The organism is Nitrosospira multiformis, assembly GCF_900110185.1.
GTDB classification, from domain to species: Bacteria; Pseudomonadota; Gammaproteobacteria; order Burkholderiales; family Nitrosomonadaceae; genus Nitrosospira; species Nitrosospira multiformis_A.
Map to the genome: position 1 here is coordinate 115,344 of NZ_FOCT01000004.1, position 115,343 is coordinate 230,686.

Below are 115,343 nucleotides of genomic sequence, written 5' to 3' on the forward strand. Positions count from 1 at the left end.
AGCGAGCATTCACGTTCTGCCTTTCCAACTATAAAGTGAAAGGTTCGGATTAGATAAATCCGGCGCGTGCGAGCGATTCGTCCAACTCGCGTTTTAGGCTTGTTTCTAGCGCTGAAAGGCGGTCAACAATCGCAAGAACATCTGCTTGGTGATACGCTGGCAGAAGAGGACACAGATAGATGAGCAGCTTTGCTATATCGGCAGGAAACCTGGTTAACAAATCAGACTTTCGCAACTCATGAACCAAATTACAGTGCTCCAGGCGAGTAAGGGGCGCTGAGACGGCAAGATTGACACCAGCCGGAAATAGTTCATCTAAATGCGGCAGCCAATTTAGCATTGTCGCCATCTCAGTCTCAGTCGGCGGTACTGAAGTAGACGTTAAGCGGTTTTTCCAATACCCGTAGATCCAGCGGTCCCACAGGCTTTGCCGCGTAAGTGCAGATGCATGACGGAGCAAGACACCTAGGCGATAGGCGAAGCTATTTCGATCATCGGCAGAGCCGTGGTGTAACAGGACGGGCAACAGATCGGAAGCGGGATTGTCTATATGGAAGGCAGCCAGTACAGCGAAGAGCTCGACGAATCGGCGACGATTCCCGATTGCCTCTGTATTTAGCTTTGTAGCCGCGGCAAGAAACGCCGGTTTTAATGCCTCTGCAAAAGAGCCGTACAAATTTCCCCACGTGAGAAAGCCGTCCCACGCCTGCTTGAATTTGCTCAAATCACCAGAAGTAAATAATGGAATGACATGTTCCCGAGTCCACTTTTCATCCACTCGAAATAAAAAACCCGCTTGACTGGCCAGTACGGCTCTGCCCATCCCCCCTACAACGCTCCCGTCCTCAACAACCGAGGTAAAGAGCTCAAGGTCGCTATCCGGCAAACTTAATTCCTCACAAGTTTCGCCGCGGAGTCTCTGGGAAAGCGCCCCTATCCAGAATTTTATCAAGATACCGCCTGGGTGATTTATTGCTCTGATAAGCCAGTCTGTCTCGACGTCTTCTTCATCCTCCCGTGGGAGTATTCGCCATAGATCGCTGGCTACAATCTGAGCTTCCTCGAGCACTACTGGCATGACTGGTTGATCTTGATCACGCATCAGAGCGCAAAGCAAGTCCGCAACCTCGCGCGCATATCTTGATTGAAGCTCCTCGCGGGCCACGCTTTTCAGCAAGACCTTCCATTCATCAGGTTCTAGCTGTGCTTCCGTTAGACCTGTGATGAGTGATGCCCACAAGTCGGAGTCCCATTGTGTGCGTACGGAAAGAGCAACATCAAGGGCGAATGCCCACGGCGAACATCGCTTGCAAGCTTCTTGTATGACTAAAAGCAGTCCTTCACGATTAGGGCCATCAAAGAAGCTGCCTTTAAAGCTCAACAAGTCTTCCAACTGCTCAGATGGAGGCTGAGCGAGGATTTGCTCAACTGTCCAGGGACTCTCCATTGCCCATTCACCGGAGCATACCCGGTGTTCTAGATCAGGATAGTCCCTGGGAATCCAATGCGGATATTCTGCTCTAATCGGAGCTAATGCTTCTTCTATCAATGGGCATGCAGGGTCTGCTTGCTTCAGCCAGTCGAGCCAGTTGAAACGTTCTCTTGCTGTTCGTTCCACAATAATTACACCTGCGGCATCGCTAACCTCATGCTGAATTACCGCGTTGATTAATGTTTCCCGCATACCCTTGCTTGCTTTGGGATAAGCCTGAGCCGCGGCACGATAAACTTCGTGGTGTTCTGCAAGGAGGTATAACCCTACCTGGGTCAATAACCAAGTGAGCTTCTCGTCCGCAGATTTGTTTGGGTGTACGATAGATGCGTGGATGGCCAAGCGTCTCAGCAAGGGCACTTCAGAAACAATCAGCTGCTCCATCCAACTTTCGAGTAGTATTGGCTTGTGGCTTGCAAGCCATTCGAGCGTATCCCGGCCCGCGTCAATCAGCACATCCATTGGATCAGGATAGCGGTCTTGTTCATGCGGCTCTATTGCAGAGCGATCCCACGTGTGGTCTCCCCAATCGTAACGCCCTGTATTCCAAGCTTGCCGTATGTAATGTATTTCCTCTAGTTTTCGAACAATACCGGAGAGCAGTGGCTGTGCAATGAGTTCAAGGTTAGGCTTCAACTGGTTTTCCCATACTTCATTCAGGTTGAAATGCTCGCCTTTGAGGGGAGTATTCAGTTCGAAGCGAGGGGACTCTTCCTCTCCCTCATGCTTGTAGCCAGCTTTAATGCTCAGACGACAGCTTGCCATGAATAAGAACACTTCCATTGCAAGCGGAATGCACCCTTGCTTGCCGCATCGCGTTGCCAACCATTCCAATAGATGAGGGTGCGGATAAGCCGGGGTACACGCGAGCAAGATGGAAACCCATTGTGAAAGTGTATTGGCGCTAAGCTCCTTCTGCTCGTCTAGCGCCAACGCTCGCCCGAAGGCCCACCAACACTCCGGGTTAAGACGCATCTTGTTATTGACGATTAGTCGGATGACCTCGTGGGCGTGATCAATAACGTAATTATTTGCAAGCCACTCTACTAGCAGTTTGTCCCGGTCATTTAAGGAGGCGTTATCAAAAAGCTTGCTAAGTTGATTGCGCGTATTAAGCCATGCTGGCCATTCACTCTTCCGTGCGGAATTTAGCAGAAAACGGGTTGTGTGGACCTCCCGTAATCCCTCTTCGATTTCACTTATGGTTCGAGCATCTTCGGGAGGCAACTGACTACCGATTTCGGTAAGTCTCGTTTGCCAATCGAGCACTCCTCGGGCAGCCCGATCTGCCAAGCACTGAATCCCATCATATAGCTCCTGATAGGTATTCTCCTGTGTAGCCTTCTGAAAAAGGATTGGAGAAATGCCATATAGCCTCCAATTTCCGTCTTCTTCGGTTAATGCATAGCGCTCCCCGGGGCCCTTAACTGGAAGCGCACGAGCAAGGTACTTCATCACCACATCACTGTGGCTGTAACCTACAAACAGCACCGTATAAGTTCTGAAAACATCTAATAAGAAGCGTCGTGCCCATCCTTCAGTAAGATAGGCGCGGCCAAAATCTGCATCGGTCAGTACTATTTCCTTTGGGCGTTTCAACACACCGTGCACGTGTACAAGACCCCTGAAGTCTCGTCCCAGCGGTAAGGCTGGAGCGCTGTAAATATCAGGTGGCCTTCCAAATACAGTTTGTGCAGCTGTCGCAAAGTGCAAATCAAAGTTTGTGGTAACGAGCCTTACGTTTTCAGGACTTCGGAAAATGCGTATCAAATCGAGGTGCAAAGCAGTCGGCTCACTAGCCGGATCTGATAACAGATTGGCGACTTCCTGGTGAACTCTCACACCTTGATGCTGAAGACGCCCGAGGAAGTGATCTACTGGCTCGTGCTCTATTCGAGAAAGAGCGGAGCTTCTAGCAATCTCTCCTGCTAGGTTTAAAAAATCAGGTAGATTGGCGGGCGGTCCAACCGATACTCCGGCGCCGGCAAAGATCACAAGCCGGTCATCCCGGATCGCGTCTATCAAGTTATAGGGTATTTGAAGAGGCCCGAGCTGAGGCATTTATATTTATTATTGTAACAATAAGACGCTTTAAAATTGATTTGGCATTGACAGGGATTACTTGGCGGTACTCCTCCGGCCTCATCGAAATCCGATGACCATCGATATACCTACACAATGCGCAGTTATCGTTATAACGGTTCTTTTAGAAAAAGGATAAGATTCCGCCGCAGGCAAGTAATTTTTGCCTGCCTAGAATAGTAAAAGTTACGGCGTTATTGTTTCAGGATAAGTAGCTGCTTGCTTGGATTGTTAAACTAGGCTGAATGCCAGTTAGAACGGGCAAAAATCACTGCCAGAAAGCTATCCCGTCGTAGAAATTCCCAGATAGCAGAAGAGGTGAAGATTTTAAAGTGGTGGTAAAGATGTAGGTAGGATTAGGAGGTTAAATAAATATACAGAGATTTCAAGAAATTATATTAAGTAATGGCGGAGAGAGAGGGATTCGAACCCTCGGTACGGTTTGACCCGTACGCACGCTTTCCAGGCGTGTACCTTAAACCACTCGGCCATCTCTCCTGTTGAGGGTTCCAGGAAGGAACCCGGCAAAGGGCGCAAAGGATACACCAGAACGCTATCCCCGGCAACTTTACGGTAGTATAGCCGAAAGCGGCTCATCCGTATCGGCGGCCTCCGAATCCTTTGACCCAAAAAACCAGAAACAGGAAGTAGCATGCAGATCAAATCCCGCATCCGCACCATCGCCCATTATCCCCATGAAGGCATCATGTTTCGGGATATCACTACGCTGCTGAAAGACCCGGTCGGGTTGCGCGCGACGGTTCAGGAAATTGCCAGCCGCTACAAGACCATGAAAATCGACAAAGTGGCCGGGATTGAATCACGCGGCTTCATTATCGGTGCGCCGGTTGCCTACGAGCTTGGCGTGGGGTTTGTGCCGGTGCGCAAGAAGGGCAAGTTGCCTGCCGAAACACGTGGGCGCGATTACCAGCTGGAATATGGCAGCGACCGCATCGAGATTCATGTGGATGCGATTCAGAAGGGCGAGCGGGTGCTGTTGGTGGATGATCTGATTGCTACCGGTGGGACTGCAGAGGCTGCCGCTGGCTTGATACAGGAGATGGGCGGCGAGGTGGTGGAGTGTGGTTTTGTCATCGACCTGCCGGATATCGGGGGCAGGGCGCGGCTGGAAGGCCAGGGCCTCAAGGTGTTTGCACTGTGCGAGTTTGAGGGGAACTGATCTCTGGCCGGGATGGAACCTATAATGATTTATATAAACGCATTATCTATGGTCAAGAAGGGTACTCATAGTGTGTGTTGTCCTGCTGCTCATCTTCATACTGGCTCCGGTCGCATCTTTAGCCGCTCAAGCTCAGGATTATGCGGCGTGGTCAAAAAAGAACCTTGATGGTTCGTGGACGCGGACCACGGAGATTGCTGTTGCCGCCTCATCTCTTCCCTCTCTGGAGCCTAAGGATATCGGCAAATTTTGCCCGACCTATAAACACTTGCCACACGAAAAAAGGATTCAGTTTTGGGTGGGTCTGCTTTCGTCCATGGCGGAATTCGAAAGTAACTTTAATCCTAAAGCGGCTGCCAGAGGGCCCTCCAAAGACGTGTTCAGAAGGCGGGATACAAATCGAGGACTGCTGCAAATATCAAAACAAAGCGCAAACCAGCCGGGCTATAGCTGTGGCATCAAGAAAGCAAAACATCTGCACGATCCCGCCATTCATCTCCCCTGTGCGGTAAAGATATTGTCTAAATGGGTCAGTGCGGATCATGTAATAGCGTCATATAAGGGGAATAAAAAAAACAGGGGTGGGGGACGCTATTGGGCTGTGCTCCAGGAAAAAAATGGCCGCCTGCCTGCAATATCAAGTTTTACCAGAAACCTGTCAGTTTGTCGGAAGGGCTGAATGAATCCCGGCGGCCTTGGTTTCATGCTTTTGGGGAGAGGCGGCATCACTCTATCAAGTTCAGGTACTAGGCCACGTTTCTAAAACCGGAAGTTGTACTGGACGTAAAACAGGTCGGGCGAGACGCGGGGCGCCTGCGCTTTCAGGAAGTCGCCCGCAAACAGTTTCGAATACCCTATCAGCACGTCTCCGTGCCGATCGACGTGTATGTTGAAACGGAAGTCGATCTCGTCCCCTACGTAACTGCCGGATTGGCCGGTTGCGTCTCTAAGGGTGGGGGCGCCAGCGGCGTTGTACAGGAAATCGCGCTTGTTCGCGAGATAGAAGCGGTGGTACTGGGCGGTGAAATGGGCCCAGGGCAGGGGGTGCAGATTGAGCTGGGCGTTGAAGTCGTGAATGTTCTGCCTGCCGACGCGATCGATCCATCCCAGGTAATAATTGCCGAAGGGAAAAAGCTGGTTGAAGGTTGTGCGGCTGCCATCGGTCAGATTGTTGTCACCGGAGGCAAAGTCGTAGCGCAGCCAGAATTGCGGATTCAGCGGCTTTCCCTTGAAGTGGTAGCCAGCACCGGAGGCGACGGCAAAGGCCGAGATATCCTGGTTGGAATACTGACCGAACTGGTACATGCCCTCCAGTTCGTACAGGAACTGGTTGTAGTCTCCCGCCAGGCGGCTGCCGAGCGTATGCGTGATCGAATCGCCCCTGATGCTGTTTCTGCCCACGGCAAGATTGCGATTGTCATCCAGGCTCAGGAAATAGAAATCGGCCAACTGCCCTTTCATGGGCTTGTATGTTCCCCATAAGCCGAAGAATTCGCGCTTCTCATCCCAGTTATCGAAGTTGTTTCTTTCCGTCACCATCGGGCGTACCCAGAATGCATCCAGGTCAAACGTGGGCGTACGCCAGAACCCCTTCACACCCTGGAAAGTGCGGCGGGTGTTGACCCAATCGAGCGTGGAAATCAGCCGTTGCGAGCCATAAAGCAATTCCTGCCGCCCCACGCGCAGATAAGCAGGACCGTCCTTGATGTTGGCGACTTTGATGTCCGCAAAAACATTCAGCATATCCGTGTGGTTGACATCCGTGGCCAACGGTGCCAATGCCTGGCCGAAAGTGCGCGCATCCAGAAACTCCGCAAACAGCCGGATCCGGTCCTGATACCAGAGATCGGCATGAAAGCGGCTGCGGATCATGTGGTAGTTGTCGCTGGTATTGGTCAGGCGCGCGTCGGATTCCCGCATATACCGGTACCAGAAGTTGCCCCCAAATGACAAGAGGAAGTCATCGCCTAGATGGATGCGCTTGATGGGATCGAAAATATCCTTCTCATGTTCGGGCTTTTCGAGATAGCGGAAATCGATATCGAAAGCCGGCGTGGTCATGAGGGCATAGGGCGCATAGGGAGAAACGGGCGGGTTCTCACGCTTGTTGCCGGTTATATGATCCCAAAGCGAGTAGTATCCCGGTCCTGAGGGGGCGATGGCGAACATGCCGGGGCGGGAAGGGGCGGTTATGGGTGGCACTTTCGACCAGTCGAACCGGCTGCTCCCGTCACTGTTCTTTGCAGGTTCTGATGCTTCCGATGTTATCGGAGCTATGGTGGTGCTACCGGCGGGAGCAGAGTCTGCCGCAGAAACCTGGAGCGTAAGGCCGAGCACGCCTGCCAAGCCGAATTTCACAAACGATTCCAATGTGCGCTGTGTAGAGATTGAAATGGAGATGGAGTTTTTGGCAGGCGTGAATGAAGCAGACAGGCAATCAGGCAGATGCATAGCAGGATTTCAGGGACTTCGGAAAAAAATGCCCGCAACTATAGCAAAGTCAGCGTGGATTTTAAACTGATGAGCAAAGCATGCTTCGGTCTGTGCGCTATCTGAGTTGCATCCACGCTGGCATGACATGATGACATGCCTTGGCTTATTGCCTGCCGGATCCGGCATGTCGGGATTTCCGATGTTCGGATGAACAGGTTCCAAAGGTTCCAAAAAAGATTGCGCCTCTACCTGTAAAACTTCCCCTCGCGCTCCGGCTGGTAGATGATCTCCTCTATCCGTACCTTGATAGTGCCGCCCCCCGGACGTGGCCACTCTATCTCGTCGCCTGTGGAAAGCCCAAGCAGGGCGCTGCCAACCGGCGCAAGCACGGAAATTTTGTCACCGGACCCGTCAACATCTTTTGGATAGACCAGCGTCAGACGGAAGTCCTGGCCTGAGGAATCGATGCTGAACCGTACTGTGGAGTTCATGGTTACCACCGTGGGCGGTATTTGCTCGGGCTCGACGATTTCGGCGCGTTCGAGCTCGGCTTGCAGTTCCGCACTGCCAGGAACCGCGTTGGCCGGAAGCGACTCGAGCAAGGTCTCCAACCTGTCCAGGTCCTGGGATGTCAATATGATATGCGGTCTGCTGTTCATTTCAACCTCGTCTCAAGTTCGGTCATCGCCCCGTTATTTCCCCTTACTACGTTGCCGGCGCTTACTGCTGCTGTCTTCCTGATTTCCAGTGCCGGTTCCTCGCCGGAAGTTTTGATCGGGCCGATCGGATAGGATGCCACTGATTCTATCATCAAATGTCATGATATTACCGGAGCAGCAGTGGGAGTTCCTATGCTGCTTTTATGAGCACTCCCGTTCGTCGGGATTAACGAATCAAGTACCGTTCGCCTTTGACCCCTCATCGTATTGAGCGTAGAGTCGAATAACGAGCATACGACGAACACATAATTTCTTTTTTTTGAGGAGCGGTGGCCATGCAATCTCCAACTATTGTAAATCCCTCCCAATTGGACCCGGTCAATCCGGCAATCGAAAAGTATATGCGCAGCCTGGTGGGCCGAACTGATCATCCGGTGTTGACCGAAATGGAGGCGCTTGCTGCTAAAAACAATTTTCCTATCGTTGGCCGCCTGGTCGGCGTTTTTCTGGAGACACTGGCTAAAACGATCGATGCCAAACGTATTTTCGAGTTTGGCAGCGGCTACGGCTATTCAGCTTACTGGTTCGCAAAAGCAGCCGGGGCGGACGGAAAGGTGATCTGTACCGATGGCGATCCTCAGAACAAGGAAAAGGCCGAACAGTATCTCAAGTCTGCCGATCTGCTGGAGAGGATCGATTTTCGTACTGGCATCGCACAGGAGATATTCGGGCAGACCGAAGGATTATTCGATATCTGCTACAACGATGCGGACAAGGGGGATTATCCGGAAATCTGGCGTATGGCAAAGGACAGGATTCGTCCGGGTGGCCTATATATTGCCGATAACGTGCTTTGGCATGGAAGGGTGGCGGTTGAACGTTATGTTGATATTGTTCCCGGATGGACCGAAGCTATTCTTGAGCACAACAAACTGATCTTCAACGATCCGGAATTTGACGCTTTCATAAATCCGACGCGGGACGGCGTCGTCGTGGCGCGAAGAAAGTTACAATGACATGCTATTTGTAATCCATCTCCAATGCCAAGAGCCCTGAATCTCTGGAGAGAGCAGGGCTCCTGAAAAATATCCAAATAAAATATCGAAGGCTCAGATCCGGCGGCCCGGCGGCTCAAGTCGAAAGAAAGTTTTTATAATTTTTTGTTGTATTTCTGAATGAGATGTGCAAAACTGGTTTCCAGTAAAGTTGTAGCGCGAAACTAGGGTTCCGGCTTCATTTCTCGAAGTGTCTGGTCCGAGAGTTTCCGGCTTCGTCATGACGAGGCTCCACGGAGGGATAAAAGCCCGGGAGATCATGTAGTTATTACATTGATTCCTGGAGTTTTAACCGCCGAAAAAGGAGACTTGTCATGTACTCTCCCTCCGTATTTTTCCGCATTTCTGCAATTGTCGCGCATGGCTTTAATGCCTCCCGCATTTTCGTGCCTGCGTCCATACTCCTCGATCTTGTTTTTCCGGCTGGTACTTCCGGGTATCCCGCTTTTAGCGCTTCTGGGAGAAGGTCGGCGTGTCATTGGCAGAACAAAAACTTCCCGCTTGTTTAGAAAGGGTTATCATGCCTGTAGAGGAAAGCCGCGGCGCCGTCGTCCCTCCCGCTCCTCCTGATACACCTCCTGCTTCTGCCCCTGACGTTGTGCTCGTCACCGGCGACAAGCTTCACCGCAGCATGAGCGTATGGAACAGCTTTACGCTCGGCTTCGCGGTTGTTTCCCCCGTGGTGGGGCTTTACGCCATCATCAGCGTTCAGACCACTGTGACAGGAGGTGGATGGTTTGGCGCGCTGGTTACCTGTCTCGTCATGCAACTGCTCGTGGCCACGGTCTATGCCGAGCTGTCTTCACAATTCCCCATTGCAGGAGGCGCATACAAATGGGCGCGCCAACTTGGGGGAGTGACTACCGGGCAATTTGCCGGTGTCATCTACGTCAGTTCCACTATCGCCATGCTCACCACCACCGCCTATACGGGTGGCGTCTGGCTTGCCCTGTTTTTTGGAGCCGAGAGCGAAACCGGCCCGGCATTCGTGATCTGGGGCGCAGTATTCCTCCTCCTGTGCACCATTATCAACCTGGTCAACGTCAATATCTTCAAGTTGGTCATCACAATGGGAGTTTATGCGGAAGTTGTCGGTTCCCTAGGCGTGGCGTTGCTGCTGTTCCTGTTTTTCAGGCAGCATTCTTTTTCCGAACTGTTCCAGCATCTCGGCACAGGCACCGCGCCAGACCAGTTATCCGCGTTTCTTGCAGCGCTGGCGATCGCCGGGTGGGCATTCATCGGTTTTGATGCCTGCTCCACCATTGCGGAGGAAACGCACGAACCCAAGAGGATGGTGCCGCGTGCCGTCTTCTTCTCTTTATGCATGGTGGGATCGGTGGTGCTTTTCAACTCCGCCGCGCTGACACTGGCGTTCGATCGCGAGGCGCTGATTACTGCGAGCGCCACTTCTGATCCGATTACGCCTGTGATTACCGGCAGTTTTGGCGAGTGGGCGGAAAAGCCATTTTTAGCGATCGTCATGGTCGCATTCCTGGCTTGCGGCGCCTCGGTGGTGAAATATACCTCGCGTATCGTGTATTCCATGGCGCGCGAAGGCAATATGCCCGCTGTTCTCAGCCGTTTGGGGCCCGACAAGACACCCCGTAACGCCGTTATCTGTACGGTATCACTGGCAGGATTGGGATTGCTGTTCGGCTTGAATGATGGCGCCGTAGCTACCGTGATTGCCTTCGGTACGGGGGGACTTTACGCCATGTTTTCCATGACGACCGGCGTGGGTTTATTCACGCGCCTTACCGGGCGCTGGAATCCGGCATTGGGTGAATTGAAGCTTGGCGTCTGGGGGTTGCTGATCAACACAGCCGCTTTTATCTGGTCTGTATTCGAGCTTGTCAATATTGCCTGGCCGCGTCCCTATGCAACGGCTCCCGATGCCCCGTGGTGGCAGCTTTGGGCAGTACCCCTGGTGCTGGGCAGCATTCTCGGCATTACGGCGCTATATATCCTGGTAAACAAGATGCGTAAAAAATCCATTTCACACGGCACACACAGGGAAGCGAAAACGCCGCATCGATCTATAAATTGAGTTGGATACAGCTGAAAAACTATCGTGATGAGGAGAAAGAGAGATGAATCAACCGGATGCATATTTGTGGGAACAACATATTCCCGGCGGTTGCCACTGGTCCGGCATTCTGCGGCGCGGTACCACGCTGCGCATGACGGATGTCAACGGTGGCGCCAATGCCTCAGTATTGTTCTTCAATCAGGAAGAAAAACTGGAGCGCTACAACATGGCCGATACGCTTAAATCCCAGCACACCTTCCGCCTAACCAAGGGACATGCCTGCCATTCGGATATGGGAAGGATATTCTGCTGCATTACCGCCGATAGCGTAGGTTGGCACGATACTGTCTGCGGCCTGAGCGACGCCGACCTGATACGCCGGAAATACGGCACTGCACGGTATCAGGAGCACCGCAACCAGATGTTCCGCAATGGACTGGACGGCATGCTGATCGAGCTTGGCAAATGGGGTTTGGGTATGCGGGACGTAGTATCCAATATCAATTTCTTCAGCAAGGTGACTGCCAATTCAGCCGGTGAACTCACCTTTCATTCCGGCAACAGCAAAGCTGGAGATCATGTGGATTTGAGTTTCGAAATGGATACACTGGTCGTGTTATCCGCTGCGCCGCATCCTCTGGACCCTTCCACAACGTACCAGCCCGGTGCAGTCAATCTCGCTGCTTTTGCAACACCATCCTCGGCGATTGCCGAATGCACGCATATTTCCGAAAACCAGCGTGCCCGGCAAAACACTGAATGTTTATATGCTTGTCATGGAGGTGCGGCATGAATGCGAATTTCCAGAACAAGAAGAGTTTTGTTGAAAGCATGTTCGATCCTGATGCGGCAGTGGTGGATGAAATCTGCCCCGCGGGAGAACCGTGGGTCAAGATCGTCAGGGAGGGGCAGGTATTCCGGATTGTAGATCTGGAAGGCAACCAGGCCGTCGATACCTTGTTTTACAACGCTTCGCACGCGGTGGAGCGCTATAGCGCAACCGATACCATACGCAGGCAGAAGAAGGTCTATCTGACTACCGGCAGCAAGCTGTACTCGAATTATGGCAACGTAATGCTCACCATCGTTGCGGATACATGCGGACGGCATGACACCCTGGGAGGGGCATGCGCTGCGGAGAGCAATACAGTGCGGTATGCGCTGGAAAAATTTCCCATGCACAGTTGCCGCGATAACTTTCTGCACGCGCTGGCGCATGAACCGGAGTGCCAGCAGCTGGGTATCAGCAAGCGCGATATTCCGAGCAACATCAATTTCTTCATGAACGTGCCGGTGACGGAAGAGGGGGGCCTGGAATTTGTGGATGGCGTTTCCGCGCCTGGCAAATACGTGGAAATGAAGGCCGAAATGGATGTGGTGGTACTGATTTCAAATTGCCCGCAACTGAACAATCCATGCAACGCCTACAATCCCACACCCATTCGATTGCTGGTCTGGGACGATCCTAGTGAGATGAGCTTTACATAGTCCAGTTTCTATCCCGGCCGTTTTTCACTCAACCGAGAATAAATCATGTTTGAAAAAGTACTGATAGCCAATCGCGGCGCCATTGCCTGTCGAATTATCCGCACCCTGCGGCGCATGGGAGTGAAGAGCGTTGCAGTCTATACCGAAGCAGATGCGCTATCGCGGCATGTGATCGAAGCCGATGAAGCCTACTGCATAGGTAGTGGAGTCGCTGCGGAAAGCTATCTGCGCGCCGAAAAAATCCTGGAGGTTGCGAGCCATGCGGGGGCAAATGCAATTCATCCAGGATATGGCTTCCTCAGTGAAAAAGCTGAATTTGCCGAGCAATGCGCTGACCATGGCATTTCCTTCATTGGCCCCACCCCCCACCAGATGCGGGCATTCGGCTTGAAGCACACGGCGCGCGAACTGGCGCTGCAGAACCAGGTACCGCTGCTGCCGGGCACAGGATTGCTCGAAGACCTGGATGAGGCCTTGCGCCAGGCAGCTCATATCGGTTACCCGGTCATGCTGAAAAGCACGGCGGGAGGTGGCGGTATCGGCATACGTTTGTGCTGGAACAAGGAAGAGTTGAGTGCAAACTACGAATCGGTGAAATACCTCGCGCAGAACAATTTCAAGGACGCCGGCCTGTTTCTCGAAAAATATGTCGAGAAGGCGCGCCATATCGAGGTACAGATATTCGGTGACGGCAAGGGTGGGGTGATCTCACTGGGTGAGCGTGACTGCTCGATGCAGCGGCGTAACCAGAAGGTGATCGAAGAAACGCCGGCCCCTGATCTGCCGCCACGCGTGCGCCAGGCGTTGCTGGATGCGGCGGTACGTTTGGGCAAGTCAGTCAATTACCAGTCCGCGGGTACGGTGGAGTACATTTTCGATGCCTCCGCCGCAGAATTTTATTTCCTGGAGGTGAATACGCGGCTGCAGGTCGAGCATGGGGTAACTGAGGAAGTGACCGGCATCGACCTGGTGGAATGGATGGTTCGGCAAGCCGCTGGAGACTTGCCCCCTCTGGATTCATTCGATATCCAGCCGCAGGGGGCCTCCCTCCAGGTACGCGTGTACGCCGAGAACGCAGTCAAAGATTTTCAACCTTCCTGCGGTATTCTCACCGCCGCAGAGTTTCCGTCTCCGTCTGCGGCACGCGTGGAAACTTGGGTGGAACGCGGTGTCGATGTCACGCCATTTTATGATCCCATGCTGGCAAAAATTATCGTGCATGCGCCGGACCGGGAGCAGGCCATTGCGCGGCTGCTGGAAGCCCTGGACGTGACGGCATTGCACGGGGTGGAAACCAACGTCGGTTATCTCAGGCAGACTCTGCGCAGCGATGCGTTTCGAAGCGCGCAACACACGACGAACTTTCTGAATAATTTTCGTTATACCGCCCATACGATCGATGTCCTCAGTCCGGGCGTGCAGACTACGGTGCAGGATTATCCCGGGCGGACAGGATACTGGAGCATCGGCGTGCCGCCATCGGGACCGATGGATAGTCTGGCGTTCCGCTTGGCCAATCGTCTCGTCAATAACAGCGAGAATGCCGAGAATAGCGAGAATAGGGCCGCGCTGGAGATTACGCTTTCCGGTCCGACGCTGCGCTTCAACTGTGACAGCGTTATTGCGGTATGCGGTGCGCCGATGGAGGTGCGCCTGGATGGTGGGCCGCTTGCCTATTGGCGGGCGCATCGCGTCAGGGCCGGGTCGTTGCTGCAGTTCGGCAAACTCGTAAATCATGGGTGCCGCGCTTATCTGGCGGTGCAGGGAGGAATTCGGGTTCCCGATTATCTGGGCAGCAAATCCACGTTCACTCTCGGTCACTTCGGTGGCCACGCAGGCCGCACGCTCCTCACCGGCGACGTGCTGCATATCTTTGAAGCCAGAAAAGAAGGTGATGGTGGATTTGAGCAGGAGCTGCCGGGGGAATTGGTACCGCGCTACACGGACAGCTGGAAAATAGGGGTGTTGTACGGGCCGCACGGCGCGCCGGATTTTTTCACTGAGGAGGATATCGAAACCTTCTTCGCCACTGATTGGGAAGTGCATTACAACTCCAATCGCACCGGCGTGCGGCTGATCGGTCCTAAGCCCCATTGGGCGCGCAGTGACGGCGGTGAAGCAGGGCTGCATCCCTCCAATATCCACGACAACGCCTATGCCGTAGGTACCGTGGATTTTACCGGGGATATGCCTGTGATACTCGGTCCCGATGGTCCCAGCCTCGGCGGCTTCGTGTGTCCGGTTACCATCATCCAGGCCGAATTGTGGAAGATGGGACAGCTCAAGCCGGGTGATCGCGTGCGTTTCCACAGGATGTCGATGGAGCAGGCGCTGGGGCTGGAGCTGCAACAGGATGCAAGGATAAAAGACCTCCGGGTTCCGCAAAACGTTTCAACCGAGGCGGAGCAGGGCGCAACCACCGAATCCACACCTGTGCTCCACTTCATCCCGCAAAGCGGCGACCAGGTGCAGGTGGTATATCGCCAGGCAGGCGACAAGAATCTGCTGGTCGAGTATGGTCCGCTCGAGCTCGATCTCAATTTGCGCTTCCGCGCGCACGCCTTGATGGATTGGGTGCAGAAAACGTGCAATGACGGGGAACTGGAAGGCATTCTGGATTTGACACCCGGCATCCGTTCGCTGCAAGTGCATTTCGATTCCCGCGTGCTCGCATGCGATAAGCTGCTGGAAATGCTGGTCAGCGCGGAAAAGAAATTGCCCGATATCGATGATATGGAGGTGCCGGCACGCATCGTCCATCTTCCACTGTCGTGGGACGATGCCGCCACCCGGCTGGCGATAGAAAAATACATGCAGTCGGTGCGCAGCGATGCGCCCTGGTGCCCGAGCAATATCGAGTTCATCCGCCGGATCAACGGCCTCGACAGCATCGAGGAAGTGCAGCACATCGTATTTTCTGCGAATTATCTTGTCATGGGACTGGGTGACGTCTATCTGGGTGCGCCGGTTGCCACACCCGTGGATCCGCGTCATCGGCTGGTGACCACGAAGTACAATCCAGCGCGCACCTGGACGCCCGAGAATGCGGTTGGCATAGGCGGAGCCTATTTGTGCGTATACGGAATGGAAGGTCCCGGAGGCTACCAGTTTGTGGGCCGCACGGTGCAGATGTGGAACCGCTACCGCCAGACAGCCGACTTCAAGGAAGGAAAGCCCTGGCTGCTGCGTTTCTTTGACCAGATCCGTTTCTATCCGGTTAGCGAAAGCGAACTGCTCAAGCTGCGCAAGGATTTCATTACCGGACACTTCAAGCTGAAGATCGAGGAGACAACATTCAGTCTGAGACAGTACAACGCTTTTCTGAAAGAAAATGCGGCATCCATCAGCGCTTTCAAAGCAAAGCAGCAGGCTGCGTTTGAAGCCGAGCGTGAACGCTGGAAGGCCGAAGGCAAGGCTGAGTACGTGAGCGAGGTTACACTCGAGGAAGCAGATGCGCAGAGCGAACTGGATTTGCCCTCTGGTTCCCAGGTTGTGAGTGCGCATGTAACCGGCACGGTATGGAAACTGCTCGTCAAGGAAGGGCAGCGTGTCGAAATGGGAAATCCAGTGGTAGTGGTGGAGTCCATGAAAATGGAATTCACCGTGGAGACGCCGGTCAGCGGTACGGTACGACAGCTATTTTGCAAGGAGGGGAGCCATATATCCGCCGGGCAGATGTTGCTTATCGTTCAGGAGGAATGAATATGAACAAGCTCGATCTCCTGGGCGATATCCCGTCCCTGCTGCAACGTTATGCCATTGGGGAACTGACTCCTATCGGGATGGTAGAGGCGGCGCATGCGCTGATCCAGGACGATCCCGACAATGTGTGGATACACAAGCTGCCACTGGAATCACTGCGGCAATATGCCCGGAAAGTGGAAGAAAAAGGGGTGGCTACACTGCCTTTATATGGCATCCCCTTCGCTATCAAGGATAATATCGATCTTGCGGGCGTTCCAACTACCGCGGCTTGCCCGGCGTTTGCCTACACACCCCAACGCAGCGCAACGGTGGTGCAGAGACTGATCGATGCTGGCGCGATTCCCATCGGCAAGACCAATCTCGATCAGTTTGCCACGGGGTTGAATGGTACCCGCTCTCCCTATGGTGTCTGCCGCAACGCCTTCAATCCCGAATACATCTCCGGTGGATCAAGCTCGGGTTCAGCAGTGGCTGTAGCGAAGGGCTGGGTATGTTTCAGTCTGGGAACCGATACCGCTGGCTCCGGCAGAGTACCCGCTGCCTTCAATAATCTCATCGGGCATAAACCCAGCAGGGGTTGGCTTTCCACACGCGGTGTCGTCCCCGCCTGCCGCTCACTGGATTGCGGGTCCATCTTTGCCTTTACTGCTGCCGATGCGGAGCGAGTCCTCGAAGCAGCCACGAGCTATGATGATGAAGATATTTATTCCCGCCAGCGAGAGAACAGCGATGATCCTGCCTCGCAAAACCTTCGACAGCGTTTCCGTTTTGGCATACCGCGCCGCCAGCAATTGCAATTCTTTGGCAATTCGGAGAGTGCCAGGTTATTCGAGGAAGCGATAACGCAACTGCAAGTATTGGGCGGTGAGGTCATCGAGATCGATTTTTCGCCCTTTATGGAAGCAGCGCACCTGCTTTATGAGGGGCCATGGGTAGCCGAGCGTTATGCCGCCATTCAGAATTTTTTTGATCTGCATAGCGATGAGGTAATTTCGCCGGTACGAGAGATCATTGCCGGCGCACACCGATTCTCGGCTGCAGATGCCTACAACGGCTTGTATCGCTTGCGTACGCTTAAACGTCAGGCTGACCGTACTTGGTCTGAAGTGGATTGTCTGTTGACGCCTACCGCTGGGACCATTTATCGCATAGAGGAAATGTTGGCAGATCCGATTCGCCTTAATACGAATCTGGGTTACTACACCAACTACATGAATCTGCTAGATTATTCAGCAGTGGCAGTGCCCGCCGGGTTTCAGAATGATGGATTGCCGTTTGGCGTAACCCTGGTGGCTCCAGCCCATCAGGACGTCTCGCTGTTGCATCTTGCCGCACGTCTGCAAAAGGCTTACGCACTACCCCTGGGGGCTACCGATATTCCACTGGGAAAAGAGGTTTTGCCAGAAAAGGTATCTTTTCAACGCCCGCCACAAGCGGAGCAACCAACCCTCATACGCGTAGCGGTCTGCGGCGCCCATTTGTCCGGTCTGCCATTGAATCCTCAACTGACCAGCCGCGACGGACGCCTGGTAGCAAGTACCACAACTTCCCCCGACTACAAATTCTACGCGCTTCCGGGAATACCGCCGCTTCGCCCCGGATTGGTGCGAGTGGATAAGAACGAGCGAGGGTTCGCGATTGAAGTCGAAGTGTGGGAACTACCAGCAAGCGAATTTGGCAGCTTTGTGGCAGACATACCTGCTCCGCTGGGAATCGGCACCATTACCCTTGCGGGCGGCGAATCCGTGCAGGGTTTCTTGTGCGAGGGCTACGCGGTAGCGGATGCAAAGGATATCAGTCAGTTCGGGGGATGGCGCCGCTATATGCAATCAACGGCTGATCCCATCGAAAGCGAAGAGGTGGTGCGTGAGGTGGATCCTGGATAAGGAAGACGCATTCTCCCCGTTATCCAGCTTCTCCCGGAACTCCAGAATGGCGTGGCACCAACTCTTCATATCTTCCAGTTTATGCTAGAAAGGAAGGGTTCTGATGAATTTCCCGGTTTTTTCGGTTTTACTCTCTTCAGATTGAAGAGACGGTGTGCTGCCGGGATTCTTGTCTTCTTCCTCGAGAGCTTGCGCTGCTTGTCCTTTTATCTTTTTAATCTCCGCCTCTTGTTCTGGGGTACAGGGCGTGAAAATTTCATAAGTTTGTTTTGCGCCCTTGGCATGCCTGTAAGCATCGCGTGCTTCACCAATAGGAACATCCACTCCAGCAAGCATGCCAAGAGTTGCTCCAAGGACGTTGGCTCCTATATCTTTGGCTTCCTCCAACGTGTTTTGAGCAAAAGAATTTTCTTCAGCTATTTCTTTCATTCTCTCTTCTGTTGTGCAATCCGGCATTCCTGCAGATACAGGTGGGCTCGTTGATTCGGAAGTAGTAGTGGATGGAGTACTGTCAGCCCATTGGCGACGGATTATCGATGTACAAAACCGTCAATCTGATACCGGATTCTATGTAAGTCCTGAAAACCGCTTGCAGATTTATCCGGTTAGCAATGGTTCGACCCCATTTACCAATAATGAGTATCACGAGGTTCTTCTAACTAACGATAATGGCACGGTTAGATATTATTTGGATGGAGTGTTGCAGAACACGAGTAATACCCACTAATGGATATTGACTCGAACAACCGGATGAACTTTTTCTTGGACAATGTAGCGGGAGCAGCGCAGACTGAGTACTCGGATGGAAGTGTTGCTCTAATAAGGATTTATAATGAAGCCTTAACTGCACCTCCGCTCCCTATTCCTGAACCCGAAACCTATGCCATGATGCTGCCTGGATTGGGTTTACTTGGTTTCATCTCGCGGCGAAAGGATAGTACTAAGTAAGGTAACGCGAAGCGAGTTCTGGGAATTTAGGCATTAATAATTTCCGGATTAAGCGCTGAGGAAAAAGTGCAAACGTTCAATTCACTTTGTTATTAGCGGGCTGATGATTCTTCAACGCTCATTCTCCGCAGTACGGAGAATGAGCGGGTAACAGGCGATCACCCAAATATTCTCTTCCAGTTCGAGAGGACAATCACGATAAAAAGGAACACCAGTGCCTGCGGCCAGTACTTGGCCACATAGTCTTTCCAGTCGGTCCCGACTTTGATCGGTATCTGTAACTTGAATTCGGTACCAGCGGGACGTTTACCATCAAGATAGAGCGCGTATTGTCCAACTGAATCAAACTTGAATGCCTGAGTGAGAGTACCGGATTCATACGCCTGCGGTGGTATTGACAGCAATTCCTGCTCCCCATTTTTGTCCGACAGTTTGACCAGCCGAAGCGCCAAGGGAACATGACGGGCAGATTCAGGATAAAGCAAATCCAGCGTCACATTGAGTGTGCCCGGGCTTGGCACTTTGCCGCAGAGGACGGGAACTGCCTTGGCGCTGGTTGGGTCATTCGGTATTTCGTAGTCACTGGGGATGAAGTAGGCAGAATAGCCCACGAGCAGGGCCTCGGTTTCAATGGTGCAGGTCCCGCCGCGATAGCCTTTTGGATAGGTTGAAGACCGATCTCCCTGAGAGCTCACATGAAATTGTGCTCCCACCACCACTATCAGCGCCACAAATCCTGTTACAACCAGAAGCCGCATACGCGGCGGCAATCTACGCCAAAAATCCATGCCGTTTTCCTGTTCGATGCTCTGGATGTTCCAGTGTACGTTGCGGTTGTTTAAGTCACAATTAGTATTCTGCTTTGATCCGGTTCAACAATAGACAATAGATAGTTGACGGTCGTAACACGGATGGACCACAAGCGCCAGGATCTCTTCCAGCTCTCTTTCAGTTATTGCCCTACTGCAAGTCTGAATAATATTGCATCTTGATGCGGTCGATATAGTCTCTGAGATTTTCCTTCGATAAGCCATATTCCTTGAGCGGGGATTCGATGGGGCAAGCGATGGTATTGATCAGGAAGCCGAAGGCGCTGGCGTCCAGCGTGGTGGGTTTATCCCCGAGAAAATATTTGTTGTCGCCGAGACATGCGGAGAGTGCATCTATATCCTGCATCCCGAGTTCAAAAATCTCTTCGGGTTTATGGCGGCCCATGCCGTGCCCATAAATTTGACGCCGAATCTTGTAGCGGTAGATAACTGCCGCGACATCCCGGATTGCTGGGGGCAAGACGTCAAAGATGGCTTTCTTATTGACCTGCCAGTTCACATCCGTATACTGCCAGCGGGTATACATGGTTGCCCAGAAAAGATGCTCTTCGACCAGGCGCTGCATTGCCAGGGACAGTGCAGTCTCTGCGGGATTCAATCCTTCGTCGAGGTCTTTATACTTGTCTTTGAGATGCCGGATGATGAAGCGGGAATCCGCTAATTTGATGTTTCCATCTTTTATATACGGCAATTTACCCTTTGGCGCAAATAGTGGAAGCGTTGTTTTGATTGCATATTCGATCCCTGCCATACGCAAATACGTCTCTGTTTTGCAACAGAAATGACTTAAATTCGGATTACCCCAGGTACGCTCAAACTGGTACAGTATCAACATGGCTGTTCTCCATCTTGTTAGTCAGCATTCTTCTCCTCAGCTTGCCTTGGCATGGGACAGCAGCCTAGCCTACTATGTTGCGAATTGCAAGTGACTATATTAAAGTTAACCTGCAAATGTTATAACCCCCGCAAGTGTTACAAGTTATGGATGGATGAAGGAGGAAGCTGTGACAGGTGGTGCGGAAGCGCGTAATGGCACAATATTCAAGCGCTCCTCATGTCCCATTACCAATGGATTGAATATCTTTGGCGACAAATGGACGCTTCTGGTCATTCGCGACCTGGTGCTCGGTAAACGCCGTTATGCCGATTTTATCTCATCGCCGGAAAATATCGCCTCGAACATCCTTTCCGATCGCCTGAAGAGATTGGAGATGGCGGGCCTTGTCTCCCGGCGGGTATATCAACAGAAACCCGTTCGCTACGAATATGTTCTTACAGAGAAGGGCAACGATCTCAAGCCCATCCTGGAAGCAATAAGCAGATGGGGCAAGAAGCATTGTCCTGGCACCGACGTGTTTCGCCCTGTCGATCAGCCTACATTACAAGTTTCAAAAACAGGAAGTACAAACAGCGATTTTAATGATTGAATGAACATTCTAAAGCTATCTCTTCGCATGCTTGCGCGCGACTGGCGCGCGGGCGAGTTGCGCGTGCTGGTATTTGCTCTGGTCATTGCAGTGGGTGGGATGACCACTGTCGGTTTTTTTGCCGACCGGGTGCAGGTGGCGCTTTCGCGCCAGGGAAATCAGTTGCTGGGAGCGGACCTGATCATTTTTTCGGATCACCCTCTGGCGCCGCATTACGCCGAGGAAGCAAAACGCCGGGGTCTGTCGATTTCCACTGCCATCAAGTTCCCCAGCATGACCGCGAAAGGGGAGGAAAGCCTGTTGACGGAAATCAAGGCCGTGACGGAAGGCTATCCGCTGCGTGGCGAATTGCGCATCAGCGAGGATTTCAGCAACGGAACTCCCCCTGCTGAGCGTGTGACCCATATTGCCAACAGGATTCCATCCCCGGGCACGGCGTGGGTGGACGAGAAGCTTATGATTGGCTTTTCTCTCAAACGGGGAGACAGGATCGAGGTGGGATCATCCCGGTTTGCTGTGGATGCACTGATAACGCAGGAACCGGATTATTCGATCGGTTTTCTCAACCTGAGGCCGCGCGTGCTGATCAATGAGGCTGATCTGGCTGCGACCGGGTTGATCCAGCAGGGCAGCCGTATTGGCTACCGCCTGCTTGTCTCCGGCGATTCGAGCGACGTGGAGGAGTTCCGCAAGTGGGCCGAGCAACGCCTGATGCTGGGGGAGAAAATAGAGGGCATCCGTGACGCGCGGCCCGAAATCAGATCAGCGTTGGAGCGGGCGGAAAAATTCCTGAGCCTGACTGCGCTGGCGAGCGTGGTGCTGGCGGCCGCCGCTGCGGCACTGGCGGTGCGTCGCTTCACTCAGCGCCACCTGGACGGCTGTGCAGTGATGCGCTGCCTCGGCGCAAGCCAGAGCGCCATGCTGCGTCTCTATCTATATCATTTTCTCACCCTGGGTTTCGTTGCCAGCAGCCTGGGTTGTCTTCTCGGCTTTGTCGCCCAGCAGGTTCTTACCTATTGGCTTTCGGGACTGGTTGAAGCGGAACTACCCTGGCCCACGGTATGGCCGGGCGTGCATGGAGTGCTGACTGGAACAGTATTGCTGCTTGGCTTTGCGCTCCCTCCACTGCTCGGCCTGCGCAGCGTCCCGGCGCTGCGCGTCATGCGCCGGGACATCGGAATGCCGCCTCAGGGACTCGCCGGCTATGGGCTGGGACTGGGCGTGCTGGCGCTGCTGTTCCTGTGGAAAGCGGGCGACATGCGGCTCGGCGCTTCCGTCATTGGCGGTTTCATCGTGGCAATAGCGGTTTTTGGCATGCTCGGATTCCTGCTGATGAGAATGCTGGCCCACATCCGTAACCAGGCGGGGGGCGCGTGGCGCTATGGTCTGGCAAGCATCCGTCGTCGCGCCATCGCGAGTGTGCTGCAGGCTGTAGCCCTCGGATTGGGATTGATGGCGCTATTGGCGCTGACACTGATCCGGGACGATTTGCTGAGAAACTGGCAAACCAGTCTGCCTCCCGATGCTCCCAACCATTTTCTGGTAAATATCCAGGAGGACCAGCTGGAGCCGTTGGCGGCGTTTTTCAAAGAGCACGGGATGCAGCTGCCGAAGGTTTTTCCCATGGTTCGGGGCCGTCTTACCGAGATCAATGGCAAGGCGATCGTTTCCGAGGATTATGCCGATATTCGCGCAAAGCGGCTGGTGGAGCGGGAATTCAACCTCTCGTGGGCAAGCGAGATGCAAAGCGACAATCAGATCGTCAAAGGCCGCTGGTGGAAACCTGAGGACCGGGGAGAAGAGGAAATTTCGATCGAAGAGGATATTGCCAAGACCATCGGAATCCACGTGGGCGACACACTGACTTATGATATAGCGGGCAGCGTATTTTCCGCCAAGGTCACAAGTTTGCGGAAAGTGAACTGGGATTCATTCCGGGTAAACTTTTTCGTTGTGACGCCGCCCGGCGTGCTGGAGCAATATCCGGCAAGCTATGTGACGAGTTTTTATCTTCCATCCACGCATGTGGAACTGACGAATCAGCTGGTCAAGGAATTTCCCAATCTGCTCGTGCTGGATGTGGCTGCCATCCTCACTCAGGTTCAAAGAATGATCGAACAGGTGACCAAGGCCGTCGAATTCGTGTTCCTGTTTACGCTTCTGGCAGGGGTGGCGGTACTCTATGCCGCCATCGTTTCCACGCAGGATGAACGCATTCAGGAGGCGGCCATATTCCGCACGCTGGGCGCAAGGCGTAGGCAGCTGGCACGCGCCTGGGCGGCTGAATTTGCCATATTAGGAGGCCTTGCCGGCTTTTTCGCGGCGGCGGGAGCAAGCGCGCTCGGTTATGTCGTTGCGGAATATGCGTTGAATCTCACTTATACCTTTAATTCGTGGATTTGGCTCATCGGTATAGGCGCGGGAGCCGCAGGCGTGACTCTGGCGGGACTGCTCGGTACGCGCGCCGCGCTTTCAACGCCACCGCTCATGACACTACGCAGGATTTGACTATTTGGGAAAGTAGTGTGCAAGTTAAACTTAGGAGTTTGCTTGCTTGATCCACACCTGATAATTAGATAATGGGATATTGGTGAAATCCTGATCTGCCAGCACGCGATCCAGTTGTCTGGCAAATTCGCTATTTCGCTGATAGGCGACAGCTCGAATATCACGTTGCTGCAATATGGAGTCGAGATTTTCTAGAATCACCTCACGCTGATCTAGGTTCACAGACCCGCCTAGTTCTTCGATATGCCGGACCAAGTTTTGGAACTCGCCTCCCGCAACTTGGTCAGGGGCTACCATTGCATACAGCAGGGCACGCTGGGTTAGATCTGGCAAGGAAAGATGCTTTTTCAGATGAATGAGATAAAGAGGTCTCGTAATCACCGGTCTTGGATGCCCCGTGAAAGTTGTGAGGTATGCGGAAATCGTATTAGGTGCAAGCACACCATCAGATGGTCTTAGCTTGCCTCCTAGCACTTTGGCAATTTCATACTCTGGCATGGGTACTCGATCACTGTGCCAGCCGAAAGCTTGCCGATGGACGGGGGCGAGTGTAGAAATTCCCATTGCAATCGATCCAATAACGACCGAAGCGGGGGCAACCCATTGCATCCAGCGACGAATGGAAAGCGCTCGAATAACACCGTGTAGCGCCACCGAGATTAACAGTAGTATTGGAAATGCCCAGAAGAGGCGCCAGTTGAGATTGCCTGTGAGATAGCGAGCCCAGAACGTGTCTAAAGCTGGATTGGCGATTGTTAAGAAAAAAATTAATGTCCAGGATAGAATGAGCCGCCGTGATGACAGGTGTGGGAGCGCTGCCCATGCAGAAAGTAAGAGAGGTGTGGCAGCCCAAAAGCGCCAGTCCCAACCTAAAACTGTGCGTAAATCACCCTCGATTCCAGAAATATCTAGCACCTCCGAGGGTGTTACATGAGTAGTTAGGAGTATCAGAACACCTATCGCTAGCGGATAAGCAACGCATCCTGCGACCAGCAGGATTCGCTTAATGGCTGCCCGGTCAGGGGTTAGGTGTGCCAAAGCCAACAATCCCGCGGCAAGTGGCGCAACGAAAATACCATTTGGCGTAAGTCCCGGGGCCGAGATAGCTGTACTTGCAAGCAGGACCACCTCCCTCGCATCAGCCGTGACCATAACTCGGCTTGTATACCAAAGCAGGGCGGGAATAATCATTGCAACTAAGATCTGTTTTCCAGCTGCCAAATATTCCCAATAAAAACTGCCCATCATCCTGAAATCAGTTGCAAAGATTAAAACGATTGCAATAAACGTGAATAATGTTGGAACTGCCCAGCGCGGCGTCAGGGAATTAATAAAGAGGTACAGGTAAACGATCCCGATAGAAGTCACTATCGATGGAAACACGAGGTGGCGCAGCGTGGAGGCATTCGCACCAAGCTTATCAATAAGGATTGCTTGGAGCGGTTCCAAAGTCAGAGAGAGATAGGCCGAAGTCATTATTGGTAATTCTGGGATACGGTGCATTGTGTCGAACCGTAGTATCGGCCAGGAGGGATGCTCGAGCAGACCGACGATCAAATTGACCTGGAATGGATCGTCAAGGTTTATCCCGCTGCGGGTTGTACCATAAACTGCTACAAAAATAGCGGCGATCAGGACGGCAGGATTAAGAGTGTCTTTAATAGACGTTTGGGAGATCCCGATTTGGCCACTTCTCATGAGCCATCGGGCAGTGGCCAAATAGGTGATTGTCAAAAACCAGAAGACTAAATAATTGGAGGTCCAGCGATAAACTAAGATAAGACCAAGAGCGCTAGCAATCGCGCCGAGCACCATCTTTTTATCGTATATATCATCGCCCTTTTCTTTAATGGGTATCGGCCTTTTTGGCGCTCCTGTCTTTGCGATAAAGCCGCAGGCTACCGTCGCCCCTAAGAAACCCAGCCAACTCCACTTCGCCAGTGTTTCGAACGAACACTCGGTGAAGGTCAGGATATGGACAAAAACGGTCCATACAGCAAATCCAGCGATAAGGCTGGCAGAAATTCGCTCAAGCAGGACCATTCAATTACACATCTCGACGATTTTGTGAATTCAGGCCAAGGGGACTTTTTGGCGGCAACTCATTATGCTAATAAGTTTGGCTTTTCTTACTACTCGCTTTATCTTTATTCTCGCCTGTTGCCGTAATAGACGAACCGGTAGGCACCCGCATAGTTAAAAAACATTGCGGTTATAGATCCAAGCATAAGCGCTAGGACAGGTAACTCATAAAACATCCTGGAACTCTCAATGCACACACCATAGATAACCATATTTATCAGTGCACCTAGGGTCTGGACGCCCATATACCTCCAATATTCCCTCACTTTGTTCGTTGACACTGTCGCCCTGAACGTGTAGGTTCGATTCAACGCCCAAGTGAGAGAGACGGCCAATAGAAAGGCTGCGCTGCGTGAAGTGTAGTGTCCAAATCCGAAAACATAGAACAGACCGGAAAATGCTGTCGCATCTACTATAAATCCTACAGCGCCTATAATCCCAAAAAAAAACGGACGGCGCGAGAATATCATGGCTGCTTGCTAGATTTGGAGTAGGCTGATTTTAAAGCTCTCTAATGACAACAGGGTATGCCAGATATGCGATACGCTTATTCTCGCGTCTCCCGTGAGTCACCGTATCGAGTATTAGGCCAGCCGTAAGGCTGAGAAATGCTAGTATCATAAGACCGGTAGCCAAAATGGCGGTGGGGAATCGTGGAACTAAGCCGGTTCTTGCAAACTCGAGAACTAACGGAATCCCCAAAGCCAGACCAATTACTGCAAAGAAAATGGACAACACCCCAAACGTGAGCAGGGGACGCTCTTCTCTTACAAGGCGTAATATCCGGACAAGAATACGCAGTCCATCCCGATAGGTTTTGAGTTTGCTTTGGGATCCGACCGGTCGAGCTCCATAAGGCGCCGCGTGTTCCTCCATAGGTATCCCTATCTCAAGCGCGTGAACACTCATCTCCGTCTCAATATCAAATCCCCCCGACATAGTGGGAAACGTCTTGACAAAGCGCCGTGAGAGAATTCGGTAGCCCGAAAGCATATCTGTAACACCCGCGCCAAAAAATATCTGGACTAGTCGAGTCAGCATGCGATTGCCTAGCCGGTGGCCAAAACGGTAAGCGTGGGCGTCATTATCTTTACGGGTGACAGTAATCATGTCAAGGCCGTTCTGTAACAGTACGTTCAGTAGACCTGGGGCAGCAGAAGCGTCGTACGTATCGTCTCCGTCAATCAGGACATAAGCATCTGCCTCTATGTCTGCGAACATCCGGCGAACAACGAAGCCCTTACCTTGGCGGCTTTCCTTCCGCACTATGGCGCCTGCACGGCTGGCTAACTCAGCCGTTCGATCTGAAGAGTTGTTGTCGTAAACATAGATATTGCAAGAGGGTAGATTACTTTGGAAATCCGATATTACCTTTTCAATTGTTTTTTCTTCGTTATAGCAGGGAACTAGGACGGCAATTTGGATACCTTCTAAATTCATGATAAGGCTTTTGGTGGCGGGGGTAGATTGGATTAACGTAAACTAACAAGGAAGCAGTTCAGGAATGATTTAGAAATTGGGTCTACCCGAATCTACCCAAATAATACTTGATTACTACGTCTTATCCCAGCAGTTTGCACACAGTTGCTCAGGGTTAATCTATTACTGTCGCGCCTGCTCTTATGGAACTTCTATAAATCAGTCTCATTGGTTATCGTTGCTCTTGTTATCTTATTCCGGGATCAGCAGAATCATAAATACTTCCTGATTTATCTCATTCTTCGTGTCAACAACAAAAACACTGGTTTGCCTCGCCATCATCATTGTAATTTTGAGTGTGCCGGCTTATGTAATGGTTTGCAACGCGTCCCGCGCCATAGCCATAGGGGTTAGCTTACAGCCTTCAAGCGGGGTATGGTGGAAGCCACTGCGGTGAACACGCGTGCCGGAACTGTAACTGTATGCCGACGTACCAAGCTCGTGCCAGCGGCAGAGGGCCAGATTTGCCTCGATGGGGAACTGCTGATGCACCGCTGCGTTGCCCATCTCGATATGGATGCTTTTTACGCCTCGGTCGAGTTGAAGCGATACCCGCAATTGCGCGGGTTACCGGTGGTAATCGGCGGAAGTGCGGAACAGCAGCCAGAGCTTTTCAACGGTAAGCCGCGTTTTGCAAAACTGAAAGGTTATGGGGGGCGGGGAGTGGTAACCACCGCCACTTATGAGGCTCGCGCTTTCGGCGTTTCTTCCGGCATGGGCTTGATGAAAGCGGCGCAATTGGCCCCGGAGGCTATCCTGCTGCCCGCCGACTTCAGCGCTTACCGCCGTTATTCGAATCTGTTCAAAACAGCCGTTGCTCTGGTTGCGCCTCATATAGAGGATCGTGGTATCGATGAGATTTACATCGATCTCAGTGGCTCGACCGAGGACATCGTGACTCTTGCCCGGCGCATCAAGCGGGCTGTGCGGGAAAGCACCGGGTTGTCCTGTTCTATCGGTGTAGCGCCAAACAAGCTTCTGGCAAAAATCTGTTCTGACCTCGAAAAGCCGGATGGTCTCACTCTCCTGGACATGGCCGATGTTCCAGCCAGAATCTGGCCTCTTCCCGTCCGTAAAATTAATGGCATCGGTCCGAAAGCAAACCAGAAACTGGCAGCGTCAGGTATTTTCACCATCGGCGATCTGGCACAGGCCGACATCGCTTTCCTGCAGGCGCGGTTCGGGCGCAGCAACGGCTCCTGGCTGTATGAGGCTTCCCGCGGCATTGACGATCGTCCCGTCGTGACTCATGCGGAGCCCAGATCGATCAGCCGCGAGACGACGTTCGAGCGGGATCTGCATGCGCGTCGCGATCGTCCCATCCTGTCGGAAATTTTCACTGGCCTATGCGCGGGTGTCGCCGAGGATCTCCAACGCAAGGGTTATGCTGCCCGTACCATTGGCATCAAATTACGATATGAAGATTTTCGCACCGTAACCCGTGATATCACACTCTCAGTCCCCACGGCGAACGCCGCCGCCATTCGCAAAGCAGCCCAGGAATGCCTGCGGCGTGTCTCTCTTGAGCAGAAAATGCGGCTGCTTGGCGTTCGCGCCAGCGGGTTGTGTTCCGAGACGCTGGTGCAGAGCGCAGGCATGAGTCAGCAAAGGGAACTCCCGCTGGCTGTCCTGGACATCCGATAAAGAAGTGTGCATCCAGATTGCTCGTGGCCCAAGTAGCCGGGTCAAATATGGGCGATAATCCTTCCTTTTTTCTTCATTGAGCAGCGTGGGCAGTGTCCTTGGCTGCTTGAAGCAGCTACTTGCTTTCACCCGATTTATCCATTCTCCATGCCAACAAAAAAAACACTGGCCCGCTTCGCCATCATCATTGTAATTTTCACGGCAGCGGGTTATGCAATATGGTTTGCAACGCGTCCGGCGCCCATAGAGGTTGAACTTGCGACCATCAAGCGGAGTACAGTGGAAGCCACCGTGGTGAATACACGTGCCGGAACAGTGACCGCGTGCCGGCGTGCCAAGCTTGCGCCGGCGGCAGGAGGGCAGATTGTCAGGTTGCAGGTTAAGGAGGGTGACAGGGTCAAGAAAGGACAGGTATTGCTGGAATTATGGAATACGGATCTGACCGCCCAGCGCGATCTCGCACGGCGCCAGCTCATCACTGCGGAAGAGCGGCGCCGCGAAGCCTGCATCATTGCAGCCCATGCCAGCCGTGAGGCAGAGCGTGCGCGTCAGCTCGCCGAGAGAGGCTTCGTCAGCGCACAGAACCGGGAGAATGCCGACGCCGACGCACGCGCCCGCCAGGCAAGCTGCGATGCGACGACTGCCGATGTGAAGCGGGCGCGGGCTCAGGTCGAAGTAACGGAGGCGGGGCTGGAGCGCACAGTTCTGGCTGCTCCATTCGATGGCATCGTGGCGCTTGTCACCGGGGAACTGGGTGAATATGCCACCCCATCACCCCCGGGGATTCCCACGCCGCCGGCTGTCGATCTGATCGATGATAGCTGTCTGTATGTTACCGCTCCAATGGATGAAGTCGATGCGCCCAAGCTGAAGATCGGGCAACTCGCCCGCATTACGATCGATGCCTTGCCCGGCCAGATCTTCCCCGGCAAGGTGCGGCGGCTGGCGCCCTATGTCACGGAGGTAGAGAAGCAGGCGCGCACGGTGGATATCGAAGTGGATTTCGAAGAAATACCGAAACGGCCATTGCTGGTGGGATATAGCGCCGATGTCGAAGTGGTGATCGAGCGGCATGAGAATGTACTGCGCGTGCCCACCCAGGCGATCCGTCAGGGCGGCAAGGTGTTGTTGGTGAACGAGGAAAACAGGTTGGTTGAACGCAGACTGGAAACAGGACTCGCCAACTGGGCATTTACTGAAGTCACCGGTGGCCTGGAGGAAGGCGATCGCGTATTGCTGTCATCAGAGGCAAAGGAAGTCAAAGCCGGTATACAAGTGCGGGAGAAGGTTGCCGAGCAGTGAATCAATGGAGTGATCCACTGAGTCACTTCGCCAGAATAGAATGATTCGCCTTACTGACATTTCGCGTGTTTTCCATATGGGAGACCAGGGGGTACGAGCGCTCGATGGGATCGATCTTGAAATCGATACCGGAGAGTATGTTTCCATCATGGGTCCCTCGGGGTCGGGCAAGTCGACTCTGCTCAACGTCATCGGCTTGCTCGATCAGCCGGACGGCGGACGCTATGAGCTCGACGGAAAGGATGTAACCGATCTGTCCGAGATCGAGAAGGCGCGCGTTCGCAGGGAAAAAATCGGTTTCGTGTTCCAGTCGTTTCATCTCGTGCCGCGATTGACTGCCGCGGAAAACATCGAGCTACCGTTGATCCTGGAGGGAATTCCCCCCGCCGAGCGAAAGTCGCGCGTAGATGAGGCGCTGCGGGGGTTCAATCTGCAGGATCGGGCGGCGCATCGTCCTTCCGAGCTGTCAGGCGGCCAGCGTCAGCGCGTCGCCATCGCGCGTGCAACCATCCTGCGACCCACCGCCTTGCTGGCGGATGAGCCAACAGGTAATCTCGACCACCGTATTGGCGCGGAAGTCATGGTGCTGCTCGAAGGCCTACATGAGGCGGGAACAACATTGATCGTGGTGACGCATGATCGCGAATTGGGGGCGAGGGCACGGCGCCATATCGCGATGCGTGATGGAAAAATTGTATCCGACGAGAGGCAGGGTAAATTTCCAGGAGGCAACAGTCTGGCATGACCTGCATCAACTTGCCGTTTTCAGGACTTCAGGAGCACTGCAATACATCCTATGGCAACAATAAATTGTTTATAATGAACTTGGCAGATTTTGTACTATCACAGCTCCCTGTCCTGTCAGTTGCGCATTCACAGGTTCGGTTCTTTCGGGGAGATGGATCGAGGCGCCTGCAATGCCGCATATTTTGGCTGCTCTGGCAATCGGGTTTTTCAGTTTTCTTCCTTGCGTGGCTTATGCTGACCTCACCGGTCAGGTAATTCATGTTGCGGATGGAGACACTCTTACCCTTGTAATAAACAAGGAATGGGTAAGGGCACGCCTTGCGGGTATCGATGCGCCTGAAGCGAATCAGCCTTTTGGCAAGCTTTCCAGGGAATCTCTCTCCGATCTCTGTTTCTGGCAGCAGGTTACGGTTATTCCGAAAGGAAAAGACCAATATGGCCGCATGTTTGCCCAAGTCCTCTGTGGTGAGGTTGATGCCGGGGCCGAGCAGGTACGGCGCGGCATGGCCTGGGTTTATGATCACTATGTAAAAGACAATGACCTCCAGCCCCTTCAGGACGATGCGAAGGCTGCAAAGCGTGGGTTGTGGGCCGATCCCTATTCAAAGCCGCCATGGAAATGGCGTGAGGTGTGGCAGGAATGAAGATTTGACGTGAAGCTTCGCGATACGTTGAGTCTCTCCATCAGAACCGTTGCCAGCTACCGCACCCGTTCGTTGCTCATCATTCTGGCAATGTCATTGGGGGTGGCAGCAGTGGTCGTACTGACCGCCCTGGGGGATGGGGCTCGTGGATATGTGGTTCGCCAGTTTTCATCCGTCGGAACCAATCTCATCATCGTCTTACCCGGTCGGGCCGAAACTTCCGGCGGCTTCCCTGGCGCAGCGTTGGGGCAGACTCCACGCGACCTGACACTGGAAGATGCGCGATCGCTTGTCCACCTGCCGCAGATCAGGCGGTATGCGCCACTCAACGTCGGTGTTGCCGAACTTGCCTCCGCCGGACGCCTGCGTGAAGTGACGGTGCTGGGAAGCACAGCGGATATACTGCCGATAAGGCACATGAATCTCGCGCAGGGCAGTTTTCTTGCGCGGGAAAAAGGAAGCGAGCGCAGCGCGCAAATCGTTCTGGGCGCCCAGCTCGCACAGGAATTCTTCCCCCAAAACAGCCCCATTGGTCAACGGGTAAGGCTGGGTGACCGGCGCTTTCTCGTTTCCGGCGTGCTTGCGCCGCAAGGCGAAACGATGGGTTTCAATACCGATGAAATCGTCATCATTCCTATCGATTATGCCCAAGCCCTGTTCAACACCTCGTCCCTTTTTCGTATTCTGGTCGAAACCAGAAGCCGCAGCGACCTTTTGCCCGCCAAAGAAGCAATTCGGAACATTTTAAAGCAGCGACATGATGGGGAAGAGGACATTACGGTAATTACACACGATGCTGTACTTGCCACTTTTGACCGCATTCTGCGGGCGCTGACGCTCGGTGTAGCGGGAATCGCCGCCATCAGCCTCGCGGTAGCCGGCATATTGGTAATGAATGTCATGCTGGTGTCGGTCAGTCAACGCACCTCTGAAGTCGGTTTGTTGAAAGCCCTCGGCGCGCCTTCCTCTGAGATCCACCGTTTGTTTCTTGCCGAGGCGTTGTGGCTGTCATTGGCGGGCGGGATAGCAGGATTCGCATTGGGACAATTTGGTAGTTTGCTGATCCGCCTGGCTTATCCGCAGCTTCCTGCGTGGCCGCCCCTATGGGCCAATATTGCCGGGGTGGGAGTGGCCTTTGTAACAGGTCTGCTAGCCAGCCTTTTACCGGCAGCGCGTGCCGCCAGGCTCGACCCTGTGCGCGCACTGAGTGGAAAATAAGCGGAAATGAGGAAATGGATATAAAAAGGGTATGAAAGGAGCGGCATGAGTGTTATCGATACGCTGCGTTTCGCCCTGCGCTCGCTCACCGCACATCGCCTGCGCACCTTGTTGTCCGCAACCGGAATCGGCATCGGGATTGCGGCGGTTATTCTCCTGACTTCCATTGGGGAAGGAATTCACCAGTTCGTGATTTCGGAGTTCACCCAGTTCGGCACCAATATCATTACGGTCACGCCGGGAAAAATCAGGACTCACGGCAGATCGCTGGGTGCGATCGGGAGCGCCCGGCTCCTGACGATCGAGGATGCGCTGTCGTTGAAGAACTCCCGGTATGTTCAGCACGTCAACGCAGGCGTAATGGGCAATGCGGAAATACGGGCGCGTGGACGGAGTCGGCGGGTCACGGTCTATGGTGAAAGCCCGGATTTCGCCCATACATTCAACATGAAGGTCGCAAGCGGACGGTTTCTGCCGGAGGATGATCCTCGCAATCCTCGCGCCTATGCGGTGCTGGGTTCCAAAGTGCGCACGGAATTGTTCGGCAGTGCCAATCCCCTGGGTGCTACGCTGCAAGTCGGCCTATCGCGCTTTCGCGTGATAGGCGTCATGGAATCGAAGGGGCAGGTGCTGGGATTCGATCTGGACGATACGGTCTTTCTTCCCACGAGCCGGGCACTGGAAATTTTCAACCGCGAGGGTGTAATGGAAATCAACATTGCCTACCAGCCAAGCGCGCCACTGGAAGCTGTAGTGGAGGATATACGCCGCATCCTCGTTTCAAGGCATGGGCGGGAAGATTTCACCATCACGCCCCAGCAGCAAATGCTGAATACGTTGAATACCGTTCTGGATGTATTGATTTTCGCGGTTGCCGCCCTGGGAGGCATTTCCTTGCTGGTAGGTGCTGTCGGCATGGTCACGCTCATGCATATTGCTGTGACTGAACGCGTTGCCGAAATCGGCTTGCTCACTGCCCTGGGGGCGACTCGTGCCCGTGTCCGCATTCTGTTTCTGACGGAATCCACAGTGCTCGCCACGTTGGGCGGCTCAGGGGGACTGGCTACAGGCGTGGGAATAGCATGGTTGCTGAAATCCCTGGCAATCGGCCTGCCCGTGCAGATCCCATGGAATTACACTGCCAGCGCACTCGGAATTTCTGTGCTGGTCGGTCTTGCCGCCGGTGTTATTCCCGCCATGCGAGCGGCACGGTTGAATCCCATTGAAGCGCTTCGGGCCGATTAGATTTTCCGTTCACTCTATAGCTCCCTCTCCCACATGTGGGAGAGGGATGGGGAGAGGGGGGCTTTGGCCTCTCCACCGCTCAGTTGGTTTCTTTACACCTGTTCACCTTAGGTCCCTTACCTCCGTTCACCCTGAGCCTGTCGAAGGACGAGATTCCTTCACTTTGGGTCACAAAAGAACAGCAGAATAAAAGATAAGGGGATTTTTAATCGCCAGAAGCCTGTTTGTTCCTGCGCAGCCACCGAAAAAAGAAAACATAAATAAAGGCCGGAACAAACGGAAGAATCCAAGGGAACATCTGCGAAAACCAGGAGGCATAGAAGCTATCCATGTAGCGGGCTTTGGCCGTGGAGCAGGCGCTGGCATCCGGAAGGCGGCAGGCGAGGTCGATTTCGTAAGAAACCTGAACATGAGCGCGCCACAGCCAGTAAGCCATTGATGCGGCAAAAACGATCAGCATAAGGACAAGCCAGTTTATCCGGCCTTCTTGTCGCATGGAACGCATTTTTTCTCCACTCCATAAATGATGCTTCCGAGGAAAGCAAGCACGCTTTGAAAATATTCTGGATAACCAGCAGGCTGACCTCTGTGGACAATCAGAATATTGTCCGCAGAGCCAGATTTGTTATCCTTTTCATTCCAACACCTCACGCATTGCGGAAGCGCGAATATCTGAGCAGGAAGATAGCCAGTAGTGGCAGTACAAGGCCAATTACGGTCACTGAAACCAGCAGTGGACCAAGTTCGCTGTAGTCAGCAGGAACAGTAATCTTCCCGGTATCGGGGTCCGTCACTTCGCGCGTTACCATGAAAATCTGGTTCATGTACTTTGTCCCAAGCTGCGACGCAGACAGGGCAAGGTTGGTGAACGAGGCCATCACCGCGAAGAAGGTGGCCTTGAGCGCCTCCGGCGCGGAGTTGGCAATCCACGCCAGCATCGGGATCATTGCAATCTGCCCCAGGGGGGATTCCAGCGCCGTATCGATCACCGCGATAAAGCGCGCATCCACCACGCCGTTCGTCAAGGACGCCGTCCATTCGTGCAAACCGTAATACATCCCGATTATGGGCAGGGACAAGAAGGTACCGACGATGGTAAGCCAACCGATAATATAGGCAATCGAACGTTCAGCCATGAATCGCCGAAAGATGAACATTCCCGCCAGAGTCAAGGTCGCGCCGATCAAGGATAATGTCGCCAGAAACTGCTGATCAAAGCCAAGGTGATCGATCATCCACCAGGTTGAACCAGCCCCTGGTCCGGGTATGGCGCGGAACACGAATATCAGGATTGCCGTGCCCACCAGTACATTGCGTGCCTCGGGCTCCAGTTCCCCCGTCAGCCGCCACATCAGGAATAAGACGATGGCCATGGAAACCAGGAAGATGATTTCCTCTCCCCCCGGTATCTGGCTCAGGCCTACACTCAGGGAGATTGCCGTGAAAGCCAATCCACCGCCAAGTATCCACCAGTTCACTGGAGGAGGATCGGGGTTAACCCCAAGCAGCGCTTCGGATTCCATCCGGCTATGTCCCTGGGCCATAAGACGCGTAATATCTCGCCGCCGCAACCATGAGGCGAACAGGACACCGGTAACGGAAACCAGCGGGATGATCAGGGCAAGCTCATAGACGAACAGGTATGCCGCGGCCTTGCCCGCCTCGGGTAACTCACCCACGCCTTGCAACACATAAACATTCACCAGCGAGACCAGAATTCCCCCGCTGATGATCGCGACCCGCCCCAGCGTCTGCATCGTGACATGCATGGATTTGCGGCTTTCGAGCGTTAACGGGTTTCCGTCCTTGTCGACTCGGGGCACCGCTTCAACCGTCATCGCATCCGCCACCACATCCTGAAGGACGTAGCCAATGGGCGCGAGCAATGCCGCGGTAACGTACCACGCCTCCACGGTAGCAATGGCGCGCATCTCCTCCAGGTGTCCAAGCAACCCGATCATGATGAGCAGGCTCAACGTGATCAAGCCCGCGCCCAGATACACCAGCAGGCTCTTCCACCGCCACACGAGGTCGACGAGGTGCCCCAGCGGCATCTTCAACGCCCATGGCAGCATCATCCAGAACCCGAGCGCCGCAAGAAATTCGGCCGAAAGCCCTAACCGCTCCTTGACGTAAAATGTGCCGACGATGCCCGTCAGGCCGGAAATGCCGGCGGCTACGTACACCATGAGCGGAGGCAGATAGGACAACCGCATTTCGCGGCCCAGCGCGAAAATATTCTCGTCCAGCCAACTGCCGGCAGTAGCGAGGAAACCCATGGCTGGCCGCGCGGTTGCGGCCACCGCGCTTTTATCGGGAGACTGGTTCATTGCTGCGGCAGGAAAGAAAGATTGTCGGGAGTATCTGGCACGGAAATGTTTTCGATTTTTCTGACTTCAAGGATGAAGCGCGGCAGCGATAGTTAATATTTGTATTTGCATATTACGCCAGCCGGCTCTGCGGTGATTGCTCTACGGCTGAGACAACCTGTTCCCGGACTCGGTTCCAGTAACTGGTTGCAACAAAGCCGTTGGCGCAGGTCAGGGTTGTCAGTGTCATTATCCGGTATACCTCGCTTCGGGGCGCTTTGACATTGACGGCGGGGTCGAGCAGATCAGGCGCCACCGCGACACGCCGTAGGGTTTCCCCGGCCAGCAGGATAGGCCAGATGCAGGCCAGCCGTTGACGAATTTCCGAGACAGGAATCGCCATGGTATAAATCCAGCCTTGATCCAGGTGCTCGACGGCCATCCTGATGAGGCGGTCGAGAACCGGTTTGAATTTTGGCAGGCTGTTGTCATTCAACAGGTCCGCGGGCTTCAGGCCTACCTCATCGAGAAGCGATTCAGGAATATAACAGCGCCCATTATGCAGGTCCCGGCCGATATCCTTCAGAATGTTGGTGAGTTGCAGCCCTTTCCCGAACCTTACCCCGATGGCTGCCATCTCCTCCACATCCCATCGTCCCATCGTCGGCCGGTGAGCACAAATCATCCTGGTCCAGAAATCCCCGACACAACCTGCGACATAATAAGTGTACCGGTCCAGGTCGTCCAGGGTGGATAGCGCCGCTAAGTGGTCACTTGATTGACCGGGGAAGCGGTTCAAGTCCATTTCCATCCCTTCGGTGAGCACCTTTATAACCCACTGCATGCGCTGCCGGTCATCGGGCGAATACTCCTCGTACAGCCTGAAACAATCCTCCAGCCGCTGCAGAAGAATGCTTTCTCCCGAGTTTTTCTGGTGGAGAACCAGCGCGCTCTGAATCTCCTGAACCGCTTCCCGATCAACCCTGGCAGTCATGAATTGCTCACGGAACTGGTTCAGGTATTTCAGACGCTCTGCCCGGTCGATCAGATCCGTATCCGCAATGGTATCGGCAGCACGGGCAAACAGATACGCCAATCCCATCTGGTCACGGACACCAATTGGCAGCACATTGAGCGTGAGATAAAACGAACGGGAAACCTGCTTGAGGATATCGTGCAGCAGTTCGTGTTTGGTGGAAGGGGTAGTCAAGGATGGAAATTCCGAATCCGTTAATGCAAAGGGCAGAACATTACCTGCTCTCCTACTAGAGGGTCAAGATGACGTGTTAAGGTAAGAGTTCTCCTTCATAGATCAAATAGAAGGGAATATCGCAGGAGTATGGTAGATTATTGAGAACCGTTGACACACTTTTAAACATGTCCAAAAATAGAAGCAGACGCCTCAGAAAAAAACTCCATCTGGATGAATTTCAGGAATTTGGCTTCGAGATTTCATTTTCATTGCCTGAAAATCTTGATAGCGAGAAACTGGACGATTTTTTTGATCAATTTCTCGTGGAAGCCATTGAGAACAACGGCTTGGTGTTTGGGGGTGGTATCGGGAGAAATAGTGGAGGTTTTGTAACATTAGGCAAACGAGGAAGTGCTACTGAAGAGCATAGAGAGCGGGTAAAAAACTGGTTATCTGCGCATCCTATGGTAGCTGATGTCCAGATCGGAGAGCTTGTTGATGCATGGCATGGGCATGATGAGTAAATAGGGTTGAGCGAAGCGGAACCCGAGAAGAAGCAGGCAGGATCATTAGCTGGACTGCTCTTCGACAATTTTGTTCTGAGCACTGCCTGCCCCTTCGACAGGCTCAGGACTAGGGCTATCGAGCGAAAATCGAATTAAAAATTCACCGGTAGTGCATGCGCCTATCCGGCAAATTTGCGTAAGTGCCGCTCTCTAGCTTTCTTTTTCTCCTCGCCCACACCCCGATCAAACCCATCCCACCCAGCATCATTGCGTAGCTTGCAGGTTCGGGTATAAGAGCGATTTGCCCGACCTGCCCATTGAGGCTTACCAGATAAAGATTGCCGGAAGCGTCCTCGCCGAATGAGGTGATATTCCCCGAAATGCCGGTTGGGGACAACAGTTCGGCAGTGCGGTCGGTGAGGTCGGTAATGCCTGAGCCGGTGAAGCGGAAGGACATCACCTTGTCGTTCACGAAGTCCGCAAAGAAGTAGGTGCCTTCCAGGCCGGGGATTTCTGAGCCGCGGTAGACATAGCCCCCAATGACTGAGGCGCCATCCGCGGTATGGTTATATTCAAAGATAGGGGGCGTGTGGTTGGAAATCTGTGGATCGTTGGGAAAATTTTCCAACGTCCCCTCAAACTTGCGCCACCCATAGTTCGCTCCGGCAGCGCCTATATCGATCTCCTCGCGTGCGTTCTGCCCGACGTCACCGATGTAGAAAGTGCCGTTTTCCCTGTCAAAACTGTCACGAAACGGGTTGCGCAATCCATACGCATATATCTCCGGATTGATCTCCGGATTGCCGCCTGCGACATTTCCATCCGGTATTGCATAGCCATACTGCGTGGGATCATTGGGCAGGCGATCAGATGAAACATCGACCCGCAAAATTTTGCCAAGATTGCTGGACAGGTTTTGCGCGCGATTACCAGGATCATCGCGGAAGCCGCCGTCTCCTGTGGCTATGTAAAGATTCCCCGACTCGCCGGGCCTGAAGCCGAGCCACCCAGCCTTGTGATTGCTGAACTCAGGTTGCTGCACAGTGAGTACTGTTTGCCGGCTGGTGATATCTGCCACGTTTGGCTGCGTCGCACTTACCTGATACGTTGCAACCACGGTATTGAGTGAGGTCTTATCTATGTAATCGACATAAAATCGACGGTTGCTGGCAAAGTTTGGATCGAATGCCATGCCCAGCAGGCCGCGCTCGCCCTCGGTATTGACCGAGTCTGACAGATCGAGAAATGGTGTTGGCTGCACAGTCCCATTCTGGAGGATTTTAATCAGCCCGCCCTGTTCGACAATGAACAGGCGTGAGTCTCCTGCTGGCGATGTTGCGAACAAAGGGCGATCAAGGCCGCTTGCAACGATTCGGGTTTGCAACTGTGCAAAAGCCGCCGGTGCCCCAAGACCAGTGGCGAAGACCAAAGCAAGCAGGGCAGAAAAGGGTTTGATCATGTCAGCTCCTCGGGACCGGTTAGAGTTGGAATCAATAGAGTCAATAACGGGAATAATGCGAAGGCCAATTTATGTATAGAAAAGGCAAAGTTCGCTGTCAACCCGATTTGAAATTTGAAATTGGTGACGAATTCGAATCTATCGTTATTGCCAGGTTCCGTTTTAAAACAGGTATCCTCAAAACCTGCCGGGGTAGAAATCTGTTGAAGGTATAAGGAGTTACAAAAGAATCACAGGGCAAGCCAAAACAGCACAACTTGCTATACTGAATCATGGGGTGTCCTATTCATTGTCATCGATCGCGGAGGGAAGGCGCATGATTCACGAAGTAAGGGGCGATATCCTGCTGAGCCATGCTCAGGTCATTGCCCATGCCGTTGCCCCTCATGATCGTTTCAGGGAGGGACTGGCTTTGAGTTTGCGCCAGCGGTAGCCCGCCCTGGTCAAGGATTTCCACCACTTCTGCCATACCATGCACCCCAAAGCGGGTGACGTGTGGGTCTGGTCGGGTGCGATGAGCAAACGAGTGATCAGCCTGCTGACGAATGAAGCGTCGCCTAGCACCGGGGGCAAGCCGCCTCCGGCCAGAAAGGAAGTTTTAGAACTGTCGTTGCGCGAACTTCGCAGTCTGCTGGAGAGCAAGAGGTTTTCCCATGTCGCGCTGCCCCGCCTTGCTACCGGCGCGGGCGGCCTGGATTGGAAGGTGGTGGAGCCCTTGATCGAGCGCCATCTCGGGGACCTGGACCTGCCTATTTACATTTATACTCAATATGAGGAAGGCGTTCAGGCCATAGAGCCGGGGTTGAGTCGCCATGATAGTCTCGACAGGAGACCGGACGCTTCCCGCAGGCAATAGCCTGACAATTCGCGGGTTTGATTCCAGGGCAAGGAGGTTCAGGAAGGATTTTTGCCGGCGGGTAGCAGATGCAACGTTTGCTCGGATGGGCCGGGAAGGAAGGGGGTGAACCTGCCTGTCACCCAGTCTTCGTGTCCGCTGCCGTAATAAGGTGACAGGGGATGCCCGCTCTGGCCGCCGGGCATCTCGAAATATCCATTCTCTTCATCGCCCGGGGCGACAGCAAACCGGTTCGACGCCCCAAATGCCGGACCCTGCACGCGTGGCATTTTACTGTCTCCGGCAAGTTCATCCCTGGGCATATCCAGCCACTTTCCAATAAATAGTGGTAAAGCCTGGCTGAAAGGATGTCGGATGCGGGCCGTATTGCGTTCGCCCCAGGTTCTTGCGGCAATACCGCCGGGTTGGCGCCGGAAACGCTCGGCTACCCGGTGCGCGCACTTGCCGAGGAGATCATCCCAGTCGGCATGCACAGGGAGTAGAAGGTGCGGGGGACGTCCCTCTATCAATTTCCAGACCGCATGTTCCGCCTGATTCAACGGCGGCAGTTCGAACTCCGGATATTTCTCCCGCACGACTGCTTCAAATCCACGGAGAACGGCATTGACAACTTCCTGCCGAAATGCGCGCACTACCCGGTAGGCTGCCGATTCCGTGGATGCATGTCCATCCCAGTCCTTGAGCGCCTGTTGCATTTCGGTGCGCCAGGGCGCTGCTTCGGTTCTTTCCAGAGTCTGCTCGAGAAGCTGCCGCCAGCGCGCGAGGAACAGCGCCCGGTCGTCCAGTTGGATAGCCAGCATGGTGGCAGGCGTAAAATAATCATGTTGATAAAGGGTGTCGCGGATCTGCTTTGCCCGTGCGCCGAGATCAAAGCCGCCATCCCCAAGCCTCTCCAGCATCAGGCCGTCCACGGTGCGCGCGTTTGCAGTCCACAGACGTTGGTCGGTAGGATCGATAATGGTTGGATAGAGCGCGGGATCCAGCCATCCGTTCCAGCCGGTACCGGGTGCACTCCAGTCTGCCGGGAGCCGCGGATTATATTCCTTGCCCCGTGCTGGAAGCCTTCCGGCAATGGTCCATGCGGTTCTGCCGGTCCGGTCACCAACGATAAAGTTCTGCGCGGGAATACCCGCGTTCCGTACGATGACGATCGCCTGATCCACGCTTTCCGCCTGTTCCAGATCGGTAAGCTTGATATCCACCGAGCCCGGTTGATGCGCAGTCCAAGCAAATGCGAGGGGCGTTCCGTCATGATCGGTTGCCGCAATGGGTCCCCATTCTGTTTCCTGGACCTCCAGTATTTCATCTGCCGATCCACGTACACGCAGCACTTCGCGATGCACCTCGATGCGCTTCCATCCATCCAGAGTCCGGTAGCGCAGAGGATCATCCGGATCGCGCATTATCCGCACCCAATCGATCAGGTCACCATAGCTGTTTGTAAAACTCCACGCAATGTGCCGGTTGGAACCGACCGTGATTGCCGGTGTACCCGGCAGGCTGGCGCCTGTGATGTCGCTTGTTTCCCCCGGTCGTTGCGGGTGGGGATATATGAAGCGTGTACGAAACCAGATATTGGGGACGCGCAGTTCCAGGTGCATATCGTTGGCCACCAGCGCTGCGCCTCCAGCCAAGGAGCCAGCCACGGCGAAGCTATTGCTCCCAAGCACGTCGTCGATGTATTCGTCTGGGCTATGCGTATCCACGGGAGGCATAAGACCGGGGTCGAGCTTGCGGAGATCGAGTTCGCTCGCAGACGGGATATCCGGCCAGGCAAGGGGAGTACCCAGTAACGGGGCATCCCATTTGCCACCCATGGCGCTAAGAAACCGGAAGGCAGCTGGGGGAAGCGCATCCCGCAGGGTAGAGAAGGCAAGTTCGCGCACGTCGCTTGCTTCTTTCAACGTGAAATACATCGCCCCGATGACCAGCAAGCTGTCTTCGCTGCGCCATGCCAGAGGCTTCAGGCCCAGCAGAAGATAGGGAAAGGAGTTTGTCGTCAGCGCATCGAGACCTTCATTTACCCCATTGCGATACGCGTCGAGCAGTTCACGCTGTTCAACCGGCAACTCTTTCAGCATCGAGGACGCACGTGCCCGCATCCGATGCTTGCGTGCTTCCCGATCGGCGGGCAAGACGCGTGATCCGAACAACTCAGCCAGCTCGCCTGCAGGCTGCCGGCGCATTAGGTCCATTTGAAAGAAGCGCTCCTGCGCATGAACATAACCCAGCGCCCAAGCCAGGTCATGCCGGTTTTGCGCATGCAGCGTAGCGGTACCGAGGGTGTCGCGTTCGACAGCCACAGATGCAGACAGGGCGTCCGTTTGCACTGTTCCTTCGTATTGCGGCAGGCTTCCGCGCAATACCAGCCAGAGAATGCCAACGACCAGCGACGCCAGGATAACAATGGCGTAGGCAACACGGACAAGACGATAAGGCATCCGAGGAGTCATGGAGACGGATTCGCTACGACGAAACAGCCACTGATGGCGTGCGGAACGACTATGGGTGCGGATCATGCCAGCAGGATGGGATATGCAAGGCGTTTTCAGGAGTTCAAAAGCTTTTCCCGGATGGATTCGATGTGTTTCCGGTTCACGCCGAGATCGGATTTTCCGAGACGGGAAGCCGAGCGCACCTGAATCACCTTCACTTCCGGATCAAGCCAGAACTCGACGTCATCCACATATTTCAGGATTCATATGGTGAATTGCGCATAAGTGTACCCAGGCTCTCTCCGCACTCCTTTTCCTCCGTCCAGAGTTTCGATGATGCGGGCAAGGCGATTCAGCGTGCTCTCGGCGTCCCCTTTCAGGGGCAGCGGAGCGATTTCGGCATAAGCCCGCTGAGGGTGATCGGGGTAGAGCGCATCTGGCTGGACACGCTGTTGGGGTTGTTGAGGGAGGCTTGAGCCTCCCTTCGCGTACCCCCAGATCGACAGGCGAGGCGGCTGCGGTCTCATATCCTGACGTCATTTCCCGTCAGAACGCCGATGCAGCCATTATTCGGCCGTTATTTCGTCTTGCTGTTCGCCAGAACGTATTCTGCGAGACGTTGCGCCGGTTCGCCCTGAATATTGGGGAAAGCCGTCATACCCATGCTTCCCTTCTGGACCTTCTGAATGATGGCATCCTTATTGGCCATCTTCTCGCTCAATATCATTGCGGCGCCAGCTTCGGGTTTGTGGCATTTTGTGCAGTTTGTGCTAAATATATCTTCTCCCGTGGCATCTGAGGGCGGGGTGTAAGGATCTGTTCTCGAACAACCCATCAAGCCTGCCAGTGCGACAAACGTCAATATTAAAGTTATCTTCTTCATTTTTGCTCCTGATTAGAGAGGAATTGTTTTTATACCGCTGGGTGGAGATTATAGCGCGCTATACGGTCCAAAGTGATATCGCACTTTGAGGCTTCATTCCACAATTCCTGATCATCGAGCGGAGCGATCTGTTACCTGTTCTGTTGCCTGTCACCTACCACTGCCCTTGGCTGGAAAACGGTTGGAAAATTATTCAAAACAATTCCTCCACCCGAAATAACCAGATCCGGGTATTCCAGATTTTTCAGGTTATCGGTGGGATCCCCCTTGATGGCGATCACGTCGGCGCGCCGGGCAGGAGGGTGCCGAGAAGGGGCAAACCGAGGTGTTCCCCCGCTTTCGACGTGGCTGTGCGCAGGACCTCCAGCGTTTCCATATTTCCCATTTGCATCATGTACATAAGCTCTTGGGCGTCGATTCCCCTGGGAACATCCGGATGTGCGATTTCAGCGCCGTACAGCAGTTCGCCACCCTGTTCCCGCCAGATCCGGACATTGTGCGCAACACCGGAACATTTCGACAGGGTATCGAGCGTCGTCACTATTTTGACGTCCTGCGACACGGCTTTTTTTAACAGAGGCTCGGGGATGATGTCACAGGGAACATGCGCCCATTCATCGACTCCTGCGTTGATGGCAATCTCCGCGCCTTTTACTTCGGCGATATGGGCCGTTACCTTGCGTTTGTTCGCATGGGCTTCATCCACTATCGCCTTTACGATTCTTTCAGGGAGCAGGGGCCAGGCTGTGCTGAGACCAGTATTGGGATGTGGGTGAGAGGAATGGGCGTGCTTTGCCGGTTCGTGATTTGTCGGTTCGTGATTGGGCTGGGCGTGATGAGCATGATTATCGGGGGTCGCATGCGAAGAGGGTCAGCTTTTCGGAAATCAGGGAGAGGCCCGCATGGGGGGAGGTTCTTGTGCGGAACATGCTGTGATCGTAGACACGTATCCCGACCGACGGCACCAGCGACCAGTTTTCATTGAGATCGATCTTCTGGCTTAATGCCACATAAGGCGATGTAACACGGAAAGTCGGCGTATCGAAGCTGTCTCGTGGAGCCGGCAGCAACCGGTTGAATCGCACATCGCCCGAAATCCAGTCGCTGTCGAGACCGGCGACAATCGCGCCTCCCTTCCATAAGGAGAATTCTTCTTTCCAGCGCATGCCGATCATTTCAAAATTGGTGAGCGTATCGCCATCCAGCCCTGCTTGACGCAGCCAGTTGCCTTCCCCCTTGTTGTAATAAAAACGCAGGTCGCCACCCCACGTATCATGCCAATGCGATACGAAGGCAGTCACCATTCCCGCCTGGGTGTTGTACCGAGGCGCTACAGCGGGAAGCGGGAGATGGTTGTCTCCGGGATCGCGCGCCTGATTGTCCACGAAGAGGAAGCTCGTGCCCATTGACCAATTGGCGTTCAGGCGCACCCCGATGCGTCCCATTACATTGTTCAGCTCGCCGTTCGCATTAGGCCGATGTCCATTCGATTGGGCATGGCCTTGCGCCAGCATGAAATCCACGTTTCCATAACGGCCCACCAGATCCGCCTGCTCTATGAAGGTGCTGAAGTAGCCTCCGGATATCCTGCCGCTGGCATGCAGGCCGTCTTCAGTGGCGCGCTTGGTTTCCAGATTGATTGAGGCAAAGTTGTTCCCGTTGATTTGTGGTTGCGGGCTTTTATATACTGTGATTGCCTGCATGCCGTTGACTGGCAGAAGATCGAGCAGGGGATGGTTCCAGACCCCCATGTAAAATGGGATGCCATCGATGTGGGTTTTGATTTCGCTGCCGGGCCGGCTGACGCCCATCCCGCGGATATAAACCGCCCCGCCCTGATCTCCGCCAAAGGCGCCCACAGTGTTGTAGCGCGATATCTGGACGCCAGGCGTGCGCCGCAACGCGGCAGCCAGATCGAATGCATTCTGGTCGTGCAATTGGCTTTCGGTGACGACTGCCGATGTGCTGGAAAAACCGTCGATACGAACGCGATCTATGATCGGATTGGCGGTTACCACAATCGGAGTGAGTTCAGTTTCATGCGCCATGGCAAAACCGGGGCAGATTATCGTCAAGACCGCAGATAGTGCGGATGCTGTGTTTTTTCTTCTTATCATTTTTCTTGTTTTCATCGAATTCCTGTGAATTGCTGCAAGCAGGCCCAAGCAATAGGGCCAAAGCAACCATCAATGCTGTAAATGACGAAGTCATTTGCTCGAAGGCGGAATGCATATCGACGTGAAGCCCGAAGTGAAGCCTCGTGCCGGGAAAAAACCGGGAGGAGCTTGTCACTTGCGGCCAGGAGAATGTTGGCAAACCCTGTATAGCTGCTGAGGTGGAATGTAAAGCAAATCGTGGGAATTAGGAATGTGGCATATTGCCGCATGTGACAAATTGTCGCATGTCATATTACGGCACTCGCGCCAGGTTTGGCGCGGAAGGTTTCATCGTCTCGACGGACTATTTCCGGTATATATCGGCTTTGCGGAATCAGCCTTGCTGCTGACTGTCTTAAACATTGCAGTTCGATATCCGCTTATTTATCATGTTCATAATGCCGGAGGCAGGTTTGCCTCCGGAAACGAAATAAGCAGCGAAAAAATTTAACAATCCTTTTGATCAGAGATTCGACACGAATTCAAAAAAGAGAATAAGTCGAGGAAAATGCTGCATTTCATGGTTTGGTTGATATCCATAAAACAGTAATGTTGTATTTTTACCCTTGCTGATTCCTACTGTGCGGCGTGCGCTCAGGTTTTTCACTCCCCGCGTATTGATCCTGCTTTTTGCTGTGCTTTCAGCTACAGTCTTTCTTGCCTATCGGGAAATAGAAACATCCTGGTATCAGGCATGGCGTCTGTCGAAGCTGGCCGGTGATCTGAAGTGGGAGATAAGAAGCGGTCCGGATGAAGACTTCACGCAACTCGCTCTTTCCCAGACCGGACCGTATGATATTCGTCTGGGCTATAGCCGCCTGCCCGGGTTGCTTCAGAACCTGAAAAAACATGGTTTCGAGGTGCAGGCGCAGGCGCATGCTTCCAGGCAGATGAAGGATCTGGTCCGGCGGGGCGTATTCGTGCCGTATCGCGAAAAATCCCAGGCGGGCCTCGAAATAACCGGAAGCAACGGACAATCGCTATACCGCGTGTCGTTTCCGAGACGAATGTATGACAAATTCGAATCCGTTCCGTCGGTGATCACGAGCAGTCTTCTGTTTATTGAAAACCGCGAATTGCTGGATGAGACCCAGCCGAAAAAAAATCCTGCCGTAGACTGGACCCGGCTCGGCAGGGCAATCCTGGACAAAGGGATTCAGGTTTTCAATTCCGACCATGACGTTCCCGGCGGCAGTACGCTTGCAACCCAGATCGAGAAATACCGTCATTCTCCCAACGGGCTGACGCTTACCGGCGGGGACAAGTTCCGGCAGATTGCTTCCGCCTCCGTGCGTGCGTATCTCCAGGGGGACAACACGCTGGCGGTCCGCAAACAGATCATGGTGGACTATCTTAATACCGTTCCGCTTGCGGGCGCTCTCGGGTTCGGAGAAACGAATGGAATCGGTGATGCTCTCTGGGCCTGGTATGGGCTCGATTTCGACGAAACCAACCGCATCCTGAACTGGCAATACCGGAACGAAGCCGAATTTGTCGAAGCCGCAACGCGCTACAAGCACGTACTGAGCCTCATGATCGCGCAGCGGAGGCCTTCCTATTATCTGCTGGCCGGCCGCCAGGAGCTGGGCGAACTCACCAATGCCTATTTGCGCGTGCTCACCCAGGTGAAAGTGATTCCGCCCAGGCTCAGGGATGCTGCCCTTGGGCAACCTCTGCGGTTTCGGGATGCCTTCAAGCTGGAGGAGATCAAGGATTTTTCCGCCCAGAAGGCGGTCAACGCGGCTCGAGTACGCCTTGCGTCACAGCTCGGGTTACAGGGGCTGTATGAGCTGGACCGGCTGGATCTGTCCGTGCAGAGCACGCTCGATATCGAGCTGCAGAAAAAAACCACCGAAATGCTGCGCCAGTTGAGGGACCCGATAAATGCGGTAGCGGCGGGACTGCATGGCCATCGTCTGTTGGGGAAAGAAGATCCATCCAAAGTCATCTATAGCTTCACGCTTTCAGAATTGACTCCTGACGGGGCCAAATTCCGTATTCTCGCTGACAATTTCGACCAGCCTCTCGATATCAACAAGGGGACCAAGTTGGATCTGGGTTCCACAGCCAAGTTGAGAACACTCGTGAGCTATCTCGAAATTGTCGAGGTGTTGCATGGAAAATATGCAACCTGGGAACCGAAGGTGTTACGCGCGGAAGAGGTCGATCCGAGCGATGCGCTCAGCCGCTGGGCAATCGACTACCTTTTGCATAGCAGGGACAAGAGCCTGAAATCCATGCTGAACGCGGCCATGGAGCGCAAGTATTCCGCCAGCCCCTATGAGCGCTTCTTTACCGGCGGAGGCCAGCATGTCTTCCATAATTTCAAGCCCGAAGACAACTACAGGATCATGAGCGTGCGTGAGGCCACGACCAACTCGGTCAATCTCGTTTATATCCGGTTGATGCGGGATATCGTGCGCTACTACATGTTCCAGGTGGGAGGGTCGTCCGCCAAAATACTCAGGGATGCGAGTAATTCCGATCGGGCGGAATATCTTCGGCGCTTTGCCGACAAGGAAGGCAGGGTGTTCATCAACCGTTTTTACCTGAAGTACAAAGACAAGGCCGTTGATCCGCGCGAGGTGAGCGACATATTCTTTTCCAGCTTCCGGCACACGCCCCGGCGTCTCGCGGCAGCTTACCGCTATATTTACCCAGCCTCCAGTCTCGTCGAATTCGTGGCCTTCATGACGCCGCATTTACCCCGCTTCAAGCAGCTGGATACTTATAGATTAGAGGATCTGTACGAGGCTTATGCACCAGGAAAATATTCGCTGGCGGATCAGGGTCACATTGTCACGGTTCATCCTCTGGAACTATGGCTGGCGCGTTACCTTATCCTGCATCCGGCAGCCGGCTATAAGGAAGTAATCGACGCGAGCGCCGGCGAGCGCATTGCCGTCTATCACTGGCTGTTCAATACCATCCATAAAAACTCCCAGGACGTGCGTATCCGTGGTCTTCTGGAGGTCGAGGCGTTTCTCGAAATTCACCGCAGCTGGAAACGCCTCGGGTATCCTTTCGACTCCCTCGTGCCATCGCTCGCCACGGCAATAGGAAGCTCCGCGGATCACCCCGCAGCCCTTGCCGAGCTTATGGGTGTCATCCTCAACGATGGCGTCCGGGTGCCCACGTTGCTGATCGAACGCCTGCGCTTTGCAGTCGACACGCCTTTCGAGACGATCGTCGAGAAGAAACCCATCCAGGGTGAAAGAGTATTTTCTCCCGAACTGGCGGCAACGGTGCGCAGTGTCCTGACCAAGGTGGTAGCGGTGGGTACGGCTTCGCGGCTGGCGCATGCAATGGTGGAAGAGGATGGCTCGGAAATCCTGATTGGCGGGAAAACCGGCACGGGTGACCATCGTCATATCACGTTTTCTTCACCCGGAGTCATCAAGGAATCGCGTGTGGTGAACCGTTCTGCAACTTTTGTCTTCTTTATCGGCGACCGTTTTTTCGGGACCATGACTGCATTCGTACCGGGGGTGGATGCAGCAAACTATACGTTTACCTCGGCACTTTCCACACAGGTGATGAAGAAACTGGTACCGGTTCTCAAACCTCTCATTGACAAGCCTCCATCCTGGCCGGAATCCACCCTGGCAGAGGATGCGATCAGGAAAGCTTTACCGGAAGAAAAGGAAAAGCTGCAACCGGCTTCCAGCTAAACTTGAAACTCACTAGCACCCGGCAGCGGCCAGATTCAATCCTCTGTGTTGATCCACCACAGGAAAACCACTATTCCCAGCACAAGGGCGAGGCCCAGAATAGCCTTGGCAAATTCCTTCACAAACCAGAACACCATCGATTCATATAAACTCAATTTTCTCCCCTGATTTATTTTCGGGTCCACCACCATAGCAGAAACGACAGAACCAGCGACACCAGCAGCCCGGTGGTGAGCGGGAAGTAGAGTCTGAAATTTTCACGTTCAATGACAATATCTCCGGGAAGACGCCCAAAGGGCAGCTTCGATAACCAGGGCCACAATAATCCTGCTAATAACAGGAGTATGCCGGATAGGATAAGCAGACGCTGCATGAGAATTTCCGACTCGTCATTTTCTGGGAACATGTTCCAACCAGTGTAAACCGTTTTTTCGGGAAAGATCAATTTGCTCTTTCCGGCTGATATCCGGGTTCACTCTGCCTTATCCGCCAATTTTTCCTCCCAGAGAACCTGTGAATAAATATTTCGCAAACTACGCTATTAAAATGGGAATGATGGCAAGGCACCCGAAGAAGATCATAGCCCGGTCTGCGCTGCCTGGAAGCGCAGCTAGTGGGATCCAGTAACGTCACACATCGAGACGTCAGCGTCGTAATACATACTTCTTATCTTTCACCCCCTTATCATGTGGGATAACCCGATCAACAGAAAAGTTCTGCAGTTGATAGAGGGGCGAATCACATTGCTTTCTCCTGTTGCCCATCCCCTCGATGGTATGGATCAGTTATGTGTGAAAGCGAACGGAACACGTGGGGGGCTGTCACTAGAATCGGTAGAATGACTTGCATCGTTCCTTCTTTTCTATGAGGAACGCCGGGTCTACTGGTTTATTTTTATCTTCGCTAATCGAATCTGATTGCAATTCTCAGATTTCTGTTTTCAAGGAGGATAACATGAATATTCTGGTAAAGAAGAACTCCCGTAGTTTACTGACCATAGTTACATTGGTGTTCGGCTTGTCTGTTTCAGCCGAGCTCAGCGCGCAGGAGCATTCTGACAAGCAGATAGTGAATAAAAAGTCGGAACAGGTCGAGAGCAAACACCCTGGAGCCAAAGATAGCAAGATGACTATCGAGGTTCCCGTATTGACGTTCGTTCCAGTCCAGGTTTCAACAGAACTCGAAAACAGAGGGTGTTGGGTGAAATTTTTTGACAAGAAGAATTTTCAAGGCGACAGCTTGTTTCTCAGTGGTCCCGTCAATTTGCCTCGATTGATCGGTCCGTTTGGCTACGATTGGGAGAACAAGGTTCGCAGTGTCAAGGTGGGACCCAGGGCCAATCTTACTATTTATGACAACCGTGAATATCGGGACCAGGATAAGTTTCTCGACGCCGGTGCAAATGTCGCTAATCTATCTAAGGAAATGGGATTTTTTGACAACTTCCGTTCAATGATGCTCAATTGTATTTAATTGACCACCTGCCTCCTGATCTAAGCGGTGCAAGGGGCTCTGGAATTTGTAAGTGGGGTCCAGTCTGGCTAGACAGCAAAAGGAATCGCGTCTAAGCATCTGGACCTCGCTACTTCCTCTGGGAGGTCCGCTTCTGTAGTGCGATTCGTTCTTGTCCAACGGGTAATTCAAGGGCTTTCCTTTCTAAGGCCGGCAGGAATCGAGAACGATGCGTTTGAGGATATGCAGGCGCCGATGAAAGAAATGCTCTGCGCCGGGTACAACGACAATGGGTAATTCCTGCGGGGCGGCCCAATCCAGAACGGTTTTAAGCGGAACGACGTCATCCTGATCGCCGTGAATGATCAGCACGCGCGGTAGAGATTGGACATCCTGCGTATCCTGCGGAAAGGAGAGAGGAGGGGCGCTCAAGCGTTCCACCGCTGGGGCAACCAGGACGACCTGTTGCGGCTTGAGCCGTTGCGCAGCGAAAACCTGGATTGCACCGCCAAATGAAAATCCCGCCAGGCACAACGGCGGAGAAGAGTCGAAACGGGAGGCATATTCCGCTGTTACAGCTTCCGCCACCGCCACTACATCCTCGACTTCTCCCAAGCCATCGTTGCCGGAATAGAGGGGGCCTTCGCTCTGCTCCACACCCCGGAAATTGAATTTGACCGTGATAAACTCGAGCTCCAGGAAGGATTTGAACAGGGTATGCACTACCTTGTTATTCATGGTTCCGCCATAGAGCGGATGAGGGTGTGCGATGACGGAAATCCCTCGCGGGGAAGGCGAAGCCGGTTCCGCCAGAACCGCTTCCAGCTTTCCCGCCGGGCCGTCAATGAACAGGTTTCTGGACAGGTTTGGGGAATTATGCGCAGTCAATGGATGTACATAAAGTCGTGAATCGAAGGAGCAATACACGGGGATCAGATCCGTAACCGCTCGACCACACGGCCGTTTTTCAGGTGCTCTTCGATGATTTCATCGATATCCTCCTTATCCACGTAGGTATACCAGACATCTTCGGGATACACGACGATGACAGGGCCTTCATTGCAACGGTCCAGGCAACCTGCATTATTAATCCTTATCCTCTTGTTTTTAGTGTCCAGTTTGAGTGCCTTTACACGCTCTTTGGCGTAGTCGCGCATCGCCTGGGCGCCAAAGTTATTGCAGCACAAGGTTCCGGGTTCACGCTGGTTCACGCAGAAAAATACATGCCGATGGTAGTAGCTCATGGTTTTTGTCTTGAATGGATGAGCAGAAATTATAACGATTATCGCAGTTTAATTTCTGTCCACAAGCGGCTCAGCAGTCGCCGCTGCTTGCGATCGAGATCGCGCAGCATTTCAAGCCGGGCAATCAGTTCTGGATCAGGAAAAATGGCCTTGTTGCTTGCAATTTCGGGCTGGATGTATTGCAAAGCGTCGAGATTGGGATTGCCCGAACCGATGAGGTTGGTGAGTTCGGCGGAATTCTTTCCATCCAGCATGAAATTGATGAATTGGTGAGCAAGATCGGGACGTTTCCCGCTTTTGTGCAGAACCATGCTATCCACTGCCAGCACCGCTCCCTCTTTGGGCGTCGAATAGCTGATCGTGAATTTTCGCCCGGTTTTCTGGGCGTCGAGTGCCGCCTGGAACATGTCGTTAGAATAACCGTGCGCCACCCACAGATTTCCCACTGCCAGTTCCTTGATGTAGCTGGTATTGCTGAAGGCCGCCCAATAGGATTTGGCGCGTACGATCAGATCAGCGGCCTCCTGCCAATGTCTCTCATCCGTGTCGTTCACGGAATAGCCCAGATACTTGAGCGCGGCGGCCATTAGCTCGCGCTGGCTGTCGAGCACGGTCACCCGTCCCCTGATTTTTTCCAGATATTTGGGCTCGAAGATAATTGCCCAGGTATCAGTCGGCAGACCAAGCTGCTCGATCTTCTCCTTGTTGAAACCGAGCAGAGAGAGCGTGTAGGCGTAGGGGACCGAGTATATATTACCGGGATCGAAGGCTGTATCGAGATAGGCGGGGTTGATATTCCTGAAATTGGGCAGCAGCGATTTATCCAGTGGCCTCAGTGCTCCCTGGCGGATAAGGGTGTCGATCGCATTACCCGTGGGAACGATAACATCATAACCGGTGGCGCCCGCCGCGAGCTTTGCCAGCATTTCCTCGTTATCGGCATAATAATCCTGCGACAGGTCGCACTTGCAGGATTTCTCAAAGCGCGCCACGGTTTCCGGCGCGATATAATTATTCCAGTTGAACAGGTGCAGGACATTTTTGCCGCTGCTGGCCGCATCCGGATTCTGGGGAGTACACCCCGCAGCGAACGGGAGCAGTGACAGCAGAAAAAGAAGGAGTCGTGGAGAGTTCATTATTTCGCCGCTTGTTTCGCCGTTTTGCGAGGTTTCGCGCTCCCTTCCGATGAGCTGCTTGATTCAAGCCGGGCAGCCATGCTGATCATGATCAATGTCAGCAGCATCAATAATGTCGAGATGGCGTTCACTTCAGGCGTCACCGCCACTTTTATCATCGTATAAATCTGGATCGGCAGAATCGGCTCCCCTACACCCTTGGTAAAGAATGTGATGACAAAATCATCGATGGACAGGGTGAACGACATCAAGGCGCCGGCGACCACGGCCGGCATGATGAGCGGCAAGGTGACAAGCCGGAAAGTTTGCCAGGGCGATGCACCGAGATCGCGCGCGGCTTCGAAGATGCTTTCATCCATTCCCTGCAGCCGCGCCCGCACGATGATGGCGACAAAACCAATGCAGAAGGTGGTGTGCGCAATGATGATGGACACCATTCCGAGCGTGAAATTCAGGACTTGCAAAAAGAATAGCAGGATGGATACCCCCAGCAGGATTTCGGGCATTGCCACCGGAGTGAATACCAACACCGGTAATACCTTGAGCTTGTACCGGTGTATCGCCAGGCCGGCCATGGTGCCCAGCAAGGTTGCGCAGAAGCTGGTGCAAAGCGCGATAATGAGCGAGTTGCGTGCCGCTAGTAGCATCTCCGTATTGTTGAACAGCGCTTTGTACCAGAACAATGTAAAGCCGACCCATTCAGCGTTCAGCCTGGAATCGTTGAACGAGTACAGCACGACGATGATCAGCGGGATATAAAGGAAGGCGTAAACCAGCGCGGCCGCGGACCACAGCCAGAGATTTCCGCGCTTCATGCTATATCGCCCGTTGGCCGGTTGCAGAGCGGGCGAACCATGTGGTCAGGCCTGCGACGGACAGTACTGCGAGTGTCAGCATGATTGATAATGCAGAACCGAAAGGCCAGTCACGGGTACCCAGGAACTGGTCCTTGATCAGGTTTCCGATCAGGATGTCGCCTGTACCACCTAATATGTCCGGCACGGCGAACATGCCCAGCACCGGAATGAATACCAGTGCGGAACCTGAAAATACGCCCGGCAGCGACAGCGGCCAGGTAACTCGCCAGAAGCGTTGCCAGGCATTCGCTCCCAGGTCCTGTGCTGCATCCAGAAGCGAGGGGTCGTGTTTCTCCAGGTTGGTATAGAGAGGCAGCACCATGAACGGCAGATGTACATACACCATGCCTACCAATACCGCAAAAGGCGAGAATAATAACGTGACAGGGGCGATTCCGAACGCGCCGAGAACGGTGTTGACAAAGTGGCTGAGCGCGGATTCCGGGCCGAGAATGATCATCCAGGCGTAGATGCGGATGAGGAAATTGCTCGCGAACGGAAGTATCACCAACAGGACCATCAGGTTGCGCAAGCGTTTTCTGCTGCGGGCAATCAGTAATGCCAACGGATAAGCCAGGATAAGACAGATCAAGGTCGTGCCGAATGCAACCGCGAACGATTTGAGAAAAATCTCGGTGTATATAAAGTCGCTGAAAAAGAACTGGTAGGCATCAGGGGTGAATCCATATTCGCCGGCCGCTTTTTCCGAAGGTGGCGTAATGGGCGCCAGTCCCCCAAATTCGCCTGGAAAGCGAAACGAGGTGAGAATCATGATCAGACTGGGTGCAACAAAGAACACTATCAGAAACAATAGGGGTGGCCCGCTTACCAGCAGCCGGGCGAGTTGCTTTTCTTTCATTCCGCCCTTAATCATTGAGAAAAATGCCCGCGTCATGGCGCCAGGAGATCGTTACCTCGTCATCCACCTCGAAAAACTTGGCCCGGCCAGGAGCGGAATTTGGCAGTAAAGCTTCAATATAGGCACCGTTGACGAGTTCCACAATATAAGTAGTTACGTCGCCGACATACAGGAAGTCGTGCACTTTGCCGCGGAAATGGTTTTTTAGCTGCGATTCATTGGACGGGTGAGAAATTCGCACCTGCTCCGGCCGGATGGCCAGCACGCCCTTGTCGCCCACCTCCACACCCTCCCTGGCCGGCGCCGTTACCTCTCCCAGTCCTTCTATCGCGAGTTTCAGATGAGACGGAACAGCTTCCATAACCGCTGCATTCATCACGCTGATTTTGCCGATGAAATCTGCAACAAAATGATTTCTCGGCGTACTGTAGATTTTAGAGGGTTCGTCTATCTGCTCGACATTGCCCCGGTTCATTACTGCGATGCGATGTGATAGCGCCAGCGCTTCATCCTGTGCATGAGTGACAAAAATAAAGGTAATACCGATTTCTTTCTGGAGGTTGATGAGCTCGATCTGCATCTCTTCGCGCAACTTTGCGTCAAGTGCGCCCAGGGGCTCATCGAGCAGGAGCAGTCGCGGTCGATTCACCAATCCTCTGGCGAAAGCCACGCGCTGTTTCTGCCCGCCGGAGAGCTCGTGTGGAAAGCGATTACCGAAGTTCGGCAGGTGAACCCGCTCCAACAGTTCATTCACCCTTTTTTTTATTTCCTGTGGGGCTTTCCCTGCCATCTTGAGGGGAAAGGCGATATTGTCCGCCACCGTCATATGCGGAAATAAAGCATAGGTCTGGAATACGGTATGGACAGGGCGTTTTTCCGGCGGGATACCCACCATATCCTTGCCGTCCAGCAGGATTTGACCGGAGTCCGGCAGGTCGAACCCGGCTATCATCCGCAGCAGCGTTGTTTTACCGCAACCGGACGGCCCCAGCAGCGTGAAGAACTCGCCGGCTTCCACATCGATGCTGACGTTGTCGACCGCGGTGTAACTGCCGAAACGACGCGTAACATTACGGATTTCCAGGAGCGCCATAGTCGGGACAAATCAAGGTAAAACTCGACATTTTACCAAAATTTATGAAGCAACTGCTGCTTCGCCATTCTCTTAAGAACTTCGACGCTAAGATAAAACGATAGCAGGTCAGTATCGGGCAGCCATCGATCCGCCTACAAAAAACCCCATCCCTATGGAAGCGGATGGGGTGTACCACGCTGGTTAGAATCTGGAGTTAAAACTTGATCCTTTACCTTTAGACAACGTTATCCAGGATCACCTGGCTTTGCTTGTTCCATTGCACATCCAGGAGGTTGGAGAAACGTGCAATGATTTGGACGGCGAGGCCCCCTTGGAACAGCCCGGCCCAGGCCAGTACCACGAAGCCCCAGTGCAGCGGTGCGCTGAAGAGTTCCTCCATGAACCAGAAGGCATGGCCCCATTCGTTCAGGCCGACGTTCGGGAGACTCATGATCGGACCGGCAATGACCATCACCAGCGGAAACGAGGTCGTCTTGTTGTAGAGTGGCAGACGCGTGCTGGCATAGATGTACATCGATACGCCCATGATGATGTACATCGGGAACGAGCCATAGAACAAAGGAATATGGCTGGGAGTGAAGCTCGTGTCACGAATGATCACCTGGTGCCAGGAAGCGTCCTGCTCGGTGAAGAAGCTCGATCCCCAGTAGACGCCGAACAGGTATACCCCCAGCCACATCAGGAAATAGAAGTACCGCTTGATTTCCTGCTTGATCGTCAGGCTGGCCAATTCCTCCTTGGTGCTGCGGGTCTTCCACAGCCAACCCCAGTATAAGGCGGCCATGGTGGGCCAGAGTATCATCTGGAAGCGCCATAGCCCCATCCAGATTTGCTCGAACTCCGGTTCCATGGAGTCCATCCCGTGGGAATAGGCGTAGGTGCGTTGGAACCAGACCCAGAAAACCGCCAGCCCCAGTATCGGCAGCAGACCCAGCTTGTAGAACTTGGAGTCATACCATTCCGACATGTCGTAGGCAGGACTGCTTGCCTTCACTGCCTTATCTACTACTCTATTTTCAACTGCAGTAGCCATCACCAGCTCCTTTTGCAAATAATCCAGAATCCCCGAAGGAATTTGGAGATCAAGAACAAAGATTCAGGGGAAGTGCAGGAGGAGTACTTCCCCTGGCGTCTCAGCGGATCAAAAGAGTGCTGCCGCAACATCCAGGGGGTTGAGGGAAGGCCCCCTTGGCAGCCTCAATGGATCAGAAGAGCGCTACCGCCAACAGTGGTACCGTCATGCCCGTAAAATATGAAAGGGCAAGGAGTTTTCCTACTTTCATCATCTTCCTCCTTATCAAAGCTTCGCCTTTACCGATACAGCGATTTGTTAAGAAGTTGTGATCTTTTTGTGAAGTTTTTGTTATATTACTGTGAAGACACTTCCTGGTCAACCCAATTCCCCTTCAAGGATTTCTCGCGAAGAATGGTCGACGAAAGGTCTCGGATGACGGCCCTGTACGAATCAACCCAGCGAATTAACCCAGTGGATCAACCCAGGATGTGAGTTTCCTTTGCAGAACGCCGGGGTGCGGAGGGTGTTGCGGAGATTGCGTGAGGAGCACCGGACGTGCCGGCCAAAGGGAATTCAAAGGGGAATTTAAAGATGCCGCCGCAAGCAGCGCTTGGATCATGGGCCATGACGGGCATGCCAGGTGAAGCGCTGCCTCAAGTAATGGGCGGCTGGCGTGGCCTATGACTTAACGGAAAACGAGGATAGGAAAGATTTTTTGCGCGCGCAAAAAATCTCATGAAGAGCGTGTGAAAGGAATCATAGCGGGATATGGAGATATGGATAGCGGAACTGATTGCACTCCAATGGACCGCTCAAGGGGAGGGCGACCTGCCAGTCTGGCCACCTTGCTCTATCGCGCCCTAACCCCTGGATTCCCGTACTGCGATTCTTCCATCTTCAACGAGGGGCGTTCATGCTCTCGGGAGTATGCAAAAACCGTCCTTATTTTCCCAGATGCCACAGTATCACTACGATCAGCAATACGATGAAGATGGTGAGTCGCCGGGTCTCACGTTTTTTCTCCAGGATAAACCGGTCCATCTTTTCTTCCAGAGCGCTGGTACGTATCTCCGTCAGGGCATGATGCATCAGGCGGGGAAACTGGGGCATGATTACCGCCCAGCTCGTGGCTTCCTTGCGCAGGCGGCGGCTGAGCCCTCTCCAGCCCAACTGCTCTGCCATCCAGTTTTCCAGGTATGGCTTGGCTGTCGTCCACAGGTCGAGATTGGGGTCGAGGTCCCGTCCCAGTCCTTCGATATTGAGCAGGGTTTTTTGCAGCATCACCAGTTGTGGCTGGATTTCGACATTGAACTGGCGCGATGTTTGAAACAGCCGCAGCAATACCCGGCCAAATGAAATCTCGCTCAAGGGTTTGTCGAAAATGGGCTCGCATACCGCCCGGATAGCGGTTTCGAAGTCGTTGACTCGCGTGTTTTTCGGCGCCCATCCCGCTTCCACGTGCGCTTCCGCCACACGTTTGTAGTCACGACGGAAGAAAGCAAGGAAATTCTGCGCGAGATAATTCTTGTCCTCGTCGGTAAGGGTTCCCATTATGCCGAAGTCGACAGCGATATATCGGCCGTCACTGCCGACAAAGATGTTTCCCGGGTGCATATCGGCATGGAAATAGCCGTCGCGGAACACCTGGGTAAAAAAGATTTCCACCCCGACGCGGGCAAGTCGCGGAATATCCACGCCCTGCTCCCGCAAGGCTGCGACATGACTGATGGGCGTGCCTTTGACGCGCTGCATCACCATGACGCTCGAATAGCAGTAATCCCAGTAGACTTCCGGTACAAGAAGCAGGGGAGAGTCCAGGAAATTGCGCCGCAACTGGCTGCAATTGGACGCTTCGCGCATGAGATCCAGTTCGTCATCGAGATGACGGGCGAATTCAGTCACGACTTCCCTTACCTTGAGCCGCTTGGCATCCGGCCAGACTATTTCGAGCAAAAGAGCGCCTGTGTCCATCAGCGCGATATCATGGGCGATCACAGGCGCGATACCGGGACGCAGCACCTTGACTGCGACTTCCGTACCATCATGCAGCACTGCCAGATGAACTTGGGCAATGGACGCGCTTGCTACCGGCTCCGCATCGAACAGCAGAAAAACTTCGTTGACGGGTTTTCCGTAAACCTCTTCAAGTGTCTTGAGGGCAATGCTGGAGGGAAATGGTGGAACCTGGTCCTGTAGTTTCGCCAGTTCGTCGGCGATATCGGGCGGCAGAAGATCCCGCCGGGTAGAGAGCATCTGGCCGAACTTAACGAAGATGGGACCCAAGGCTTCCAGGGCGAGGCGGAGACGTTCGCCCCGCGCACGATCCAGTTTACGCCAGAACGTTGCCGCTCTGACGACAGGTCGCAGCAGACGCAGACGCTCGTGGCTCAGGAAGAATTCGTCGAGGCCGAAGCGGAATGAGACGGCGAGTATTTTGAGAAGACGGAAGAAACGCATTTATTCTATTCTGCTACCCCGATTCGCTCAGGGATTTGCCCAGATGTTCCTTGATCTTCTCAGTTCACTTATAAGGACTTGTTTATGAGGCTTTCCACACGAAGTTCCAGTCTTGACACCTGGTCCTGCAATCCGCTCACTTCATTGGCAAATGTGCGCATGTCGCTGGGCTTGGCAAGTACCGGCTGCTCTTCGGTGAGGTACTCTGTCAACGCCTGAGACAAATTATGAAGGGTTTCGTTATGCCAGTGGACCAAGCTTTCCCCCGCCCGGACCACCCGGTGAGCGAGGATGTCCCCCATCACGTCGCTTAAATCCTGCTCCACGTCCCAGCGCAGATTTTGCCCGATCTCGAGGATTTCCTGGCCGAACATGCTATCCCCGGAAATCCGGATTTCACGGTATGCGGCTTCATCGCGAACGAGCAGGCGCGGCAGCAACGCCGGCATGATGGTCAGGATGGCGTCGTTGCCAGCGACGGTGGATGCTGCCGCCACCTCGCCGGTAGGCTGGATGATGACGGCAAGATCAAAAAAAGGTGGGACGCGAAAACGGGCAGTCTTCCCGGCGCACGGCTGCAGCCGTTTGCGCGCCCAGCTTTCTCCACGCAGCACATGGTTGAGCGGAGCTATCGCCACCGATGCCAGCATGGAATCCGTCTCTAGGAGACTTGTTGAATTCCAGAGAGCAGCCAGACGGCATCAGGATCTTTGAGATCCTTCTGCACATGCCAGATTTCATCGAACGCTTCCGGCGCTGACTGGGGCGATTCGCGCAACTGACCATTGAAGCGGACACTGGCAATTGCCATGTCTTTTTCCGTGATCACTTCGAGCAGCTGCGCATTGATCGCCAGCACGTCGGTCCGCTGGGGCTCGTTACCGCGCTCGTTGATCTGCATGCTGATCTCCGCATACATCTCGGGGGTAGTATATTCCCGGATATCGTTCAGGTCGCGCGCATCATTTGCTGCCTGCAAGCGTATGAATGAAGTCTTTGCATTACGCAGGAAAGGTTCCACCTGAAAATCAGCGGGAATATTGGCTGTGCCGGAAATCGGTGCCACCGCGCTTGCTCTCGGGGTTGCCTCCGGTCCGGAGCCCGTTGCGGCTGTTGCTCCGGGTGTGACGCCGTGATCGGTTGAGGTTCCCTGCATGCCCGAATACTGCATTGGGCGAGCCGAGTGTTCCTGCCTTGGTTTACGCAGCATGCGCATGACAAAAAAGACCCCGCCGATCAACGCTGCCAGCATCAGCACGTCCATCATATTGATTCCTTCAAATGCGCCGCCCATGAAAAGCGCGGCCAGCAATCCTCCCGCAGCTAAACCGGCCAGCGGTCCCAACCACTTATTGCCGCCTGGGCGCGCGGCTGCTCCCGGCGCGGCGTTGGGTGTTTGTCCGGGCTGGGGGGCTGCCTGTTGGCTCATGGATTCCCGTTGCTTGCCGATACTTTGACCGCCACCGAAGCGTTTCGCCTCGGCATCGAAGGCCGCCAATCCTAAGCTGAAAACGGCCAGGGTCAACAGAGTCAATATTTTCTTCATGAAGGTCTCCCGGGATACGGTTAAAGTAAGGAGTATAGCACCATCAATTCAAGGAAATGTCGCCTAAAATCAGAATCGCTCACGTCTTTGAGGAATCCTTTCAGGGATAAACGATTGATGGAGGAAAAACGGATAAGTTCAGGGAGGGATTGCCACGGCAGTCCGGCAGCAAGGGGTGCAAAACATCTGTCATATGAGGGTTGACGTACAGACGCCGCCGAAGATCGTGTCTCTAATCGCCAGTTTGATGCTGGGATGCGGTATCGTGATTTTCCGCAGCGCTGCTGGCAGCAGTATAAGGAACGGGGTAAAGGGTCCTTGCTGACAAGGCCGAAGGAGCGAAGGACTGAAGGATCGTAGGGAACCGGAAAATCATTCGGTTTATCCCCGTTCCGGCTATCGCAACATCTTTCGACCGAATATCTTTTAGCCAGATTTCAAGTGACCGTGTTCGATAAATGCTATTGCGAGGAACATACGTGGAGAAAATTCAACGCATACTCATCGCCACCGATTTCTCCCCACGGGGCGAGCGAGCCGTGCAGCGCGCCGCGCTACTGGCGTCAGAGCATGCAGCCGAGCTGTATCTGTTGCATGTCCTTCCCACGTTGCCGCTCGAAGTATTCAAGCATCTGATAGCAGAAACGCCGCTGGAAACAGAACAGAGGCTCTACAACCGGGCAAAGATAGCACTGCAGGGCAGGGCGGAAATGTTGGCGTCGAAAGGCATACGGGTAAAGCATCACGTTGCCATCGGCAGGGCGCACCTCGAAATTAACCGCTGTGCCCAGTCCCATCATGCCGATCTCATTGTGATCGGAGACCAGGGGGAAAGCTTCGCGCGCGAATTCTTTTTAGGGACGACCGCATCGAAAACGCTCCGCACGGGTCATCATCCCTTGCTTATCGTCAAGCAGGAGTCAAGGGATAAGTACAAACACGTGCTGGTACCTGTCGATTTTTCGAAAAACTCCCTGAATGCGCTGGAGATGGCATTGAAAGTTATGATGGATGCATCCATTCACGTCTTGCATGTGGTGGAAATGCCGCTCGGGCAGAAAATGAAGCAGGCGGGGTACGATGCAGATCGGGTCGACCACTACCGCGAGGAAATGTTGACTCATGCCCGCGAAGGCATGGAGAAAATAGTCAGCGATTACGTACACGGCGGCAGGCGCGTTGCATCCATTATCGAATACGGCCGTGCGCCGGATACGATCCGCGAGAAAACGCAGGCTCTCGATATCGATCTCATTGTGATAGGCAAGCGCGGTCAGACAGAACTGGATGAGGCGTTGTTCGGATCAGTCACAAAGCATATTCTTTATGAAACGCCCTGCGATGTGCTCGTAGTCAACCCGTAATATGATTCTGTAATTCTCAAACGCTGACGGAGCACCGGCAGCAGCCTTAGTCTTTGCCATGAAAATTTTGACGGTCAATACGGGCAGCTCATCGGTTCGTCTGGCAGCATTTGTTCACCATGAGGAAAAACTGACGGAGCTTGTGAGTGTCAGGGAAAATTCCGGCGGTGAACCGGAAGATACTCTCCAGGAATTCGTGCAGGCCCACGAACTTGCCAAGGTGAACGTCGTGGCGCACCGCGTCGTGCATGGAGGCATGCGTCTTACTTCCCCTTGCCTGATCGATCGCGATGTGGAGAGGGAAATCGAACATCTCGCGCCGCTTGCGCCCTTGCACAACCCCGTCGCATTGAAGTGGATACGTGCCGCCGGCGAAGTATTCGGTATTCATATGCCGCAAGTTGCAGTATTCGATACCGCATTTTTTACCCATCTGCCGACAGTTGCGCAAACTTACGCAATTCCGCATGAGCTGACCGGAAAGTATGCATTGCGGCGGTACGGTTTTCACGGACTGGCCCATCAGGCCATGTGGCAGGCCTGGCACGATCAACATCCGGACTTTCTGCAAAATGGAAAAATCATTTCGATGCAGCTCGGAGCAGGTTGTTCGATCACGGCGACAGATAAGGGATTGCCTCGCGACACTTCCATGGGATTCTCGCCTCTGGAGGGACTCATGATGGCGACGCGCTCGGGCGACCTGGATCCGGGCCTGGTGACGTTTTTGCAGCGACAGGAGAGCTTGGCGCCGGAGGAGATGGATCGGCTGCTGAATGAGCAGTCCGGCTTATCGGGAGTATCAGGAATCAGCGCCGATATCCGGGAACTGCTGAAATCGAAAGACGGATACGCTGACCTGGCTATCGAGCTGTACTGTTACCGGGCGCGTAAATATCTGGGTGCTTATCTTGCTGTGCTGGGCGGGACAAACGCAGTGGTTTTTGGCGGAGGAGTAGGGGAGAACGTTCCAGTCGTGCGGGAAAAGATTCTGGCAGGAATGGAATGGTGCGGAATCCATCTCGATGCGAAAAAGAACAGCGATGCGAGCGGGATGTCATGCATCAGTAGCGAAGCAAGCCGGGTCGAGGTGTGGGTGGCTCCCGTGAATGAGGCGACAATCCTCGCCCAGGAAGCAGAGGCAGTCATTTCCAGCCGCCTCTAGCCTTTGCGTCAGTGCCGGGATTCTTCGGCAGTAACCAGTGTCCGGAAAAAAGGAGGATTCAATATGAACCGCGCTTCGCCTGCAGCGAAAACCGAAAGCAATCCGCTATCCACGGACGAACTGCGCAAGATCGATGCATACTGGCGGGCCGCCAATTATCTCTCGGTAGGGCAAATCTATCTGCTGGACAACCCCTTGCTCAAGGAGCCACTTACCCTCGCGCACATCAAGCCGCGCCTGCTGGGTCATTGGGGCACATGTCCCGGTCTCAGTTTTATTTACGCGCATCTGAACCGCATCATAAAAAAATTTGATCTGGATATGTTCTATGTATGCGGACCCGGGCACGGTGGACCGGCAATGGTTGCCAACACGTGGCTGGAGGGCAGTTACAGCGAGTTTTATCCTCGTATCTCCAGGGATGCAACAGGCATGAAGAGACTGTTTCGGCAGTTTTCCTTTCCCGGAGGGATTCCAAGTCATGTTGCCCCGGAAACACCGGGGTCGATAAACGAAGGCGGGGAACTGGGTTACTCGCTTTCGCATGCTTTTGGAGCGGCCTTTGACAATCCGGATCTGATCGTGGCTTGTGTGGTGGGTGATGGGGAAGCTGAAACCGGACCGCTTGCCGCCTCCTGGCACTCGAACAAATTTCTCAATCCGGTTCGTGATGGAGCGGTGCTGCCTATTCTGCATCTCAACGGCTACAAGATCGCAAATCCGACGATACTCGCACGCATCAGCCATGAGGAACTGGAAAGCCTGTTTGCGGGTTATGGCTACCAGCCCTATTTCGTCGAGGGGTCGGACCCCGAGCCCATGCATCAGTCGATGGCTGCGGTGCTGGATACCGCGATCGAAAGTATACGGAGAATACAGCGTGAGGCGCGCAGCCGCAGAGTGAATTCAGGGGAGAGGCGGGAAGCCATGACCTATCCCCGCTGGCCGCTGATTATCCTGCGCAGCCCTAAAGGATGGACCGGACCGGAAGAAGTGGATGGGAAAAAGCTGGAAGACTACTGGTGTTCCCACCAGGTACCCCTTGCGGAACTCGGTTCCAAGCCGGATCACCTGAAGCAGCTGGAAGACTGGATGAGGAGCTACAAACCCGAAGAGTTATTCGATGAGAACGGTTGTCTCATGCCGGAACTGGCGGCGCTTGCGCCCCAAGGGGACCGGCGCATGGGCGCCAATCTCCATGCCAATGGCGGTCTGCTTCTGAAAGAGCTGGAAATGCCCGATTTTCGCAGCTATGCCGTTGACGTACCCGTACCGGGGACAGAAGTGCGCGAAGCTACACGGGAAACGGGTAAGTTTCTTCGCGATGTCATGAAACTCAATCTGGATAGCTGCAACTTTCGGGTAATGGGACCGGATGAGACCAGCTCGAACCGGCTTGACGCCCTCTTCGATGTAACAGCTCGAGCCTGGGTTGCCCAGCAGCTGCCCGAGGATGATCGCCTCTCTCCCGACGGGCGAGTGATGGAGATATTGTCCGAACACATATGCCAGGGCTGGCTGGAAGGTTATTTGCTTACCGGACGTCACGGGCTTTTTTCCTGCTATGAGGCCTTCATCCACATCGTTGATTCCATGTTCAACCAGCATGCCAAATGGCTCAAGGTCAGCAAGGAAATCCCCTGGCGGCGCCCCATCGCCTCCCTCAATTATCTGTTGACATCGCATGTGTGGCGCCAGGACCATAACGGCTTTTCCCATCAGGACCCCGGTTTTATCGACCTTGTCGTCAACAAGAAGGCAAGTATCATTCGTGTTTATCTTCCCCCGGATGCGAATACCCTTCTTTATATTACCGACAAGTGCCTTCGTTCCCGAAATTTCATCAACGTCATCGTCGCGGGAAAACAGCCCGCACTCCAGTGGCTGGATATGGATGCGGCCATCAGACATGGCAGCGCTGGTATCGGTATATGGGGGTGGGCGAGCAATGATCAGGAGGGCGACCCGGATGTGGTCATGGCTTGCGCGGGCGACATTCCCACCCTGGAGACGCTGGCTGCCGTGGACCTGCTGCGGCGCCATGTCCCGGAGTTGAAGATTCGTGTTGTCAATATCGTCGACCTGATGACCTTGCAACCTCAATCGGAACATCCGGACGGGCTTTCAGACTGGGACTTCGATACGCTGTTCACAACCAATAAGCCCATCATTTTCGCTTATCACGGCTACCCCTGGCTGATCCATCGCCTGACTTACCGTCGCACCAATCATCCTAACCTGCATGTGCGCGGTTACAAGGAAGAAGGCACCACGACTACGCCTTTCGATATGACAGTACTTAACGATCTGGACCGGTTTCATCTGGTAATGGATGTGGCGGACCGTGTACCCAAGCTGAGCTCCAAGGGCGCCTACCTCAAGCAACTGATGCGCGACAAGCTGATCGACCATAAACGCTATATCCGGCAATACGGCGAGGACATGCCGGAGATACGGGATTGGCATTGGCCTTCACCCGGTTCGTCGCCGTTGTTGCCTGTCTAGTAAAATCGCGGTTTTCCTGCTAAAAATGTTTTTATCACCGCGCATGCTATATTGAAATATATCTCCAGTAACTCCAGTATTCTCCATGGGGCGCCCGTTCAAGGGTGGGATCGCTCCTCGCAGGAAGAGGGTACATTCACATGAGAAACTCTTTCCGGACCGCTCTGCATCTTACGCAATTCATATCGATATTGATTGGAATCGTATATCGTTCATTATTCCAAATATCCAACCACCGGATCGGATAGGAGCATTGATGATACTCCTCATCAATTTCATTGCGTTGTACGCATCGTTTTCACTCAATCACATGCTTGCCATTTACTGGGGGGCGGTGCTGCCTGTGTTATATGCCCTAGTCATTGCTCCGCACGCGGTGATCGGCAGATCGGATATCCCTCCATTGACGATAACGAAAGTTCTCGCGGTGAAGTGGAACAATGCGGAGGAATTAACCGCTTACATTGTGAAATACTGGATGGCTTTGGCATATCCGACCACTTCGTGGAAAAAGCAGCGCAACAGCATCGTTTTGTCCCTGACATCGTTCTTCCTGGGCGTGGTTTATATTCTCAAGGAATTGCTCGTCGCAGGGGTGGTGATGTTCGTAGTCGGTTATGTCCTGTATCAGATGAGCGTCCGGGTGGACAGACCGCGAGCGGTGTTGGGTAATTCTGACTTCAGGGACGGCACTGACAATGAATTTGCCAGGAAAGAATGGGAGCTGGCTGCAATGTCCATCATCGCGTTTTCGGAGCTCTATCCAGACGACAAGGCATTCAAGAAGGCGGCTGATGAGGTGCTGGAAGATAACGACGTGAAATCGATGCTGACAAAATATCGCTATGATTACGGCGCAAGCTGGTTGAATGTTGCATGATTTTCTTCCGGGATATCCTGAGGCGAGGCTACGTGCGGGAATGGTGCGAAGCCGCGACAGACCGGATCGACGATTTTACGTGTGCCTTGTCGTCACTTCTGCCGCGAGGATGAGGTTAAGCCACCAATGGCGCTCGCCAGTAAGGGAAAGGCTCGATAAATTCGAATGCTGCCATACCCGATGTGAGCGGCGCATTTACCGATGGCGACAGGATTGCCAGTGTGTTTGAGTCATAAAAGTCTGTTAGCAGCAAGGAAATCGCTATAGCCGCTGACTTGCCTTAGCGGCAAAATACGGACTGCTCTATCGAATGCGCAATCCTTTTTGTCTCATTATTTGTCGTTCGTGACGAGATTTTTTTCGTTGGTATCGACGACAAAAACGGCCAGCAGGCGTGCAGGCTGAGTCTTGCTGTTATTTGCGCTGACGGCATGATGGTCACCCGGTAGTTCGGCGAAGTTCTCGCCGGCGCGGTAAACCTTTTCTGGACCGTCATTGACTTTGCTACGAATTTCTCCCTCCAGAACCGTTGCATAGATGAAAGCCGACTTTGGATGGGTATGGGCGGGCGACGAGCCTGCCGGTCCGTATTCGACAAGCACGCCTTTCATGCTTTTGCCAGGCACGTTCGGAAGGGCATGATCAAAGACCAGGGTTACCTTGGATTTATCAGCAGGCAGGTTATCGGCTGAAGCCGCACTTATGGAGAGAGCTGCGAAGGCAATGCCGCAGAGAAATCTGGTAAACATTATGTCTCCTTTCGTTGATGGAAATGAGCGGAGAATTGTTGGCCATGCTCATGCCTTCACAGGATAACGGCTGGAAATGGCAATGCGATTCCAAGCATTGATGACTACCGAAAGCCACTCGACAGCCGATATTTCATCTTTTGACAGATGGGCTGCTGCTTGCTCATAGATAGCATCTGGCACTTGCCCCTCGGAGATCAATGTGATTGCTTCTACCAGTGCCAACGATGAACGTTCCTTTTCAGTGAAATACCCGGTTTCTCGCCAGGCAGGCAGGACACTTATGCGATCACTCGACTCGCCACTGGATAGGGCGTCATGAGTATGCATCCTGATACAGAATGCGCATTGGTTGAGTTGGGATGCACGAAGGCGCAACAGATGTGCAAAGCCAGCGGGGATGCTTGCGGAAGCAATGGCCTCCGCTGCCAGCTTCTCAAGGCCCATGACGGCTTGGTAAAGGGCTGGAGCGGATTTGCCAAGATTGATTCTTTCTGACATGAAATTTCCTCCCCTGTATGTACCCGCCAGCGAATAAGCTACTGGCCGGGTTGATCCATAGTGATGGGGTTCGGCGTAACGAACCTTTAGGATCGACAAACGTCGAGTTGTCCTTGAAAAGCGCGTCCCTCTGAGAAGCGCGCGTCCCCTCGTGAAGCGTGTCCTTGTGAAGCGAGACAAATTCCCGGTGCTCATCCCTGCCGGGCCCGCTCTCTATGGCGTCCGCTTGATTATCTCCTGTAAAAGTTTGATAGCGGATCGTCTAATGGCATGGCATTCCGTATTTCATTTCAATTTATAGATGAGGATAAAGAAAAAGCAAATTAGAGGCGGCTAAATTTTTATTCCTGCATTTACCTTGATAACGTACGTATTTATCAATTGTAAGTGTCTCTCATGAATTCCCTCATTTTTATTCCCAAAAATTCCCAAAATCCGGCCTTTCGGGTTTCATACCATAGGGGTAAATTACTGGAAATGTGTGCCTGTGCTGCCGGATTCTCTCTTACGGCTTCTCCGGTTAATAAATCTTCCGTTCGAGTTTTGCTTCGTGCAATACCGCGGTCGCTAATTCTTCGATGGATTTGCTGGTTGCGTCGAGATAGGGGATGCCTGCGCGGCGCATCAGCTTTTCCGCACTTTGCACTTCATACTTGCAGTTCTTGAGGGAAGCGTACACGCTCTCTGGCTTGCGTTCGCTGCGTATCTCATGGAGCCGCTCTGGGTGAATGGTAAAGCCGAACAGCTTGCTTCGCATATTCCTGATCTGGGCAGGAAGTTCTCCGCGCTGGAAATCCTCGGGAATAAGCGGGTAGTTTGCCGCGTAAACTCCATATTGCAAGGCAAGATAGAGACAAGTGGGTGTTTTGCCCGTACGGGAAACGCCCACCAGGGTAACATCGGCCCGGTTCCAGTCTTTTTGCGACAAGCCATCGTCGTGCTCCAGAGCGTAATTTATTGCGTTGATGCGCTTCCGGTACCCGATTGGATCGGAAACACGGTGAGAACGCCCCATGTTTTCCGACGAACGCGCACCCAGCTCGGCTTCCAGTGGAGCAATAAAAATGCTGAAGCAATCGAGATGCAGAGCGTCGGCAGAATTGATAACAAGCCTGATTTCGGGATTCACCAACGTACTGAACACCAGCGGACGCGCGCCGTCCGCGTTGCACCGCTCATTGATCGTTCGGACGGCCGAAGTGGCTTTTGCCCTGCTGTCAATGTAGGGTAGAGTGATCTTATCTAGGAGAATATTTTCGAATTGACTAAGCAGGCTATGCCCCAGCATTTCCACCGTAATCCCGGTACGGTCTGAAAGAAAGAAGGCAGTTCGATGAATTGGTTTGGTAGTGATTGGCATGGTTATGCGAAACTATGGGTGATTTTCGGGGTGGAAATCCCGCCTGAAAATGTAGCACAGTTCTTCTTTAACCAGCATTTGCGCAATCAGGAGTCAAAATGAACGAGTCGCCCTATATAGCCTGGTTTGACACGCTGCGCATGGCGGATGTGAGTCGTGTCGGCGGCAAGAACGCTTCCCTTGGCGAGATGATCAGCCAATTGACCGGAATGGGAGTTCGGGTTCCCGGCGGTTTCGCAACCACTGCGGAGGCCTATCGCGATTTCCTGACTCAGGATGGGCTCGCACAGCGTATCGAGCAGACCCTTGCTGAACTTGACATAGAAGATGTTCAGGCGCTGGCGGTGGCCGGCGCAAAAATTCGCTCCTGGATAGTGCAAGCATCGTTCCCATCTCGTCTGGAAAATGAAATTTCTGTTGCTTACGAGAAAATGTTGCGCGAGGCGGAAAGGGAAATTTCGGTAGCGGTGCGTTCTTCGGCCACTGCCGAGGATCTGGTGGATGCCTCGTTTGCCGGACAGCAGGAGACTTATCTCAATGTCCAGGGATTGGATAATCTCCTGAAAGCGGTCAAGGATGTCTTTGCTTCCCTCTACAACGACCGGGCTATCTCTTATCGGGTGCATAAAGGGTTCATTCATTCCGAAGTTGCGCTTTCGGTCGGAATACAGCGGATGGTGCGCAGCGATATCGGTGCCGCGGGAGTGATTTTTACACTGGATACCGAATCCGGTTTTGACAAGGTGGTTTTCATCACCGCCTCTTACGGCCTGGGCGAAACCGTCGTGCAGGGCGCGGTCAATCCCGATGAGTTCTACGTCTACAAACCGGCATTGACGCAGGGAAGACCGGCCATTCTGCGGCGTAACCTTGGCTCTAAACTCATCAAGATGGGGTTTGCTGGAGGCCGCGGCGCTGGGCGCGCAGTCGAAACAGTGGATGTGGAAGAGGAGGAGCGCAAACAGTTTTCCATTACTGACGCAGATGTGGAAGAGCTGGCGCGTCACGCTCTCGTCATCGAGGGGCATTACCAGAGGCCGATGGATATAGAGTGGGGCAAGGATGGGGTGGACGGAAGACTCTATATTCTGCAAGCCCGGCCGGAGACAGTGCAGGCGCGCGCCGGGATGGACACATTGCGCCGCTATCGCCTGAAGAGTAAATCCGAGATACTCGTGTCAGGGCGCGCCATTGGCCAGAAAATAGGAAGCGGCCCCGTTCGCCTGGTTCCGGACGCGCGGGAAATGTCGAGGATATGCGAGGGTGACGTGCTGGTAACCGATATGACCGATCCTGACTGGGAGCCGGTAATGAAACGGGCCTCCGCCATCGTCACCAATCGCGGAGGGCGAACCTGCCATGCGGCAATTGTTGCGCGTGAGCTGGGAATTCCCGCTGTGGTTGGCTGCGGCAACGCCACCGACTTGCTGAGGGAGAATGAGATCGTCACCGTATCCTGCACCGAAGGGGATACCGGCAATATTTACCAGGGGAAGCTGGAAGTCGAGGTAAGCGACCTCGCGCTCGAAAGCATGCCGAAAGCCCCGGTCAAGATCAGCATGAATGTTGGCAACCCCGAGCTCGCCTTCGGGTTTCAACGCATTCCCAATGATGGGGTAGGATTGGCGCGGCTTGAGTTCATCATTGCGCGCATGATTGGCGTGCATCCGAAAGCAGTGCTGCAATTTGCCAAGCTTCCGCAAGACCTGAAGCAGCAGGTCGAGACCCAAATCAGCGGTTACGCCGACCCTGTCAGTTTTTATGTGGAAAAGCTTACAGAGGGGATCGCCACTCTGGGCGCAGCCTTTTTTCCAAAACCTGTAATCGTGCGGATGTCCGATTTTAAATCCAACGAATACTCCAGCCTCATCGGCGGTCATGACTATGAACCGAGGGAGGAAAACCCGATGCTCGGCTTTCGCGGTGCTTCACGCTACGTGGCGGATGAATTCCGGGATTGCTTCGAGCTGGAATGCCTGGCGCTGAAGAAAGCACGCGACGAAATGGGGCTGACCAACCTGGAAATCATGATTCCGTTTGTGCGGACACTGACCGAGGCCCGACGTGTGGTGGAACTGCTATCGGAAAACGGCTTGAAGCGCGGTGAGAATGGGCTGCGCCTAATCATGATGTGCGAGATTCCATCCAACGCATTGCTGGCAGACCAGTTTCTGGAATATTTTGACGGTTTCTCGATCGGGTCCAACGATCTTACCCAGCTCACCCTCGGGCTGGACCGTGACTCCAGCCTCGTTGCGGAAGCCTTCGACGAACGCGATCCGGCGGTAAAAACGCTTCTGAGCATGGCCATCCAGGCATGCCGTAAAACTGGTAAATATATCGGAATCTGTGGACAGGGGCCTTCCGATCACCCTGACCTCGCACGGTGGCTGATGGAAGAGGGTATTGAAAGCCTGTCGCTTAATCCCGATACCGTCATGGATACCTGGTTATATCTGGCAGAGGAGGCAAAAAAACAGCTATAGTCAAAGAATCCCGTCGAGCTCGACAAGTTTGTCGATCATTTGTCGGCGGGCGACTTTCATTGTCATAGATTCGACACATCGTTATGAGAACATTGATGTCGGTGTTAGCATTTACCCCTTATGTAAACACCTTGGGTCTATCCTCTCCCTTACGACCCAGGCCCAGATATGGTCAGCCCTCCATTCTGGGCTTTTTCTTTTCCAATGCTATGACATTTCACTACATGCAAAGAGAAGAGGGTGAAGGGAAGTGATAAAGCGACCAACTTTCGAGGAGATGAGGGATATGGCGGGCAGTGTGCCATGCATATATCTGAGCAGGAGATTCGGGATTTTCGATGCAGGAGCGACAATCGTCGGCAAGCCCATTGCGAATATCTCCTCCGACCGATGCGTGTCTGGCAATTTATTATCTAGGGGACCTTCCTTGGGAATGCGGGAAGACCTGCTCGTCAGCATGATGCTGGTCGGCAAGCACGGGATGAAAGTACGATATATCAGGCGGCAGCCGCCTTTGAAGGGTTGGGAGTTGGAGAGGGATGTAGCGGATCTTGTATTCAGAGATTGATTGCAATGGATACCTTTGGTGAAGGAGATAAGAAGTGTCGGTAGCCTCGGATGCGAAAAGAATGTTTGTGGAAAATCTGAATGCGTTTGGCGATAAGGAAACTCAGCCGGAAAAATACAATCTTTATCTCGGCCTGATTTACCTGATGGCGTCGGTGGAGCAGATTCAGCAGGAATTGGAGGAAATCAAGCTGCAAATAGCCAAAAGGAATTAAGGCGACACCTGCAGGAGTTGAACGATCCTTGTCCCCCATTCGCCTTGGTTTTCTCCTCCCCGTTCACCCCGAGCCCTTCGACAAGCTCAGAACATGCTTGTCGAAGGGTCAGTCGGGAAATCACGTGAAATAGGGGGGACGATCAGATTGGTATCGAAGTTATTACAAGTCATTCCAGCTCCCGGGAAGGTTACAGAGCACTTTGATAGGGCCGTGCATCCACCGGAATATCTATCGTGAAGGTTGTGCCGCGATAAGGTGAGCTATCGACCGCGACGCTTCCACCATGGCTCTCCGCAACGCTTCGCACGTACGGCAAGCCAATACCCCAGCCTTCCTTGTTTCCCTTTTTTGCAGCCTCTGCCCTTCCGAATATCTGAAATATACTCTCGATTTGTTCAGGGGGGATAAGTTCTCCTTCGTTATGCACAGACAGTAGCATGCGCTCGTTTTGTGAAGCAATCTTGATTCGAACAGGCGTATCGGCAGAGCCATATTTCACTGCATTCCCAATAATATTTTCCACCGCTCGTTTGATTGCTTCCGGGTCCCACCATCCAATGATAGAAGTGCCGATCAGTCGGAAGCGTCCCCCATGAATGGCAGTGAAATCATCGAGTACTTCCTTCAGGACTTCCTGTATATCGAATTCCTCGAGCCGCAGGTGTAATCGTTCTCCCATCTGGAATTTTATCGAGTCGAGCAAATCGCAAATCATTCCATCCATTCGGCTCAGGTTGCTCATGATCCCTTCCGCGAATTCCTCTATCTTGGTCAAATCGGATGTGGATTTGATCAACTGGGCGGCAAGATGGGCATTCGATAATGGATTTCTCAGGTCGTGAGCAAGTGTTGCAACAAATCTTTCCTGCAGCGCTGCCTGGGTCAAGGCGAAGGCGTTGACAGCCTCACGGATTGATCCATCAATAGAAGCATTGATAATGTAAATTTCGCGATCATTGAGGTGTACGTCATTCATCTTTAGAACATCAAAGATTGTCCACCGCAGTTGCTGATATTCTGCGATTACTGAGTGCGCGTTATAGCTTGTAAGGCGCGCGCGCTCCCCACCGTGCTCCGCAGCTACCGTAGTACCCTCATTTCCTGTTGCTCTCGGATAATCAGGCGTAATAGCTTCGGCGAGGTTATCGTACAGGGCTGGAAAGGTATTGATGATGATCGGGTTGGGTAAATGCTCGGCTTCCTTGATGCTGTTTCGAACCCTTTTTACCCATTCCGAAAGTACTTCATCTCGAAGCTCGAGCATTCTTCGAGCAGTTGGGGAAAGTTTCTCAGGATTGATATTTTGGTCGCTTGCCAGAGTCATGATAAACGCCCTTTTTTATTGATGAGGAGGGAGCAATATGATTTTGAGCCTTGAGAAGATAGCCAAGAAGAGTCGGTGAGTGACGGATCGGAGCATTTACCAGGTTGGGGAAGTATTACATGTGAGGGGCGTGACTGCAAAGCTTCGGCTATCTGGTCATGTTATTGTTGCGAAGGGGAAGCTATTTGGGGTTATGGATCCAAGCTCGAACAGGGTATAAATCTAAATCAGGCGGGGGGAACCCGTCTTTTTGTTTTATAGGAACGAAACGATGAGAAGAATAATTGAAGCTTTCATACTGGTGGCTGTCATGAGCAGTGAAGCCGCCGCCTACGAGGCTTATCCAACATGATGGAAGACGAGTGGAACCATAGCGATAGTTATCGGAAGTGCAGCGGATCGAGCGGGGTGCAAGGCGCTGCCAATCGGGAATTGCCGATTGCTTAATGCAACTCGAACATCAGAATAGAATTGAGCAGAGAGATAAGGAATTGCGTCACCGCCAGCTGGGAGTGGGGCGATACAGGTCGGAGTGGCGTTAATGTATTACCTGAATGTTAAGTAACTGTTGGTGCCGACACCAAGATTCGAACTCGGGACCTTCTGATTACAAATCAGCTGCTCTACCAACTGAGCTATGCCGGCGTGAATGCAATTATAGAGATTGGGAAGGAGGGGAGCAAACCGGTGATACGGGGGTGACAGGTTGAACTTATTTGACTACCTGAAGCCGCCGATTTTTGGTCGCGCCGACAGAAGGCCGGCCTGATGGGGGCTGGGATTCATCGGGTTCTTTTCCGGCCTCATCCTGCTCCACCTCAGGTGGAAAAAGCATACCGCGTGCGGTTTCTTTGGCAAATATTCCCTGGACTGTCCCCAGGGGGATGGAGATTTCACGCGAGACACCGGCAAACCGCGCCGAGAATTGTATCACTTCATTTCCAAGCGTAAGGTGGTGGGCGGCGTCATGGCTGATGTTGAGAATAATTTCGCCATCCTTCACATATTCGTCCGGTACCCGGGTGTTGTCATCCACTTTAACCGAGATGTAGGGCGTATAGCCGCAGTCCGAGCACCATTCGTAAATGGCGCGAATCAGATAAGGCTTGGTGGAAAGCTCTCTCATTTGCGCATGGCCTTTTCAGAGGCTGTGAGCGCATCGATGAATGCCGGTCTGCTGAACAGGCGCTCGGCAAATTTCAGCAGGGGCGCAGCTTGCTTGGGTAGCTGAATGCCATAATGATCGAGGCGCCACAGCAGCGGTGCTATGGCGACATCGAGCATGGAAAATTCATCCCCCAGCATATGTTTCTGTTTGGCAAAGACAGGAGCGATGATCGTCAGGTTATCGCGAATCGTTGCGCGCGCTTTTTCCGCTGCTTTCTGGTTGCCATGCTCCACTGCTTCGAGATGACAGAAAAGTTCCTGTTCAAAGCGGTGCAGAAACAGGCGCGCGCGGGCCCGCATTACGGGGTCTGCGGGCATCAGTTGCGGGTGAGGAAAGCGGTCGTCAATATACTCGTTGATGATATTAGACTCGTACAGGACGAGGTCGCGCTCCACCAGGACGGGGACGCGACCATACGGGCTCATCACTGCCAGATCTTCAGGCCTGTTGTGCAGATCAACATCGATGATCTGAAAATCCATACCTTTTTCGTACAGCACGATCCGGCAACGATGGCTGTACGGGCAGGTGGTGGCTGAGTACAAAGTCATCATGACCGGTTAATTCCCAGCGATATCAAGTCGATGGCTTTCTGGATAATGATCAATGAACGTCCTTCCAGTATTCCTTCTTGAGGGCGTAGGTTAGCACAAGCATGAGGAACAGGAAGAGCATCACGATAATTCCGATCTGCACGCGCTTGTTGGCCGCGGGCTCCCCCAGATAAACCAGGAAGTTCACCAGATCGGCAACGTACGCGTCGTATTCCGTCTTGGAAAGCGACCCCGGTTTCGCGAGGATCAATTCCTTTATTTCGTGCGTACCGCCGTGGCCGTCATCCCCTGACTTTACGTTGAGGATTTGCTCTCCCTGCAACTCGTACAGCACATGAGGCATGGCGGCCTTGTCGAATACAAGATTATTCCAGCCGGTTGCAGTGCTGTCATCCCGATAAAATTTCCGCAGGTAGGTATAAAGCCAGTCAGGACCGCGCGAGCGGGCAATGACGGAGAGATCAGGCGGAGTTACACCGAACCATTGCTTTGCTTCCTTCTTTGGCATTGCCACTGTCATGAGCTCACCGACTTTCTGACCTGTGAATATGAGGTTTTCACTGATCTGCGACTCGGTAAGGCCGAGATCGCGCAGGCGGTTATAACGCATGAATTCCGCACTATGGCAGGACAGGCAGTAATTGACAAAAGTCTTTGCACCCCGCTGCAGGGAAGTCATGTCCCTCGGCTTGATGGGCGCCGTATCAAGCGTTACTGCCGACTCGCTTGCAAATGCGACAAGTGGAGCCAGACAAAAAACAAATACGATGCTTTTAAGGTTTCTCATTATCTCACCCTGGTCGGTTCAGGCTTGGTTTTATCGATCTTGCTGTACCACGGCATGAGAATGAAAAAAGCGAAATAGATTACCGTGAATATCTGCGCGAGCAACGTGTAGAGGGGTGTGGGCGACTTCGTGCCCAGCCAGCCAAGCACAAGGACGCTGATGACAAAAAGTGTAAGGGCAAACTTGAAAATTGGCCCCTTATACCGGATGGATTTCACCGGACTGCGATCAAGCCAAGGCAACAGGGCAAAGATCGCGACGGAGCCGCCCATCAGCACGATGCCCCAGAGCTTGGCATCTATCCAGAGAAAGTTGACTGTGACTGCCCTCAGCATCGAATAGTATGGCGTGAAATACCATACCGGTGCGATGTGGTCGGGCGTCTGCAGCGTGTTGGCGGGGATGAAATTATTGTATTCCAGGAAGTAACCGCCCATTTCCGGCATGAAGAATATGATGCCAGTAAACACGATCAGGAACACGACGACGCCGAAAATATCCTTTACCGAATAATAGGGATGGAAGGGAATGCCATCCACGGGGATATGCGTCACGGGGTCCTTGTTGGCCTTGATCTCGATCCCGTCCGGATTGTTCGAACCTACTTCATGCAGCGCCAGAATATGGACGATCACCAGCACTATCAGCAGGCCGGGCAGGGTCACCACGTGATAGGCAAAGAAGCGGTTGAGCGCCGCATCCGAGAGCATGAAGTCGCCCAGAATCCAGTTCGACAGCGTCTGGCCGACCACGGGAATTGCGCCGATCATACTGATGATCACCTGCGCGCCCCAGTATGACATCTGCCCCCAGGGCAGAATATAGCCGGTGAATGCCAGCATCATGAGGACGAAAAAGATGCCCATGCCGATGACCCAGAGAAGCTCGCGCGGTTTGCGATAGGAGCCATACATCATCCCGCGGAACATGTGCAGGTAGACGACCACGAAGAACATCGAGGCGCCGGTGGAATGCATGTAACGGATAATCCAGCCATAATTCACGTCACGCATGATATATTCCACCGAGGCGAATGCCATGCTGGCATCCGGCTTGTAGTTCATCGTGAGGAAAATACCGGTGAGAAGCTGGTTCACCAGCACGAGCATGGCAAGTGAACCGAAGTAGTACCAGAAATTGAAGTTCTTCGGCGCATAGTACTCGCTTAGATGCGCCCTCCAGTTGGCTGTCAACGGAAATCGGGCGTCGATCCAGCCGATCATTGCCTCCAGTCGCTTGCTCATTTTATGCAGACTCCTTATCAGACCCGACCAGCAGGCGCGTGTCGCTCAAATACATATGGGGTGGGACAACCAGGTTAGTGGGTGCCGGAACTGCCTTGTACACACGTCCTGCGAGGTCGAACTTGGAGCCATGGCATGGGCAGAAAAAACCGCCGAGCCAGTCCGGGCCGAGGTCTGCGGGCGCAACGTCCTTTCGGAATACCGGGGAGCAGCCCAGGTGGGTGCAGACTCCTTCAACCACGAGAATGGCGGGCTTGATCGAACGGGTTTCATTCTGGGCGTATTTCGGTTGCTGATTCTTTTCAGATTTGGGATCGGCAACCTGGTTGTTGAGCTTCGGCAATGTGGCTAACATATCCTGCGTGCGGTTCAGAACCCACACCACCTTGCCGCGCCATTCCACCAGAAGCAGCATGCCCGGCTCGACCTTGCTGATATCCACTTCAACTGGTGCCCCGGCCGCCTTGGCGCGTTCGCTGGGCATCATACTCATCACGAAAGGAGTCGCTACCGCAACAGTCGCGATCCCGCCGGCAACAGAAGTTGCGGCCAGGAGAAAACGTCTCCTGCTGTTCATACCTTCTTTTTTTTCAATATCTGCCATATTTGCAGTCCCGTTTTCCGATTCGGACTTCTAGAAAAATTTATAAAAAAACTTAACCATTTTACCATGATACGTATTGGAAAATAAATATTGATTGCAAGATGACTTGAGTGGACAAAGCGAGGAGACTTGAAACATTATAATTTATAATCAAATAGATATGGCCTGCGTATCTCCCTCCCGGTTGAAACGGCTCCAAGTGAAATAGTCCCGGATTTGAAGCCTTCAAAAGACCAAGCAGGCGGACAAACAGGCAATCTTGCAACTATAATGTTTTGATGATGGAAAACCTGTGGCGCAAAGTGATGCTTCAGTCGATCTGCACGAGGTAATGGGTGCGAGGGGGCACGACCGTTACAAGGATGACCGGGGCGGAAAAGAAGAGGCCAGCCCTAACAGAACAGCTGGATATCATGGGATAACTACGAGACCTGCATGAAACGACCTGTTGTCACTTGTCCGCAGTGCGGCAAGAGTGTCGCGTGGGATAACAGCAATCCTTTTCGCCCGTTTTGTTCGGAACGCTGCAAATTGATCGACCTGGGGCAGTGGGCGACGGAATCCTATCGTATTCCCGATACGGGAAAGGATTCGGAAAAACAGGAGAGCGATCCGTCAGGCAGCGAGAAATAGAGACAGAGGCGGCCAGGTTGTCAAGGTGTTTAGGGAACCGCTGAACAGATTCCTTCCAGGCGCGACGGCGGCTTTGCAGGATAAGATGCACGAAAGGTGAGGACGCGATGGTGCGACCGCGGAGAGAGGAGCAGTATCTTCCGAAGGAAGATGCGATCTCGAAGCGGGATACAAGGTTCTTCAGGCCATCTGCCCGGTGCCGCGCACCTGCTCAATACGGCGCATTAGGGCGATGCCGTGGGCACCATGTTCCCAGGCAATGGCAAGATCTTCGCTTCGCAGCCCACCCAGCGCATATACAGGAATGGCGCTCCCGTGGATGAGTCTGCCAAACTTCCGCCAGCCCAGCGCGGGAGAATCAGGATGGCTTAATGTCGGAAGTACGGGAGCCAGAACGGCAAAATCCATTTCCAGTTGCTCGGCCCGGAAAAGCTCTTCGGCATTGTGGCAGGAGGCTCCGCACCATTCCACATCGGGTCGTTTCGAAAGATTCATCAGATCAACCGATGTAAAGTGGATTCCATCCATATCCAATTCTTGGCAGAGGCTCGCGTTACCCGTACCGCTGTTCACGAGGATGCGGGCACCGTAATGATGGGCCAGCGCAGTCACTTCACGGGTAAAGGCCTCCAGCGCTTTACTCCGCATTTCTTTTTCGCGTAGCTGCACCAGCCGTAGTCCTTTCTGGAGAGCGTGTTCGATTCGGGCTGCTGCAATTTGTGGTCCCCATTCCTCGGCATTCGTAATTCCATAAACGGGGGGCAGGTCAAGTGCCCGTAATACGGGTGCATTGGCAGGAAGCAACGGCTCTACAGAGACATTATCCGCAAACTGCCACGACAGCTCCTGGTCTTCATACGGATGAGGCTCGCCATGCCACTCCACGACCCGATAAAAGTGAAGCCGTACCATGGCATGAGGGTAGGTAAATGTGCGGGTTATCCAGGGGTACGCATGCTTGACATGTATGCCCAATTCTTCCAGCAGTTCGCGCTTGAGTGCGCGCAACAGGGATTCTTCCGGATTGACCTTGCCACCCGGAAATTCCCAGTAGCCGGCATAGGGTTTGCCTTCTGGTCGACGGGCCAAAAGAAAGGAACCGTCGCTCCGGATGATGATGGCGGCAGCAACTTCAACGATAGAGGGAGCAGGAAGCATGAAGAAGTTTATTGTTCCTCGCGGAACTCTGTTTTGCCCGCGGTTTTCTGCCCAGCTTTCTTTCTACCTGCCCAGTCGCGCGCGAACTGCCATGCCACCCGGCCGTTGCGGGAACCTCGTCCCAGGGCCCAGCGTAGCGCCTCTTCCCGTATGCTGTCGTCCATTTTCTCTATGCCGAAGTAGGCAAGCCAGCGCGCCACAATGTCCAGGTACTGTTCCTGGTCGAAAGGGTAAAAAGATACCCATAAACCAAAACGTTCCGATAGCGACGTCTTTTCCTCGACCGCTTCGCTCGGGTGAATCTCGCCCCCGATATGCCGCGTGTCCTGGTTGTCCGCCATATATTCGGGCATCAGGTGGCGCCGATTGGAGGTGGCGTAGACAAGCACATTCTCGGACGCAGTAGCAATCGAGCCATCGAGAACCACTTTCAGCGCCTTGTAGCCTGGTTCACCGGATTCAAACGACAGGTCGTCGCAATAGAGAATGAAGCGTTCCGGACGCCGAAATATCTTCTCCACGATTTCAGGTAGATCAATGAGATCGTGCTTTTCTACTTCAATGAGACGCAATCCGTCGCCCGCGTATTTATTCAGCATTGCTTTTACCAGCGACGACTTGCCTGTTCCCCGAGCTCCCGTAAGCAGCACGTTATTGGCAGGATGATGCCGTACGAATTGCCGTGTATTCTGGTCTATAAGGCTTTTTTGCCGCTCTATGCTCTGCAATGCCTCGAAGGTGATGCGATCAGGATAACGCACCGGTTCGATGAACCCGGTGCGTCCAGTCTTTCGCCAGCGAAAAGCTGTGGCATTCCAGTCCGGATCGGCTGCGTCAGCGCGCAGCAGCCCCTCTAGGCGAGAGAGCAGGGTTTCCGCCCGATCATATAACTTATCCCAATCGTTCATGAGCAGTCCTGAAATTGCTCAATTATACCCGTAACAAATCCAGGGCCAGCCCACGGAACTCGCTCACGGTAGCTGGAGGTATATCGAGAAAGACCAGTTATAAGCTTCCAGCAGTATCGGGACGGTATCTGCCGCCGAAAGCTGGTCAAATGCACGATTTATGTGCGCTAACGAACGGAATGGCTCAGCTAAAAACGCCATGATTTAACGCGGTACGTCAGGCAGTTGTCCAGGTGCCGGGTTCCCGGTTTCCGGTTCCGATCGAACCGTAAAAACCAAGAAGATAAAAATCTTTGATGGGTTTCAGCAATTGGCAAGCGTACGCTTTCCGGGAAACTTCCTTTAAATTGAGTAGCCTCTCAGGAGAATACATTATGAATAATATGCCCAGCAAAAAGTCAATCATTTCTCTCGCGCTCGGATCTGCTTTCGCTGCAACGCTCGGTACTGCTTCCGTTGCTTCTGCGGCCGACAATCCTTTCGCCGTACAATCCCTTCAAAAAGGCTTCATGGTAGCGGGCAGCCACTATGATGACAAAGGCGGATATGGTGACACGGGGGGCGGATATGGCGACAGGAAGGATGGATATGGTGACAAAAAGGACGCCTACGGTGGTGACAAGAAGTATGGAGAAGGCCGCTGTGGGATGTCCATGGCGGACACCGATAATGATGGCAGGGTAAGCAGGGAAGAGCACGCCCGCCACGCTGAAATGATGTTTGACAAGATGGATACCAACAAGGATGGGTATATCGATAAGGATGAGGCCAGCGCGATGAGGAAAAAATACCGCGGCCATGGCCACGGTTCCCAATCCGGCGACCAATACCGTGGATCAGGCGACCAGTACCGTGGCGATCAGTACCGCGGCGATCAGTACCGCGGCGATCAGTACCGCGGTGACCGCGATGGCGGCGTCGATGTGCATCGTTACCGCGAATATGGTGCAGGCGAGACGGTTCCCCGTGATTTGCCCCACATGAGGCCCATGGGCGAGTAAAGCACTGTTCGTCAGTGATGACCTTCAGCCTTCGAGAACCGGTTTTAACCGGTTCTCGGCAAGGTTGTCCTATTGCAGAATTCCTGTTGCAGAATCATGGGACATCGGTGCTTATATCTTATATATTTCTACCCGATTGCAGCGTGGCGGACCAGCGACATACACACTGGTATCAGCTCCGATACTCCGCGTTGATCTTTACATAATCGTAAGACAGATCGCATGTCCAGATGGTGGCTGCGGCCTGTCCTCTATTCAGTGTGACGCGCACGATAATTTCCTGTTGTTTCATCACCCGCTGTCCTTCCTTCTCCTCGTAAGCGAAGGCTCTCCCCCCATTTTCCGCAACCAGTACATCGTCGAGATAAAGTTGCAGTTTGTTGATGTCAAGAGCCTCTATGCCTGCATAGCCGATGGCGGCCAGTATTCGCCCGAGATTAGGATCTGAAGCGAAGAACGCTGTTTTGATCAGGGGCGAGTGTGCAATCGCATAAGCAACCTTACGGCATTCCTCCACGGTTTTGCCACTTTCTACTCGGATTGTAATGAACTTGGTCGCGCCTTCACCGTCGCGTACGATTGCCTGAGCAAGTTCCACTGCAACACCGGTTATCGCATCTTGCAATTGCACAAACTCCGTACTTTCCTTATCCACGATGGGTGAATGAGCGGTGCATCCGGTGGCCATCAGAATGAATGCGTCATTGGTGGAGGTATCTCCGTCTACCGTGATGCAATTGAAGGAATGGGCAGCAGCGTGCTGGACCATGTGTTCCAGCAACGGGTTGCTTACGGCGGCATCGGTTGCGATAAAACCCAGCATTGTTGCCATATTCGGACGAATCATCCCCGAGCCTTTGGCAATGCCGGTAATCGTCACGGTTGTACCATTGAGGGAAATCTGGCGGGACACTGCTTTCGGCACAATATCGGTTGTCATGATAGCCTGCGAGGCGGCAAACCAGTTATCGGCTCCAAGATTGTTTATTGCCCGGGGCAATCCGGTAACAATTTTGGGCAGAGGCAATGGCTCCATGATCACGCCGGTTGAAAAAGGCAGTACCTGTTCGCTGGCACACCCCAGCAGCCGGGCAGTCTCGGCGCAGGTGGTGCGGGCGTCTTCAATGCCTCTTTCGCCCGTGCCAGCGTTGGCGCACCCCGTATTGATGACAAGGGCACGAATAGAACCCTTTGAATCGAGGGTCGAAAGATGTTCCCGGGCGACTATGACTGGCGCTGCGCAAAAATCATTCTGTGTAAACACTCCCGCCGCCGCCCCACCGTCATCCAGAACGATAACTAGGAGGTCCTTGCGCCCTGGTTTCCTGATGTTGGCTTCCACTATGCCCAGGGTGACGCCCTTTATGGCCAGGAGCTGTTCGGGTGGAGCGGGTGTAAAGTTGACAGGCATAATAGATAGGCGAGGTAATGGGCGAATGAAGCGCAATCGATGCTCGGGTAAAAGAAGACAATGGTATTATCGTCCACCGTTGTTTTTTGAATCTGAAGAGCAGATTGTGGAAAAACGCAATCCTAACCCATCTTCAGGTTCTCCTCCATCTCATCTTTTCAGCGCTGATAATGCCGAATAGTCCGGCATTAACCTGACGAACAGAAATTAGAATTTTTGCAACTGATAGAAATATTGTTATCGGCGAATGGCTTTCTTTCGCTGGGCCCCCGTTTTACCTGGTATGCCGCTTGATGCGATCAGACCGGACCAGGAATGAAGGAGAAGATGCATGAATTGTGATAAAGAACTGGATGTGCGCGGATTGAACTGTCCGCTGCCTATATTGCGCACTAAAAAATCCCTTGTGGACATGATATCGGGTCAGGTATTGAAAATTATCGCCACGGATCCCGGCGCTGTAATCGACTTCCAGGTTTTTGCCGAGCAGACGGGAAATGAGCTGCTGTCGTTGTCAGAAGCAGCGGGTGAATTCACGTTTTATATGAAGAAGAGGTAGCAGAGAAGAAGTGGCAAGGAGTAGGAGTAGCTTAAGGAAAATCTTAATCATCGGAATTTACGGTATGTCATGGCCTTTCCGGACACGCACGCAACCGTTGCGTTACGCGCTGGTAGGCTACCGGTGAATCGATCGCGCGGTGAGCGGCGACGACACCATTCATCAGACGCTGCTGCAAAGGTTTCAGTATCCCCTCCACCCAAGGCCTTGAGTCAGCCCGGGCCTGGTTTTGCGAAGCATAATAACGCGGTTGGGAAAAGGCCGCTCGTAACGGTTCCTCCAGCATCCTCGCTCCAATACGAAAGTGCGACCGCCACGCGGACACATGCTCCAGCTCATGTTCGCGTACGATATTTCTTCTGCAGCTGTCGTTAAGTTCCTTGGCAAGATATACCCGCATTGCCGCAAATCCCAGTTTGACCGAGACGTCCGGCACCATGCACGTTCGCCCATCCGTGCTTGTCCACTGCCTTGTCCGGAATTCGTATCTGAATTCCGGTTCGGCATGCGTCAACCCGTACACGTTGTGATACGCGTCGCTGGTCTTTCCTGACGCCGATTGAAGCGCCTTGGCCGTGCGCGAGCTGTCCTCGGCCGGTGTGATATCCATATACACAACCGCCACCTTGCCGGGACTCATCAGTTTCTCGCAATCGGCTTTAAATGAGTCATTGCCGGCCAACGCCATCCGTTCCGGTAATAGAAGCAGCAATAGCAGCCCGGCGAAAAAAATGGCTGCACGGTCTTTGCCGGTTTGATCGTTCCCAGTGAATCTCAAATGGTTAAACCAGGCAGAGTAAGGTGGGAAGTGGTGTCGCGATAAGGTTCACGCACAGGTCAGCGTGGCAGGTCAGCGTAGTTTCATGCCGGATACAATAACATTCGCATACCCCCTTGTCCCCTTTGTTGGCTATCGCACAGAAGTCTGCTGCTCGATGGGAAATACTGGACTTTCACGTGAAGTCATCCCTCTCTGGACCCGCAGCTTGTTGGGTGGACCGGCCTGTTTAATCCTGGTGTCATCAAAGGACCAAGCACAAAGGAGCCTAATCCTTGAATGCTTCCGCGACACAAGCAACAGAAATCTGGCCCCTGGTTGCATACTTCTTCCTCGTCGTTACGCTGGTTGCGAGCGTCATGGCGCTTTCGTACATCATGGGCGAGCGTCATCGATCGAAGGCTACGGATGAGCCATTTGAAAGCGGCATTGTCACCGTCGGCCTTGCGCGCTTGCGCCTGTCCGCCAAATTCTATCTGATCGCAGTGTTCTTTGTGATCTTCGATGTGGAAGCCGTATTCCTTTTTGCCTGGGCCGTTGCTTTTCGTGAATTGGGCTGGCCGGGTTATATCGAGGCGATCATCTTCATATCTATTCTCGGAGCGGCCCTCGCTTATTTATGGCGGCTAGGCGCCCTGGATTGGGGACCGCCTAGGCATTCGGCTGGCAGGTTTGCCAAAGATTCAAGGAGTCCAAACCATGCGGTGGTCTCTAAGTAAACCCTCCGCCAAACCATCCGGGGCAGCAACGCCTGGATCTTCAATAATTCGCGATAACGGTTTTGAGGAAGACGGTCGCCGCAGCGTATTACTGACGCGATTGCAAGATCTTGTCGCCTGGGGCCGTAAGAATTCGGTCTGGCCTTACAACTTTGGCCTGTCGTGTTGTTATGTGGAAATGGCGACCAGCTTCACCAGTAAGTATGACCTTGCCAGGTTTGGCTCCGAAGTTATCCGCGCCTCTCCTCGCCAGGCCGACCTGATCGTTATTTCCGGTACGGTTTTTATCAAGATGGCGCCCGTGCTCCAGCGGCTTTACGACCAGATGCTTGAACCGCGCTGGGTTATTTCGATGGGCTCCTGCGCGAATTCGGGTGGAATGTATGACATTTACAGCGTGGTGCAGGGTGTAGATCGATTCCTCCCCGTAGATGTTTATGTTCCGGGTTGCCCGCCTCGGCCTGACGCATTCATGCAGGGGCTGAATCTGCTTCAAGACGCAATCGGCAAGGAAAAACGCCCCTTGAGCTGGGTGATTGGTCCGCAGGGGATCGAGCGACCGGCTGAGGGATCGCAGCGGGATCTCAAGCGGTCCGACCGAATGCGCGCCACGACCCTGCACAATCCCGACGAGGTACAAAAGTGAGCGCAGCCTCCAGCCTTGCCCCACCGCGGTATATGCAGGATATGCGCGGTGCGTCGAACGCTTCAGATGTGTTGGAAGAACTGAAGAGCCGCTTTGGCCCCCCCAACACTGGTAATCCAGGAGGGCCAATGGGTTTAGTGCAGAAAACCGGCGATGACCTTCCCGCGCAATGGGTCTCCAGACACAGGGTGCACGAGGTTCTGCACTACCTCAAACTGGAAGCGGAGCGGCCTTACCGCATGCTGTACGACCTGACGGCGATTGACGAACGTACACGCGTCCACCGCGAAGACCAGCCGGCAAGCCGGTTCACTGTCATCTATCACCTGCTGTCGTTCGAACGTAATGCGGACGTGTGCCTCAAGGTCGCGCTCAACGATACTGATCTTCGCATGCCCACCATTACCGATATCTGGCCTGCGGCAAACTGGTACGAGCGTGAGATATGGGACATGTTCGGGATCGTCTTCGACGGGCACCCGCACCTGCGTCGAATTTTGTTACCCCCTTGGTGGCAGGGTCACGCCCTGCGCAAGGATCACCCGGCTCGCGCGACGGAGATGGAACCATTCCATTTGTCCGCGGATAAGGAGGAGGCTGAGCAGGAAACGCTGCGTTTTCATCCTGAAGAATGGGGAATGCGCCGCGCACACGACGGCACCGATTTCATGTTCCTCAACCTGGGGCCGAACCATCCAAGCGTGCATGGGGTATTTCGCATTGTGCTGCAGCTCGATGGCGAGGAAATCATTGACGCTGTGCCAGAGATTGGCTTTCACCATCGCGGAGCGGAAAAGATGGGTGAGCGCCAATCCTGGCATACCTACATTCCCTACACCGACCGCATCGATTACCTGGGAGGGGTCATGAACAACCTTCCCTATGTGCTGGCCGTGGAAAAACTGGCAGGCATTGAAGTGCCTGATCGGGTAAAGGTGATGCGCGTGATGATGGCTGAATTTTTTCGCATTGCAAGCCATCTGGTGTTCTATGGGACTTTTACCCAGGATCTGGGCGCGCTTTCCCCGGTATTTTTCATGTTCACCGACCGCGAACGAGTGTTCGATGTCGTCGAAGCCATCTGTGGGGGGCGAATGCATCCGAGCTGGTATCGCATCGGCGGTGTGGCGCAGGACTTGCCCAATGGATGGGATCGGATGGTGCGGGATTTCCTGGATTATATGCCTGCAAGACTGGATGAGTATGACAAGATTGCTGTGGGCAACCGCATCCTGAAAGCCCGGACGCGCGGCGTCGGCAGTTACTCGGCAGAGGAGGCGATCGAATGGGGCGTGACGGGACCCAATCTGCGCGCCTGCGGCTTCGAATGGGATTTCCGCAAGGCTCGGCCGTATTCGGGCTACGATCAGTTCGAGTTCGATGTGCCAACCGGCCAGCATGGCGATTGCTATGACCGCTGTGCCGTTCGCGTCCAGGAAATCCGCCAGAGCCTGCGCATCATCGAGCAGTGCCTGGAAAACATGCCCGCCGGGGCGCATAAAGCGGATCATCCGCTCACCACGCCGCCGCTCAAGAAGCATACCTTGCATGACATCGAAACGCTCATCGATCATTTCCTGGGGGTGAGCTGGGGGCCTGTCATTCCTCCGGGGGAAGCATTCGTAGGCATCGAGGCGACCAAGGGAAACAACGGCTATTACCTGATTAGCGACGGCAATACCATGGCTTATAGGGTGCGTATCCGCACGCCTTCCTTTCCGCACCTGCAAATGATTCCTTTGATCAGCCGTGGACTGATGATTTCGGATTTGATCGCCATTCTGGGCAGCATCGATTTTGTCATGGCCGACGTGGACCGCTGAATTGGACCGCTGAATTGGACCGCTGATGTTGATGGCCGAGGAGGATACTGAGGGGAACAATGCTGAGCGAACAGGAGAGGAGAGAAATAGAAGCACATGCGCGGCACTATCCGAATAATCGGGCGGTATGCATCGAGGCGCTCAAGATCGTACAGCAGCATCGCGGCTGGGTATCGAATGAGGGGATTGCCGATGTAGCCGAGGCGCTGCAGATGAAGCCGGCTGAACTGGAGAGCGTTGCAACCTTCTACAACATGATTTTCCGGAAGCCGGTAGGCAAGCACGTCATTTTGCTATGCGACAGCGTCAGTTGCTGGATTATGGGTTATGAACGCCTGCGCCAGCACCTGGGAGACAGGCTGGGTATCAGGCCGGGTCAGACCACTGCCGACGGGCGCTTCACGTTGTTGCCGAACGTGTGCCTGGGTGCCTGCGACCATGCTCCTGTCATGATGGTGGATGAGGCGCATTATCAGGACCTGGATCCCGCCAGGATCGATGAAATTCTAGCAAGTTATCAACAGGAAGAAGAAAAATCGACCGATGGAAACGCCGCTCACTCATAACATTTCACCAGGCAGGGAGCCTCCAAATCTTGCGCAGTACGAGAAGGCGGGTGGTTATGCCGCGCTGCGCAAAGCTTTGAGTATGCCTCCAGCGGAAGTTCAGGCAGCGGTGAAGGAATCAAATCTGCGCGGGCGTGGTGGAGCGGGATTCCCCACTGCACAGAAATGGAGTTTTGTGCCGATGGGCGATGATGCGCCGCGGCCCAAGTATCTCGTTTGCAATGCCGACGAGATGGAGCCGGGTACATTCAAGGATCGTATGTTGCTCGAAGGCGACCCCCACCAGTTGATCGAGGGCATTATCGTCAGCGCCTATGCGATCCAGGCCGATGTGGCTTACGTATTTCTGCGCTGGGCTTACAAATTGGCGGCCCGGCGCATGGAGGGGGCAATCGCTGAAGCATACCGCCATGGCTACCTGGGTAAAAATATCCTGGGCTCGGCATACAACCTGGAGATGCACCTGCACGTCAGCGCCGGGCGCTACATGTGCGGGGAGGAGACTGCGCTGCTCAATGCCCTCGAAGGCAAGCGCGCCAATCCACGCGCCAAGCCTCCCTATCCCCAGGTGAGCGGCTTGTGGGGCAAGCCTACCATTGTCAATAACGTGGAAACTCTGTGCAACATTCCGCATATCGTGAACCACGGCGCCGAATGGTTCAAGAGCCTGAGCCGCAGCGACGACGGCGGAACCAAGCTGTACGGGGTAAGCGGGAGAGTGAAGAATCCCGGGCTATGGGAATTGCCCATGGGCACTTCCATGCGGGAGATTCTGGAAGAGCATGCGGGCGGCATGTGTGACGGCTATCAGTTTCGCGGGTTGCTGCCGGGGGGCGCTTCGACGGATTTTGTTACTGCCGAGCACCTCGACTTGGCGATGGATTTCGATTCGATGAAAAAAGCCGACAGCCGCCTCGGCACCGGCACCATGATTGTCCTTGATGACAAGACCTGTCCCGTTGGGATGCTGCTCAATCTGGAGCATTTTTTCGCTCAGGAGTCGTGCGGCTGGTGCACCCCTTGCTGGTCGGGGCTTTCCTGGATCGAACAGATATTGCAGGACATGGAGGAGGGTCGCGGCCGAGCTTCCGACCTTGAACTGCTGGAGTCCCATACGCGCCTCCTGGGTCCCGGACATACTTTCTGCGCTCTGGCGCCGGGGGCAGCCGAGCCGCTGCAAAGTGGCCTCAAGTATTTCCACGATGATTTCGAGCGCCATATCCATGAGAAACGCTGCCCCTGGAGTCAGATGTGAGAGGTGAAACGGGAAATATAGCGAGGCTAGCAAGGCGAATGTGATGACGACTATCCATATCGACAATCGTCCCTATCCTGCCAAAGATGGTGAGAATTTATTGCAGGAGTGCCTGTCGCTAGGATTCAACCTGCCTTATTTCTGCTGGCACCCTGCGCTCGGCGCGGTAGGCGCATGCCGCCAGTGCGCAATCAAGCAGTTCAAGAACGAGGAAGACAAGCACGGCAAGATTGTCATGGCGTGCATGACTGCTGCGAAAGACGGAATTCGGATTTCCATCGATGATCCCGAAGCGCGGGAATTTCGCGCGAGTGTGGCGGAATGGCTGATGGTGAATCACCCGCACGATTGCCCAGTGTGTGACGAGGGCGGCGAATGCCATCTGCAGGACATGACGGTCATGAATGGGCATATCTACCGTCGCTACCATGGCCGCAAGCGCACCTTCCACAACCAGAACCTTGGCCCGCTGGTCAACCACGAGATGAATCGCTGCATTCAATGCTATCGCTGCACGCGATTTTATCGTGAGTATGCCGGCGGTCGGGACCTGGATGCTCTAGTGCTGCGCAACCAGGTCTACTTCGGCCGCCATGAGGATGGCGTTCTCGAAAACGAGTTCAGCGGCAACCTGGTGGAGATTTGCCCTACCGGTGTTTTTACTGACAAGACACTGAAGCGGCATTATACGCGCAAGTGGGATTTGCAAACGGCGCCCTCGGTGTGTGTGCATTGCGGGCTGGGTTGCAACACCATTCCCGGCGAGCGTTACGGCACGTTGCGGCGCATCCGCAACCGCTTCAATGGTGCGGTAAATGGTTATTTCCTGTGCGACCGCGGTCGCTACGGTTACGAGTTTGTCAATAGCGGGCGCCGGGTCAGGCAACCCCTGCTGCGCAAAAATAGAACCCAACTCCTGCAACCTGCCAGCAAACGCGGTGCACTTCAGCATCTTGGCGAAATGCTATCCGCCGGGGCTCGGGTGATCGGGATCGGTTCTCCGCGGGCTTCGATCGAAGCTAATTTTGCGTTGCGCACCCTCGTTGGGCGCGACCAGTTTTATCTCGGAATATCTGAAAGGGATCTTCGCCTGCTTGCTTCCGTTCTGGATATTTTAAAAAAAGGCCCTGCCCGCACCCCATCATTGCATGAAGTGGAGTTGGCGGATGCGGTGCTGGTATTGGGGGAGGATGTGGCCAATACTGCGCCCCGGCTCGGGCTGGCTCTGCGGCAGTCGGTGCGCCGGCAACCGGAAGAGATAGCGAAAAAAATGGGGATTCCGCTCTGGAATGATCATGCGGTGCGTGAGGCGATGCAGGAAGAGCATGGGCCGTTGTTTATTGCCACCCTGGCGAATACCCGAATCGATGATATCGCCACCCGCACCTTCCGGGGACCTCCCGCTGAATTAGCCCGGCTGGGTCTCACAATAGCGCACGCGCTCGATCCGATCGCGCCCCAAGTACCCGGTTTATCCAATACGGCACAGGCATTGGCAGGTGCAATTGCCGAAAAGCTGAAGGCAGCAGAGCGCCCCCTGGTCATTTCCGGCATAGGTTGCGGGGACAAAGCCGTTGTTGAGGCAGCGGCCAATGTGACATGGGCGCTTTGCAACATGGGCCGTCCTGCCGAGCTCTGCTATGTAGTTCCCGAATGTAACAGTCTGGGCGCCACGATGCTCGGTGGCGGCAGTCTCGAAACCGCACTGGAAGCGATGAACGATGCTGCGGATATTCTCGTCATTCTCGAAAATGATCTTTATCGACGGGCGGATGCTGCCTTGGTTGATCGGCTTCTCGCTGCCGCACGGCACATCGTGATGATCGATCACATCAAGCATGCAACCAGCGCGAAGGCTGACGTGGTGCTGCCGGCAGCGGCCTTTGCCGAGGCCGATGGTACCCTTGTGAATAACGAAGGCCGGGCGCAACGGTTCTTTCAAGTATTTGTGCCCAGGGGTGAGATCGAAGGTGACATCAGGGGCGATACTCCACGCGATATTCCCGGCGATATCCAGGAAAGCTGGCGCTGGATGCGGGACATCATGGTTGTGGGCCGCGGGGATGAAGGGCAATGGTCAAGCCTGGATGATGTCACTGCCGCCTGCGCCGCAGCGATTCCCTCCCTGGAACCCATTTTACGCGCCGCCCCCTCGGCGGCTTTCCGCATGGACGGACAGAAGATTCCGCGTGAATCCCATCGTTATAGCGGGCGCACTGCCATGCACGCCAATGTAAGCATCCACGAACCCGAACAGCCGCAGGACCTCGATACAGCCTTGGCATTTTCAATGGAAGGCTACGCGGGTCATCCGCCGCCGTCGCTTATTCCCCGGTTTTGGGCGCCCGGCTGGAATTCAATACAGGCGTTAAACAAATTCCAGGACGAAGTGGGTGGCCCGCTTTCCGGGGGCGATCCAGGCGAGCCCCTGATCGAGCCGACGCCAGGGAAAAAAGCTGCTTATTTTGAAAATATCCCGGCCGGCTTCGAGCCGCGCGTGGGTGAATGGCTGCTGTTGCCGTTGCACCACATCTTTGGTTCAGAGGAGTTGAGCATCCTCGCGCCCGGTATCGCCGAGCTCAGTGTCCAGCCCTATCTCGCGCTCAACCCGGAGGATGCAAGTAATCTCGGACTGACTGCCGGGGATGAGGTGCAGTTACGCTTGAGGCCGGAGGCGGATGCGCAGGTGGATGTTAAGGATGCTCAGGTGGATGTTAAGGCAGATGACTCGGCGAACGTCACCACTACCGCTGAAATTTTCCGGCTACCGCTGCGCTTCGAGCCTGAGCTGCTGCACGGCACTGCGGGACTCCCTGCCGGCTTGACAGGTATGGGTAATCTTGGGGGAGTCGCCTTGCCAGCATGGGGCGAACTCAAGAAGGTGGAGAAGGGAAAGCAAATGGAAGGATAGATAGAGGAAAGAAGCCACAAATGGATTTAGCCATGAATAGTGGATTCAGCCATGAATGGGCCGCCATCTGGGTGAACCTGATCTTGATCCTGGCCGTCTTGTTTGCTTTCTCGGCGATGCTGTCCTGGATCGAGCGCCGCCTGCTCGGCCTGTGGCAGGATCGCTGTGGGCCCAACCGGGTAGGGCCGTTCGGGGTTCTGCAAATTGTCGCCGATTCGATCAAGCTTCTTACCAAGGAGGATTGGATACCTCCCTTTGCAGATAGGGCGGTGTTCGTGCTGGCGCCGGCAATCGTTGCCGTCACCACACTGCTTGCGTTTGCCGTCGTACCCATCGCGCCGGGCCTCGGCGTGGTCGATCTGAACATCGGATTATTGTTTTTTCTCGCCATGTCTTCGCTTGGCGTCTATAGCATCGTGCTGGGCGGATGGGCGTCCAACAACAAATATTCGCTGCTTGGCGGTTTTCGCGCGGCAGCACAGATGTTGAGCTACGAGGTCTTCATGGGCCTGGCGCTCATGGGTGTCGTCATGCTTGCAGGTTCATTCAACCTGCGCGATATCGTGGCTGCTCAGGAAAATCTCTGGTTCTGCATTCCGCAGATCCTCGGTCTGGCAACTTTTGCCGTTGCCGGCATTGCTGAGGCGCGCAGGCTTCCTTTCGATTTGCCCGAGTCGGAGAACGAGCTGGTCGCGGGCTTTCATACTGAATATTCCAGCATGAAGTTCGGGCTGTTTTTCATTGGCGAATACGTCGGTATCACCCTTATCTCGGCAATGATCGTCACATTATTCTTTGGCGGGTGGCTGGGCCCACTGCTGCCTCCACTGGTTTGGTTTCTGCTCAAGACTCTTATCGTCATCGTCTGCTTCGTCCTGCTGCGGGCGGCATTGCCACGCCCCCGTTACGACCAACTGATGACCTACGGCTGGAAAGTCATGCTGCCAGTCACGCTGGTCAATTTGTTGATCACCGGCGCAGTCGTATTGTCAGCGGCATAGCCCGTTCATTTAGAACTTGGGAGAAGATGCATGTGGAATTCTCTGAAGACAATGTGGATCGTTTTTCTGCACATGTTCCACCGCCGCGCAACCATTCAATACCCGGACGAGAAACCCAACATCCCGCCGCGCTGGCGCGGACGCATCATTCTAAGCCGCGATCCGGACGGTGAGGAACGCTGCGTCGCATGCTACCTCTGCGCGGCAGCCTGTCCAGTGGATTGCATTGCGCTTCAGGCCACCGAAGATGAGCACGAACGCCGTTACCCCGAGTTCTTCCGCATCAATTTTTCGCGCTGCATTTTTTGCGGATATTGCGAAGAGGCCTGTCCTACCGACGCGATCCAGCTTACGCCGGATTTTGAAATGGGCGAGTACAACCGGAAAAACCTGGTGTATGAAAAAGAGGACCTGCTAATCGATGGCACCGGCAAATACCCCGGCTATAACTTCTACCGGGTGGCGGGAGTCACAATCGGAGGAAAAAACAAGGGCGAAGCCGAGAATGAAGCATCTCCGGTAGATCCGCATTCGCTATTGCCTTGATTCGTACCTTAATTACGTATCTTTGATTACTGATTCAGGAGGAGGCTATGGAAGCGACATTCTACTTGTCCGGATTGATTGCCGTCGCAGCCACGCTGATGGTCGTTACGCGGGCGAGCGCCGTACATGCATTGCTCTACCTGATCGTCTCCCTGCTTGCGGTGGCGATCATCTTTTTTGTGCTGGGGGCGCCGTTTGTCGCCGCACTGGAGGTCATCATTTACGCAGGTGCTGTCATGGTGCTGTTCGTGTTCGTGATCATGATGCTCAATCTTGGCAAAGCTGCCGCGGTTAAGGAGCGTGAATGGTTGAGTCCCGGCATGTGGGTGGGACCCTCCATACTGTCGGCATTGCTCCTGGCAGAACTGATTTTTATCCTTGTTCAGAATGTACAGGATGGGCAGAGCGTATATGGCGGCACCGCAATTTCCAGCGGGGCCGTGATCGATTCGAAAGAAGTTGGCATCGCGCTCTTCGGACCCTATCTCCTCGGTGTTGAGCTGGCATCGCTGCTGCTGCTGGCGGGGTTGGTCGGCGCCTGTCACCTCGGCTGGCACACCGACCTGCGTTTCGGTTCACATTCGGCGTCCCGTTCGGATGGGGCGCGGTCATGACGACGGCTGAGGCTATGTCCGCCGCTGCCGCGAACGCGGCCACTATTCCCATGCATCATGGCCTGCTGTTCGCTGCAATCCTCTTCGCGCTAGGAATGATCGGCATTCTTGTACGGCGCAACCTGATTTTTATCCTGATGTCGGTCGAGATCATGCTGAATGCTGCCGGGCTTGCCTTCGTGGTGGCCGGTTCACACTGGGCGCAGGCCGACGGCCAGGTGATGTTCATCTTTATCCTGTCAGTGGCGGCGGCCGAAGTCTCTGTCGGCCTGGCACTGCTGCTGCTGTTGCACCGCCGCTTCCAGACACTTGATGCCGATGCGGTAAGTCAGATGCGGGGATGACGTGTTGCCCCTGCTGTGGCTTATTCCCACGCTGCCTCTAGCTGGCTTCCTGCTGCTGGCGCTAGGTGGAAACCATTTGGGGCATCGCAGTATTGCGGTAATCGGAACGGGATCTGTAGCCCTCTCGGCACTCATTGCCGTCCTGATCGGGATCGACTTTATCGCTGCGCCGCCGCCGGGTTTTGTTTTCCGGCAGGAAGCATGGACCTGGATTGCTGTGGTCGGTTTCTCGCCAGGGATTGTCTTTTATCTTGACGCGTTATCACTGGTGATGGTCCTGGTCGTGACTGTCATCAGTTTCCTAATACACCTCTATTCCACGGAGTTCATGAGCCGAGATGAGGGCTATGCGCGCTTTTTCGCCTATATGAATCTCTTCGTCGGCTCAATGTGCATCCTGGTTCTTGCCGACAATCTGCTGTTTCTTTATCTGGGCTGGGAAGGGGTGGGACTTTGCAGCTATCTACTGATCGGATTCTGGTATCGGGACCCTGCCAACGGGCGTGCGGCGCGCAAAGCATTTATCGTGACCCGGTTCGGCGATACCTCCATGGCGATCGGCTTTTTTCTGCTGTTCACTCATCTGGGAACTCTTGATATCCAGCCCTTGATGCAGCGCGTGACGCAGCAGTGGCCGGAGGGGTCGGAGCTCGCTATTCTCGCTGCGGCACTTCTGCTTGGCGGTGCGGCGGGCAAATCCGCCCAGCTCCCGCTACAGACGTGGCTGCCTGACGCAATGGCCGGCCCTACACCGGTGAGCGCGCTGATGCATGCGGCAACCATGGTAACAGCAGGCGTATATCTGATCGCCCGCACGCACGCGCTCTTTGCGCTTGCGCCGGCAGTGCAGCTTGCGGTAGCAGCGATCGGCGCCCTTACCCTGCTGCTTGCGGGATTCAGTGCGCTTGTGCAAAACGACATCAAGCGGGTGTTGGCCTATTCAACTATTAGCCAGCTGGGTTATATGTTCCTTGCTCTGGGAGTAGGCGCCTGGTCAGCCGCCATCTTTCATCTGGTGACGCACGCCTTCTTCAAGGCTTTGCTGTTCCTGAGCGCCGGCGTGGTCATCATGAGCCTGCACGAGGAACATGATATTTTCCGGATGGGTGCACTGAGGAAAAAACTTCCCGTCGCATTCTGGACTTTTCTGATTGGCAGCGCATCGCTTGCGGCGCTGCCGCTCGTTACTGCGGGCTTTTACAGCAAAGACCTGATTCTTTGGCAGGTCTGGTCATCAACAGGAGGGAATCCATGGTTATGGGCCGCGGGATGGGGAGGTGCGATATTGACTGGCCTCTACATCTTTCGCGTGGTGTTTCTCGTTTTTTTTGGCGAAGCGAGGACTGCGGCGCCTCCCAAAACCAGACGGCCAGGGCTGCGCATAACCATACCGCTCATCGTTCTTGCGGCACTCTCTCTGGTCGGTGGATGGATTGAAACTCCACCTTTTCTCGGAAATTTAACACTATTTTCCGATTTTGTTCAGCATGCCTTGCCGCCGACCCGGGTCGTTCACGAGGGTAAAAATGACGAAACCCTTCTGAGTCTGCTTGCAATTGCTGCCTCTCTTGGGGGCATGGCATTGGCGTACCTGTTGTTTTTGAGATATCCCGCCTTTCTCCATGGACTGATGCTGATCCCGGCACTGGCAAGACTCCAGAAGTTCTGGCATTTAGGCTGGGGTTTCGACCGTTTTTACGAGTTCATGTTCGTCCGGCCCTATCTCTGGCTTGCGCACGTCGATCAGCGTGACGTGATCGACAATATCTACCGCATGGCGATTTCATGCACACTCAGGTGGCTCCAGAAGGTCGATCGGCACGACAGGATCGACAATATCTACAGCGGCCTGGCCGAGCTTTGTCTGTTTCTCCATCGCACCTTGAGTGCAACGCAAAACGGACAGGTACGTCGCTACGCGGCAGCGATTGCAGCCGGATCGCTCGGTATTATATTCATGGGGGTATTCGCATGATCCTCGCTGCATTGATTTTCATCCTGGTGGCGGGCGGTTTGCTGTCATGGATAGCGGATCGCTGGCATCCGGGCGCCGCAAAGTGGCTCGCATTGGCCACAGTGGGCATCGAGTTCGTATTGGCGATATGGCTTTGGCTGCAGTCTGCCAGCGCTATGGCTCTTCCCGCTCACGGGCGGTGGCTTGCCGAGACCCGGGCGGAGTGGATTCCGCGTTTCGGGGTGAGCTTTCATCTGGCTATGGATGGAATAAGCCTCATCCTGGTCGTGCTGACCGCTTTTCTGGGGATAGTATCGGTGGCCTGTTCCTGGACGGAAATCCAGAAGCGTACCGGATTCTTTTACTTCAACCTGCTATGGACTGTGGCAGGGGCGATCGGTGTATTCCTTGCGCTGGACCTGTTTCTGTTTTTCTTCTTCTGGGAGCTGATGCTGGTGCCGATGTATTTCCTGATTGGGATCTGGGGCCATGAGAATCGGCAGTATGCATCGATCAAGTTCTTCATTTTCGCGCAGGGGAGCGGTATGTTCATGCTGGTAGCAATTCTTGCGCTGGTATTCCTCCATTACCGCAGTACAGGAGTCCTGACATTCGATTATTTCGAGCTGTTGAATACGACGATGTCCCCCTCCACCGAGCTGTGGATCATGCTCGGCTTTTTCATTGCGTTCGCAGTCAAGACGCCCATCGTGCCATTTCACATCTGGCTGCCGGATGCACATACCGAGGCGCCGACAGCAGGAAGCGTGATTCTTGCAGGCGTGCTGCTGAAAACAGGAGCCTACGGGCTATTGCGCTTTATTGTTCCGCTATTTCCCGAGGCCGCGACTTATTTTGCCCCGGTGGCGATGGTGTTGGGAGCAACCGGAGTTCTCTATGGCGCTTTCCTAGCCTTCGCCCAGACGGATTTCAAGCGCCTCGTGGCCTACACCAGCGTGAGTCACCTGGGCTTTGCGGTGCTCGGGATATTCGCCTGGAATCCCTGGTCGCTTGGAGGGGCTGTGATGCAGATGATCGCGCATGGCATCAGTACGGGAGCACTGTTTGTAATCGCAGGCATTTTGCAGGAACGGACCCACACACGCGATATGCGTCGCTTTGAAGGCCTGTGGAGCGTCATGCCGCGGCTGGCGGCAATGGGATTGTTTTTTGCCATTGCCGCGCTTGGGTTGCCGGGAATGGGTAATTTCGTCGGGGAATTCCTGGTGCTGATGGGATTATCCAGCACCAGCAGTGTGCTGGCAGCCGTCGCGACTGTGGTATTTGTCGCCAGCGTCGTGTATGCGCTTGCGCTGGTGCAGAAAACTTTTCATGGCGAGAATACGCACGGTTGGCAACTCCGTGATCTGTCCGGCCGGGAAATGGCGACCCTGTATTCAATGGCAGCCATTACCTTATGGCTGGGGTTGTATCCGCAGCCGGTACTGAATGCCGCGCCAAACACCGCAAATAGTCTGCCTTCGATTGCTGTCACTCGCCATGAGATCAATGTGGAATGAATCCGATGCCCTCCGCGCTACACTCCGACTCACTACACTTCGACCTCCTGGCCCTGTCGCCGCTCATCCTCCTTGCCGCAGCCGCGATAGTGGTGATGCTGGCCGCAGCCTTTTATCGTCATCCCCGGCCAGTCATGATGTTGACGCTCGCCGGGCTGGTTCTGTCAGTTGCGTCATTGTTCCTGCCCCAAGGCCGCGCGTCTCCTCAGGTCACAGCCCTGCTGATACTGGATCACTACGCATTGTTTTTTATCGGACTCATCGTTGTCGCGACCTTCGTGGTCACGGTGTTGTGTTACCGCTACTTCGGGGGAGACGAAAGCCGGCATGAAGCGCTTTACATCCTGTTACTGCTGGCCGCCCTTGGCGGTGGGGTTCTCGTGGCAAGCAGCCACTTTGCTTCGTTTCTCCTGGGTCTGGAAATACTAAGCATTTCGTTGTTTGCATTGATCGCCTATCCGCGATTCACAGAGCATCCTCTCGAAGCAGGAATCAAGTACCTGATCCTCGCCGGGTTCTCATCCGGGTTGCTTTTGTTTGGCATGGCGCTGGTCTATGCGCAGCTCGGGACGATGCAGTTTGTGAAAATCGGGACAATGCTTGCTGCGCCTGACGGGGCGCTGGAACTCTATGGGTTGGCGGGACTCGCACTGATTGTGACAGGTGTCGGATTCAAACTGGCGCTGGTGCCCTTCCATATGTGGACTCCGGATGTATATGAAGGTGCACCTGCGCCGATTACCGCATTCATCGCCACTGTTTCAAAGGGCGCCATGCTTGCCCTGCTGCTGCGGTATTTCCTGATGGCGGGAGCATACCAGTCGCAGTCGATTACACTGGCATTGAGCCTGATTGCCGTCGCGACGATCCTGGTTGGCAACCTGCTCGCCCTTTTACAGGATAACATCAAGCGGATTCTCGCCTATTCCTCGATTGCACAGCTTGGCTATCTGCTGGTCGGGTTCCTGGCCTTTGATCGGCTGGCAATCGAGGCGGTAGCTTATTTTCTTACAGCTTATTTCGTCACCATGCTGGGCGCCTTCGGTGTGGTAACGGTATTGTCCGACGGGTTCAATGACGGATCTGGTGGCGAATTCCATGGTGCAGCGGAAAGGGATAGCGACAGGCTTGCGGATTATGCGGGTCTGTTCTGGCACAGGCCGTGGCTGGCGGGAGTGTTTACCGCCATGCTATTGTCGCTGGCCGGAATTCCCCTGACGATGGGCTTTATCGGCAAGTTCTATATATTGACGGCTGGCGTGGAAGCATCGTTATGGATACCCGTGATTGCGCTGGTCGTTGGCAGCATCATCGCGCTATTCTACTATCTGCGTATTATCACAGTGATGTATGCGCCGGGCTTGGAGGCAACCAGGGAAGCAATCATGCTGCGCGTTGTATCACCCTCCTTTGCGGAAAGTGCGACGCTGGCCGCGCTGGCGTTATTGCTTATATGGCTGGGCATCTTTCCGGCTCAGCTTATCGGTGTGCTTGAAGGAGCGGGAGTGGATTTGACCTGATTACCGGTGCTTCGTCTATTGTCCCTGTCTTGCTGCCTCCTCGTCTGCCTCCTCGCTCGCCTTGGCGTTTTATCGTTGAATGGCTGCGCATGCGTCCGCCGCATCCACGAACTTCCGGTATCGCGCCAGCCACTGAAATGGAATAGGGAATTCGTAAGTATTCTGTCTTGCCGAATGTATCGCCATGAGGGCGCCCAGCATGATCGCGCGGCCGCAGCTATCTCCCCCTGCGCGTATATTGGCCTCGACTGCGCTACGATAATCCGTCGCATTTTGCGCAATGTGGAAGACGACAGGCAAGCCTTCTGCTACGTGGCAGGCGGGACCGAAGCGTGCGGCAGCGCTGACGCTATCCAGCGTGGGCATTGAGAGTGCTTCTTCAAGCAGCGGTCGGAGCACGCTGCCTGCAAACAGCAAGGCTTCCGTCAGGGCTTGCGTCATTGTCATGCCCTGCAAAAGATTGAATAACGCTGCCGAGGAACACTGTGCAGCGGCCACCGCCGTTTCGTTATTGTTTGTTATGCGCACCACTTCATCGACCCGCGGCATGAGTTCATCCAGTGTTCCTGTGTGTGCGGCCACCAGTGATGGGATCGCTGCCAGGGATGGATGCTGGTCGTCGTCCGCGCCGGAGGCCGCCGGGAAATCCGCCGGCTCCAACGGTAACAATGTGCGCAGCGTGAGGCGAGTAGGGGAATCAATATACCCCACGTATTTCCCGCCCGGCCCGAAGCAGGCGCGATATTCGCTCTGATACTCGACCCGGTTGAACCGTCCGTGCTTTGCCAGATGCTTTAGCATCAGCAAGCAAACCTCTCCATAGGAGCTTGACTCGCCGGGTGTCTTTCCGCCGTGCGCAAAGTATCCCTTTACCCCGGCATAATTTGCCTCCTCCGGCTGCAGAAATACGAGGCCGCCCACTGCTTCGATCTCTGCGATGCGGGCAGGATCATAAATCCAGTGCAGTCCCAGGGTGGCGCTGTCCGCTACCAGCGCGCCAAGAATCGCCTCACTATTCAGACTCTTCATTCTTCATATCCTTTCAGACTGCCTGAGACCAGGAATCCGATACATCGCTGGATATCTATCGGCTGATCTCTTCTTCCACCCGCAGCCTTCGCGCTTCATCTTCCAGCATGATGGGAATTCCATCCCTGATGGGGAACGCCAGCCTGTCGGCCTTGCAGATGAGTTCGTTCTCAGGCTTCCGGTACAGCAGCGGCGATTTGCATAATGGGCATACCAGAATGTCGAGCAATTTCGGATCCATAATTCAACCTCAATTTTAAGGTTTCACCTCAATCAGTTGCTTCCAATCAGCCGAGCGTTCCGTTTTTCATCGGGCTCTCAGCGCTATTCCCGATTCCGGGTGGTGAAAGTGATGCGATTATATCCCGCCATCCGCGCCGCCTCCATCACGGTGATGACTGACTGATGCGTCGCCTGGGCATCCGCGTTGATAACTATCACCGGGTCCACACGACTGCCAGCCGCGGTGCGCAATTCCTCCTGCAGTTGCACGACATTCCGAAATTGAATAGGCGTCCGATTGATCATGTAGTTCCCGGTCGCGCTGACCGAGATATCGATGACATTCGACTGCTCGCCGGATTTTTCGGAGGAGGCTTGCGGCAAGGTGATTTCCAGTTCCGAAAACCTGGAGTAAGTGGTAGTTATCATCAGAAAAATCAGGATGACAAGCAGCACATCGATCATCGGGACCAGATTGATTTCAGGTTCTTCCTTGTGTCTGCCGCGCTGAAAATTCATGACCAGGATTCGATGGACGGAAGCAGTGATAGAAGAAGCAGTTTCAGGTACGCGGATTATGACGGATCGGGCATAGCTGTTCCCAGTAATTAACCCTTTCTGTCGCCATGGATGATTTCCACCAGTTTCAATGCCTGCAATTCCATCTCTACTACCAGCTCATCCACCTTGGCACGGAAATACCGGTAAAACATGATACTGGGAATGGCGACAAGGATGCCAAAAGCGGCATTATAAAGGGCTACGGAGATGCCGTGCGCCAGTTGCGCCGGATTGTTTCCGCTGACAGGAGTGTTTGAGCCGAATATTTCGATCATGCCCACTAGTGTCCCTAGCAGACCCATCAACGGGCTTATGGAACCGATCGTTCCCAGGGTGGTGAGATAGCGTTCCAGTTGATGGGCAACGGCACGGCCGGCTTCTTCTATGGATTCTTTCATGACTTCCCGCGTGCTGGTGTCATTTTTCAGTCCGGCAGAAAAAATCTGACCGAGGGGAGAATGCTTCTGGAGACGGCTGAGCATTTCGGAAGACACGCCCGCTTCGCGGTACTCACGCACGACCAGAGGCAAGAGGTTCCGCGGTGCGACCACGTTGAGGCGCAGTGCCCAGATACGCTCGCCGATGATGGCTACCGCGACGATGGATGCCAGAATGATCGGCCAGATCGGCCAGCCGGCGGCTTGAATCAACGCGAACACGCGGGGAGCCTCCTCGGTAAAAATACAGAAATCAAACCCGAATCAGAGTAGAGCAGGTCTTCAGGAATCGTCTTAATGTAGCTTGCTGCTGTGATTTCAGCAAGGATGAAAGGTTTTTATTGTCCACAATTGCTGTGGATAAGTTTGTGGGTAATATGCAGATAGAGCCATTAAGTCGCCCTTCCATAACAACTTTTTCTGATTAGACTAATTTTTGAACTTATTACAATTCATTTTAAAACATGGGGTTATGTTATATCTGGATTTCATGCGGGTTGGCGCAGCATAATATGCTATTTTCGTGATAAGTGTGGATTATTGTAAAATGTCAAGATGAACCACGTTCTGGAAATGGGTTTCGAGCGGGCGGTCATGAGCGTGAGCGAATTGAACCGCAACGCCAAGGAGTTGCTGGAGCAGGCTTTTCCATTGTCCTGGGTGGCTGGCGAGATCTCCAATATCAAGTGCTATGGCTCCGGCCACTGGTACTTTTCCCTGAAGGATGAGATTGCTCAGGTGCGCTGTGTCATGTTCCGGGAAAAAAACCAGTACCTTGATTGGCAGCCCCGGGATGGCATGCGGGTGGAAGTGCGCGCCCTCGTAACGCTATATCATGCGCGCGGCGATTTCCAACTGAACATCGAGACTATCCGCCACGCCGGACTCGGTTCGCTGTTTGAAGCTTTCGAGCAACTCAAGGCGAGGCTTGGAAAAGAAGGGTTGTTCGATTCTGAGCGCAAGAAACCATTGCCCGAGTTTCCAAAGCAGATCGGGATCATCACTTCTCCTGCCGCTGCGGCGCTGCATGATGTGCTGTCCACTTTGCAGCGGCGCATGCCTTCCGTGCCCATAATCGTTTATCCAACGCTTGTTCAGGGCGCTGGCGCTTCAGTAAGGATCGCGGGCGCCATTCAAACCGCTGCAAGCCGGGCTGAGTGCGATGTACTGATACTGTGCCGGGGGGGTGGCTCTCTGGAAGATCTGTGGGCTTTCAACGAGGAGGTTGTGGCACGCGCAATTGCGGCTTGTTCCATTCCCATTGTCAGTGGAGTAGGTCACGAAACCGATTTTACCATTGCGGATTTTGTTGCGGATGTCCGGGCGCCCACGCCGACTGGCGCATCCCAGCTCGTGTGCCCGGATCGCGCAGAACTAGCGAGACGCGGAGAAATTCTTTGCGGCCGCATGCACCGCGCGATGCAGCGGCGCATCGAAAGCCGGATGCAGCATACCGATATGCTGGGATGCCGCCTGGTACATCCGGGAAAGCGCATCGAAGCGCAACTGGCGCAGCTTGCGCGTTTGCGCGAACGCCTGGAAAGCACATGGCTACGTCATGCGAAAGAGAGGCATTGGCGCTTGCGCGAGCTCCAGCAGCGCATGAAGATTGCCAGGCCCGACATCCCCCGGCTGGAAGAGCGCCAGCAGGAACTCGGTCTACGCCTTCAGCGGGCGATCGCATCCCGGATTGAAACTCTCGGCATGCACTTGCAGCGCAGGGAAGCAAATCTTTCCCATCTGAATCCGGATTCCGTTCTGGCGCGAGGCTACAGTATTGCTTATACCCCCGATGGCACGGTATTGAGAAGAAATGATCAGGTCGACGTTGGTGATGTCATCCAAGTGACGTTTGCGAAAGGATGGAGCAAGGCGTCCGTGATGGAGAAGGGCGAGTAGCGGGAATGCGCATGCAGGATCGCATTCCATGACCTTCTGTCGAGTCTGGACATTCAGCCAAGGGTGGTGCAGACTTGACCGTTGGTGGGATTGTGCCGAATCCACATCGAACTCCCGTTCTATCGCAGGGGAGAGATAAGTTTTTTCCCGGATAAAAAGACGTTATGGAGATCGTTGCCATTCAATTCCGTTTATATGTTTCAGCCACTGATCTCTGCCACTGAATCCTATCAGCTCTTTCCACAAAAATATGTCTCCAAAAATCTTTCTCACACTGGGCGCAGTCAATGCATTTCTCTGCGTCGCTTTGGGTGCGTTCGGCGCGCACGGCCTGAAGCGGACGCTCTCCGCTGATATGCTGGCCGTATACCAGACCGGTGTGCAGTATCATTTTTATCATGCGCTCGGCCTTATCGCAGTGGGTCTCGTGCTGTTTCAGTTTCCCGCTTCCAAATGGGTGGCGTTATCCGGATGGCTAATGTTTGCCGGAATTGTTCTGTTTTCTGCCAGTCTTTATGCGCTGAGCCTCACGGGCATACGCGGACTTGGCGCCATCACCCCATTGGGCGGCGTGGCATTCCTCACGGCGTGGGCCCTGCTTGCCTACGGCTCGTGGACAGCAAGATAAACCCATTTCTGCGAGTAGCCGGGGATCAAGTTCCTCTGATATCGTGACCCGCCTGTATTCTGTCATCCTGTGACGCTTCATCATTTTTTTGCTCCCTGTCCCCGTGGCGTGGAATCCGGGCTCGTTGCCGAGTTGGAGCGTCTCGGTGCTTCTGCCATAAATCCTCAGGACGGGGGAGTGGAATTTCAGGGGGATTGGGATACGTGCTATCGAACCAATCTGGAAAGCCGTATCGCCAGCCGCATTCTCTGGCGCGTTGCCAGCGAATCTTACGCTACCGAAATTGACGTATATAGGGTTGCGCGCCAGTTGCCCTGGCACGATTGGTTCGCGCCGGCGCTTACAATCAAGGTCAACGTGGCTGCCATCAAATGTCCGTTGCAGAGCCTGGATTTCGTTACGCTCAAGATCAAGGATGGAGTCTGCGACAGGTTCCGCGAAGTTGTCGGCAACCGGCCAAGTGTCGATACTGCGCAACCGGACATCCGGATTCACGGCTTTCTCGATGCCCGCAGGATTTCCTTGTATCTGGATACCTCGGGTGATGCGTTATTCAAGCGTGGCCTGCGAAAGAATACCGGGGAGGCTCCGCTACGGGAAAATCTTGCTGCAGGAATTTTATCGTTGGCAGACTGGCGCCCAGGGATTCCGTTGCTTGATCCTATGTGCGGGAGCGGAACCTTTCTGCTGGAAGCGGCACAAATTGCACTGAATATACCTCCAGGGCTGGAACGAAGTTTTGCTTTCGAAAAGCTCAGGATATTTGACAAAAAACGATGGGAGCAGATCAGAAAGGCGGCAATTGCAGGGCAGAAGACGAAATCGCAGCAACCGATATTCGGCAGCGATTTGTACGGCAATGCGATTGCTGTTGCCCAGGCCAATCTATCCGCTGCCGGACTTTCTGAAGCAGTTACTCTCAAGCAGGCGAACATGCTGGAACTGTCCGCTCCGGTATCTTCCGGCTTTCTTGTCACCAACCCGCCCTACGGGGTGAGGTTGGGGGAGCAGAAACAGCTCATGGAGTTTTATCCAAAACTCGGAGACGTGCTTAAGAAGAAATTCAGCGGGTGGAACGCCTACATACTGACTGCTGATCCGCAGCTTCCCAAGCTCATACGTCTGACAGCCTCGCGTCGTATTCCGCTCTTCAACGGCGCGCTGGAGTGCCGCTTACTGGAATATAAAATTGTATCGGGCGGGATGCGCAAAACGAAAAAAACCCCCATCGGTGAGCCAGGACGGGTAACGGGAGCGGAGCATGAGTAACTCCATGACGCCGGTACGGGGCATATTGCTGGCGATCTTCACGGGTTGCACGGGCCTGATCGGCTACGCGCTTTATCTGCAACTCGTGGAAAGTCTTTTGCCATGCCCGCTTTGTGTCGTGCAGCGTATGGCCTACTGGTTGACAGGCTTAACCGCGCTGGCCGGTTTTTTTCATACTCCGGGAACTACCGGTCGCCGCATCTATGCCGGTCTGATGACAGTTTTTGCGTTCACCGGCGGGCTGGTTGCCTTGCGTCAGGCCTGGCTCGTCCGCTACCCGGAGGCATTCGAATGCGGTATCAGCCCTGAAGAAGAGTTTCTGAACGCGCTGCCGTTGGCACGATGGTGGCCCGTCATGTTCGAAGCAAATGGCGATTGCGCCGATGTCACATGGAAATTTGCTTCGCTTACTCTTCCGGATTGGTCGGCAGTTTTCTTCATGATCCTTGCCGCGCTCTCTATTTATGTCCTGCTCATCCGCGAGAATCGGCGCTAGTGATACACTAACAGCCTCCTGAACTCTTCGTCCACCGTTCGCGCTGAGCCTCTTTCACAGGCTGGTTTAAGAGGGGCTGAGTCGATCAGGGCAGGACAAGAATATTGCGAGGAGCATGGTTCTACCTGCAGCGTCTCCTTGAAAAATTGAACTCCCATCCCTATATATGATCCATCTTTGATACAAGGAAACGGAACTGTCCATGAAGCGAATTTTTCTATTTGTAGTTACCAATCTGGCCATCTTGCTGGTGCTGAGCATCACGTTGCGCTTGTTGGGTGTTGATCGCATGCTTGATGAGCAGGGTGTGGGCATCAATTACAATTCACTGCTTGTCATGGCGGCAGTGATCGGTTTTGGCGGTTCGCTGATTTCGCTTGCCATGTCCAAGTGGACTGCGAAACGCATGACGGGTGCCGTCGTGATTGAGCAGCCTTCCGATCCGACCGAGCGCTGGCTGGTGGAAACTGTCCGGCGCCAGGCTGAGCGCGTTGGCATCGGTATGCCGGAAGTGGCAATCTACGATGCACCGGACATGAATGCCTTTGCTACCGGCATGAACCGCAACGAGGCATTGGTGGCGGTAAGTACCGGCTTGCTTCAGGCCATGACAAAAGATGAAATCGAGGGAGTGCTGGCACATGAAATAAGTCATGTTGCCAACGGCGATATGGTGACGCTTGCGCTGATTCAGGGTGTCGTCAATACCTTCGTGATTTTTTTATCAAGAGTCATCGGCCATTTCGTGGATAGGGTCGTATTCAAAACCGAGCGGGAGTACGGTCCCGCCTTCATGGTTACCACGCTGATCGCTCAAATGGTACTTGGGATATTGGCTAGCATCATTGTAATGTGGTTCAGTCGCCAGCGCGAATTTCGTGCGGACGCGGGTGGAGCGCAGCTGGCCGGACGCAACAAAATGATCGCAGCGCTTGAACGCCTGCAACGCCGGCATGAGCCCTCCCAGTTGCCAGAGCGATTGGAGGCATTCGGTATTTCCGGAGGAGAAGGGGGTCTCAGAACCCTGTTCATGTCTCATCCGCCCCTTGAAGTGCGTATTGCAGCGCTTCGCGCGATGACCTGATCAACCATGAAATAAAAAGGGCGGAAGCATAGAAACGCTTCCGCCCTTTTTGCACCCCGTCAGAAGTGACGGGGCAGGTTCGACAGGCTTTTACTTTCTTGTTCCTTGCTGCAGTTCAAATTTCTTCCTCATCCTCCGTATCCTTCGGGGGATTCCCGTCATACACCAGATTTTGACGTCTCTGGAGATAGGCATCCCGGATAAACTCATATTTGTCGAGGGAAGCTTCTTCCAGAGTTTTTTCGGATTTGAGCAGTTCGGCGCGGGCATCTGTAACCTTGGTGGAGCCCACTATCGGACCTATAAAGGGTGCCACGAAAAAGCTGCCCACAAATATAGGGTCGGTCACGGTGTCAATGACGCGTCCGCCCGCATCCCGGGTGGAGCTGGGTCCGAGGAAGGGCAACACGACATACGGTCCGCTTGCGACCCCATAATGACCCAGAGTCTGCCCGAAATCCTCATTATGCTTTTCCAGACCAATGCCGCTTGCCAGATCCACGATTCCGGCGAGACCAAGCGTGCTGTTCACTACGAACCGGGTGCTGCTGGTGAGCGCGTTACTGAATTTGAGCTGCAAAAGATTATTCAGCGTGATCGGTATGTCGCCGAGATTGGCAAAAACATTTCCTACTGCCGTTTCAAGGGGGTCCGGCATTATCCATCTGTATCCCCTTGCAACCGGCCTCATGACGTAGTCATCAACTGATTCATTGAATGAAAATATCTTGCGATTGACGGGTTCCCATGGGTCTTTTTTACTGTAGGCCGGGTAAGTGGCAGGCGGAGCCGCATTTTTGAATACAGGTCCCTCAATCGCTTCTGTTTGCGTGTTGTCATCAACAGAAGCGGTTTTGGCGGTCGAAGCGTTCTTCTCTGCGGGAGCGCTTCCATCAGCCGCAGTGTCCTTGGCCATGGCCCCACCGTTAAGGAGAGCTCCAAGAAGTAACGGCAATAATAGAGGAGAAGGTTTGACAGAGCGTGCCATAGTCAAGGTAAATCCTGAAGTTGACAGGGAATATTTTTTCGCCATTATATGGCTAATTTCAAGCAAGAAAACACTTTTTTTCTCGCTCAATCCTGAGGCTTTTTCTGGTATGTTTGTCCTGCTTCATCTGCTTTACGACGCAATTTTCACGATCTTAACGTCCTCTCTCCTATCCCTCTTCCACAGGTGAGAGAGGGATATTGAGGTCCGGTAATCCCACCTTTTGCTGTCTATCCAGCAGTCTTTTGCACACGAAGATGGAAATGAAGAGCAATTTAGAGCTTCCTGCAAACATGGCCTTCGGTAATCCTTATGCAAGAACGGTAAACGTTGGCGAGTCTGAAATTATTCGATACTCGTACCGTGAGCTCCAGATCACTCTTTCTTCCCTGTGTGCGAGAGGAGCGGGAGGGGGAGAGAGTGATAACGCTACCAAAAGCGCGCTGTACGCTATTCTATGCAGCGCGCCGCGAGAAATCCTTAAGGCGGAAACCGAGCAGCCATAAGGTGACAAAGTAGCTTGCCGCGCCGATTATGACGACTCCTGCCAACCGTACCCCTCGCACCATCGCCGTATCCGTCAACCACGAAACATCGCTGCCTGAAGCAAACCATAATATGGTTCCCATCATCGCCAGGGCTGCCGATATTTTTGTCATAAAAATGCCCCATCCCGGCTGAGGCTGATAAATCTGGTGACGCCGTAATTTGTAATAGAGCATGCCCGCATTGATACAGGCGCCTAATCCAATGGCAAGCGCCAGCCCGGCGTGCTGCAGCGGTATGATGAAGGCAAGATTCATTAACTGGGTCGCGACAAGCGTGATAAGGGCTATTTTTACCGGTGTCTTGATGTTCTGCCTTGCGTAGAAACCAGGGGCCAGCACTTTCACCAGAATCAGCCCCAGGAGACCCACGCTGTACGCGATGAGGGCATTGCGTGTCATCCAGACATCGTTGGTCGAGAATTCGCCGTGATGAAACAGTGTCGTGATAAGCGGTGTGGCAAGCAGCGCCAGCGCCAGCGCCGCGGGCAGCGTCAGCAGCATGGTCAGGCGCAAACCCCAGTCAAGCAGCCGGGAATATTCATCCGTGCTGTTGTCGGCATAGTGTCGCGACAAAGACGGCAGCAGGACCGTCCCGAGTGCAACACCCAGCAGACCGGCGGGAAACTCCATTAGCCGATCCGCATAATAAAGCCAGGAAACGCTGCCTGTGACAAGAAAGGAAGCAAATATCGTGTTGATCAGCAGACTGATCTGGCCGATGGACATGCCGAAAACAGCCGGTCCCATTTGCTTGAGAACGCGCCAGGCGCCGTTGTCGCGGGATTTCAGGCGCGGGCGCGGCATCAATTTGAGGCGCATGAGGAACGGTACCTGGAAGGCAAGCTGGAGCACTCCCCCGATGAATACCGCCCACGCGAGCGCCAGCACTGGCGGGTCCATGAGTGGCGTAAGCCATAGCGAACAGCCGATAAACGACAGGTTGAGCAGGGCCGGAGTCAGCGCAGGCACCGAAAATCTGCTCCAGGTGTTGAGTATGCCGCCAGCCAGCGACACGAGCGAGATGAACAGGATGTAGGGAAACGTGATCTGCAGCAGTTCCACCGTAAGCTCGAATTTCCCGGGACTTGCCGTGAATCCTGGCGCACTTACATAGATGACCAGCGGTGCGGCAATAACGCCTGCCAGCGTGACCGCAAATAGCGTGATGAACAGCAGTGTTGCGACATGACTTACCAGCTCGCGTGTATCTTCGGCTGTCCGGCGATTCTTGTATTCGGCAAGTATGGGCACGAATGCCTGCGAAAACGCGCCTTCGGCGAACAGCCGGCGCAACAGGTTGGGGATACGGAATGCCACAAAAAAAGCATCGGTTTCGACGCCTGCACCAAAAATGCGGGCAATGATGACATCCCGCGCGAATCCCAGAATGCGGGATATGAACGTCATCCCGCTGACGGTGACAAGGGCTTTGAGCAGATTCATGGATGCGTATGTTAACTGAATACTTGAGGTTTAGGGCCGCTTCACCATAAGTCGTTCTTCACTGTCGTTCTCCGACGGGTGCAAATCAGTACAAATGCTGCAATGGTTAGCAACAACAGATAGAACAGGTAGAGTTGTCAGTTTTCTTGCAATCAGGCGTAAACACCCGTATCATTCAAAAATTTTCCGTAAAGGGTAATCCGAGGAATTTTCATGGCCAACAGCGCACAAGCAAGAAAACGTGCTAGACAGAATATCAGTCATCGTAACCGCAACATGAGTCTGCGCTCCGAGTTGCGCACAGCGATCAAGCATGTAAGAAAGGCGATCGGATCGGCCGACAAAAATACTGCCCAGGCCGCATATCAGGCGTCTGTCGGTACCATAGATTCGATTGCGGACAAGGGAATCATTCACAAGAACAAAGCAGCCCGTCATAAAAGCCGTCTCTCGGCAGCCATCAAGGCGATGGCCTGATCGTTCAGATCTCAGCAAAAAAAGCCCGGGAATCACCCGGGCTTTTTTGTTGGCGCTCCTTTGTCAATGGTTTGGCATAAACCCGATCCGTGACATGGATACGCAAAAGTCTCCGGCTTGAGCAGGAAAGGATCGGTTTCGGTTGGGTGGGGTTCGCATTGGCGTTGGCATTAACGGCGCTTACGTGGATTCCGCGGAATTATGTATCGGAAGCGAGGGTGCCTCTTCTGGTCCTTCGGTATCAGAAGCTTTCGCCCTCCGGTTCCCGGTCACCTCTGTCAGCGTCGATATCAGGTCCATCGGCACTGGAAAAATAACCGTATTGGATTTATCGCCCGCAATTGTCGTGAGTGTCTGGAGATAGCGCAGTTGCATGGCACCGGCCTGCCGCGACAGCGTTTCTGCTGCCTGCATGAGTTGCTCGGATGCCTGCAGCTCACCCTCGGCGTGAATTACCTTGGCGCGGCGCTCGCGTTCCGCCTCCGCCTGCCGGGCGATAGCCCGTATCATGGACTCGTCAATGTCTACATGCTTGATCTCGACATTCGAGACCTTGATGCCCCAGGCATCGGTTTGAATGTCCAGTACTTTCTGGATGTCCATGTTGAGTTTCTCGCGTTCCGCCAGCATTTCATCGAGTTCGTGCTTGCCCAGCACCGAGCGTAGGGTGGTTTGTGCGAACTGACTCGTGGCGGCAAGAAAGTTCTCCACCTGGATAATGGATTTCTGGGGGTCGACCACACGAAAATATACCACCGCACTGACTTTCACAGAAACGTTGTCGCGGGAAATGACGTCCTGGCTGGGTACATCCATCACCACGGTACGCAGGTCAACTTTCACCATTTTCTGGATACCGGGAATGATGATGATCAGGCCGGGGCCTTTTACCTTGTAAAAGCGGCCGAGCAGGAACACGACGCCGCGTTCATATTCACGCAAAATCCGGAATATCGAGAATAGCGCGAGGATAAGAATGAGGGCGAGCGTGCCGAATACCGAATTGGCGAGCATAAATGTCTCCTGGTTATTTCTCTGCTGCAATCACGTGCAAGACGAGGCCGTCGATTCCTGTTACACGTACTTTCTGGCCCCGGGTCAGCGGTTGGGTGGAATGCACGGCCCATAACTCACCGCGAATACGGGCCATGCCGTCGCCGGAAGTATCTTCCAGCATTTCTCCCACTGCCCCGACCAGATGCTCCTGGCCGCTGACTACTGGCTTCCGGCGCGATTTGAGCGCCATTCCGATTACCGAAATCAGGAACAGTGCGCTGGCGAAGGCTACTCCGCCGACGATCTGCCAAGGGATACCGAAATCGGGCGCATCGCTGTCAATCAGCATCAGTGAACCAACGACGAAAGCAATAATTCCACCGATACCGAGAGCGCCGAAGCTGGGCAAAAACACTTCGGCCACCATGAACCCGATACCGAGCAGGATCAAGGCAAGCCCAGCATAACTCACCGGCAGTAATTGGAATGCATACATGGCGATAAGCAGACAGATAGCGCCTGCGACGCCGGGTAGCACAAAGCCGGGATTGGCAAACTCGAAGAACAACCCATAAATGCCGATAAGCATCAGGACATAGGCGACGCTTGGATTGGTGATGATGGCAAGCAGCCGCGTGCGCCAGTCGGGTTCCACGACTTCCACAGTGGTGGAGCTGGTATCAAGTGTGCGCTCCTGGCCCAATACGTTCACTTGTCTGCCATTGAGTTGCTTTAACAGGTCCGCGACGTCGGTAGCGACATAATCGATGACTTTGAGATTCAGCGCTTCAGCGGCCGACAGGCTGACTGCTTCGCGGACGGCTCTTTCCGCCCATTCCACATTACGCCCGCGCATCTGCGCCAAGCCGCGTATATATGCGGCGGCGTCATGGACTATTTTGCGGGCCATTTCGTCCTTTACGGGGAGTTTGTCCTCTTTCTCCGAATTTTGCTCGCGATTCTCGCCTGATTTCGGTTTGGCCTTGGGTTCAGGCTCTGATCCCGGCAGGCTGCCAATTTCTATTGGCGTTGCGGCGCCCAGGTTGGTGCCCGGCGCCATGGCGGCGATATGGCTGGCATACAGGATATAAGTGCCGGCACTGGCTGCCCGAGCCCCACTCGGTGCCACGAAAGTTGCCACTGGTACGGGCGACGCCAGGATACCGCGTATGATCTGGCGCATGGAAGTATCGAGGCCACCGGGCGTGTCCAACTGTAACACCGCAAGCAGCGCGTTTTCGTTCACTGCGCGTTCCAGGCCTCGCTGTATGAAATCGGCGCTGGCCGGAGCAATAGGACCATCGATTTTCAACACGACGACCGGGGCAGCCAGAACGACTGGCGGCAACAGAAGCGGTATCGCCAGGATACCGGCATAAAGAATCCGGATGAGCAGTTTCATTTATTCAATATAGACCGTTTCACCCGTTACAAATTCGCCAAAAAAGCTTGCAGATGCTTGCAATGCCCTTTGTTTTGGCGCATAAAGCGACTTCCATATTAAAAGCATTTATTTCATGAAGAGACCGGTAAGCAGAATTCTCGTTATCAATGATGAAAAATTGATACTCAAGGAGCTGATAAAGGGATTGAACGCCGCGGCCAAATCCCTTGAGAACCCTTTAGGCATCACATTTTCTGGGGTCACCACTGCGCGTGAGGCGCTTCAGGCCATTCAGGACGACGGCGACATTCAGTCCGTGCTGGTGGACGATACGCTCTACACCCTGAAAAATGGCGAGAAGGGTTCCCGCATTCTGCAGATGACCGCGCTGAAACTGGTGCAGGAAATAACCCGTTTCCGTCCCGAGCTGGATATCTACATCCTGATCGCCCAGGAAAAAGAGGATGAAGTGGTGGATGCGCTGTTTTCTGAAACCGTGGATGGTTATTTCTACCGGGAAGAGCGCGATTACCGGGGCATGTACCGGATTCTGAACGCGCAGCTTCAGGAAAAAGCGCGCACGCCTTTTTACGACCAGCTCAAAAATTATGTATTAATGGCAAAGGACGCCTGGCATACACCCGGGCATTCTTCAGGCGATTCGTTGCGGGACAGTCCCTGGGCCAGTGATTTCTACCAGTTTATCGGTGAGCATATTTTTCGGGCAGACCTGTCGGTGTCGGTGCCCATGCTCGATTCGCTCATGGAACCTTCGGGCGTCATTGCCGAAGCGCAGAAGATTGCGGCAAAGGCGTTTGGCGCCCGCCGCACTTTTTTTGCCACAAATGGCACTTCCACCGCCAACAAGGTGATATTCCAGACGTTGCTCGCCCCTGGCGAAAAGCTGTTGCTGGATCGGAACTGCCACAAGTCGGTTCATCACGGGGTCGTCTTATCCGGCGCCCATCCGATCTATCTCGACTCCTCAGTAAACAAGAAATTCGGGGTTTATGGACCTGTGCCCAAGCAGACGCTGTTCAGGGCAATCGAAGAACACCCCGATGCCCAGGCGCTCATACTCACGAGTTGCACCTACGACGGTTTCCGCTATGACCTGCCTCCGATCGTTGAGGCCGCGCATGCCAAAGGCATCAAGGTGATCATCGATGAAGCCTGGTACGGCTTCGCTCGATTTCATCCGGCTTTCCGCCCCACTGCCCTGGAAGCAGGCGCCGATTATGCTACTCAAAGTACGCACAAGGTGCTGTCGGCTTTTTCCCAGTCCAGCATGATTCATATCAATGATCCCGAATTCAACGAGCATCTG

General features: G+C 54.0%; 104 protein-coding genes, 2 tRNA genes and 1 riboswitch (1 of these 107 only partly in view). Of the genes, 51 read left to right on the plus strand and 55 right to left on the minus strand.

The genetic code is table 11. The features are described from left to right. Positions 1-49: 49 nt before the first annotated feature. The gene (locus tag BMY01_RS06135) at positions 50-3,553 is read right to left on the minus strand and encodes a DUF4020 domain-containing protein (protein ID WP_074745336.1); all 3,504 of its coding nucleotides are present in this window, start codon (positions 3,551-3,553) and stop codon (positions 50-52) included. Positions 3,554-3,980: 427 nt separating this feature from the next. Then, positions 3,981-4,072, minus strand: a tRNA-Ser gene (locus BMY01_RS06140). A 154-nt stretch (positions 4,073-4,226) separates the two neighbouring features. On the opposite strand from BMY01_RS06140, the gene BMY01_RS06145 reads away from it, so the two are divergent. Both BMY01_RS06145 and BMY01_RS18755 read left to right on the plus strand, forming a co-directional pair. After that, a complete protein-coding gene (locus BMY01_RS06145; protein WP_074745338.1) occupies positions 4,227-4,754 on the plus strand; it encodes an adenine phosphoribosyltransferase in 528 nt (175 codons plus the stop codon). Between the two features lie 298 nt (positions 4,755-5,052). Then, positions 5,053-5,433 (plus strand): transglycosylase SLT domain-containing protein, encoded by a 381-nt coding sequence (locus tag BMY01_RS18755; RefSeq protein WP_368086232.1) that lies wholly within the window; start codon positions 5,053-5,055, stop codon positions 5,431-5,433. 80 nt (positions 5,434-5,513) lie between these two features. Here the strand turns inward: BMY01_RS18755 and BMY01_RS06155 are convergent, their stop codons facing one another. From BMY01_RS06155 to BMY01_RS17730, 3 genes are all read right to left on the minus strand, one after another. Then, positions 5,514-7,112, minus strand: coding sequence for an alginate export family protein (locus BMY01_RS06155; protein WP_368086231.1), 1,599 nt, complete (start codon positions 7,110-7,112; stop codon positions 5,514-5,516). 320 nt (positions 7,113-7,432) lie between these two features. After that, positions 7,433-7,846: a nucleoside diphosphate kinase regulator gene (gene rnk / locus BMY01_RS06160; protein ID WP_074707620.1), complete on the minus strand. Its 414-nt coding sequence runs from the start codon at positions 7,844-7,846 to the stop codon at positions 7,433-7,435. After that, positions 7,843-7,998, minus strand: a complete 156-nt coding sequence (locus tag BMY01_RS17730) for a hypothetical protein (protein ID WP_175463217.1) — start codon at positions 7,996-7,998, stop codon at positions 7,843-7,845. The genes rnk and BMY01_RS17730 overlap by 4 nt, the downstream gene beginning before the upstream one ends. Before the next feature lie 183 nt (positions 7,999-8,181). Between BMY01_RS17730 and BMY01_RS06165 the strand changes: the two genes are divergently transcribed. The 6 genes from BMY01_RS06165 (at position 8,182) to atzF (ending at position 18,009) form a co-directional block, all read left to right on the plus strand. Next, on the plus strand, positions 8,182-8,862 hold the full coding sequence (locus BMY01_RS06165) for an O-methyltransferase (RefSeq protein WP_074745344.1): 681 nt from the start codon (positions 8,182-8,184) through the stop codon (positions 8,860-8,862). Between the two features lie 192 nt (positions 8,863-9,054). After that, positions 9,055-9,159, plus strand: a riboswitch (guanidine-I (ykkC/yxkD leader). A 262-nt stretch (positions 9,160-9,421) separates the two neighbouring features. Next, on the plus strand, positions 9,422-10,948 hold the full coding sequence (locus tag BMY01_RS06170) for an APC family permease (RefSeq protein ID WP_074745346.1): 1,527 nt from the start codon (positions 9,422-9,424) through the stop codon (positions 10,946-10,948). Between the two features lie 43 nt (positions 10,949-10,991). Next, complete coding sequence (locus BMY01_RS06175) at positions 10,992-11,723, plus strand: urea amidolyase associated protein UAAP1 (protein WP_074745348.1); 732 nt, start codon at positions 10,992-10,994, stop codon at positions 11,721-11,723. After that, positions 11,720-12,418: an urea amidolyase associated protein UAAP2 gene (locus BMY01_RS06180; RefSeq protein WP_074745350.1), complete on the plus strand. Its 699-nt coding sequence runs from the start codon at positions 11,720-11,722 to the stop codon at positions 12,416-12,418. Before BMY01_RS06175 ends, BMY01_RS06180 begins: the two co-directional genes overlap by 4 nt. Positions 12,419-12,463: 45 nt before the next feature. Beyond that, positions 12,464-16,120, plus strand: a complete 3,657-nt coding sequence (gene uca / locus BMY01_RS06185) for an urea carboxylase (RefSeq protein WP_074745352.1) — start codon at positions 12,464-12,466, stop codon at positions 16,118-16,120. Positions 16,121-16,122: 2 nt separating this feature from the next. Then, on the plus strand, positions 16,123-18,009 hold the full coding sequence (gene atzF, locus BMY01_RS06190) for an allophanate hydrolase (RefSeq protein WP_074745354.1): 1,887 nt from the start codon (positions 16,123-16,125) through the stop codon (positions 18,007-18,009). Positions 18,010-18,093: 84 nt separating this feature from the next. Here the strand turns inward: atzF and BMY01_RS06195 are convergent, their stop codons facing one another. Then, complete coding sequence (locus BMY01_RS06195) at positions 18,094-18,438, minus strand: hypothetical protein (RefSeq protein ID WP_074745356.1); 345 nt, start codon at positions 18,436-18,438, stop codon at positions 18,094-18,096. 321 nt (positions 18,439-18,759) lie between these two features. Between BMY01_RS06195 and BMY01_RS18600 the strand changes: the two genes are divergently transcribed. Further along, positions 18,760-18,957, plus strand: coding sequence for a PEP-CTERM sorting domain-containing protein (locus tag BMY01_RS18600; RefSeq protein WP_302848421.1), 198 nt, complete (start codon positions 18,760-18,762; stop codon positions 18,955-18,957). Positions 18,958-19,115: 158 nt separating this feature from the next. On the opposite strand, the gene BMY01_RS06205 is transcribed toward BMY01_RS18600, so the two are convergent. Together BMY01_RS06205 and BMY01_RS06210 are read right to left on the minus strand one after the other, a co-directional pair. Further along, the gene (locus BMY01_RS06205) at positions 19,116-19,745 is read right to left on the minus strand and encodes a hypothetical protein (RefSeq protein ID WP_074745360.1); all 630 of its coding nucleotides are present in this window, start codon (positions 19,743-19,745) and stop codon (positions 19,116-19,118) included. A 172-nt stretch (positions 19,746-19,917) separates the two neighbouring features. Further along, complete coding sequence (locus BMY01_RS06210; RefSeq protein WP_074707646.1) at positions 19,918-20,622, minus strand: glutathione S-transferase family protein; 705 nt, start codon at positions 20,620-20,622, stop codon at positions 19,918-19,920. Positions 20,623-20,776: 154 nt separating this feature from the next. On the opposite strand from BMY01_RS06210, the gene BMY01_RS06215 reads away from it, so the two are divergent. Then, positions 20,777-21,214 carry a winged helix-turn-helix transcriptional regulator gene (locus tag BMY01_RS06215; RefSeq protein ID WP_074745362.1) on the plus strand — a complete coding sequence of 146 codons (438 nt, stop codon included), beginning with the start codon at positions 20,777-20,779 and terminating at the stop codon, positions 21,212-21,214. After that, positions 21,215-23,722 carry an ABC transporter permease gene (locus BMY01_RS06220; protein ID WP_074745364.1) on the plus strand — a complete coding sequence of 836 codons (2,508 nt, stop codon included), beginning with the start codon at positions 21,215-21,217 and terminating at the stop codon, positions 23,720-23,722. Positions 23,723-23,752: 30 nt separating this feature from the next. Here the strand turns inward: BMY01_RS06220 and BMY01_RS06225 are convergent, their stop codons facing one another. The 3 genes from BMY01_RS06225 to BMY01_RS06235 all read right to left on the minus strand — a co-directional run bounded on the left by BMY01_RS06225 (position 23,753) and on the right by BMY01_RS06235 (position 27,244). Further along, positions 23,753-25,765 (minus strand): hypothetical protein, encoded by a 2,013-nt coding sequence (locus BMY01_RS06225; protein WP_074745366.1) that lies wholly within the window; start codon positions 25,763-25,765, stop codon positions 23,753-23,755. Positions 25,766-25,869: 104 nt separating this feature from the next. After that, positions 25,870-26,274, minus strand: coding sequence for a GtrA family protein (locus BMY01_RS18760; RefSeq protein WP_074745368.1), 405 nt, complete (start codon positions 26,272-26,274; stop codon positions 25,870-25,872). Between the two features lie 31 nt (positions 26,275-26,305). After that, positions 26,306-27,244, minus strand: a complete 939-nt coding sequence (locus BMY01_RS06235) for a glycosyltransferase family 2 protein (RefSeq protein WP_074745370.1) — start codon at positions 27,242-27,244, stop codon at positions 26,306-26,308. Between the two features lie 525 nt (positions 27,245-27,769). Between BMY01_RS06235 and dinB the strand changes: the two genes are divergently transcribed. The 6 genes from dinB (at position 27,770) to BMY01_RS06265 (ending at position 34,083) form a co-directional block, all read left to right on the plus strand. Beyond that, positions 27,770-28,927, plus strand: a complete 1,158-nt coding sequence (gene dinB, locus BMY01_RS06240) for a DNA polymerase IV (protein ID WP_074745585.1) — start codon at positions 27,770-27,772, stop codon at positions 28,925-28,927. A gap of 147 nt (positions 28,928-29,074) precedes the next feature. Continuing rightward, on the plus strand, positions 29,075-30,229 hold the full coding sequence (locus tag BMY01_RS06245) for an efflux RND transporter periplasmic adaptor subunit (RefSeq protein ID WP_074745372.1): 1,155 nt from the start codon (positions 29,075-29,077) through the stop codon (positions 30,227-30,229). Between the two features lie 40 nt (positions 30,230-30,269). Beyond that, on the plus strand, positions 30,270-30,974 hold the full coding sequence (locus tag BMY01_RS06250) for an ABC transporter ATP-binding protein (protein WP_074745374.1): 705 nt from the start codon (positions 30,270-30,272) through the stop codon (positions 30,972-30,974). 172 nt (positions 30,975-31,146) lie between these two features. Then, the gene (locus BMY01_RS06255; RefSeq protein ID WP_074745376.1) at positions 31,147-31,620 is read left to right on the plus strand and encodes a thermonuclease family protein; all 474 of its coding nucleotides are present in this window, start codon (positions 31,147-31,149) and stop codon (positions 31,618-31,620) included. A 9-nt stretch (positions 31,621-31,629) separates the two neighbouring features. After that, entirely contained in the window at positions 31,630-32,838 is a 1,209-nt protein-coding gene (locus tag BMY01_RS06260; RefSeq protein WP_074745378.1) for an ABC transporter permease, read from the plus strand. A gap of 45 nt (positions 32,839-32,883) precedes the next feature. Then, positions 32,884-34,083: an ABC transporter permease gene (locus tag BMY01_RS06265; RefSeq protein ID WP_074745380.1), complete on the plus strand. Its 1,200-nt coding sequence runs from the start codon at positions 32,884-32,886 to the stop codon at positions 34,081-34,083. Between the two features lie 205 nt (positions 34,084-34,288). On the opposite strand, the gene BMY01_RS06270 is transcribed toward BMY01_RS06265, so the two are convergent. The 3 genes from BMY01_RS06270 to BMY01_RS06280 all read right to left on the minus strand — a co-directional run bounded on the left by BMY01_RS06270 (position 34,289) and on the right by BMY01_RS06280 (position 37,602). Next, positions 34,289-34,543, minus strand: coding sequence for a hypothetical protein (locus BMY01_RS06270; RefSeq protein ID WP_254772628.1), 255 nt, complete (start codon positions 34,541-34,543; stop codon positions 34,289-34,291). 187 nt (positions 34,544-34,730) lie between these two features. Further along, entirely contained in the window at positions 34,731-36,362 is a 1,632-nt protein-coding gene (locus BMY01_RS06275) for an MFS transporter (RefSeq protein ID WP_074745587.1), read from the minus strand. A 163-nt stretch (positions 36,363-36,525) separates the two neighbouring features. Continuing rightward, on the minus strand, positions 36,526-37,602 hold the full coding sequence (locus tag BMY01_RS06280; protein WP_074745384.1) for a phytoene/squalene synthase family protein: 1,077 nt from the start codon (positions 37,600-37,602) through the stop codon (positions 36,526-36,528). A 140-nt stretch (positions 37,603-37,742) separates the two neighbouring features. On the opposite strand from BMY01_RS06280, the gene BMY01_RS06285 reads away from it, so the two are divergent. Beyond that, on the plus strand, positions 37,743-38,108 hold the full coding sequence (locus tag BMY01_RS06285) for a YggL 50S ribosome-binding family protein (RefSeq protein ID WP_254772629.1): 366 nt from the start codon (positions 37,743-37,745) through the stop codon (positions 38,106-38,108). Positions 38,109-38,250: 142 nt separating this feature from the next. Here the strand turns inward: BMY01_RS06285 and BMY01_RS06290 are convergent, their stop codons facing one another. After that, a complete protein-coding gene (locus tag BMY01_RS06290) occupies positions 38,251-39,549 on the minus strand; it encodes a PQQ-dependent sugar dehydrogenase (protein WP_074745388.1) in 1,299 nt (432 codons plus the stop codon). A 292-nt stretch (positions 39,550-39,841) separates the two neighbouring features. Beyond that, the gene (locus BMY01_RS18285) at positions 39,842-40,018 is read right to left on the minus strand and encodes a hypothetical protein (RefSeq protein ID WP_254772630.1); all 177 of its coding nucleotides are present in this window, start codon (positions 40,016-40,018) and stop codon (positions 39,842-39,844) included. Between the two features lie 3 nt (positions 40,019-40,021). On the opposite strand from BMY01_RS18285, the gene BMY01_RS06295 reads away from it, so the two are divergent. Further along, positions 40,022-40,405 carry a macro domain-containing protein gene (locus BMY01_RS06295; RefSeq protein WP_254772631.1) on the plus strand — a complete coding sequence of 128 codons (384 nt, stop codon included), beginning with the start codon at positions 40,022-40,024 and terminating at the stop codon, positions 40,403-40,405. 38 nt (positions 40,406-40,443) lie between these two features. On the opposite strand, the gene BMY01_RS06300 is transcribed toward BMY01_RS06295, so the two are convergent. The 6 genes from BMY01_RS06300 to BMY01_RS06325 all read right to left on the minus strand — a co-directional run bounded on the left by BMY01_RS06300 (position 40,444) and on the right by BMY01_RS06325 (position 45,855). Beyond that, positions 40,444-42,858 (minus strand): penicillin acylase family protein, encoded by a 2,415-nt coding sequence (locus BMY01_RS06300; RefSeq protein ID WP_081353802.1) that lies wholly within the window; start codon positions 42,856-42,858, stop codon positions 40,444-40,446. Between the two features lie 95 nt (positions 42,859-42,953). After that, positions 42,954-43,091, minus strand: a complete 138-nt coding sequence (locus tag BMY01_RS18035; RefSeq protein WP_217638622.1) for a DUF1499 domain-containing protein — start codon at positions 43,089-43,091, stop codon at positions 42,954-42,956. Positions 43,092-43,103: 12 nt separating this feature from the next. Beyond that, positions 43,104-43,367, minus strand: a complete 264-nt coding sequence (locus BMY01_RS18040; protein WP_074745390.1) for a DUF1499 domain-containing protein — start codon at positions 43,365-43,367, stop codon at positions 43,104-43,106. Positions 43,368-43,417: 50 nt separating this feature from the next. Beyond that, positions 43,418-43,723: a c-type cytochrome gene (locus tag BMY01_RS06315; protein ID WP_074707687.1), complete on the minus strand. Its 306-nt coding sequence runs from the start codon at positions 43,721-43,723 to the stop codon at positions 43,418-43,420. A 277-nt stretch (positions 43,724-44,000) separates the two neighbouring features. Further along, a complete protein-coding gene (locus tag BMY01_RS18290) occupies positions 44,001-44,429 on the minus strand; it encodes an amidohydrolase family protein (protein WP_254772632.1) in 429 nt (142 codons plus the stop codon). Positions 44,430-44,568: 139 nt separating this feature from the next. Beyond that, on the minus strand, positions 44,569-45,855 hold the full coding sequence (locus BMY01_RS06325; RefSeq protein WP_254772633.1) for a TonB-dependent receptor: 1,287 nt from the start codon (positions 45,853-45,855) through the stop codon (positions 44,569-44,571). 590 nt (positions 45,856-46,445) lie between these two features. On the opposite strand from BMY01_RS06325, the gene BMY01_RS06335 reads away from it, so the two are divergent. After that, a complete protein-coding gene (locus BMY01_RS06335) occupies positions 46,446-49,550 on the plus strand; it encodes a transglycosylase domain-containing protein (protein WP_074745394.1) in 3,105 nt (1,034 codons plus the stop codon). Between the two features lie 169 nt (positions 49,551-49,719). Here the strand turns inward: BMY01_RS06335 and BMY01_RS06340 are convergent, their stop codons facing one another. Continuing rightward, on the minus strand, positions 49,720-49,923 hold the full coding sequence (locus BMY01_RS06340) for a DUF2905 domain-containing protein (protein WP_074707991.1): 204 nt from the start codon (positions 49,921-49,923) through the stop codon (positions 49,720-49,722). A gap of 581 nt (positions 49,924-50,504) precedes the next feature. Here BMY01_RS06340 and BMY01_RS06345 point away from each other — a divergent pair. Further along, positions 50,505-51,023 carry a beta/gamma crystallin domain-containing protein gene (locus tag BMY01_RS06345; RefSeq protein WP_074745396.1) on the plus strand — a complete coding sequence of 173 codons (519 nt, stop codon included), beginning with the start codon at positions 50,505-50,507 and terminating at the stop codon, positions 51,021-51,023. Positions 51,024-51,206: 183 nt separating this feature from the next. Here the strand turns inward: BMY01_RS06345 and BMY01_RS06350 are convergent, their stop codons facing one another. The 10 genes from BMY01_RS06350 to BMY01_RS06395 all read right to left on the minus strand — a co-directional run bounded on the left by BMY01_RS06350 (position 51,207) and on the right by BMY01_RS06395 (position 61,212). Further along, on the minus strand, positions 51,207-51,890 hold the full coding sequence (locus BMY01_RS06350) for an alpha/beta hydrolase (RefSeq protein WP_074745591.1): 684 nt from the start codon (positions 51,888-51,890) through the stop codon (positions 51,207-51,209). Positions 51,891-51,934: 44 nt separating this feature from the next. Further along, positions 51,935-52,246, minus strand: coding sequence for a (2Fe-2S) ferredoxin domain-containing protein (locus tag BMY01_RS06355; RefSeq protein WP_074745398.1), 312 nt, complete (start codon positions 52,244-52,246; stop codon positions 51,935-51,937). 38 nt (positions 52,247-52,284) lie between these two features. Continuing rightward, on the minus strand, positions 52,285-53,382 hold the full coding sequence (locus BMY01_RS06360; protein WP_074745400.1) for an ABC transporter substrate-binding protein: 1,098 nt from the start codon (positions 53,380-53,382) through the stop codon (positions 52,285-52,287). Continuing rightward, entirely contained in the window at positions 53,382-54,197 is an 816-nt protein-coding gene (locus BMY01_RS06365; protein ID WP_074745402.1) for an ABC transporter permease, read from the minus strand. Before BMY01_RS06365 ends, BMY01_RS06360 begins: the two co-directional genes overlap by 1 nt. A 1-nt stretch (position 54,198) precedes the next feature. After that, positions 54,199-55,098, minus strand: a complete 900-nt coding sequence (locus tag BMY01_RS06370) for an ABC transporter permease (RefSeq protein WP_074745593.1) — start codon at positions 55,096-55,098, stop codon at positions 54,199-54,201. A 7-nt stretch (positions 55,099-55,105) separates the two neighbouring features. Continuing rightward, a complete protein-coding gene (locus BMY01_RS06375; protein WP_074745403.1) occupies positions 55,106-56,191 on the minus strand; it encodes an ABC transporter ATP-binding protein in 1,086 nt (361 codons plus the stop codon). Between the two features lie 217 nt (positions 56,192-56,408). Then, positions 56,409-57,227 (minus strand): methane monooxygenase/ammonia monooxygenase subunit C, encoded by an 819-nt coding sequence (locus tag BMY01_RS06380; RefSeq protein ID WP_074745405.1) that lies wholly within the window; start codon positions 57,225-57,227, stop codon positions 56,409-56,411. A gap of 924 nt (positions 57,228-58,151) precedes the next feature. Beyond that, complete coding sequence (gene ubiB, locus BMY01_RS06385) at positions 58,152-59,666, minus strand: ubiquinone biosynthesis regulatory protein kinase UbiB (RefSeq protein ID WP_074745407.1); 1,515 nt, start codon at positions 59,664-59,666, stop codon at positions 58,152-58,154. A gap of 68 nt (positions 59,667-59,734) precedes the next feature. Next, positions 59,735-60,316, minus strand: a complete 582-nt coding sequence (locus BMY01_RS06390; protein ID WP_074745409.1) for a ubiquinone biosynthesis accessory factor UbiJ — start codon at positions 60,314-60,316, stop codon at positions 59,735-59,737. Between the two features lie 11 nt (positions 60,317-60,327). Continuing rightward, positions 60,328-61,212 carry a Tim44 domain-containing protein gene (locus BMY01_RS06395; protein ID WP_074745411.1) on the minus strand — a complete coding sequence of 295 codons (885 nt, stop codon included), beginning with the start codon at positions 61,210-61,212 and terminating at the stop codon, positions 60,328-60,330. 479 nt (positions 61,213-61,691) lie between these two features. Here BMY01_RS06395 and BMY01_RS06400 point away from each other — a divergent pair, with 479 nt between their 5' ends. The 4 genes from BMY01_RS06400 (at position 61,692) to BMY01_RS06415 (ending at position 67,126) form a co-directional block, all read left to right on the plus strand. Further along, entirely contained in the window at positions 61,692-62,576 is an 885-nt protein-coding gene (locus BMY01_RS06400) for a universal stress protein (protein ID WP_074745413.1), read from the plus strand. A gap of 58 nt (positions 62,577-62,634) precedes the next feature. After that, a complete protein-coding gene (locus tag BMY01_RS06405) occupies positions 62,635-63,741 on the plus strand; it encodes an acetate/propionate family kinase (protein WP_074745415.1) in 1,107 nt (368 codons plus the stop codon). 63 nt (positions 63,742-63,804) lie between these two features. Next, the gene (locus tag BMY01_RS06410; RefSeq protein ID WP_074745417.1) at positions 63,805-66,246 is read left to right on the plus strand and encodes a phosphoketolase family protein; all 2,442 of its coding nucleotides are present in this window, start codon (positions 63,805-63,807) and stop codon (positions 66,244-66,246) included. Positions 66,247-66,502: 256 nt separating this feature from the next. Beyond that, entirely contained in the window at positions 66,503-67,126 is a 624-nt protein-coding gene (locus BMY01_RS06415) for a hypothetical protein (protein ID WP_254772634.1), read from the plus strand. Between the two features lie 332 nt (positions 67,127-67,458). Here BMY01_RS06415 and BMY01_RS06420 read toward each other — a convergent pair whose 3' ends face one another. The 3 genes from BMY01_RS06420 to ppsR form a co-directional block, all read right to left on the minus strand. Further along, the gene (locus BMY01_RS06420) at positions 67,459-67,875 is read right to left on the minus strand and encodes a cupin domain-containing protein (protein WP_074745419.1); all 417 of its coding nucleotides are present in this window, start codon (positions 67,873-67,875) and stop codon (positions 67,459-67,461) included. A 48-nt stretch (positions 67,876-67,923) separates the two neighbouring features. Continuing rightward, entirely contained in the window at positions 67,924-68,376 is a 453-nt protein-coding gene (locus tag BMY01_RS06425; RefSeq protein ID WP_074745421.1) for a carboxymuconolactone decarboxylase family protein, read from the minus strand. 520 nt (positions 68,377-68,896) lie between these two features. Continuing rightward, positions 68,897-69,736, minus strand: coding sequence for a posphoenolpyruvate synthetase regulatory kinase/phosphorylase PpsR (gene ppsR / locus BMY01_RS06430; protein WP_074745423.1), 840 nt, complete (start codon positions 69,734-69,736; stop codon positions 68,897-68,899). A 98-nt stretch (positions 69,737-69,834) separates the two neighbouring features. Here ppsR and ppsA point away from each other — a divergent pair, with 98 nt between their 5' ends. The 3 genes from ppsA (at position 69,835) to BMY01_RS06445 (ending at position 73,004) form a co-directional block, all read left to right on the plus strand. Then, positions 69,835-72,222 (plus strand): phosphoenolpyruvate synthase, encoded by a 2,388-nt coding sequence (gene ppsA / locus BMY01_RS06435; protein ID WP_074745425.1) that lies wholly within the window; start codon positions 69,835-69,837, stop codon positions 72,220-72,222. 250 nt (positions 72,223-72,472) lie between these two features. Beyond that, positions 72,473-72,790, plus strand: coding sequence for a hypothetical protein (locus tag BMY01_RS18045; RefSeq protein WP_139176760.1), 318 nt, complete (start codon positions 72,473-72,475; stop codon positions 72,788-72,790). Between the two features lie 34 nt (positions 72,791-72,824). Beyond that, on the plus strand, positions 72,825-73,004 hold the full coding sequence (locus tag BMY01_RS06445; protein WP_074745429.1) for a hypothetical protein: 180 nt from the start codon (positions 72,825-72,827) through the stop codon (positions 73,002-73,004). 190 nt (positions 73,005-73,194) lie between these two features. Here the strand turns inward: BMY01_RS06445 and BMY01_RS06450 are convergent, their stop codons facing one another. The 7 genes from BMY01_RS06450 to petA all read right to left on the minus strand — a co-directional run bounded on the left by BMY01_RS06450 (position 73,195) and on the right by petA (position 78,688). After that, complete coding sequence (locus BMY01_RS06450; RefSeq protein WP_074745431.1) at positions 73,195-74,331, minus strand: sensor histidine kinase; 1,137 nt, start codon at positions 74,329-74,331, stop codon at positions 73,195-73,197. Positions 74,332-74,900: 569 nt separating this feature from the next. After that, positions 74,901-74,976 (minus strand) — tRNA-Thr (locus BMY01_RS06455). Positions 74,977-75,043: 67 nt separating this feature from the next. Next, positions 75,044-75,457 carry a ClpXP protease specificity-enhancing factor gene (locus BMY01_RS06460; RefSeq protein ID WP_074745433.1) on the minus strand — a complete coding sequence of 138 codons (414 nt, stop codon included), beginning with the start codon at positions 75,455-75,457 and terminating at the stop codon, positions 75,044-75,046. Next, the gene (locus BMY01_RS06465; protein WP_074745435.1) at positions 75,454-76,053 is read right to left on the minus strand and encodes a glutathione S-transferase N-terminal domain-containing protein; all 600 of its coding nucleotides are present in this window, start codon (positions 76,051-76,053) and stop codon (positions 75,454-75,456) included. Before BMY01_RS06465 ends, BMY01_RS06460 begins: the two co-directional genes overlap by 4 nt. Before the next feature lie 49 nt (positions 76,054-76,102). After that, complete coding sequence (locus tag BMY01_RS06470; RefSeq protein WP_074745437.1) at positions 76,103-76,840, minus strand: cytochrome c1; 738 nt, start codon at positions 76,838-76,840, stop codon at positions 76,103-76,105. Continuing rightward, positions 76,840-78,084 carry a cytochrome b gene (locus BMY01_RS06475; protein WP_074745439.1) on the minus strand — a complete coding sequence of 415 codons (1,245 nt, stop codon included), beginning with the start codon at positions 78,082-78,084 and terminating at the stop codon, positions 76,840-76,842. The genes BMY01_RS06470 and BMY01_RS06475 overlap by 1 nt, the downstream gene beginning before the upstream one ends. Before the next feature lies 1 nt (position 78,085). Continuing rightward, positions 78,086-78,688 carry a ubiquinol-cytochrome c reductase iron-sulfur subunit gene (gene petA, locus BMY01_RS06480; RefSeq protein ID WP_074745441.1) on the minus strand — a complete coding sequence of 201 codons (603 nt, stop codon included), beginning with the start codon at positions 78,686-78,688 and terminating at the stop codon, positions 78,086-78,088. A 435-nt stretch (positions 78,689-79,123) separates the two neighbouring features. On the opposite strand from petA, the gene yacG reads away from it, so the two are divergent. Further along, a complete protein-coding gene (yacG, locus tag BMY01_RS06485; RefSeq protein WP_074745443.1) occupies positions 79,124-79,321 on the plus strand; it encodes a DNA gyrase inhibitor YacG in 198 nt (65 codons plus the stop codon). Between the two features lie 180 nt (positions 79,322-79,501). On the opposite strand, the gene BMY01_RS06490 is transcribed toward yacG, so the two are convergent. Next, positions 79,502-80,479: a Nudix family hydrolase gene (locus tag BMY01_RS06490; RefSeq protein ID WP_074745445.1), complete on the minus strand. Its 978-nt coding sequence runs from the start codon at positions 80,477-80,479 to the stop codon at positions 79,502-79,504. Positions 80,480-80,487: 8 nt separating this feature from the next. Next, a complete protein-coding gene (locus BMY01_RS06495; protein ID WP_074745447.1) occupies positions 80,488-81,387 on the minus strand; it encodes an ATP-binding protein in 900 nt (299 codons plus the stop codon). A 374-nt stretch (positions 81,388-81,761) separates the two neighbouring features. Between BMY01_RS06495 and BMY01_RS18050 the strand changes: the two genes are divergently transcribed. Continuing rightward, positions 81,762-82,388 (plus strand): EF-hand domain-containing protein, encoded by a 627-nt coding sequence (locus BMY01_RS18050; protein WP_074745449.1) that lies wholly within the window; start codon positions 81,762-81,764, stop codon positions 82,386-82,388. Between the two features lie 172 nt (positions 82,389-82,560). On the opposite strand, the gene argJ is transcribed toward BMY01_RS18050, so the two are convergent. Next, the gene (argJ, locus tag BMY01_RS06505) at positions 82,561-83,799 is read right to left on the minus strand and encodes a bifunctional glutamate N-acetyltransferase/amino-acid acetyltransferase ArgJ (protein ID WP_074745450.1); all 1,239 of its coding nucleotides are present in this window, start codon (positions 83,797-83,799) and stop codon (positions 82,561-82,563) included. Positions 83,800-84,130: 331 nt separating this feature from the next. Between argJ and BMY01_RS06510 the strand changes: the two genes are divergently transcribed. Next, positions 84,131-84,358 (plus strand): sulfurtransferase TusA family protein, encoded by a 228-nt coding sequence (locus tag BMY01_RS06510; protein WP_074707792.1) that lies wholly within the window; start codon positions 84,131-84,133, stop codon positions 84,356-84,358. Between the two features lie 67 nt (positions 84,359-84,425). On the opposite strand, the gene BMY01_RS06515 is transcribed toward BMY01_RS06510, so the two are convergent. Continuing rightward, positions 84,426-85,136, minus strand: coding sequence for a hypothetical protein (locus BMY01_RS06515; RefSeq protein ID WP_074745452.1), 711 nt, complete (start codon positions 85,134-85,136; stop codon positions 84,426-84,428). Between the two features lie 275 nt (positions 85,137-85,411). Here BMY01_RS06515 and BMY01_RS06520 point away from each other — a divergent pair, with 275 nt between their 5' ends. Genes BMY01_RS06520 through BMY01_RS06580 form a run of 13 tightly spaced genes read left to right on the plus strand, consistent with a single transcriptional unit; the run spans position 85,412 to position 100,555 of the window. Further along, a complete protein-coding gene (locus tag BMY01_RS06520) occupies positions 85,412-85,855 on the plus strand; it encodes an NADH-quinone oxidoreductase subunit A (RefSeq protein ID WP_074745454.1) in 444 nt (147 codons plus the stop codon). Between the two features lie 46 nt (positions 85,856-85,901). After that, positions 85,902-86,501: a NuoB/complex I 20 kDa subunit family protein gene (locus BMY01_RS06525; protein WP_368086234.1), complete on the plus strand. Its 600-nt coding sequence runs from the start codon at positions 85,902-85,904 to the stop codon at positions 86,499-86,501. Then, positions 86,498-88,324: an NADH-quinone oxidoreductase subunit C/D gene (gene nuoC, locus BMY01_RS06530; RefSeq protein ID WP_217638623.1), complete on the plus strand. Its 1,827-nt coding sequence runs from the start codon at positions 86,498-86,500 to the stop codon at positions 88,322-88,324. The genes BMY01_RS06525 and nuoC overlap by 4 nt, the downstream gene beginning before the upstream one ends. A gap of 59 nt (positions 88,325-88,383) precedes the next feature. Next, positions 88,384-88,890, plus strand: coding sequence for an NADH-quinone oxidoreductase subunit NuoE (nuoE, locus tag BMY01_RS06535; protein ID WP_074745458.1), 507 nt, complete (start codon positions 88,384-88,386; stop codon positions 88,888-88,890). Beyond that, on the plus strand, positions 88,868-90,145 hold the full coding sequence (gene nuoF, locus BMY01_RS06540) for an NADH-quinone oxidoreductase subunit NuoF (RefSeq protein ID WP_175463219.1): 1,278 nt from the start codon (positions 88,868-88,870) through the stop codon (positions 90,143-90,145). Before nuoE ends, nuoF begins: the two co-directional genes overlap by 23 nt. A gap of 43 nt (positions 90,146-90,188) precedes the next feature. Next, positions 90,189-93,056: an NADH-quinone oxidoreductase subunit NuoG gene (nuoG, locus tag BMY01_RS06545; protein WP_074745462.1), complete on the plus strand. Its 2,868-nt coding sequence runs from the start codon at positions 90,189-90,191 to the stop codon at positions 93,054-93,056. A 32-nt stretch (positions 93,057-93,088) separates the two neighbouring features. After that, positions 93,089-94,057 carry an NADH-quinone oxidoreductase subunit NuoH gene (nuoH, locus tag BMY01_RS06550; RefSeq protein WP_074745599.1) on the plus strand — a complete coding sequence of 323 codons (969 nt, stop codon included), beginning with the start codon at positions 93,089-93,091 and terminating at the stop codon, positions 94,055-94,057. Between the two features lie 30 nt (positions 94,058-94,087). Continuing rightward, the gene (nuoI, locus tag BMY01_RS06555; protein ID WP_074745464.1) at positions 94,088-94,603 is read left to right on the plus strand and encodes an NADH-quinone oxidoreductase subunit NuoI; all 516 of its coding nucleotides are present in this window, start codon (positions 94,088-94,090) and stop codon (positions 94,601-94,603) included. Positions 94,604-94,650: 47 nt separating this feature from the next. Then, a complete protein-coding gene (gene nuoJ, locus BMY01_RS06560; RefSeq protein WP_074745466.1) occupies positions 94,651-95,217 on the plus strand; it encodes an NADH-quinone oxidoreductase subunit J in 567 nt (188 codons plus the stop codon). Then, positions 95,214-95,561, plus strand: coding sequence for an NADH-quinone oxidoreductase subunit NuoK (nuoK, locus tag BMY01_RS06565; RefSeq protein ID WP_081353784.1), 348 nt, complete (start codon positions 95,214-95,216; stop codon positions 95,559-95,561). The genes nuoJ and nuoK overlap by 4 nt, the downstream gene beginning before the upstream one ends. Position 95,562: 1 nt before the next feature. After that, positions 95,563-97,536 (plus strand): NADH-quinone oxidoreductase subunit L, encoded by a 1,974-nt coding sequence (nuoL, locus tag BMY01_RS06570; RefSeq protein WP_074745468.1) that lies wholly within the window; start codon positions 95,563-95,565, stop codon positions 97,534-97,536. Beyond that, positions 97,533-99,035, plus strand: a complete 1,503-nt coding sequence (gene nuoM / locus BMY01_RS06575; RefSeq protein ID WP_074745470.1) for an NADH-quinone oxidoreductase subunit M — start codon at positions 97,533-97,535, stop codon at positions 99,033-99,035. Before nuoL ends, nuoM begins: the two co-directional genes overlap by 4 nt. Next, positions 99,032-100,555 carry an NADH-quinone oxidoreductase subunit N gene (locus BMY01_RS06580; protein ID WP_074745471.1) on the plus strand — a complete coding sequence of 508 codons (1,524 nt, stop codon included), beginning with the start codon at positions 99,032-99,034 and terminating at the stop codon, positions 100,553-100,555. The genes nuoM and BMY01_RS06580 overlap by 4 nt, the downstream gene beginning before the upstream one ends. Positions 100,556-100,624: 69 nt before the next feature. On the opposite strand, the gene BMY01_RS06585 is transcribed toward BMY01_RS06580, so the two are convergent. From BMY01_RS06585 to BMY01_RS06600, 4 genes are all read right to left on the minus strand, one after another. Then, entirely contained in the window at positions 100,625-101,584 is a 960-nt protein-coding gene (locus BMY01_RS06585; RefSeq protein ID WP_074745473.1) for an ADP-ribosylglycohydrolase family protein, read from the minus strand. A 55-nt stretch (positions 101,585-101,639) separates the two neighbouring features. Beyond that, complete coding sequence (locus BMY01_RS06590) at positions 101,640-101,825, minus strand: Trm112 family protein (protein ID WP_074745475.1); 186 nt, start codon at positions 101,823-101,825, stop codon at positions 101,640-101,642. 83 nt (positions 101,826-101,908) lie between these two features. Continuing rightward, positions 101,909-102,325: an ExbD/TolR family protein gene (locus BMY01_RS06595; RefSeq protein ID WP_074745477.1), complete on the minus strand. Its 417-nt coding sequence runs from the start codon at positions 102,323-102,325 to the stop codon at positions 101,909-101,911. 89 nt (positions 102,326-102,414) lie between these two features. Further along, positions 102,415-103,026: a MotA/TolQ/ExbB proton channel family protein gene (locus BMY01_RS06600; protein ID WP_074707834.1), complete on the minus strand. Its 612-nt coding sequence runs from the start codon at positions 103,024-103,026 to the stop codon at positions 102,415-102,417. 333 nt (positions 103,027-103,359) lie between these two features. Here BMY01_RS06600 and xseA point away from each other — a divergent pair, with 333 nt between their 5' ends. From xseA to htpX, 5 genes are all read left to right on the plus strand, one after another. Next, entirely contained in the window at positions 103,360-104,703 is a 1,344-nt protein-coding gene (gene xseA / locus BMY01_RS06605; protein WP_074745479.1) for an exodeoxyribonuclease VII large subunit, read from the plus strand. Between the two features lie 250 nt (positions 104,704-104,953). After that, the gene (locus BMY01_RS06610; RefSeq protein WP_074745481.1) at positions 104,954-105,331 is read left to right on the plus strand and encodes a DUF423 domain-containing protein; all 378 of its coding nucleotides are present in this window, start codon (positions 104,954-104,956) and stop codon (positions 105,329-105,331) included. Positions 105,332-105,400: 69 nt separating this feature from the next. After that, complete coding sequence (locus BMY01_RS06615; RefSeq protein WP_074745483.1) at positions 105,401-106,600, plus strand: THUMP domain-containing class I SAM-dependent RNA methyltransferase; 1,200 nt, start codon at positions 105,401-105,403, stop codon at positions 106,598-106,600. Then, positions 106,593-107,096, plus strand: coding sequence for a disulfide bond formation protein B (locus BMY01_RS06620; RefSeq protein ID WP_074745485.1), 504 nt, complete (start codon positions 106,593-106,595; stop codon positions 107,094-107,096). Before BMY01_RS06615 ends, BMY01_RS06620 begins: the two co-directional genes overlap by 8 nt. A 202-nt stretch (positions 107,097-107,298) precedes the next feature. Next, complete coding sequence (gene htpX, locus BMY01_RS06625; protein WP_074707848.1) at positions 107,299-108,180, plus strand: protease HtpX; 882 nt, start codon at positions 107,299-107,301, stop codon at positions 108,178-108,180. 115 nt (positions 108,181-108,295) lie between these two features. On the opposite strand, the gene BMY01_RS06630 is transcribed toward htpX, so the two are convergent. Further along, complete coding sequence (locus BMY01_RS06630) at positions 108,296-109,096, minus strand: MlaA family lipoprotein (protein ID WP_254772635.1); 801 nt, start codon at positions 109,094-109,096, stop codon at positions 108,296-108,298. A gap of 527 nt (positions 109,097-109,623) precedes the next feature. Beyond that, positions 109,624-111,159, minus strand: a complete 1,536-nt coding sequence (murJ, locus tag BMY01_RS06640; protein WP_074745491.1) for a murein biosynthesis integral membrane protein MurJ — start codon at positions 111,157-111,159, stop codon at positions 109,624-109,626. A 213-nt stretch (positions 111,160-111,372) separates the two neighbouring features. On the opposite strand from murJ, the gene rpsT reads away from it, so the two are divergent. After that, entirely contained in the window at positions 111,373-111,636 is a 264-nt protein-coding gene (gene rpsT, locus BMY01_RS06645; RefSeq protein WP_074745493.1) for a 30S ribosomal protein S20, read from the plus strand. 180 nt (positions 111,637-111,816) lie between these two features. Here the strand turns inward: rpsT and BMY01_RS06650 are convergent, their stop codons facing one another. Further along, positions 111,817-112,650 (minus strand): slipin family protein, encoded by an 834-nt coding sequence (locus BMY01_RS06650; protein WP_074745495.1) that lies wholly within the window; start codon positions 112,648-112,650, stop codon positions 111,817-111,819. Positions 112,651-112,663: 13 nt separating this feature from the next. Further along, complete coding sequence (locus BMY01_RS06655; protein WP_074745497.1) at positions 112,664-114,034, minus strand: NfeD family protein; 1,371 nt, start codon at positions 114,032-114,034, stop codon at positions 112,664-112,666. A 115-nt stretch (positions 114,035-114,149) separates the two neighbouring features. On the opposite strand from BMY01_RS06655, the gene BMY01_RS06660 reads away from it, so the two are divergent. After that, positions 114,150-115,343: the 5' portion of an aminotransferase class I/II-fold pyridoxal phosphate-dependent enzyme gene (locus BMY01_RS06660; protein WP_074745499.1), read on the plus strand. It continues 786 nt past the right edge of the window; the window shows 1,194 of its 1,980 coding nt (coding positions 1-1,194); it begins with the start codon at positions 114,150-114,152; its stop codon lies beyond the right edge, outside the window.

Coding starts and splice junctions, on each gene's coding strand:
- BMY01_RS06135 (WP_074745336.1), bottom strand. CDS start 3,553: ATGCCTCAGCTCGGGCCTCTTCAAATACCCTATAACTTGATAGACGCG.
- BMY01_RS06145 (WP_074745338.1), top strand. CDS start 4,227: ATGCAGATCAAATCCCGCATCCGCACCATCGCCCATTATCCCCATGAA.
- rnk (WP_074707620.1), bottom strand. CDS start 7,846: ATGAACAGCAGACCGCATATCATATTGACATCCCAGGACCTGGACAGG.
- BMY01_RS17730 (WP_175463217.1), bottom strand. CDS start 7,998: ATGATAGAATCAGTGGCATCCTATCCGATCGGCCCGATCAAAACTTCC.
- BMY01_RS06165 (WP_074745344.1), top strand. CDS start 8,182: ATGCAATCTCCAACTATTGTAAATCCCTCCCAATTGGACCCGGTCAAT.
- BMY01_RS06170 (WP_074745346.1), top strand. CDS start 9,422: ATGCCTGTAGAGGAAAGCCGCGGCGCCGTCGTCCCTCCCGCTCCTCCT.
- BMY01_RS06175 (WP_074745348.1), top strand. CDS start 10,992: ATGAATCAACCGGATGCATATTTGTGGGAACAACATATTCCCGGCGGT.
- BMY01_RS06180 (WP_074745350.1), top strand. CDS start 11,720: ATGAATGCGAATTTCCAGAACAAGAAGAGTTTTGTTGAAAGCATGTTC.
- uca (WP_074745352.1), top strand. CDS start 12,464: ATGTTTGAAAAAGTACTGATAGCCAATCGCGGCGCCATTGCCTGTCGA.
- atzF (WP_074745354.1), top strand. CDS start 16,123: ATGAACAAGCTCGATCTCCTGGGCGATATCCCGTCCCTGCTGCAACGT.
- BMY01_RS06195 (WP_074745356.1), bottom strand. CDS start 18,438: ATGAAAGAAATAGCTGAAGAAAATTCTTTTGCTCAAAACACGTTGGAG.
- BMY01_RS18600 (WP_302848421.1), top strand. CDS start 18,760: ATGAACTTTTTCTTGGACAATGTAGCGGGAGCAGCGCAGACTGAGTAC.
- BMY01_RS06205 (WP_074745360.1), bottom strand. CDS start 19,745: ATGGATTTTTGGCGTAGATTGCCGCCGCGTATGCGGCTTCTGGTTGTA.
- BMY01_RS06210 (WP_074707646.1), bottom strand. CDS start 20,622: ATGTTGATACTGTACCAGTTTGAGCGTACCTGGGGTAATCCGAATTTA.
- BMY01_RS06215 (WP_074745362.1), top strand. CDS start 20,777: ATGAAGGAGGAAGCTGTGACAGGTGGTGCGGAAGCGCGTAATGGCACA.
- BMY01_RS06220 (WP_074745364.1), top strand. CDS start 21,215: ATGAACATTCTAAAGCTATCTCTTCGCATGCTTGCGCGCGACTGGCGC.
- BMY01_RS06225 (WP_074745366.1), bottom strand. CDS start 25,765: ATGGTCCTGCTTGAGCGAATTTCTGCCAGCCTTATCGCTGGATTTGCT.
- BMY01_RS18760 (WP_074745368.1), bottom strand. CDS start 26,274: ATGATATTCTCGCGCCGTCCGTTTTTTTTTGGGATTATAGGCGCTGTA.
- BMY01_RS06235 (WP_074745370.1), bottom strand. CDS start 27,244: ATGAATTTAGAAGGTATCCAAATTGCCGTCCTAGTTCCCTGCTATAAC.
- dinB (WP_074745585.1), top strand. CDS start 27,770: ATGCACCGCTGCGTTGCCCATCTCGATATGGATGCTTTTTACGCCTCG.
- BMY01_RS06245 (WP_074745372.1), top strand. CDS start 29,075: ATGCCAACAAAAAAAACACTGGCCCGCTTCGCCATCATCATTGTAATT.
- BMY01_RS06250 (WP_074745374.1), top strand. CDS start 30,270: ATGATTCGCCTTACTGACATTTCGCGTGTTTTCCATATGGGAGACCAG.
- BMY01_RS06255 (WP_074745376.1), top strand. CDS start 31,147: ATGCCGCATATTTTGGCTGCTCTGGCAATCGGGTTTTTCAGTTTTCTT.
- BMY01_RS06265 (WP_074745380.1), top strand. CDS start 32,884: ATGAGTGTTATCGATACGCTGCGTTTCGCCCTGCGCTCGCTCACCGCA.
- BMY01_RS06270 (WP_254772628.1), bottom strand. CDS start 34,543: ATGCTGATCGTTTTTGCCGCATCAATGGCTTACTGGCTGTGGCGCGCT.
- BMY01_RS06275 (WP_074745587.1), bottom strand. CDS start 36,362: ATGGGTTTCCTCGCTACTGCCGGCAGTTGGCTGGACGAGAATATTTTC.
- BMY01_RS06290 (WP_074745388.1), bottom strand. CDS start 39,549: ATGATCAAACCCTTTTCTGCCCTGCTTGCTTTGGTCTTCGCCACTGGT.
- BMY01_RS18285 (WP_254772630.1), bottom strand. CDS start 40,018: ATGGCAGAAGTGGTGGAAATCCTTGACCAGGGCGGGCTACCGCTGGCG.
- BMY01_RS06295 (WP_254772631.1), top strand. CDS start 40,022: ATGCACCCCAAAGCGGGTGACGTGTGGGTCTGGTCGGGTGCGATGAGC.
- BMY01_RS06300 (WP_081353802.1), bottom strand. CDS start 42,858: ATGACTCCTCGGATGCCTTATCGTCTTGTCCGTGTTGCCTACGCCATT.
- BMY01_RS18040 (WP_074745390.1), bottom strand. CDS start 43,367: ATGAGACCGCAGCCGCCTCGCCTGTCGATCTGGGGGTACGCGAAGGGA.
- BMY01_RS06315 (WP_074707687.1), bottom strand. CDS start 43,723: ATGAAGAAGATAACTTTAATATTGACGTTTGTCGCACTGGCAGGCTTG.
- BMY01_RS06325 (WP_254772633.1), bottom strand. CDS start 45,855: ATGAAAACAAGAAAAATGATAAGAAGAAAAAACACAGCATCCGCACTA.
- BMY01_RS06340 (WP_074707991.1), bottom strand. CDS start 49,923: ATGCAGCGTCTGCTTATCCTATCCGGCATACTCCTGTTATTAGCAGGA.
- BMY01_RS06345 (WP_074745396.1), top strand. CDS start 50,505: ATGAATATTCTGGTAAAGAAGAACTCCCGTAGTTTACTGACCATAGTT.
- BMY01_RS06355 (WP_074745398.1), bottom strand. CDS start 52,246: ATGAGCTACTACCATCGGCATGTATTTTTCTGCGTGAACCAGCGTGAA.
- BMY01_RS06360 (WP_074745400.1), bottom strand. CDS start 53,382: ATGAACTCTCCACGACTCCTTCTTTTTCTGCTGTCACTGCTCCCGTTC.
- BMY01_RS06365 (WP_074745402.1), bottom strand. CDS start 54,197: ATGAAGCGCGGAAATCTCTGGCTGTGGTCCGCGGCCGCGCTGGTTTAC.
- BMY01_RS06370 (WP_074745593.1), bottom strand. CDS start 55,098: ATGAAAGAAAAGCAACTCGCCCGGCTGCTGGTAAGCGGGCCACCCCTA.
- BMY01_RS06375 (WP_074745403.1), bottom strand. CDS start 56,191: ATGGCGCTCCTGGAAATCCGTAATGTTACGCGTCGTTTCGGCAGTTAC.
- BMY01_RS06380 (WP_074745405.1), bottom strand. CDS start 57,227: ATGGCTACTGCAGTTGAAAATAGAGTAGTAGATAAGGCAGTGAAGGCA.
- ubiB (WP_074745407.1), bottom strand. CDS start 59,666: ATGCGTTTCTTCCGTCTTCTCAAAATACTCGCCGTCTCATTCCGCTTC.
- BMY01_RS06390 (WP_074745409.1), bottom strand. CDS start 60,316: ATGCTGGCATCGGTGGCGATAGCTCCGCTCAACCATGTGCTGCGTGGA.
- BMY01_RS06395 (WP_074745411.1), bottom strand. CDS start 61,212: ATGAAGAAAATATTGACTCTGTTGACCCTGGCCGTTTTCAGCTTAGGA.
- BMY01_RS06405 (WP_074745415.1), top strand. CDS start 62,635: ATGAAAATTTTGACGGTCAATACGGGCAGCTCATCGGTTCGTCTGGCA.
- BMY01_RS06410 (WP_074745417.1), top strand. CDS start 63,805: ATGAACCGCGCTTCGCCTGCAGCGAAAACCGAAAGCAATCCGCTATCC.
- BMY01_RS06415 (WP_254772634.1), top strand. CDS start 66,503: ATGATACTCCTCATCAATTTCATTGCGTTGTACGCATCGTTTTCACTC.
- BMY01_RS06420 (WP_074745419.1), bottom strand. CDS start 67,875: ATGTTTACCAGATTTCTCTGCGGCATTGCCTTCGCAGCTCTCTCCATA.
- BMY01_RS06425 (WP_074745421.1), bottom strand. CDS start 68,376: ATGTCAGAAAGAATCAATCTTGGCAAATCCGCTCCAGCCCTTTACCAA.
- ppsR (WP_074745423.1), bottom strand. CDS start 69,736: ATGCCAATCACTACCAAACCAATTCATCGAACTGCCTTCTTTCTTTCA.
- ppsA (WP_074745425.1), top strand. CDS start 69,835: ATGAACGAGTCGCCCTATATAGCCTGGTTTGACACGCTGCGCATGGCG.
- BMY01_RS06450 (WP_074745431.1), bottom strand. CDS start 74,331: ATGACTCTGGCAAGCGACCAAAATATCAATCCTGAGAAACTTTCCCCA.
- BMY01_RS06460 (WP_074745433.1), bottom strand. CDS start 75,457: ATGAGAGAGCTTTCCACCAAGCCTTATCTGATTCGCGCCATTTACGAA.
- BMY01_RS06465 (WP_074745435.1), bottom strand. CDS start 76,053: ATGATGACTTTGTACTCAGCCACCACCTGCCCGTACAGCCATCGTTGC.
- BMY01_RS06470 (WP_074745437.1), bottom strand. CDS start 76,840: ATGAGAAACCTTAAAAGCATCGTATTTGTTTTTTGTCTGGCTCCACTT.
- BMY01_RS06475 (WP_074745439.1), bottom strand. CDS start 78,084: ATGAGCAAGCGACTGGAGGCAATGATCGGCTGGATCGACGCCCGATTT.
- petA (WP_074745441.1), bottom strand. CDS start 78,688: ATGGCAGATATTGAAAAAAAAGAAGGTATGAACAGCAGGAGACGTTTT.
- yacG (WP_074745443.1), top strand. CDS start 79,124: ATGAAACGACCTGTTGTCACTTGTCCGCAGTGCGGCAAGAGTGTCGCG.
- BMY01_RS06490 (WP_074745445.1), bottom strand. CDS start 80,479: ATGCTTCCTGCTCCCTCTATCGTTGAAGTTGCTGCCGCCATCATCATC.
- BMY01_RS06495 (WP_074745447.1), bottom strand. CDS start 81,387: ATGAACGATTGGGATAAGTTATATGATCGGGCGGAAACCCTGCTCTCT.
- BMY01_RS18050 (WP_074745449.1), top strand. CDS start 81,762: ATGAATAATATGCCCAGCAAAAAGTCAATCATTTCTCTCGCGCTCGGA.
- argJ (WP_074745450.1), bottom strand. CDS start 83,799: ATGCCTGTCAACTTTACACCCGCTCCACCCGAACAGCTCCTGGCCATA.
- BMY01_RS06510 (WP_074707792.1), top strand. CDS start 84,131: ATGAATTGTGATAAAGAACTGGATGTGCGCGGATTGAACTGTCCGCTG.
- nuoE (WP_074745458.1), top strand. CDS start 88,384: ATGCTGAGCGAACAGGAGAGGAGAGAAATAGAAGCACATGCGCGGCAC.
- nuoF (WP_175463219.1), top strand. CDS start 88,868: ATGGAAACGCCGCTCACTCATAACATTTCACCAGGCAGGGAGCCTCCA.
- nuoG (WP_074745462.1), top strand. CDS start 90,189: ATGACGACTATCCATATCGACAATCGTCCCTATCCTGCCAAAGATGGT.
- nuoH (WP_074745599.1), top strand. CDS start 93,089: ATGAATAGTGGATTCAGCCATGAATGGGCCGCCATCTGGGTGAACCTG.
- nuoI (WP_074745464.1), top strand. CDS start 94,088: ATGTGGAATTCTCTGAAGACAATGTGGATCGTTTTTCTGCACATGTTC.
- nuoJ (WP_074745466.1), top strand. CDS start 94,651: ATGGAAGCGACATTCTACTTGTCCGGATTGATTGCCGTCGCAGCCACG.
- nuoK (WP_081353784.1), top strand. CDS start 95,214: ATGACGACGGCTGAGGCTATGTCCGCCGCTGCCGCGAACGCGGCCACT.
- nuoM (WP_074745470.1), top strand. CDS start 97,533: ATGATCCTCGCTGCATTGATTTTCATCCTGGTGGCGGGCGGTTTGCTG.
- BMY01_RS06580 (WP_074745471.1), top strand. CDS start 99,032: ATGAATCCGATGCCCTCCGCGCTACACTCCGACTCACTACACTTCGAC.
- BMY01_RS06585 (WP_074745473.1), bottom strand. CDS start 101,584: ATGAAGAGTCTGAATAGTGAGGCGATTCTTGGCGCGCTGGTAGCGGAC.
- BMY01_RS06590 (WP_074745475.1), bottom strand. CDS start 101,825: ATGGATCCGAAATTGCTCGACATTCTGGTATGCCCATTATGCAAATCG.
- BMY01_RS06595 (WP_074745477.1), bottom strand. CDS start 102,325: ATGAATTTTCAGCGCGGCAGACACAAGGAAGAACCTGAAATCAATCTG.
- xseA (WP_074745479.1), top strand. CDS start 103,360: ATGAACCACGTTCTGGAAATGGGTTTCGAGCGGGCGGTCATGAGCGTG.
- BMY01_RS06610 (WP_074745481.1), top strand. CDS start 104,954: ATGTCTCCAAAAATCTTTCTCACACTGGGCGCAGTCAATGCATTTCTC.
- BMY01_RS06620 (WP_074745485.1), top strand. CDS start 106,593: ATGAGTAACTCCATGACGCCGGTACGGGGCATATTGCTGGCGATCTTC.
- htpX (WP_074707848.1), top strand. CDS start 107,299: ATGAAGCGAATTTTTCTATTTGTAGTTACCAATCTGGCCATCTTGCTG.
- BMY01_RS06630 (WP_254772635.1), bottom strand. CDS start 109,096: ATGGCCAAGGACACTGCGGCTGATGGAAGCGCTCCCGCAGAGAAGAAC.
- murJ (WP_074745491.1), bottom strand. CDS start 111,159: ATGAATCTGCTCAAAGCCCTTGTCACCGTCAGCGGGATGACGTTCATA.
- rpsT (WP_074745493.1), top strand. CDS start 111,373: ATGGCCAACAGCGCACAAGCAAGAAAACGTGCTAGACAGAATATCAGT.
- BMY01_RS06650 (WP_074745495.1), bottom strand. CDS start 112,650: ATGCTCGCCAATTCGGTATTCGGCACGCTCGCCCTCATTCTTATCCTC.
- BMY01_RS06655 (WP_074745497.1), bottom strand. CDS start 114,034: ATGAAACTGCTCATCCGGATTCTTTATGCCGGTATCCTGGCGATACCG.